Source organism: Vibrio sp. RM-41-2B (assembly GCF_024744415.1).
GTDB classification, from domain to species: Bacteria; Pseudomonadota; Gammaproteobacteria; order Enterobacterales; family Vibrionaceae; genus Vibrio; species Vibrio diabolicus.
Map to the genome: position 1 here is coordinate 287,032 of NZ_JAMQWD010000004.1, position 115,343 is coordinate 402,374.

Genomic DNA, 115,343 nt, shown 5'->3' on the forward strand with positions numbered 1-115,343 from the left:
GCTTACGACTTCACTAAGTACGGCGGCTTAGAGGGTGAATTGGAGCACATCAGCGCAGATACAACCCAAGATGAAGAAGGAAATAGCTTTTACATCGTTCGTGTCCGCACCGATAAAACGAATTTTGGTCAAGATGCAGATTTACCAATCATTCCAGGAATGACGGCATCGGTCGATATCATCACAGGGAAGCGAACCGTTTTGGAATATCTACTTAAACCGATTTTAAGTGCCAAAACGAACGCCTTGAAGGAGTAAATCACACCAAGGTACTCACAACGGCGAGTATTGAGCGATAAGTGATTAAATAAAAAGCACTTGTTTCTCACTGACGAACCCTTTAGAAGAGTATACTTGTGATATGAGTCGAATATGCGATCCAATTTGAAGCGTAAAGTTACATTATTAATCAGTTTAAGTTGTTTTTCGTTCCAAATTGGTGCGTTAAGCAGTAAAGAACAACAATGGGTCAATACGGTCACAGCGGTGTACGGCGAACGTGCGGGATTGCGCGTAAATACATGGCGAAAAAACCTCGACTTATTTAAACAATTAGAGACACATGAACAGCTCGCTGGCGTCAACGACTTTTTTAACCAGCTGTATTTTGTTGACGACATAAAACTGTGGGGAAAGACAGATTATTGGGCTACGCCACTCGAATTTTTAGGGAGTAATGCAGGGGATTGTGAGGATTTCACCATCGCCAAGTACTTCTCGTTACTCGAGCTAGGAATACCAGATTCTAAGATGCGTTTGATCTACGTAAAAGCCATCGAACTGAATCAGTTTCACATGGTATTAGCTTACTACCCAACCCCAAGCTCTGAGCCGCTCATTCTCGACAATATCAACCCTGATATTGTCCGAGCCTCTAAACGTAGCGACTTGCTACCGATATACAGTTTTAATGGTACAAACCTGTGGTTGATGAAGTCTTCTGCTAGCACTGGAGAGCTGGCAGGGAAAGCATCACGGTTGAGCCTTTGGAATGACTTACGCTCGCGCGAACGTAAGTTGCAGTTAAATAAACCTAAAATTAACTATGACGAGTGAGAAACATGACCCTATATAAGAAGCTTGTAGTGGGAATGGTTACGGTCTTTATACTCTTGTTGGCATCAGTATTCGTAATCCAATTCAACACGACTCGAGACAGCTTGGAACAACAGCAACGTTCAGAGGTCAACAACACCATTAACACCGTAGGTTTGGCATTGGCTCCTTACCTTAAAGACAAAGATAAAGTCGCGGTAGAATCCGTGATTAATGCTCTGTTTGACGGCAGCACCTACTCGGTTGTTCGCCTTACCGCTTTAGATTCTGACTACCAAATCGTGCGCACTTACCCGGTTAAACCAAGTACGGTGCCACAATGGTTTATCGACATGAATCTATTCAAAGCCATTCACGATAAGCGCGTAGTGACCAGTGGTTGGATGCAACTTGCTGAAGTGGAAATCATTAGCCACCCAGGAGCAGCTTACGAGCAGCTCTGGCAAGGCTTTATTGGTTTGTTATCTGCATTCAGCGTCATTTTCCTGGCTGGTTTAATTGCGATTTCGTACATCCTCCGTCGCTCACTAAAACCATTAGCGGCCATCGTGAAAAAAATGCATGAAATCGCTAATAACCAATTTGGTGAACCACTTGCTCGTCCAAGAACTAAAGATCTGATCGCGGTGGTAGATGGCATTAACATGATGTCTGCTCAAATTGAGCTGTCATTCAAAGAACAAGCGAAAGAGGCACAACGACTGCGTGCTCAAGCTTACCTCGACCCTATCTCCAAACTGGGTAATCGCTCGTTCTACATCAACCAAATAGACCAATGGTTGGCAGAGCAAACGCAAGGGGGTATCGCGCTACTCCATGCAGAATACATTGGTGACATTTACGAGACAAAAGACTACCAACGCGCCGATGCCCACGTAAAAGAGCTGTCTCAACGTCTGAAAAACACCATTGATGTGCCGGGAGCTACCATTGCACGCCTATCTAGTGATGAGTTTGGCCTGCTTTTCCCACACATGGATGAAAGCGAACTACGCATTTTGGCGGACAGCATCGTGAACTGCGTTAACGGGTTGAACACTGATCCAACAGGTCTAGCCAAACCAAAAGCAGCCTTAGGTGTTGCGCATAGTAAAGACCAAAAAACGCGCTCTGAAATCTTATCTATGGTGGATAATGCGCTCTCGAAAGCCAAAGCTCAACCAGACAAAGCTTACGGCTTTATCGGCAGTGACACACCTTCTAACTTAATGGGTAAACAGCAGTGGAAAGCGCTGGTTGAAGAAGCGATTCATAGCGATTGGGTTAAATTCCGCTTCCAAGCAGCGAAGAACACTTGGGGTAAAGTGTTCCATAACGAAGTGTTCTCAAGCATCGAAAAAGAGGGCGAAACGTTCCGTGCCAACCAATATTTATTCGCACTAGAGCAGTTAGACGCCACCAATATTTTCGACCAATACGTTATTGAGTCGATGATTAAGATGCTGGAAAGTGGCGAGCTAACCGATCCTGTCGCGATCAATATTGCACAAAGCAGCTTGTCTCAGCCATCGTTCATTCGCTGGACCACCAGCATGCTGGAAAAACACGCAAAAGTGGCCTCTAAGCTACACTTTGAAATTCCAGAGGAGTGTTTTATTGATCAGCCTCACCACACGGCGCTGTTATGTAATGCCATTCGCCAATCTGGGGCTGAGTTTGGCGTAGATAACTATGGACGTAACTTCCAGTCATTGGAGTACATCCAAGAGTTCCGCCCTAACTATGTGAAGCTCGATTACCTATTCACACACAACTTACACGACGAAAAACAGAAATTCACGCTAACGTCGATTTCTCGTACTGCCCATAACCTAGGCATTACGACTATCGCGTCGCGTATTGAAACTCAAATCCAGTTGGACTTCCTCACCGAGCATTTTGTTGAGGTATTCCAAGGATTCATCGTCGATAAGGAATAAAAAGGTTTACCACAGATGAAAGACCCTTTACTGAATTCGCTCATCTACGTTAGCCGTTACTATGGGTTAGCTAACTCGCCAGAAGCGCTGGTCAATGGCCTTCCGCTTTCAGACGGCAAGCTAACTCCATTTTTGCTACCAAGAGCAGCGGAAAGGGCCGGATTGGTTGCCAAGGAAAACCGCGCAGAGCTGGAGAACATCTCCAGCCTGATTCTGCCGGCAATCTTAGTTCTTAAAGGCGGTGACTCATGCGTTCTCAACAGCATTAACGCGGAGACACGCGAAGCCGAAGTCACCACCTTAGAAAGTGGAATGGTGCCAATCTCCATTCCATTGGAAGACCTACTTGAGCAGTACACTGGTCGCTACTTTTTAGTTAAAAAACAATTCCGTTTCGATGAGCGCTCTCCCGAGGTGCTCAAAACCAACGAAGGTCACTGGTTTTGGTCAACCTTGTGGCAGTCAAAACGTATCTACCGCGACGTTTTGATCGCCTCACTTCTCATCAACCTCTTTGCCGTTGCCGCCCCACTGTTCACTCGTTTGGTGTACGACAAAGTGGTACCGAATCTCGCGTTTGAAACCTTATGGGTATTGGCAAGCGGCATCTTTGTTGTCTTTCTATTCGATTTCATACTCAAATCGTTGAGAAACTACTTTATTGATGTCGCAGGAAAGAAGTCTGACATTCTAATTTCCTCCAAGCTGTTCAGCAAAGTGATGGGCATCCGAATGGAGTCCAAGCCGCCTTCGGTCGGCGCATTCGCTCGCCATCTTCAAGAATTTGAATCTATTCGAGAATTCTTCACGTCTGCAACCGTCAGTGCCCTAATTGACCTGCCTTTTGCCATTCTGTTCTTGGTGATTATATGGCTAATGGCTGGCGATCTTGTATATGTTCCAATGGTCGGAGTGGTCATTTTGATTGTCCATTCGCTACTGATACAAGGACCGCTGCGTCGCTCTATAGAGGAAGGGTCACGCTTAGCATCGCAAAAATACGCCAACTTAATTGAGAGTCTAGCGGGGCTAGAAACCGTAAAAATGCTCAGCGCGCAAAGCCAATTCCAATACCGTTGGGAAGAAGCGGTGGCGCACATGGCGAACTGGAATATCAAAAGCCGCCGCATTACCGACAGCATCCAGAATGCGGCTGGCTTCGTACAGCAAAGTAGTAACGTTGGGATGATCATTCTCGGTGTTTATCTGATTGCAGAAGGCGAACTCACCATGGGTGGCTTAATTGCCGCAACCATGTTGAGTGGTCGCGCCATAGGGCCTTTGGTTCAGTTGTCTTTGCTCTCAACGCGCTACAACCAGGCGAAGTCTTCTATGACGATTATCAATCAAGTCATGGAAATGCCAGACGAGCAAGAAGAAGGGAAACGCTACATCCATCGCCCAATCATCCAAGGTAAGATTGAAATTGATCGCGTAACGTTTCATTACCCAGACTCGCCAGTCGCGTCTATACGTAACATTTCTCTCACGATAAATCCTGGAGAAAAAGTCGCGATAATCGGTCGGATTGGTTCGGGTAAGACAACGTTAGAGCGCTTGATTATGGGCTTGTATAAGCCAACAGAGGGACACGTACGTATCGATGATACTGATATCGCACAGCTTCACCACGTTGATGTTCGACGTAACATCGGCTGTGTGCCTCAAGATTCGAATCTATTCTTCGGTTCGATTCGCGACAATATTACCTTGGGTCGTCCACTAACCGATGACCGAGACGTGCTTGATGCAGCAAACCGTGCAGGCGTGACCGCATTTACACAATCGGATCCAGCTGGTTTAGAACGTCAAGTAGGTGAAGGTGGTGCGATGCTTTCTGGTGGTCAACGTCAATCAGTCACGATCGCTCGTGCATTTTTGGGCCGTCCTCCCGTCCTACTCATGGATGAACCGACCAGCGCGATGGATAACCGCTCTGAAATGCATATTAAGCACCAGCTATCTCAGCTCAAACCGAGCGAAACATTGATACTGATTACGCATAAAACGTCGATGCTCGACATCGTTGATCGAGTAATTGTGATGGAGAAAGGCAGCATCATTGCTGATGGTCCTAAAGCGCAAGTGCTGAATGACCTGAAGCAAGGCAAAGTACGTGCGGTTAGCTAACCGAAATTAGCATTTACAAAAGAGAAAGGCCCCGTTTGACTCATGTTTAACGGGGCTTATTTTATTGAGAATCCAAGATAGTTAAGCTCTTCAAGCGCTATCCAAACGAACACTAGCCCCACAATCACGACCAACATCATAATCGCCTTTTCATCTTCTTCCATTTGATAGATATCCTAGCAAGCCATTTCACTCAACACGTCTTAGGTTATCAGGACAAAAATCATATTCAGCACGTTTATACGCTCCTAGCCTCATACAATACCGGATATGAGATACAGCTCAAACATTAAACACTTTAAAACCGCATCAACTTTGGTTGAATATATGCGGTGAGCGCAAACAGAAGCAAAGCTCTGCACACTATTGATAAAACTCTACAACTCTCCGTAGGCTCTAGGGCGAAGTTCCTAGGTAGAGAGACGAAAAATGGAGAGAGAAAATTTGTGATTACTTACATCAGAAAATCAGCTATAACAGCGGTTTTCTTAATATCGTCGAGTTGAAGAAATGAATGATTGGATCCATCTAGATCAAGTGAGCCAGTATTTCACCGCAGGCTCTCTCGGGTACAAAGTCTTAATGGGCATTATTGTCCTGATTGCTTATCGCATTCTGAAGAGAATCGTCAATCGAGCCATTTTAAACTTAGCGACCTCAAAAGGTGTAAAAAAGGCCCGCCTGAGTTTTATTCAGCGTTGTTTTAACGTCGTGCTTTTATTTTTAACCGCGTCTGTTTTTGCCATTATCACCGGGATTGGCTATGGCGATGTGTCATTGTTCCTATCGTCCATTTTTGCCGTATTGGGTGTGGCGTTTATTGCACAGTGGTCAATTCTGAGCAACATCACTGCCAGCTTTTTGATCTTTTTTGTCTTCCCATACCGAGTGGGCGATCGCATTAAAGTCGTAGACAAAGACGAAGACATCAGCGGCGAGATTCAAGAAATCAGTATGTTTCACGTGTTAATTAAGCACGATAACGGTAACTTGATCACTTACCCAAACAACCAGATTTTGCAAAAAGCGGTACTAAAGCTGGCGAAAAACAAGCCAGAGCCAAGTAAAGCAAAATCTCGGATTTATACTCGCAGAAAGAAATAACCCACTAAAAAGCCGATGTATCTACATCGGCTTTTTTAATGCACTTCTTTTTAAGTTTTAGTGTTGACCTCAACCAAGCTTGAGGTTTTAGCATGCTCAACATTGCACATAAAACAGAAAAAGAAGGGATCTTTCATGTCCAAAATTGCGATTATTTATTTCTCTAAAACCGACGTTACTGGTCAGCTTGCTCAAGCGATTGCCGCAGGCGTTGAGCAACAAGGCATTAAACCACAAGGCGAATGTGAAATCCTCTCTCACCGAATTGAAGGCAGTGAGATTATTGAGGGACGTTTTGTGAACCCTCACTTAATGGATGAGCTTGCTGAGTGTGATGCGATTATCTTTGGCTCACCGACCTATATGGGCGGTGTAGCAGCGCAGTTTAAAGCATTTGCAGATGCAAGCAGTGAATCTTGGTATTACCAAAAATGGGCGAGCAAAATCGCGGCTGGCTTTACCAGTGGTGGGGCAATGAATGGCGACCAATCTTGCTCACTGCAATACCTTCAAACCTTCGCTTACCAGCACGGTATGATGTGGGTCGGATTGGATAAGATCAGCAATTCTGGCGAGCAAAACCTGAATCGCTACGGTGTTCAAGGTGGTATTGTTGCACAAGGTGGTGAAGGTGGTCAGTTGCATGCTTCTGATGTTGCAACGGCGGAGTATCTTGGCAAACGAGTCGCAATGCTAGTGGACAAGCTCTCCGCTCGCTAACAATAAAAAGAGGCCCCGTAAGACACATCTTCGGGGCTTCGTATTTATCGCTTGTTTTGAGCGCTACTTCTTGATGTAGAGATCTTTCGAGTAGATGCGCCCTTCTACGTTGTTTTTGGCAAAACCGCCAACCGTAGGGCGAACCAAACGTGCTTGCATGTAGTAATAGATTGGCGCGATGGGCATATCTGTCGCCAGCAAATGTTCAGCTTGGTCGTAAGATCCTTGGCGCGCTTTCTCATCGGTTGCAGCCAATGCACTGTTCATCGCGTTGTCGTACGCTGCATTGCTGTAACGTGCAAAGTTACCCGAAGAACCTGAGCGAAGTAAGCTCAGGAAAGTAGACGCTTCATTGTAATCACCGCACCAGGAAGCACGCATCACATCGAAATTGCCTTGTTTACGCGCCACTAAGTATGACTTCCACTCTTGGTTTTCTAACTCCACGTTTGCACCGAGATTTTTTTGTAGCATCGACGCTATCGCAACGGCGATCGATTTATTTGCCTCACTGGTATTGTACAGCAATTTGAAATCCAAAGATTTGCCATCACCGTATCCCGCTTCTTTCAGCAGTTCACGCGCTTTCTCATCACGTTGTTGTTGACTCCAGTTACTGTATTCTGGCGGCGTTGCATCAAACCCTGCGGTGTACTGATGCGCAAAAGTATAAGCAGGAAGGTTGCCCACTTGCGTGACACCATTCGTAATCACATCACGCATGATGGAGTACGACACCGCTTGACGCACTCGCGCATCATCAAATGGCGGACGAGTGGTATTGAACGCGTAGTAATACGTGCACAGTAATGGCACCACCGTGTAAGCCTGCTTGTAATCTTGTTGAAGCTTCTGTGCCATATGAGTCGGCACATCTGACGTAATATCCAGCTCTCCTGCCGCATAGCGATTGATCGAAGCGTTTTGGTTTTCAAACGGAATGTAAGTCACTCTGTTTAGATACGTATCTGCGCTGTCCCAGTAACTTGGACTCTTAACCAGTTCAATGCGCTCATTCACGACCCACTTATCCAATGTGAATGCACCGTTGCTAACAAATTGGTCTGGATCGCTCCACGGCTTGTCGCGGTTTTCCACTGTCGCTTGATGCACTGGCATCATGGACGTGTGCCCAGTCATGGCAACAAAGTACGGAACTTGACTGTCCAACTCAAAACGTAGGGTGTATTTATCCACCGCCTTGATACCGAGCTCGTCCAAAGGCTTTTTGCCCTCTGCCACATCGGCGATGTTTTTGATCTTGGTGAGTTTGAGATACCAAACATTTGGAGAAGCGGTTTTCGGGTCCACCGCTCGGCGCAGTGAATAGACAAAATCATCCGCCGTCACAGGCTCGCCATTCGACCATTTTGCGTCTTTGCTTAAGTGAAAAACAAAGGTTAGGTTGTCCTTGGTTTCCCACGATTCCGCCACACCGGGAATGATGTTTCCGTCACGATCTTGAATCACAAGCCCTTCAAATAAGTCACGAATCACATGCATTTCTGGCAGACCTTCGGCTTTCGCAGGGTCAAGCGTCGCCGCCTCTGCGTCATTCGCACGTACTAAATGCTGTTCTGCGGCAAGTTGAATGCCTTTAGGTAAGGTCTCCGCAGCAACTGATGTAGCAAGAAAAGGGGTGAATAAAGAGGAAATCAGCAACGCCGTTGAATGTTTTTTAAAATCCATATCGTTTTTCGTTCTCCTAACGCGTCTTGTGAAGCAAGTGCCACAATTAACATTTCAACCGTTGACGAGTTTAAACGGTTCAGTTTAGCTAGGTGTAATTAGCTTAGATATTGATACTACTTCATCAATCAGGAGATTACGGTGAGTCTAATTCCAAGAACGGAAAGAGCGGCATTTTTAATTCGACCAACATCATACGGTCAATCCGTGCTTGGTGCGCCATTACTGTATTTTCCGGCTCAAGTCGAAAGTGCTTCACGAGGTTTGATTTTGGCAGGCACTCACGGGGATGAGACAGCCTCGATTGCAGGTTTGTCCTGCGCGCTAAGAAGCTTGCCTGCTGAAAACTTACGACATGATGTGATTCTGTCACTGAATCCGGACGGCAACCAACTAGGCACACGCGCAAATGCAAACCAAGTGGATCTTAATCGCGCGTTTCCAACCCAAAATTGGACTGAGCATGGCACAGTGTATCGATGGAGCTCTCACACACCCGTTCGAGACGTAAAGGTGAAAACAGGCTCTAAAAACCAGCTAGAGCCTGAAGTTAGCGCATTAATTAACTTGATTGAACTGCGCAAGCCAAAGTTTGTGGTGTCGTTTCATGAACCGCTTGCGTTTGTGGATGATCCCAAACATTCCGACCTTGCCAAATGGCTCGGCGAGCAGTTCCAACTGCCAATCGTAGACGATGTCGACTACGAAACGCCCGGCTCATTCGGCACTTGGTGTAGTGAACGTGATTTACCTTGCATCACGTTGGAATTGCCCGCGATTTCTGCCGATCTCACCATTGAAAAACATCTCTCTGCTTTTATTGCTTTGCTGAAGCACGATCCGGATCTCTAGTCCGCTGTTAAACAAGCGATCATGTGAGGATCTGCTTGATGTCAGTACTGATATCGCTGATCAACTGACGGGCACTGTCGTCTCTTTGCTGAACCAAGATGATAAACAGCAAATCGGTGATCACGTTTTGCGCGGTGCGCGAAGCAATGGATGAGCTGCGATGTTCCGTTTCATTGGCAATCGTATCAAACGTAATATCGGCAATACCGCGCAAGCGACTTCTCCCAGGCGCAGATAACGCAATCACCTTCGCGCCCTGCTCTTTTGCCGCTTCTGCCGCGACGAGAATTTCTTTGCGCTCACCCGAAAACGAAATTGCGATCTGAACATCTTCTGGAGAGAGCGTGCGGGCAACAGCAATCTGTACGTGGCTGTCTTGTTCAGAAAGCGCCGTAATACCAAGTTTAAGCAGTTTAAAGCTTAAATCCTTCGCAGTCAGTGCAGAGCCCCCAATCCCGACCACTTGCACTCGACGCGCTTCACTCAACCATTTCACCGCTTGGTGACACGCTTCATAAGACAGCGCATTGGTGGTTTGAAACATAGCATCTGTTTTTGCTTTCACCAGCTTTTGTGAAATAACCGCGATGGGGTCGTCAGCCAAAATATCACTGTGCAGCGGTGTCGACTGCATCGCATGCTTACGGCCAATCTCTTCATTCAGAGCTAACTTAAACTCGCTGTAGCCTTTAAAGCCGATACGCTGAGTAAATTTCACAATGCTCGATTGACTCACTTTTACTTGCGCCGCAAGTTCTTGGCTAGTGAGCAGCGCGGCCTTTTCTGCGTTTTCAACAATCCAATCGCCGACCAAACGACCACTTTGCGAAAGCTGAGTACGCCTCGCGACTATCCTATTGATAACTGACACAACAAAAACCTCAAAAAAATTTAAATAAATTATTCCAAAACAAAAATAATTGGAGTTTGATTTAACTCCATGATTATTCTAACCAAGCCAGTTTATTCCGGATGTAATGGACGTATATTTTCTCTCATTATTCCAAATTTCTCCTGCATAAAGAATAACCTCAAGTGTGATTTTTATCACCAAACCTGAATATTTTATTCCATAAAATCGCCCTCAGATTGAACATTACGAAGAGTGCAAAACATGAAAATTGATTTAAGCAGATTGGTGACAGAAAGCCGTAACCCAGCCAGTGCCGAGATCGATACGCTTTCGACCATCGAGATGCTGCAAGTCATTAATGAAGAGGATCAAAAAGTCCCGCTCGCGGTAAAAGCGGTGCTACCACAAATTGCAGAGACAGTTGACGCAATTACCCAAGCTTTTGCAAATGGTGGCCGTTTAATTTACATGGGAGCTGGTACGTCAGGTCGCTTAGGCATTCTTGATGCAAGCGAGTGTCCTCCTACCTACGGCACGCATCCAGATATGGTGATTGGCTTAATTGCTGGTGGACATCAAGCGATTTTAAAAGCGGTAGAAAACGCAGAAGACAACGCGAAAATGGGTCAAGACGACTTAAAAGCACTTCACCTCACCAAGCATGACGTGGTTGTAGGCATTGCAGCGAGTGGCCGTACACCTTATGTACTAGGTGGTTTGGACTACGCTAAATCCATCGGAGCCACGACCGTATCTATCGCCTGTAATCCAGAATGTGCCATGGCAGAAGCGGCCGACATCGCGATTCTGCCGATAGTTGGCGCAGAGGTTGTCACTGGATCTTCTCGCATGAAAGCCGGCACCGCACAAAAACTGGTGCTAAACATGCTCACGACAGGCGCAATGATTCGTAGCGGTAAGGTATTTGGCAACTTAATGGTGGATGTAGAAGCCACTAACGCCAAGCTCATACAACGCCAAACCAACATTGTTGTGGAAGCAACCGACGCATCAAAAGAAGAAGCAGAGCGAGCATTAAATGCCTGCGGTCGCCACTGCAAAACCGCCATCTTAATGATTTTGGCCGATTTGGATGCCGAACAAGCCAAATCACGCCTCGCCGCGCACAACGGCTTTATTCGCGCAGCACTAAATAATAACTAAATAATCCGAGTTCTGAAGGATAGACCCTATGGCAAAAATAACTTCAAACACAGTATCGCAGTTGCTGTCCGCAGTGGGTGGCAGTAGCAACGTAAGCAAATGTGGTAACTGTATGACGCGTTTGCGTTTATCGCTCGCCAACAATGGCTTGGCTGATCAATCAGTTATCAAGCAAATTCCCGGCGTAATGGGTGTGGTGGAAAGCGATGAGCAGTTTCAGATCATTCTCGGTCCCGGAAAAGCTCAACAAGCGGCTGAGATGATGAATCAATTGATCGACAGCTTAACCTCTGGTGACAGTGAAGAAGCAGATATGCCGCAACAAGATCTTTCTGCCGTCGCAGCCGAGCAGAAAAAACAGATGAAGAGTAAGCAAACCAGTGCGGTTCAGCGTTTTTTAAGCAAGTTTGCCACTATCTTTACGCCGTTGATCCCAGGCTTTATTGCCGCTGGTTTGTTGCTAGGTTTTGCGACGTTATTGGAACAGATGTTTGTTCTCGACCAGACACCAAGCCAGTTTATGTTGGATTTGATCGCCTACATGAAAGTCTTTGGTAAGGGTCTGTTTGCTTTCCTAAGTATTCTGATTGGTTACAACGCGCAGCAAGCATTTGGCGGCTCTGGTGTTAATGGTGCCATTCTCGCCTCTTTGTTTGTGCTGGGTTACAACCCAGAGGCGACATCCGGCATTTACTCTGGCATGAACGAGTTTTTCGGCTTTGCGATTGATCCGCGCGGCAACATTATCGGCGTACTTTTAGCAGCGATCATCGGTGCACAAGTCGAGCGTAAGGTTCGTCAATACATGCCAGATGATCTGGACATGATCTTAACGTCCGTTATCACTCTATTGATCATGGGTGCGGTAACCTTCTTGATCATCATGCCAATCGGCGGCGAGCTGTTTAAAGGGATGTCTTGGTTGTTCCTCAACTTGAACGATAACCCATTAGGCGCTGCAATCTTGGCAGGTTTGTTCTTAATTTCTGTGGTATTTGGCATCCACCAGGGTTTTGTTCCAGTGTACTTCGCATTGATGGAAGCACAGGGTTTTAACTCGCTATTCCCTATCCTGGCGATGGCTGGTGGCGGTCAGGTTGGCGCGTCAATGGCGCTGTATTTCAAAGCCAAAAAAGACGCTCTACTACGCACTCAAGTTAAAGGCGCTATTATTCCGGGTCTTCTAGGCATTGGCGAACCATTGATTTACGGCGTGACATTACCACGCGTAAAACCATTCGTTACCGCTTGTATTGGTGGCGCTGCGGGCGGCTTCTTTATCGGTTTAGTTTCTTACCTTGGCTTACCAGTTGGTCTTAATACGGTGTTTGGCCCGTCCGGTATCGTGGCGATACCTCTCATGACATCAGAAAATGGCATCTTCCCGGGCATGATGGTGTTTGTTGCTGGCCTGCTTATCTCTTACATCGTCGGCTTCCTCGCGACTTACTTCTTTGGCTGCAAAGACGTCGATTTAAGCTAAATCATTCTTCCCCTATAGGAATGGACTAGCTCGCGCCCTTGGCAAACAAGGGCGCACCCTCTCTCTACTTCACGACAATTTTTCTTATTCCGTTACTCGGAAGAGGCTTTGTCGTACCTAAAACAATAGAAATGAAAGGTCGTTAATCATGAAAAAGCACATTTTGACTCTACTTCTCCCTGCATTGATGGCATCAAACGCAATGGCAGCGCAGCTGTATCAAGCGGAAGACGGGTCAGTTTTAAATATTTACTCTCGTCTTGGTTTCAATGTCACCAATAAAAATGATGAGCACGGCGATGCAAATGGCGAGTTTGATGGCCGTATTGGTTTAAACGGTTCACAAACCATCAACGAGTACGCGTCGATCATCAGCCAAGCGCAATACCAAGTGGGTGCCGCTGAATACGCAAACCAAGTAAACGACAAACCGTCTCTGACCGCACGTTATGTATGGGCGGGTATTGATGCGAAAGATTATGGTCGCATTACTGGTGGTCGCGTGGCATCTGGATTGATTATGTTTACCGACATTGGTGATGTGTTCGCCTCTTCCGATGTTTCTATGGCGCGCCAAGCGAATAAAGTCGACAAAACCGCGACGCAAGTTTTCCGTCAAGATGGCACGCTGCAATACCAAAACAGCCTAGGTAATTTCGACTTTTCTGTCGCGTACATTTTAGGAAACAACACTTCTGAGCTCGACTACGGTTACAACGCTGCACTGCGTTATACGCTAGACATGGGGAACTTAGGTACCTTGGCACCAGTGGTGGCGATGCAGAAAAATAAAGGTGATGCACGTGAAAGCAACGACACCGATTATACATTCTGGGGCGCAGGTACGCGTTACTACCTAGGTGATTTGATGTTGGGTGCGTTGTACTCGGAAGATGAACTAGAGGGCTATTACTCACAAACCAGTACCGACAAAGTGATGGAACTAACGGCGGTTTACAGTGTAAATGACAAATGGGCACTGCGTGCTGGTTATCGTTCTTTAGAAAACAGTGATGGTGACGAGCTAGAGCTGAAAGATACAACGCTAGAAGTGCAATACAAACTGACGCCTCGTTCTTCTATCTACACAAACTACGTTGATCGTAACGGCTCGCGTGGCTACAGCAATGGACAAGAAGTCTCGTTTGGCGGTGCGCACGCAGACGAAAGCTACTACCACTTAGGTCTGCGTTACGAGCTGTAAGCACGATACTTAATGTAAGTTAGCTGAATCCATGAGCTTCTTCTATGTCCGGTCAGTAGTTATTGCCTTTAATGCTGATTTGAAGAAGCTCACCCTCGTAATATGTTTTCTCCGTTACCTGTTTTGACCAACACGCCTGCATCAGGAAAACTGGTCGCAGTAGCTAACAATTTTCCATCAACAAAGTGCAATGCCGCATAATCTTGAATGCCATAACAAGTGATGCTCGGTTGAGAACGAGCAAAGGCTTGGAAAACCTCGAACTTCTCACCAACATGGGAAAAATGCGCCGCAGCCAAACCGTCAATTAATCCAAGACAACGCATAACTTGGTATGCTTCGGGATCACTGTCTGTCACCGCAAACTCAAACCAACAAATTGCACCAGCGCTCATGCCACAAATGATGATGCCTTGTTCATAGCACTGCTTGAGTATTCTATCGATTCCCCATTCGCGCCAAATGGCCAACATCGAACGCGTATTACCGCCACCGACGTAAATGATGTCTTGTTCAAATAGCGTTTCTTTCCAACCAGCATCAAACTTAAACAACGGAAAATGGGTTACGTTTTCACTAAGCTTCGCATTGTAAAAACGTTCAATAACTTCATCAGCGTCTCCCGTGGCTGTCGGTAGAAAACAAATGTTTGGATTCTCCTTACCAGACAAAGACAAAATGTATTGATCGAGCGGACTCGGATTCTCTCCCATCATCCAGCCACCACCAATCGCAATACAGTGTTTTCGCATTCCTTTGCTTCCTCAATTGTTGCTAAGTTTGTTGTCGCTATTCGCCGACAGAATATATGTTCCTAAAGTGATCAATGAACGCTCGCGTTCTTCTTGGTAAGTGCTCACGTTTTGGGTAAAGCAGATAAAGCGGCAAAATCGCATCCGTTTGCCATTCTGGCAGCAAACTCACGAGTTGTTCTTTTTGTGCAGGTTCGAGTTTAGCCAGTGCAAATTCATCTAACATGGCTACACCACAGCCAGCCAAAGTAGCATCCAACATGGACTGGACAAGATTAAAACTCAGCGTACTTTCTAACTCAATGCTGCACTGCTGTTGAGTTTGCTTATGCGTAAACGTCCACTTATCTAACACCAAGTCGCGACTTTTATAAAGGATGTGCTCTAAGTCACCAAGATCCTCTGGCGTACTTACATTTGGTTTATCCGCTAAATACGAGCGATGAGCGATCGGTTTACAGTGTAAAGTGCGTAGCTGATGGCCGACGTATCCCTCTGGGGGAGTATCGGTAAAGTAGAATGCGATATCAAACCCAGCCTCAATCAAGTCGAGAGGTGTCTCTGTGAAGATCACTTCGACGCTCACTTGTGGATGTTGCAATCGAAACTCGATCAATGTTTGGCTGAGTAACGCAGCTCCGAAAGAAGCGGACGCCGCTATTCTCAATTTTCCCGATACGATCTCGTTTGCCATGACTTGCTCATTGATCTGCTCAGCGCCTTCGAGCAGTTGCTTTACCTGCTGATAAAACCGCAAACCATCGTAGGTCAAATTAAACTGGCGCGTAGTTCGCTGAATAAGCTGCACCGACAATATGTCTTCAAGCTGTTTAAGTTGCCGACTTACATGCGCATTCGAACAATTCAGGCGCTTTGCTGCGCCAGCAATACTTCGCTCCTCGCACAAAGCGACGTAAAGTGGTACGTAGCTGAGCCATTTTATTTCCATACAGTAATTCTGAATCTCTAAAATCAAACTACTGGAAATAATAGAAAGCCTCTAAACTCTGTACAACCTAAATTTGAAAGGATGAGTTATGAGTGTTTTCGACACGTGGTTAAAAGGTCAAGTCATTAAAGATCACATCACTAATCCCAATATCATCGTTGGCGATTACAGCTATTACTCGGGCTTCTATCATCAAAAAAGCTTCGAAGAGCAAGCGGTACGCTACTTGTTGGGTGACCCCGTCACACTTCAAGAATGGCAAAGTAGAGAACCCGATAGCATCGACAAATTAATCATTGGCAAGTTTTGTTCCATCGCTTCTGGAGCCACCTTCATGATGGCAGGAAACCAAGGTCATCACATTGACTGGATTTCGACCTTCCCCTTCTCTCCTGAAGAATTTGGAGAAGGCGTACAAGACGGTTTCGAGCGTGCCCGAGACACGGTGGTGGGGAACGATGTTTGGATTGGCAGCGAGGCGATGATCATGCCCGGAGTAAGCATCGGCGATGGAGCCGTCATCGGAGCACGCACCGTAGTGACGAAAGACGTGCAACCTTATTCGGTGGTGGTTGGAAACAACCAAGTCATACGTCAACGATTCAGCGATAAAGAGATTGAAACTCTACTCAATATCCAATGGTGGAACTGGCCAATAGAACACATTAAACAAGCAATGAAAGTAATGTGTAGCAGCCAAGTCGGTGCGCTTGCGGACTACTATCAAGAGCACATTGTCGATTTGTAGATAAACAAAAGCCCACACATCTTGTTGCGACGTGTGGGCTCAGTGAGTAAGAAAGCTTAAACCGCAGCGACGTCCTCTTCTTCCAAGTTCACCGAGACTTTAATTTCGTATTGATTGAAACGGAACGAACAACCGCCATGAGTACGCTTTGTCGTTACTTGCTCGTCGCCAAACTGCACCGTCACGCGAGTGAAGACACGCTCTTTGGCTTCGACAATATTTTCTTCTAACGCGACTTCAAAGTCATGTTCCGTTTGTTCTAGCTTTTGCTTTATCGCTTCAAGCTGCTCGTTGTTTTGTGTTTTCATCACATCAATCTGAGCTTGTTCTTCGTCGGTACGTTCGGCTTTAGGACGTTTCTTAAATTCGAGCTCTTTGCGAATCACATCCATCGTGCCTTCTTGAGCGCGTTTGTATTGATCTTTTAGCTCTGCTAATCGCTCCTTAAATGCAGAATAGCGCGCGAACGCTTCTACCTTAGTGGCGGTGTCGCCTTCTACGCCCAATTGCAAGCACACCACTTTGTCACCGACTTTTGCATCTCCGCCGCTGAGCGTGCCGTTCCTACCGTTCGCATCCAGCACCGTCAGATTGCGCCCACAAACAATATCGTTATTCATGCTGTGCACCGCCAATTCAATATCTTCTCCGGCTTGCAAATCACAATATTGGGCGTAGCTGGCACGAATCGAACCTTTGGCTTTGACGTGACAACTCTTTGGCTGGCCATCACTCACGGTGTGGCCAATGATCCCTTTACCAACTTGAATGTCGTCTTGCGCTTGTACGTCAGCCGATTCAATGAAGCCGCCTACAGTAATAGAGCCCGTCGCTTTAACAATCATTCCGGATTCAATGTTGCCACCGATAATCACATTCCCTTTAAATTTCACGTGACCTGTATTCACGCCAACGCTATTGAGGCAAAGTGCGTTATCAACTTCGATGGTTTTGTCTTTAATCAGAGGCGTACCGGATACCGATGCGATCAATAGGTTTGGGTCGTGCTTGCATATCTCGGTGCCCTTGCCTGGCTTCATTGGGCTGTCTTTTCCAGCTTGTGGAGGAATCACTCGCCCTTGAACAGTAAAACCTGGCGTACCTTTGGTCGCAGGCGTGCGGCGCATCACCTCATCGCCTACGTCAACCGCGATAGTTTCACCGAGGTTACGTAAATCAATTTTGTCGCTAGCAGATTGGCCGTCTTTGGGTTTGAGGATGCGTTTGGTGATGTCTTTAACGAGAGGAGTAAAAAGAGCGTCTTTGCCTTTGATAGGTTGCTTACCAACCGCTACAGGTTGAGAAAAAGTTTCGCCGGGTTTGAGCTGAGTGCTGACAACCAACACTTTCTTCAAAGCCAGTTTGTTGATGCCTTTCGAAACTCGCGCTTGAGCAAGGGCTTGAACAATCTCGGGGCCACGTAAACCTCGGCCTCCGTACGCGCCGACAACGTTCATACTGGCGAGCATGTCATTATTCGATAATTCGACCTCAACTTGCGCGTTGCGTTTTTCCGCAATGACGATGCCTTCGTAAGCTTCGGCTTTACGTTCTTTGGCGCAGTTAATGAATCTCACGACTTCCCCCTCAACAACAAACATCCTTTCAGCGTTCATTGCGACGAGCTGCTCGTTTAATTCATTTTGATTTAGCTCACCACCGAGGTCCACTTCTCCCGGAAGACGGGCTATCACCTTGGTCTTATCTTCAGATAACTCAAGACACAGCTTCCACATACCCTTACCACTTTGCTTCCCATCAACACTTTCAGTCTACCCAAATCCGTTTTCTGAACAAACCTCGCATTTCTTATTATAGGGCTCACGTCACTAAAGAAAGTAATCCATCAATAACGGTTAAACAGATATTAAGAGAGCATTTCGATTTAACCTAAAGCTCAATCAAAATACACACTGAAATAAAAAGGAGCTGGATTTACAGTGTAAAATCAGCTCCTAATAATTTCATTTACAGTGTAAATCTCACCTTATTGTTTACAGTGTAAATCGTTCCAAATGTGCTTTACTTCGTCCCTTAGCTGCTGCTCAACTTGCTTTCTTCCAGGTAGCCCAAATTGCTGAGCACATTCAGTCCAACTACGGTTAAGAAAAAGCTTACTGATCATCAAGTCGGAAGCGGAGTTCAAACCTAAGTTAAGTAACCACTGCTGAAGCCAAGCAGACACGGACTCATAACTGTTACCACCATCAGCATAGCATTCAATTAGTAATAACTTAGCGGGATGAAGTGGACTCATTCCCAAAGGTTGCGGTAATAGAGCTCGAAAAATTGAGGCTTCTAATTTTGGATAGACGTCAGCCACATTGTTAGACAACATTTCTTCAAATAGCGCCTGAGATTCATCGACCCAAGCCGTCTGTTTGGAATCACGAGCTTTGACCATCAAGACTGAATAACAACCGCTAGCAGCATCGCGCATTGATCCTAAGCGAATTGTACGGAAGTTCGATTGTCGCCAAAAATGGACCAATTCTTCAGTCGCACCGAAACTCGTGGATAAGTAAGCAATGTGTTTAGCAGCCATTTGCTCAAGTTTCTGCAGCATTTTTTGACCAATGCCTTTTCCTTGCAATGCTGGATGAACAGCAATTCTCATGACTCGCAGCGTCGATAGATTCGCGACATTCGGAAATCCTAGTTGGTTTGCAATCGTAACTGGGGCTAAGTGTCCTTTAGGACGACGCTTACCAAGCTGAATTTCTTCAACCAATTCAGCGTCAAGCCCCCCCTCTTCGACCGCTAATATTACCCCCACAACCGCATTATCTTGCTTAGCAAAATAGAGCTGACTGTTGTCGTCTTGCAAAAGGTGAATCAAATCATTCGGCGAGGTCTGATAATGAGCATTCACCAAAAGAGCAAAGCACTCGCGCAGCAAACTAGGCTGCGATATCAAATCGTCCTTATCGGCTTTAGAAAGGGAAATTGAGTCGACCTGGTTAAGTTGATGGTGCGTTAACTCCGCATCCAACAAAAACGCGTCATAGAGCCATGATTCGAGCGCATCATTCATGCTCCAGCGGATGGGCTGTGTCATGTGCCATGTTTTCATTCCCGAACGCTGTTTCTGAAGCCAATCAACAAATTTAATCGTAAAGCCCCGGCCACAACCTTCATAACCGTGAATAGTCGTAGAAAAAACGAGTCGATGATAATGTTCGGTAATGCTTTTGAGCATAGGAACTGGAATTGCAGCCGCTTCATCGACAAGTAACAAATCACATTCAGGTCGGCTCGATAGAAGTTCGTCAGGAGCAATAAATTGAATGGCTCCCTGCCCTAATTCTAATCTGTCCTTCTTAATACGCTGTGCGTTAGGGAGTAAACGTAAAGCATGTTGGTAAACAGGCTCAACAGCTTTTATAGATGGTGCCGTAATTAAGATTCTAAGTGGCTTCTGCTGTAATAAGTTCGCACACGCAATGCCGAGGGCACTTGTTTTTCCGCGCCCACGATCAGCGGTCAAAACTAACGGTCGCTTTCGATGTCCAGTTACCACCTTTTCAATTAGAGAAATGGCATGTTCTTGTTCCGTGTAGTGGCTTTCTTTTTCTGCTTGCTTGATGTCTGGAGCCGTTGGCAATGCTTTGTCTTGCTCAATAACAACGAGCTTCTCCCATTGTTTGTGCATCCATTGCTGAGCAAAATTCGTAGGTTGTCGCGACTCAGTAATGACAATAAGAAGACCACCGCCAACCAATGAGCCAAGCGCGGCGGTAAAGCTATTTGCGTCAAAACCATTTCGAGCATCAAACAATAGAACGTCACACTCTCTGCCTAACAACATGTGCCCTTGTTTAGGCGAAACACTGTATGCGTTTTCCAAACCAAAATCGCCGACACAAAACCAACGTTGATACATCTGTGTTTTATGGAACTCTGACACCAATGCATCTTGCCAAGAAGACTCGCCTTGAATGACGATGCCGAATCTTTGGAAAGATTGGTGAGCTTGTTGTTGAAGTGATGAAAGGAAATCAGATTGTGTCTGCATTTTGTCTATCCAACGTTGAACTGACGCAATGGTATCACATCTTTAATTTGACGCTTCGCAGATATAAAAAAACCGCCCGGAGGCGGTTGATTCAATCATCTTTTGTTATTGCAGCTTGTTTTGCACAAAGGCAAGAATCTCTTCCATCAAGCTGTCGTCAACTTTCTTCAAGTTCAACGCCAGACTGCTACCTTTTCGGCTGTAGCTTGCTCGACCTTTTACTAAGTCGACTTTTTCGGTCTTCTTGCCAGGTTTTGCTGGTGCAAGCTCAGCAATCCAGTTTTCGATGCTTTCCGTGACTTCTTTTGTCAGACGAGCAACGCCTTGAGCTGTGCTTCGCTGCCATAAAAAGCCTTCGCTAGAGCGACACTTATCTAACAGCTCTTGCTGCTGCTCTGGCGTCAACGTTGAAAACTGTTTGTGTAGTTTCACGATAGTTGGACGACCAAGATCGCCGACATTGGGATACGCTTGAAGCAGTTCTAACGGTAATGCCGCCGCTTTTAAAGCGCCACTTACTAACGCTTCACTGCACTGGAACATTTTCGCCAATGCTTTCTGATCTTCAGCTTCACCACTATCTAGTTTAGCCTGCATCTCTTTACCTTTTTCGTACAAAGAGAGCGGCTTGTGAGCATTTGCCACATCAGACAAAAACTTTGCATGGTCAGTATTGATGTTGTCAGCAACATAAACCAAAAAATCTTGCTCCGCGAGGATACAAGACATGCGACGACGGCTACCATCTAAAACTTCAATCTTGCCATCTTTAGTTCTACGACCCACCGCTGGATATTGTTGGCCGCGCTCTTTGAGTGTGACTAAAACATCAGATAAAGCATGTTCGTTTAAGAACGATTGCTCACGAGCGTTATCAACAAACACCGTTGTTTCTGTCGCGACTTTCTCTGCAGGAATACGAACAAGTTCAAACTGAACAATGTTTTCACCTGCGACAGCTAGCTCAATCGTTTGAGCTTTTTCTTTTGCCGCGGTTTGCGCCTCTTGTGGAGTCACAACACGACGTTTATTCGTTTTGCCAAATAATTTCGCGTTTAATTCAGACGTTTTCAAAGCCATTTACTTATTACCCCTGATTCAATGACGGCCAATTAGAATGCAGCACACGCTCTAATTCCAGTGCGCTTTTATGAACAGCGTCTTGTGCGGTGGCTAGCGTCTTCTTACCGCCTTCAAAATCGCTTACTGTCAGATCAAATACTGTGCTGTAGGTATCGGCACAGGTTTCAAACGCACGGCTACGCGGGATAGTAGCCATCATAACTTGGTCACCTAGAAGATAGTTCATTTCAGTTAAAACAGAAACTTGCTTCTTATTGTCGTCCTCAAACATGGTTGGCATCAAGCGAACAAACTCAAGACCATTCCAGTCTTCCGGAAACATTTCATATACCGTAGGCAAATGCTGGAAGAAGTTTACTGTTGAAGCCCAGTCCAGACGCTTAGCCGCACAAGGGATTAACAACGCATTTGATGCATACATCGCATTCCATACTAGTGGGTCAACGTGTGGGCCGGTATCAATCATGATGATATCGAAGTCATCAGCAATTTTATCAATCAGTTGCTCTTTTAGCAGACGGACGATATCGAGTGATGGGTCTTCAGATAGCGTTTGCCATGCTTCAGCATTAAACATTGCGTCTTCTGGAAACGCTGAAATCGACTTTAAGTTCGGGTATTGCGTTGGCAGCAATACGTTTTTACGCAAAAATTCACTGTCAATTTCTACACCATCAGGCACGTTACCCAACATAATGTCTACAGCAGAATAGATATTGTCATGCTCTGCCATGCTGATTTGTGGGTTGAGGAATAAACGTAGCGAGCCTTGTGGGTCTAAGTCGATTAAACAAATACGGTAGCGTTTATCCAAATTTAGCGCTAAACATGCCGCTAAATGGACCGCTGTCATTGATTTACCTGTACCACCCTTCTGGTTCTGCACGTTAATAATCCAAGGTTTGTTACCTGAATTCTTCTTACGCTCATGAAATTTAGGCACTTCAGCCGCATCCATAAGCATATGTGCTTCTTCTAACGTAATTGAATAATGATTCGCGTTATTTTTAGTAAATTGATGGCCAGCCGCTTCCATCTTACCAATCGCGTCATCGAGCTTACGACGAGTTAAACCTGAACGGGTTTCCATCATCGCCTTAGACATTGGTGGGAAATAGTTATCGCTTCGCTCTTCTAAAACAATTTCAATACGGTCAGCTTGAACCTGCTGAGTCAGCTCCGCCAACTCAAGAAGGTTTTCAATCGTTTTTTCTCTTTTCATGCCAAATTCCGTTGGAAGGATTTATGCTTGCAATTGTACAGCAGTAAAGACCAAAAACAACAAAAAGGTGCACGAACATTTTGAATAACCATCACATAAAAAAACACTCAAATCGACGCTTTTATGATTTATGGTAAAAAACATAACTATTTTTAATTAAATAATCTTCGAATAAATGGACACCTTAAACTTAAAAATAAAAGTGTTACAGCGTCACTCATTTACAATGTAAATCAATTTTCTACCGGAACGATTATATTCTTAAGCTAAATTACGGATTATGTTAGGCCAACCTAATTTAAACAAAAAATAGAAAGCAATCTTTCAACATGAACGCTAATAACAACCTTGATCATGTATCCGAGCCAAAAAGGGCTGTTCAAGTGATGTTCCTATGGAAGTATGATCAAGGTATGCTTATGATCATGCTTCCATGATAAAACACAAATACGAAAGCATGATCATGGAAAAATAGAGTAGACGAGGGTGTAAACACGCGGATTAAATAAGATCCATCAATCGGAAATATGATCAAGCTATAGAATCTCTCGGAAGCATGAGTTTTTGTCTCTAATTTACGGTTGAATGCAGTCAGAATGGGGGATGGAGAAGAAATTAGTGGATAGAGAAGCCGGAACAATGAAATTGTTCAAGTTACTATGATAAATCTTACTCTCATGATCATGCTTCCTAAGAATAGCCCGAAACTAGGTTTTATTGCGGAATAAGAGCTACTTGGATGCATTTTCATCACATGAGTAATTTATCATCAATATTGTCTCCAGAACGATAGCTATCTCAGCTCTTGATCATCGATCCGAGTATCAATAACATCGACAATGCTCAATAAAATCCTCATTAAGATCATTATTAAACACAGCATCTGTGGATAACCTGTAAAAACATCATGATCATCGTTTCAAGACTCTTTTGATCATCTTTTCATAAACTTAATGATCATGCTTACGAGTAAATATGATCATGCTTTCAGGCTATTGTTGATCATAGTTTCAGAATTAACATGATCATAGTTCCGATATACATAAAAATAATCACTTTATAGAACATGCACTTAGCGGCAAAACGATAACCAGATCATTAGATCATATAATCAATTAAGATCAGATTAATCAAAAAGATCAGTTATTTAAAAAACAATCTTTTTTCTTTATTTATGATCTGTTTTTCTTTATTCTTCGGAACCATAGCACAACTACGGCTAGTGTGATCTGGATCTAAAATGACGGCTGATGAAAAAATTCTGATTAAAGCACCTAGAAGCCATAAGGATGGCCATCTTTTTGAGGTACATGAATCCTCTGCAGATTGGGTAGAGCAGTACCAACATTTCAAAGGGGTGACCAAAAGCATCTTAGAGTTGCTTAATCTGATCTCATTGCGAGGTTTCAGCAGCAAAGATGGATTGGTTTCCACCACAGAGATTGTGGAAGCAACGGACGGACAACTCACTCGTGCAGCTTTGCAACAACGCTTACGTGCAGCAGTAAACATTGGTTTGTTTACTCAAACTCCAGTGCGGTTTGAAGAAGGACTTGCTGGTAAGACGATGTTACATAAGTTTGTTAATCCGAATCAGCTTATTTCAGTGTTGGGGGCAACAAGTCTTGTTACAGACAAAGTACGCCAAAACGAAAAGCAAAAACGTTCAAAAGCATTGGCTCAAACCCAAGTGAACAAGCGTTTGTTGAATGAACATGGGTTGAATACCCCTCCAACGATGAAAGATGAAGCCGATCAATTTGTCGTGTCTCCAACGAATTGGGCTGGGATCATTGACCAAGCACTTGCACCACCAAGAACTCGAAAAAGTTATCAGAAATCCATGGTGTCGATCTCTGGTACCAAAGCGGTTATTGAAACGCGATCATCCAAAAATATCATGACTGTGGATGATCTGATGACCTTGTTTGCTCTGTTCACGTTGACCGTGCAATACCATGATCATCACAAAGATCAGTATCAACTCGACGCAGCACACGTGCCAAACAAGACGCCGTTATACATTACTGATATTTTGTCGCTTCGAGGCAAAAAAGACAGTGGTCCAGCACGTGATTCTATTCGCGACAGCATTGATCGTATTGAGTTTACCGATTTCCAGCTGCATGAACTTACTGGTCGTTGGCTAAGTGAAAACATGCCAGAAGGATTCAAAAGTGATCGTTTTCGTTTTCTTGCTCGAACCATCACTGCGTCTGAAGAAGCGCCTGTAGAGGGAAGCGATGGTGAAATTCGTATCAAGCCAAACTTGTACATTTTGGTTTGGGAGCCTTCGTTTTATGAAGAACTATTAACACGTGATTATTTCTTCTTGTTCCCACCAGAGATCTTGAAGCAACATACTTTGGTATTCCAACTGTATTCTTTCTTCCGTAGCCGCATGGTGCGTCGTCATACTGACTGCATGCTGCTGAGTGAATTAAACCAGAAGCTGGCACGTAACATTGAATGGCGACGATTCTCGATGGATTTGATCCGAGAGCTGAAGCGTTTATCGGATGGTAAGGGAACGGATGAGCTGTTTGTCGTGAATTTGTGGGGTTATCACCTGACGATCGAAACTATGATCGAGAATGACAAAGTGATGGACTACCAGATCGATATAAAATGCGATGTGGAAGAAGTCTTACGTTATTCACGTGCGCGAACAACCAACGCAGGAAAGCGTAACATGGCGCCTACGCTGCCAAACCCACTTCGTAATGAGATGGTTACCCGACAACAGCTTGAAGAGCTCTCAGGCATCATAGACGGCGAATTTGAGCCTATCCAACGCAAAGCGCCATCTCCAAGAGGGAATTTAGGCCGCCGCGTGAAGCAAAGAAAACACTTGGTAGAGATCAATGCAGACGAGATCACCATTACTTTATCTAAATATACCTCACCAGAGGCTCTAGAACGCAGTATAACGGCTTTATCTGCGATGACAGGGCACTCGTATGCCTCAATCAAAGAAGAGTGTTCTGATTACATAGAGAAGCTTGATTGGCTAAGGGTAGGGGATGAGCCAATTCCTTATGAGACATTAAGCAAAACCGTCGAGCTGTTTAACACTCAAAATGATATTAAGCATCTTACCATTGAGCGCTTGATTGCTGGATTAGCGGTACGTAGGAAGGTGTGCCGTCAAATCTTCGATGGCCATATGGATGAAATGGTATTCCGCGCTCTGGATGAAATGGCGATTTAAAAGCGTTGCTTGATGTGTATCAAGCAATAGGCGTGGCGTATTGATTTGAAATGTAACAATGTCTTTCGATGATAAAAAACAGACTTAACTCTAACAAATCACTGACATTAGGAGCCAAGCCTGAGACTACTATTTATCACGAATAGACAACCTTTTGTCCTTTCTGATGATTAATAGATTGGCTCATATTGTTACATTCATTCTGAATAGACTTCGCGAGTTTCTCCTCAGGAAACTCGCTTTTTTTTTACCTCAAATTCCTCAAAGTAAGCCTTGATCATTTTTCCAGATTAATGAGATAAACCTTGATCATGCTTCTTGGCTTCATTCCAGTGTAAAGAACGCATCAAAGCAACATGCGACTCGATCAAGTTATATGCTTGTTGTTGCCACTCATTTTGATCACATTGCTGATTACAAAACTCTAAAGCTAAAACGGTAAGGTGCTGAAGTCGCTTTAAACACCAATCTTTGATCAGAATATCGGTCGATACCTGACATGCCGCTTTCTCAAGCTTTGCGCTCGTGTAAAGCAAGGTTTGATACGCTTTTTGAGGATCTTGGTACCTAGCATGTTGAAACACACGTAAACAACCGTCTAGCCAGCAAGCAATCGCTTTGCTTTGAACTTCGTTTAGTTCTGGGCCAAACACGCCGTCGGGCGCTTGATATAAGATCGTTTCCAGTTTTTCAACTTGATCATGCTTCCGATGTTCATACCACATGGCGATCTGATCTTGCCAAGTCCTCAATTCCATTACGCAGCCTCAGTCCATTGTTTTACATAGTGATTGGGTCCTATTTGATCAAATTCGTCGACAATGATGCTGCTACGACTACGAATTTCATCGGCATCTATCGAATAGTTTGGCTCACTTTTCACTAAGTTACCAAAAGGAAGATCTGGATCGGGAACGGCTGAAATCAATAGTTTGGTGTACGGGTGCTGCGGATTCTTTAGTATTGAGTGTGTATCACCCCATTCAACGATTTGCCCTTTGTACATCACAGCTGTTTCTTCCGCGATATAGTGTGCGGTCGCCAAATCATGAGTAATGTACAAAAAGCCGATTCCTAGCTCTTGCTTCATGCGCTGCATTAGATTCAGTACCCCGAGGCGAATGGAGACATCCAGCATCGATGTTGGCTCATCCGCAAGAATGATTTGCGAACCGACGGCGAGAGCACGTGCTAAGTTTACTCGCTGACGTTGTCCACCACTAAGCTCGTGAGGAAACTTATTTAATGTCTCTTCAGGTAGTTCCACCAGCTTTAAAAGCGCTTCCAAGCGGGCAGGAATGTCACGTTCACTTTTGATTTGCTTATGAATCTTTAAAGGGCGTGTGAGATGATGGCGAATGGTATGAGTTGGATTGAGTGAGCCAAACGGATCTTGAAACACCATTTGTACTTTACTGCGATACTCTTGGAGCGCTGAGCGTGACGTAATCTCATTGATATTAGTGCCATTGAAAAGGATCTCGCCTTCTGTTGCCGGATAGACTTTAGTGATCAAGCGAGCACACGTACTTTTACCGCAGCCTGATTCTCCAACCAAAGCCAGCGTTTTTCCTGCATACAGATCAAAGCTCACGCCTTGGAGCGCACGGAAGGTTTCCTCTTTCGCTAAACCACCGCCTACTCTGAACTCTTTAATCACGTTTTTCATTTGGATGATAGGTTGATTCATGATTACGCTCCTGGTTGCTCTGGTTGTTTGTGGACATCGTGGATGTTTGGGAAAGAAGCCCATAGCTTTTGTGTGTAGGGATGTTGAGGATTATTGCGAATTTCGTATGCCTGATTGACTTCGACGATTTCTCCATGCCGCATGATGGCAATGCGATCACACAATTGGCTCATCAGCGCCAAGTCGTGCGTAATAAAGAGTACTGAGAAGCCAAATTCATCTCTAAGCTGGTAGATTTGTTGTAAAATCTCCCTTTGTACCACCACATCTAAAGCGGTTGTGGGCTCATCCATAATGATCAGCTTAGGGTTCAAAGACAAAGCAATAGCAATCACCAAGCGCTGACGCATTCCACCTGAAAATTGGTGAGGGTATTCCGTTAACCGTTCTCGTGGAATATTGACCAAGTCCAATAGTTTTTCTGCTCGATCTTTCGCTTGAGCGTTGGTGAGTCCTTGGTGATGACGCAATACATCTGCGAATTGCTCTTGGATCGTTAAGACAGGGTTGAGTGAGTTCATCGCGCTTTGAAACACCATGGCGATTTCACTCCACCTCAGAGCGGTTAGCTCAGAATCTGAGAGGCTAAGAATGTCTTTGCCATCAAACAATATTTTACCGCCAGAAATGAACGCTGGTGGCTTATGGAGACGGTTGATCGAGAATGCGATCGTGCTTTTACCACATCCCGATTCACCAGCAAGCCCAAATACTTCCCCTTTGCCGATATCGAAGCTGACGGATTTTACCGCATTGAAATCACCATTATCGGTGATGTAATCGACGCATAAATCTCGGATCTGGATGACCGGATTATTGTGGTATGCATGATTTAAGTTAATACCATCCATATAAACACCTTACCAATGTAAAAGATAATTATTATCATTATCAGGTGTGATGGTTTTTAGAAAGTGGCAAGCGGCGAATCAGTGAAGTGACTCGAAAGTTAGGCGAAATAAAAAGTGGTATCCGGCGTTGTTAATGAGGCTAAGGAAGACGAGAATTGAGAGCTGGATCAGCACACTTTTCTTAGGGGTAATTATTCAAATCTAATCGTAAATTTGCCCCTTGGCAAAACTTAAATGATGGATCTATTAAGGAGTTAACGAAAGGGCGGGAGGGGTCACATTTCCCTACAGTTTTTCTTACCACCTCGTTCCTGTTTTGCTATAGATTACGCATCGAAAACATGGTGTGTTCGGAGGAAATATGTCCATTAATTCTATCGACCATGACGAGATGACCAACATCGCTCACAAATGGGAATTACCTGATGAAGAAGCCGTTGTGAAGCCTGAGAAAACAGTGAAATCAGCAGAAGCCAGAAGACGCATTGAAGCGCTACGTGAAATCCGTGAAAGTGGATTGACCATTGAAGAAGCAAGGGAGCTTGGCTTGATACACTGATTGCTCTAGTTTGGTACAGCAATCCATAGGGTAGTCGTCGGACTGCCCTTTTTATTTTTCCTTCCATTTTAGTCATAGCGTCTCACCACAACATCTCACATCTCTTTATTTTTCTTATCCAAACGTTCTAATTCACCTCTCTTTCACCTAAAAAGTTCTAGATCCAAACTCATTTTCATCTGTGTAGAAGTTTGACAATCTTACCTAGCGTTACTAAAAGATATATCAATAGCGATATGCTTTTTGTTGATTATCGCGACCACAAAGCAAGGAGCGCGAGTATGGTTGACCAAATCCTTTTTTATGAGCCCGATGAGCCCAACGGTTTTCTTTCCAATTTTTGCCATGCCCCAGTCAATATATCCTCCCAAACTTGGCCCACCAGCGAACATTATTATCAAGCCCAAAAGTTCCTCGATGCGCAGTTACAAAGCAAAATTCAACACGCGAGCACTCCCGATGAAGCATTCGCCTTAAGCCGAAAATACGAACATTTCGTCAGAAGTGACTGGGAGGATATGAAGTTGGCCGTTATGGCTTTCATCGTTAGAGAAAAGTTTCTGCAAAATCCACCTTTAGCGCAGCAGTTAATGAGAACGGGTAACGCTTGTCTCACAGAGCATTCTCACAAAGATGCCTTTTGGGGTGATGGGGGAGACGGTAAAGGAGAAAATCATTTAGGAGAAATTCTGATGAACGTTCGGGCTGAGCTGAGACATGTCGAGCCCTACAATCTCGTGAAGTTCATCGATAAAGCCAAATTGCCGACCCAATGGGGCACATTTATGATGTATGGCTTCGTTGAAACTGCCACGAACAAAGAGCATCTTGCCCTCGTGTATGGAGAGCCTGCAAACAGCGCTGCACCGCTTATTCGGTTGCATTCGGAGTGCCTTACTGGCGATGCCTTGTTTAGTACGCGTTGCGACTGTGGTTTTCAGCTCAATAGGGCGCTACAAAATATTGTCGAAGAGGGATGTGGTGTACTGCTTTATTTGCGTCAAGAAGGACGTGGTATTGGCTTGATTAATAAAATTCGAGCTTATCACCTCCAGGACGATGGCGCTGATACTGTAGAAGCCAATGAACGTTTGGGCTTTGCTGCCGATATGCGTGATTACGCATTCTGTAAAGGGATGTTAGAGCATTTGGGCATTGATGCGGTGCGACTAATGACGAACAACCCACGTAAGCTGGCTGCGTTAAAAGCGGTTGATATCAACGTCATTGAGCGTGTGCCCTTGCAAGAAGGTAATAATCCGAGCAATCAACACTACTTGCAAACTAAGGCGAGTAAATTAGGGCACATGTTTGATCCTAAGTTTGTCAATCACACCAAGTAAAGCATCATCTATGTCTCAATAGATGAAAACGCCAACGATACTATCGTTGGCGTTTTCATTCGTTAGGTCATTTATTGATACCTTTGAATGATCTCATCAATTTCGCCCGATGTTTTTAACTCAGCCAAACGTGTATTGATGTAGTCCTGAGTTTCTGGCTGCATTTGGGGTGAAAAGGCCAAATAGATCGAGTAGTCGGGGATAACAGAGTCGAAAGATTGGATCTGAAAATCTTCTAGCGACAAATTGAGGCGTTTTAAGTTGTATATAACGCGTGATTCCATTTCGACGAAGGCTGTATCTCCTGGTGTTCGGGTTATCACTCGATATGCGGCATCATAATCTTTAACGCGTATTTCATTCACACTACCATCCTCAAAGAATGGGATTAAATTCGGATAATCAAAACCGAGTAGTAATACGATAGATCGGCCATGCATGGTGTCCATATTCTTGAACTCTAACGGTTTCTCACTACTCGATACCAATACATGTTTTACAGTGTAAATGGGCTCTTCAGACAAGTTTTCTGATTGCACCTTGCCCCAGTTTGGGCTGCCGTAAGTTAGCCAGTTTGGTTCGCCACCTTCTTCTAATATGGAAATCATTCGTTTAAACGGATAAGTGTGATAATTCACCTGATAATCCGATTCAGCGAAAATGGCACTGACGATGTCAGTCACAATCCCGGAATGCATTTGCCCCTGTTGTTCTATTTGAAATGGCCTTGCTTGGTCGGCGATAACGTAATAGTTCACTTCAGCGGCAGTAGCATAAGTTCCTATCGCAATAAAACTAAAAGCCAATCTAAGTAGAAGTCTTTTCATCGTATCCTCGATTATTATTTGCGCGTGGCTATATTTAGAGTAGCGCAAGTTTATCGGAGCGATTTCATATGGATGAAAAAGAGCGATCTCAACGTCGATTTAGTATCGGAAACCAACTTATGTTGGCGGTGTTAACGTTGAGTTTAATCTTTACTGTCATCATTTCCGCTGTGAGTTTATATCGAGTTTTTAACGAAGATTTAGCCCATTTGCACGTCGAGCTAAAGCAGGTCGAATCCAGTTACTTATCGAGCTTTTCTGCCAGCTTATGGGTGGAGGATAGGGAGCTGTTACTCACTCAAGCAGAGGGCGCAATGCGCATGCCCTCTGTGGATTATTTACGTATCGCTAATGAAGATGAAGTTATCGTCGAACTGGGCACCGCTCTTTCTGAGGATGTCGTAGAAAGAAGTTGGCCGATGCAATATCGTGTTGGTGATAAAACCTATGATCTGGCGACATTGACTGTTCAGGCGGATCTGAGCTCGATTTATGAAGATCTTTGGCAACAATTTTTTTTCTTGCTCACGACAGAAGCGATCAAGATCCTATTGCTCATAATTGGCGTGCTTTGGGTCGCCTTCCGCCTCTTGGTCAATCCTCTCCAACTGCTTTCTGGCGCCGTGAGCGATTTTAGTGGCGGGAAGGTCCCAAGCAAAGTTACGCTCCCAAAGCGTTGGTGTTTTGATGAAGTGAGCGTGTTGGCGGAGAAATACAACCGAAGCGTTGAGAAAGTCCGTGAGCATCAGACTGAGCTTGAAGAAGAAAGAGATAGAGCGGAAGTCGCCAACCGCAAAAAAAGTGAATTTCTTGCCACCATGAGCCATGAAATTCGAACACCGATGAATGGCATTATTGGTGTCGCTTCATTACTGGGTGACACCAAACTCGATCCTCAGCAAAAAGAGTTTGTAGAGATCATCGATAGTTCTTCTCACTCTTTAATGACGATCATCGACGATATTCTCGACTTTTCTAAAGTCGAAGCAGGTAAAGTCGAATTAGAAAATGCGAGTTATGATCTGCACCGTATTTTGGATGATGTGATCAGCTTACATACCGTCAAAGCCAAGCAGAAGAATCTGCAATTGCTTAGCGATATTGATCCTCACTTACCAGCGGAAGTGCAAGGTGATGCTGCACGCTTAAAACAGGTATTGAACAATTTGTTGAGCAACGCGATCAAATTTACTGATCGTGGTCATGTGAAGCTTCTTGTTGAGTTAACACGTCAAGAGCATGATATCGCCATGATTCGATTTCGCGTCGTTGATTCTGGCATTGGTATTGCGAAAGAGAACCAACAAGCGATCTTCGAACGTTTCCAACAAGCCGATGGCAGTACAACCAGAAAGTACGGTGGTACCGGCCTTGGTTTGGCGATTGGTGCTCAGTTGGTGAACTTAATGGGAGGAGAAATCCAGCTGACAAGTGAGTTGGGGCTAGGTAGTTGTTTTGAGTTTTCGATTCCAGTTGTAGTAAAAGCACGGTCTACCTACACGGAACGACCTAATGTTTTGACGTTTCCAAAAGTTGAAGATAATGAAACCAGCCTCCAGCATGACAATCAACCTTGGGTATTGATTGTTGAAGATACCATCGTAAACCAGAAAGTCGTGCGTATTATGTTGGAAAAGCTCGGCGTTCGAGTGAGCGTCGCAAATCATGGTGAAGAAGCGCTTCTGCTATGTGAGAAGCAAGCTTTTGACTTGGTATTTATGGATTGCCAAATGCCAGTGATGGATGGCTTCATTACTACTGAGCGTATTCGACAAATGGGAGAGTGGGGGAAACACGTTCCTATTATTGCGTTGAGTGCCAATGTTATTAAAGAAGATCAACAACATTGCTTTGACGTCGGTATGAATGAGTTTGTCGCCAAACCTGTGACCAAAGATCGGTTGCATCAAATATTCGAGCAGTTTTTACCAAAAGCGCTGAAAATCAGTGCGGGTCCCAAATAGTTAACTTGAAATTGATCAAGTTAAGTGCGTTTCTATTCTGCAATTGTAACTCTGTATGCTATAGTGCGCGGCTAGTATTTAAAGTACCTTGAGGCTGTAAATGTCGTTCAATCTATCCCTATTGCCGCCTGATGAAAAAAACAAAATCGAACTGGATAAACAAGCGTCGTTTTTGGTTTGGAAGCTCAGAGAGGCCAAATCTGGTCCTGAAGCAATAGAAGAACAGTTGTCCAAGATTAACGATGCTGATGAAAAAGCGTTTTTTCAGCAATCGGTCGAAAAGTACAAACGAGTAATGGGTGTCGCTTAACGCGAATCGTGACAACGGTATAAAACGATGTGGCGAATGAGGTAACCTCCCCATTCCTTTGCTAAGCGAAATTGAAAAGGTTTCGCTTTTTGCTAAAATCCTTCGCATTAAATTTGAATTTAGAGAGACATCCCGATGGGAAGAAGTTTTGAAGTGCGCAAAGCCTCTATGGCGAAAACTGCAGGCGCGAAAATTAAAGTTTATTCCAAATACGGTAAAGAAATTTACATGTGCGCGAAAAACGGCGGTAGTGACCCAGACATGAACTTGTCTCTTCGCCACCTGATCGCGAAAGCGAAAAAAGATCAGGTACCAGCGCACGTTATCGACAAAGCACTAGACAAAGCGAGTGGCGGCGGTGGTGAAGATTACCAACCAGCGCGCTACGAAGGCTTCGGCCCTGGTGGTACTAGTGTTATCGTTGACTGTCTGACCGATAACGGCAACCGTACTTTCCAAGATGTACGCCAATGCTTTGTTAAAGTGGGTGCGAAAATTGGTGTTGAGGGCTCAGTTTCTCACATGTTCGATCACCAAGCGGTATTCCAGTTCAAAGGCGACGATGATGAAATCATCCTAGAAACGCTAATGATGGAAGATGTGGACGTAACTGACGTTGAGCTAGAAGACGGTGTGATCACTGTATTCGCTCCTCACACAGAGTTCTTCAAGACGAAAACAGCGCTAAATGGTGCGTTCCCAGATCTAACGATCGATGTGGAAGAAATCACTTTCGTTCCTCAAACTCACACTCCAGTAGCGGGTGAAGATGCTGAGAAGTTCCAGAAATTCCTAGATCTTCTAGATGACTGTGACGACGTTCAGCAGGTTTACCACAACGCAGAGCTATAATTTCTTAGCTTCCACCGTTGTAAAAAGGCTTCCCGAGGGAAGCCTTTTTTGATCACTCTCTTTGCTAGCAGCATTATGCGTTGCGATATTTGGAATAACACAGTGACATGATTACACCAAAACAGATGCCTTGCGTCAGCATGGCCGTGCCGCCGTAACTAAAGAACGGCAGAGGGCTTCCCATTACTGGCAACAAGCCGCTCACCATACCTGTATTGATAAAAGCATACAGGAAAAAGCTCATCGCTAATGCGCCACTCACAAGCCTACTAAAAAAGTGATCAGACTGACATGCAAGCAACATGACGCGCGCGGTAATAAACAAGTACAGTGCGAGCAAGACTAAACTACCAACAAAACCCCACTCCTCGGCATAAGTCGAAAAAATAAAGTCCGTATGACTTTCTGGAATAAAGCCAAGTGTTCCTTGCGTAGCATTCATCCAACCTTTGCCTTTCATTCCGCCGGAGCCTATCGCAATCAAAGATTGGATGATTTGGTAGCCAGAACCTAACGGATCCGACTCTGGGTGCAAGAACTGAGTAACGCGGCTTTTTTGATACGTTTCCATGACGAAGAACCACAAAATTGGCGCCAACGTTAATATACTCGCGACAAAGCCACCGATTATTTTCCAGCTCATGCCAGCTAAAAATAAAACGAATAAGGCGTAAATGACGGTAAAAACTGCACCGTCTAAATCCGGTTGTAGCGCGATTAACCCTGCAGGAATCATTGTGATGAGTAAGCAGAATGCGATTTTCCTACTATCTGGTCTGCCACCTTCAATATGTAGCATCCACGCGATCATGATTGGAATCGAGAGTTTGATTAGCTCCGAGGGTTGAAAGCGAAAAAAGCCAATATCGAGCCAACGTTGAGAGCCATTAGTGCTATCGCCAAACAAAGCGACAGCAAGTAGCAGCGCAACCGCAATAATGTAGAGATATGGAGCTGAGCGTTGATAGCTAGCGGCGGGAATCGATGACATGACCAATATACAAACCAAGGTCAGTCCGCAGCGTGCTAAATGCTTGAAGAGCATGGCCTCATTAAAGCCACTGGCACTCCAAAGTGTTAGTGTACTCAATAGCATGATCGGAATGATCGCCATCAGCAGTGGCAAATCGACCCTGGGGAAAAAACGCTTATTCATTTTCTACGACCTAATAACGCACCCAGTTCGAGCGCGAAAACAACCAGAACTCGAGAGTTCGAACTATTCCGATGCTAAGAATCCTATTTGGAAATAACAGACACCATGCAAAGGTGTGTATGAGAGGAGCGTCGATGTCATCTGTTATGGGTAAGCTGCTTGGAAAGCTGTGGAATGGATAAATACACTAGAAGCAGGTTTTAAGCCAGTATTTTTATTCCTATTGTGGTGAAAGACAGACGCTTACAAACAAGCTGGGATAAATGTTCTCTTTAAGGATGGAATGTCATTCATCGCAGCAAACAACCGTTCACTCCGTATAAATGCCATTGGTCGCATGCAAAAGCAGCGTGCGATCTTCTCCCTTAATCTGAAACCATCAAATCACGTTCAACTAAGGACAGTACATGATGGTTTCTCAATCTCGCTCAATCAAAGCTCTTAAACTGGCAAGTACATTTATCGCCGCATTTGCACTCAGCAGCAATTTGGCTCTGGCTAACCCAAGCGAGCGCACACTCAGTCAGTTCAACCAAGCAGCGCAGGGTGATTCTGGTTTGGTTGATACCGTTTACGGCGAACTATCCAAACAACTCGAAGAGCAGGGCGCAACGCCGGTGACCTTGGTGTATTTAGGCAGTGCTGAGACGTTGCAAGGTCGTGAGGCGTTTATGCCTTGGAACAAGATGAAGTTCACCGAGCGCGGTCTTGCCACAATCCAAAAGGGTTTGGATTTAATGGCGAATCAGCCAGTACCACTTCAAGAGCAACAACGTTTACAAGGCTTGCCGGAATACCAACTAGCCACCGCCATGGCAGCCACCACCTTTACTTCTCTACCTGACATGTTCAATCACTTTGAGCGTGGCTACGAGCTGTACCTTTCTCTGCTCGATGAACCGAGTTTTAGTCAGCAACCTTTTGCGGCAACGTCTTGGATTTATCGCTACGCCATTGAAGCGGCACTGCGCGCTGAAGACGTTCAACAAGCCAAAACATGGTTAGCGCAAATGGAGCAGTTGGGCGACAGCAATCTAGAAACGCAAACCGCGAAAGCGCTGCTAGCGAAGTATTAGGGAGGCGTCATGATCGTTTTTAATCAACTTAGTCGCGATTACGCCCTTGGCAGCCAAACGGTGCGTGCATTGCGAGATGTGTCTGGTGAAGTATTTACCGGCGAAATGGTGGCATTGTGTGGACCGTCTGGCTCAGGCAAAAGCACCTTACTTAACGTGCTTGGCATGCTGGATACTCAATACCAAGGTCAGGTGACATTTGCAGGCAGCCCATACCCAATCGGACAAATGCAGGCGGCTAAAATGCGTCGTGAAAAGCTTGGTTTTGTGTTCCAAAAATTCAATCTTGTGCCTGTGATGACGGCGTTGGAGAACGTGGCGTATCCGTTACACCTCAACGGCTTTTCAAAAGCAGAACAAACCGAGCTCGCTACACAAATGTTAGAACACGTTGGCTTGGGCGAGTTTATTCATCACATGCCAGATAACCTATCAGGCGGTCAGCAACAACGCGTGGCAATTGCGCGCGCCTTAGTGCACAAACCGGCGTTGGTGATTGCTGATGAGCCAACCGCAAGTCTTGATAGCCAAACTGCCAACAAGGTCATCGACATTATGAAAGGGCTCGGACACGAGCTTGGTACCACTTTTATCGTCGCCACTCACGACCCTCGTATGGCATCTCGCTGCGATCGAACCATTGAATTGGTGGATGGCAAAACCACCCAAACGCACGCAAGTGTGGAGGAGGTTTCATGGGCAAGCTAATTCCTGTTTCGGTTCGCCTTGCTTGGTTGAACCTGCAGCGCAATCGCCGCCGTAGTTTGTTGTCGATGCTGATCGTTGCCATTGCCGTGTTTGCATTAACCAGTGCGGGTGGTTTTGGTCTGTATACCTACGACAGTTTGAAAGAGTCGACAGCGCGCGACACGGGGCATCTGACGTTAACCACGCCGGGTTACTTTGCCAAAGAAGAAGAGATGCCACTGAGTAACGGTTTAACTCATGCGGACGACATCACCAAGCAATTGATTGGCTTGAATGAAGTGCGAGGCGTGCAGCCACGAGTTGAGTTCAGCGGTTTGATTTCCAACGGCAACAAGTCCTCGATCTTTATCGGCATTGGCGTGAACGAACGCGAATTCGATATGAAAGGACCGTTTTTGGACGTGCGCGACGGGCAAATACTTTCCAACATTCATGCATCGCGTTATGACCCAGCAGAGCCAGAAGTGATGCTTGGCGTTGATTTGGCGAACAACTTAAGCGTGCACGTTGGCGATTGGATTACCTTGCTGGCGACCACTACCGACGGCGCATTGAACGCGTATGACTTCAAAGTTCGTGGCATCTATTCAACAGGCGTACCTGAGCTTGATAAACGCCAGCTGTACGTGCACATCAACAGCGCGCAATCGCTGCTCGGTTCAGACAAAGTCAGTGCGTTATCAGTCTTCCTGTTCGATACCAGTTTAACTAACCAAGTCGAGCAACAAGTGGCTTCGGTCCTGAGCAAGCAAAAGCAGAACTTTGGCGACCAAGATATTGAGATTACGCCTTGGCAAGAGCGCGCGTTCTTCTATCTCAAAGTGAAAGATTTGTACGACCGTATCTTCGGCATCATGGGTGCAGTAATGGCGTTGGTGGTCTTTGTCGCGCTGTTCAACACCATGACCATGTCGGTCACCGAGCGCACACGTGAAATCGGCACCTTGTCAGCTCTTGGTAGCTACCCTCGCGAAATCATTGCTGGGTTCTTGCGCGAAGCAGGGTTACTTGCGGTGATTGGCAGCTTAATCGGCGCTTTGTTTACTGCGTTAGTCACCGTCTTACTGATGGTCGTGGATGTGCAAATGCCGCCACCGCCAGGACGCACCGAAGGTTACCCATTGACGATTTACTTCTCTTGGGAGTTGGTGGCGGTCGCAGGATTCGCAGTATTGATGATTTGTTTGGTTGCGGCGTTTTTCTCGGCACGCAAAGGGGTGAACAAGCCAATTACGGAGGCACTGATTTATGTTTAATTTCAAATCACTATTACCAATTTCACTGTTGATGGTAAGCGGCATTGCAAGCATGAATGCCAGTGCGAATGAAACAGCGCTAGATGCACAACAAGTCGCGCAATTGATTGAAAAAGCGGACAGCTACCGCTTACAAGATGATTCCTCCAAAGTGGTGTCACTGGTGCGCTTATATCAAGACCAAGAGTTAGATAAAACCCGCCTTTACCACGTGTACACGCGTCCAAATCGTGAATCGCTGGTGGTGTTCAAATCAGCAGTCGAAGCTGGGCAAAAGATGCTGATGATGGGAGACAACTACTGGCTGCAAATGCCAAAAAGCCGCCGTCCGATTCGCATTACGCCAATGCAAAAGCTGCTTGGGGAAGCGTCTATCGGCGACATCTCAACCCTGACGTGGAGCCAAGATTATCAAGGTGAATGGAAAGCGACAGAAACCGTTTCGGTGAACGGAGAAAGTGTCGCGGCTTATCACCTTGCTTTAACCGCGAAAACCAAAGGGGCGAGCTATCAGAAGATCGACTTGTGGTTGTCTGAGCAAGATGCGTTTCCAATCAAAGCCGATCTTTACTTGCGCTCTGGCAAACTCGCCAAGCAAGCGCAATACGGACGTGCAAGCGACAACGGTGAAGACTACGTCAGTGAGATGACCTTGCTTGATAGCATTCAGCCGAGCAAAAAGACCGTTATCGAGTATCAAGAAATCGTACCTTGGCAGCTGGACAACAAGTTCTACAACCCAAGTTATTTGCCAAAAGCCAACACGACTCAGCTTTAGTCTGAGCTTCGTAAATAGAACCATAAAAACGAGCAAGGAAGTCACATGAAACCGCACCAGCCTAACCTTAACAAAAGCACCAGTTTGTTGATTGCTGCGTCGTTGTGTGTGGGCACAGCAGCCCCAGTTTTTGCCAATGATGAGCTGAGTTTTGAATGGGATTGGGCTGTCAGTTACGAAACTACCAAGCAGCGTGACAGCGCATTTATGCAGGCGCAGGGCAGTTCTCGTGATTCACTTAATGCACTGTTGGATGTGCAGGTGAATTATCAGAACTTCAGTGGTTTGTTCGCTCTGTATAGCCAAGGTTTGTACCTCAATCAACAAGGAAAGAGTGACTGGTGGAGTGAAGCTGATAACCAACTGCTGATTAGAGAGCTGGCTTGGCAAGGGGAGTGGCAAGTCGGTGATACCACTCTTGATGTGAGTTTGGGTAAGTTGCGCGTGGATTGGGGCGTGGGTTATGGCTACCGACCTTTGGATCTGTTTAAGCCTTATCGACAAAACCCGGTTGGCTTAGTCGCAGAAGAAGGTGCGGGTGTGTTTTCACTTTCACACTACGATATGGCCGGCGAGTGGACCGTCATTGCGACGGATTCAAGCTGGGGACAACAAGACCAAAGTGCACTTGATCAAGCCGCAGAGCAACAAGGTATTGGTATTCGTCGTTATGCGCTGGTGGGTGACACCGAGTATCAACTTATTGGTTATTACGATGATGTGCGCCTAGGTTTGCTTGGCGCCAGTGCCATTGCGGTGTGGGATGAATCCATTGCCATGCACGGTTCCATTCTGTGGCAAAAGCAAAGTGTCGGCTATCAGTTTCAGCAAGACGATCTTTACCAACCCGTTTCAGTTGAGGAGCATGGCAGCGCATTCCAAGCCTTAGTTGGTGTGAATTGGGCAAACCAAGCCGGACACAACGTGATTGCGGAATATTGGTACGACAGCCGAGCATGGTCGAAAAGCGAATGGCAACAAGCAATAGAACGGGGTGAATTTCTCTCTCAACCCCTTAATCCCCAAACGTCTCTACTTGCAACAAGTTACGCTCAAGGGTTTCAGCATGCCAATATCGTTCAGCATAACGTAATGCTGCACTGGAGTTGGGATGTGGAAGCATGGGCTGCATGGAATGGCAAAGCGGATATGGGCTGGCTAAGTGATGTAACCCCTACGTTGGATGTGATGCTGTCGCCGCAAGATGGCGGTGTGATTGTCACGCAGTGGCTTAACTACCAATGGATTGATACTGGCGATCAAAGTGTAGAAGTGGAAGTTGCCGCACGCTTTTTAACCGGAGACGACCAATCTGCTTACGCACAAATCAATGATAAGCATATGATTGTATTTAACATCAAAGGGAAATTCTAAATGTATTCAGCTAAGTTAATGGTAGAAAGTGGATGGCTACGCAGTGTGGTTGTCACGACTTTATTCTGTTTGTTTATCTCGGTAATGACATTGTCTGTTTGGGGTGGTCCTTACTATGTGCATGTATTGGTGAGCTTTGGTTTTGGTTACTCCGCCTTGTTCTTCTCTTGGTTAGTCGACAAGTTGTTTCCTAGCATCCCTCGTAGACTAGAAATTGCTTTGTCATTGACCGCCTGTTTGTTGTTTGGCGTCATTAATGCGCAGTTTTGGCTCGGTGAATACTTCGGCATTTCGGGCATGCTGCCAGTGTTGCTGATGGGCTTGTTATTCAGCGGCATGTGTTACTTTTATTTCCACGCACGAGAGAAAGAAGCGATTGCTCAGCGTGAATTAGAGAGTATCAAGTGTGAAAAGGCAGAGCAGGAACGTGCACTGTTGCTAAGTCAGCTTAAGCAGATGCAAAGCCAGATTGAACCACATTTCCTATTTAATACCTTGGCAAATATCAGCGCGTTGATGTCCCAGGACGTTGATAAGGCCAAGCAGATGTTGGATCAACTTACCGCACTATTACGTGCGACGCTAAAAATCTCACGTGAAGAGCACACCACGATTGAGAATGAAATTACCTTAATTGAAGCCTACTTGAGTATTCAGAAGATACGTCTGGATGGACGTCTAAGCTACAAAATTGAAGTAGAAGACGGTTTAGGAACAACAGAACTGCCACCGATGATGTTGCAACCTTTGGTGGAGAATGCCATTGTTCACGGTATTGAGCCAAAGCGAGAAGGCGGCGAACTCAGTTTACTCATCAAGCGCGAACAACAGAACTTGCAGATTGAAGTCAGAGACAATGGTGTTGGCTTAAATCATGTTAGTGGGCACATGGGCTCCGGCGTGGGTTTGAGTAATCTCAAGCAGCGAGTTGAAGCTTTGTTCGCAGGGCAAGGAGAGATTTCTATCAGTGAGTCTGCTCAGGGTGGCGTTTGTGTTCGCTTGACCTGGCCAATGGAATCGTAAGCAAGGAAGAAAGGAATGAATACAGGGTTTACTGCCATTATTGCCGATGATGAACCGCTATTGAGGCGTCATCTTGATAAAAGCCTAGCTGAAGTGTGGCCAGAGCTAGAGGTGATAGCCAAAGTCGCAGATGGTGAACAAGCGTTGCAAGCCATTGAGAAAAACCAACCTGACATTGCGTTTCTTGATATTCGTATGCCAGTTCTGGATGGCATGACACTAGCGCAAAAACTCAATCAACTCGCCAATCCACCTTTGATTGTGTTTGTTACCGCGTACGATGATTACGCCATCAAAGCCTTTGAACAAAATGCCGCCGATTATTTGCTCAAGCCTATCTCGGATGAGCGCCTCCTGACGACGTGTGAAAGAGTGAAAGCACGCCTTGCTAAGCGAGAGCAAGAAAGCAGCAATGTGCAGATGAACAGCCTGTTAGAACAGTTACAACAATTATCCGCGCCACAAACGCCGCAATATCTTCAGTGGATCAAAGCAACGCAAGGGGAAGATATTCATCTGATCGCCACGTCTGATGTGCTGTATTTCAAAGCGGAAGAAAAATACGTTTCTGTGTATGCCCAACAAGGACAAGGTAAAGTGCAGGAGTATTTGATTCGCACATCGTTGAAAGAGTTGATAGGGCAGCTTAACCCAGAACAGTTCTGGCAAGTGCACCGTTCAAGCGTGGTGCAAGTGTGCAAAATTAGCAAGGTAAACAAAGACTTTGCAGGCAGAATGTTTGTTCACGTTGGAGAAAACAAGCTCCCCGTGAGCCGTGCATCTCAAAGTTTGTTTAAAGGGATGTAATCGCTAGAACTGTTCACTCTTTACACTGTAAACTCGCTGCTCTTAACCCACATTATCAAGGAAGATAAATGAGTTATCGCGTCACTCTCTTAAATGCAACGGGAGAGTTGTCTCCACTCGCTGAGTATTTACATCAGAAACTTAATGATCTGAGCTCACAGCTTTCTAGTTACTTTGATTTAAGTAACCTCGATTTAAGTAACCTCGATTTACGTAACGTTGACCTGACCGTTAGCCCGTTTGATCGCAATGACGTACCGCAGACGGGGATTGGTGGCTATTGCTTAAGCGCCTATCGTGTAGAGATTCTGCTTGATACGCAACGTGCTGATATTAAAAATGTTATTGAGAGAGAACTGGCTGCGGTGTTAGCGCATGAGTTGCATCACCTGTTCCGTATGCGAGCGGGAGAGAATGGCGCTGCGCTTGGTGATGTACTGATTATGGAAGGGTTAGCTTGTCATTTCGAACGTAAGGTGAATGGCGGCATCACACCGAGCTTGTTTGAGCAAATCAAAGATCAAGATTGGCGCCCTTTCTATGCTGAGATGAAAGACAAGTTGACCAGCTTAGATTACAACTTCGACGCTTACTTTCTTGGCAGTGATGAAAGTCGCTGGCCGAAATACATGGGGTATTGGGTTGGGTACAACCTTGTCGCTGAATATCTGGTGGACTTTCAAGGCTCTGAGCTTGATTTAGTCGGAGCAAAAGCCGAGCTTTTCTATCAATAACTCCGGCACAAGCCAAACTCATAGGCTGAGTCATAAAAACAAAAAGCGCCTAAGTCATCAGACATTAGGCGCATTCTTCGTTTTATAGCGACGATTTCTCCGAAGAGGCGAATGTGCTTATTCGCTGATTGTCACTTTCTCAATAATGATTGGATCGCATGGTACATCATCGTGACCAAGCTTAGAGGTCGTTTTCACTTTCGCGATGCGATTTACGACATCCATACCCGCAGTCACTTTGCCAAACACCGCGTAGCCCCAGCCCAAGTTGGTGGTTGCGGTGTGGTCTAGGAAATCGTTGTCTTCCAAGTTAATGAAGAACTGTGCCGTTGCAGAGTGCGGTGCATCGGTACGCGCCATTGCGATAGTGCCAACAAGGTTCTTTAGACCTCGGTTTGCTTCGTTCGCGATCGGGGCACGCGTTGGCTTTTCTGCCATGTCTTCGGTGTGACCGCCACCTTGGATCATAAAGCCGTCGATAACGCGGTGGAAAATGGTGCCGTTGTAGAAGCCATCTTCACAGTATTTTTTAAAGTTCTTTGAGCTAACTGGCGCTCGTTCTAGGTTCAGTTCAATCTCGATATCACCGAAATTGGTGGTCATAATAATCATCTTGTTTGCCCCTGTGGGTGCTATTTTGGCGGCATTATAGCTAAGTCGCTTGAGGATAGTAGAAATAAAAACAGCGACGTTTTGGCATCGCTGTTTCTACTATTAAGTATGGTTAAGGAAGTTAAACCGTGAAGCGTCCCACCAAGTCGTACAGCTCGTTGGCTTTGTGATTGAGGTTTTGGCTGCCCGAGCGATTTTGATTGGCAAGGTGCGCCGATTGACTACTTTGCTGAGAAATGACTTCGATGCGTTGTGAAATCTCTTGTCCAACTTGGCTTTGCTCTTCGGTCGCGGTAGCGATCAGCGTGTTCATGTCCATGATATTCGCAATCGCTGCTTGAATATCTTGCAGCGCAATCGATGCAGCACGTGCTTCTTCTACTGTCGCTTCGCCACGTGCTTGGCTAGATTCCATCGCTTTTACTGCGGCATCCGATCCTGCTTTAAGTTGATCGATCATCTTGTGAATGTCACCTGTGCTGTCCTGAGTGCGGCTTGCAAGCTTACGCACTTCATCCGCGACAACTGCGAATCCGCGTCCTTGGTCGCCCGCTCGTGCCGCTTCAATGGCGGCATTTAGCGCAAGCAAGTTGGTTTGTTCAGCAATATCTTGGATGACTTCAAGTGAGGATGAAATGTTCTGCACGTCACTCTCTAGACGTGAAATTACAGTGCTTGCTTCAGAGACCTCATTCGCTAGCGCTTCAACGGAGTTAGCGGCGGAGTCCACGATATGCTTCGCTTGTTGTGCGTTGTCATCGGCGTTTTTAGCGGAATCGGCGGCTTGGTTTGCGTTGCCAGAGATCTCGTGAGCGGTGGCCGTCATTTCTGTCATTGCGGTCGCGACTTGTTCCGTTTCCTCACGTTGACCAGAAGCCAACTCATCCACTTGTGAGGCGCGTTGAGACATGTTGTTAGTTTCTGATACTACCTCTTGTCCGACATGGCTGACGCTCTTAATAATTCCTTGCAAGCTTTCAACGAAGATATTGAAGTTATGCGCGAGCTGCTTAAATTCTGGCACGCTAGATTCTTCCATACGCGCGGTTAAGTCGGCGTCACCTTGCGCGAAAGATTGGATTGAGCTGTCAAACTGTTCGATAGGGCGCATAATGCTACGGTTGACGAGTACGGCAAAAATGGCCACGACAACGGCAATAGAGACACAAAACATAGCAATAGCGGCTAAGGTATTGTTTAGCTCATCGTTTGCTGTGTTTTCCATCTCTGTAATGATCGCATCGATATCATCAGTATAAAAACCTGTGCCAATCATAATATCCCACTTGGGAATGAACATGGAGTAGCTGAGTTTAGGTAATGCTTCGGTTTGCCCTAACTTAGGGAAGTAGTAGGTTGTGAAGTCACCCGTTTTGGCGTTTTTCAACAGGTCTTGGATCAGGTAGTTGCCTTTTTTGTCTTGCAGGTTATAGAAGTTTTCTCCAACCCCTTTATTGTTTTTTCCGACAACAACACGCACGCCTTTTGAGTCGTACGCAAAAATATAACCTGATTGGCCGAACTCTAGCTCTTTGAGCACTGGAATAGCTTCTTGCAATGAGGCATTACGATCCAATAACGGTTTGAGTGCGGAATGAGCCATCTGCACATAGTTTTTCAGTTCCGCTTTCTTCATCGCCATCATCGTCGTGTGCGTATGATTGATTTGTTGTTGGTTGTAGGTACTGGTTTGGAGGTAGGTAAACCACATCATACCCAAAGCAATCGTTAACACGGGAATGATGGAAAGAATATAAAGTCGCTTTCTTATCGTTAGATTCATAGGTACTTCCTTACGTCTCGGCGCAGCGTTACAAACTGGTAAACTTCAATAGCTTTACCAAATAAAAGTGTTAATAATTATTTTTGTACTGATTGCAGATTAACCGAGTTGGCGGGTGAGAAGTACAGGAAGTTGGTGATCGTGGACGAGAGAGACTCACATTTTTAAGCAGGATCACAATTAGCGAGAGCATTGGCCCGAGTTGCAGCGGGAGCTACCAGTAAGCCAGTATGAGACACGATACCTATTGTTGGCAAAGCGCAGGTAAACCCAGTCTGCAATTGGCTTGAGTAATGGCCAACGTAGTGGAGCATATAGCCAACCTCGTCCGACAAACTGCCATGCTCGGTGAGTCACATCAAGACCAAGTATCAGTTCATTGTTGTCATTCAGCGCATGCAAAATAGTATTGGCTTTTTGCGCGTCTATCTGTGGGTAATCAGAAAATTCATCGCTGTAGATATCGACAATTTTTATCGCTTGTTTTACATCTCGTCGCTTAAGTGCGTGCATTTCTTTGGCGCACAGTGGGCAAGTTCCGTCATAAAATATGGTGAGTTTTGTCATTGCGATCGTCTTACTTGATTTGTCTTACTGAATTCTACGTGGCGATTTTTCTTTTGGTTCATTATGTTGCAGGTAGTGGTTCCAATTCGCGCGTATGTTCTCGTAGTTGTATTGGCAAAAGTCTTTGCGATCACGTAGGTAGTCTTTTTCAACTTCATCGAGAAGCGACTTGTACTGTTCCGGATCACTGCCGTACACCAAACATAAGGTAGAGAAGTAGCGTTGCAAATCAAAACTGTGCTCATCAATGTACTCACCGAAGTCGTAGTAGTCCGGTCTGTCATCGGACTCAAATGCGAACATGTCGGCGGCGCTAATGGCCATCTCTGCGCCATCTTCTAGGAAGTCAATCATTAAGATCGTGGCAAAATTATCGACGGCATCTTCTTCTTTTCCGAGAACAGGGATGTTTTGATCTTCGATGTAAGCATGCCCGGCTTCATGCAGCAAGGTGTGTAATAACGTATCTAACGCCCCTGTTTTTGGGGATTTTCCAAGGCGTTCTTCATACTGGTTATTGGAGAAGTAATTGAGTGATTCCAAATAAAAAGTGTAAGGAATGTGTATCGTGTGCGTATCGGGATCGTACATTGGGCCATCTTCTCCGCCGTAAACCAGTGTGAGTGGTTTGCGAAAAGGAAAGTGGATCTGAGATAGCTCAAGAAAAATTGGGTTTACATCGCTGTTTTGGATAGATTGCAGGGCGATGTTTTCATGGGTTGTTTCCACGGGAGAATATTCAATACGGATATTTTCCGCTGCAGTGGCAGATGAGATGGCACAGAGTAATAGCACAGGGAAAAGCGAATGAATTTTCATGTAGGGCTCTTGTTATTTGAATAACTTACATAAAAATTATACATGTTTTTGTGTGATGCATAATTGGGATTGTTTTTATCACCCAGAATCGGGTAGTTAGCCTCGAAAGACTACCATGACAACACCGTACATTTTGGTTGCTGGGCCCTCCAGAAAGCCGATCAAAACACGTTTACTCAGGAGACGATAGATAAGTGATTGGCTTTTAAGGTTTATTTTTTGGTGAGGCCAAGTTGAATTGGCTTTGCTCTTTTGTCTGTAAAAATGCTATTCAGCAGTTAATCATTATGGAATGAAACCATGGGATTGGTGAATGTCACTGAATTGAAGAAAATTATCAGCAATATGTTATAATCCGGCTCCGTTGTGACGAAAACGTTTGTTGCAGCTTGAGAGTTTCCTTGGATTCGGCTCGTTTACACACCATGAGCCAGAGTTGAAAAACTACGACAGGAACAAGCAAACCCAATTGTTTTGAACGCGATCTCGGCGTTTAGAGGTTACAACGGGAAGGAACTTTGTTTGATAGTAATTGACACATTCTGTTTAAGTAAGGGAGCCCAACGTGGTTCAGAAAGTGTCACCCAGAATTTACTCACAACACTATACCCCAAGCAGTCACGCACAGGTATTGCGAGGGGGCATTTGAAGGAGCTATATCGGCTCCTTTCACATTTAAGGGCTTGCTAACAGCGGAAAACTGACACATCGCTAAAGGAGCGTCCCTTAAACTAGCCTAAGGCGCATCTACACCAACTTTTGAGTATTTTCGAAACAGTAAAGCGAGAACATTTGCTATTGAATGAAGGTTAAATTAACACTCGATCATTACGGAGGATGAAGAGAACAATAATAAGAGGCGATATGAATCATTTAATATCTGTAGGTGCACTGGAGTCCTTCTTGGTCGCAATCAGTGTGCTTTTCCTGGGGCATTTTATTAATGCTAAGCTACCGATTTTAAAGAAGTTCAACATACCTGAGCCGATTGTAGGTGGCCTTATTGTGGCCTGCATGATTACTGCTCTTCATTTCAACGGCATCGACTTGGAGTTCGATTTGCCGTTACAAAATACGTTTATGTTAATGTTTTTTGCGACGGTTGGTTTGGCCGCAAATTACACTCAGTTGATGAAAGGAGGTGCGAAGGTTTTTATCTTCTTAGCTGTCGCATCGTTTTACATCATCATACAAAACGGCGTTGGCGTTTCACTCGCGGCGGCGCTCGGTTTAGATCCTTTGATGGGGTTAATTGCTGGCTCGATTACTCTGTCTGGTGGCCATGGTACAGGTGCTGCGTGGTCACAAACCTTCCAAGACGTGTATGGATTGGATAACGTTTTGGAAATTGCGATGGCATCAGCCACTTTTGGTTTGATCATCGGCGGTATCATTGGTAGCCCAGTGGCACAGCGCCTCGTAGAAAAAAACAGCATTGAATCGGAGTATGGTCGTGGTGGTCGAGATGCCAAAACTCACGAAAAATTCCCTGAGTTGGTGACCTACAACGAATATGAAGAAGATAAAGTAACGGCGAAAAAAGTGGTGGAGAAACTCTTCTTCCTACTGATCTGTGTTACTGGGGCGAAGTATGTTGAGCAATGGGTTAGCACGTATGAAATCTCATGGTTGATGATTCCAGACTTTGTATATGCGCTGTTCATTGGTGTGATCATCACGAACTTCTTAGAGGTGACCAAGCTTCGTAAGTTAGACGCAGAAACCGTCGATATGCTCGGTACCGTTTCTTTGTCATTGTTCTTGGCGATGGCATTAATGAGCTTGAAGTTATGGAATATCTTTGACTTAGCGATTCCATTCTTGGTCATTTTGGCTGTGCAGTCTGTGGTCTTAGCTATCTTCACTTACTACGTGACGTTCAAAGTGATGGGACGCAATTACGACGCTGCGGTTATTGCGGGTGGTCACTGTGGTTTTGGCTTGGGGGCAACCCCAACAGCCGTGATGAACATGGGCTCTATCGTTAACCGATTTGGCCCGTCGCCGCAGGCATTTATGGTGGTGCCAATTGTGGGGGCTTTCTTTATCGACATCGTTAACTTAATCATTTTACAAGGTTACATTTCATTCCTTGGTTAAATTTAAGTTCATGATCTCCTGAGGTCGAAATAAAAACGGTCACAACACAGGTTGTGACCGTTTTTTTATGGCTCGATTTTGGCCGTTTATCGAACGACGGATTATTGAATGGTTCGGCTGAACTTGAGACTAGCTGTCCAACCAAGAACGCCGACGAAAGCGTAAATGCCAACGTTTAACCAACCCGCTTGAGGAATTGCATTAAATGGGCTTGGTGCAACAATGGCGTGCAGTGGAAGGTAAAGCACTTCGGAGAAGAACTGATCTAGGCCGTAATAGCCAAATAGTGCGATTGGCATCCAGCGCAGCGCATAAATGGCGATAAACAAAATGACCAGTGGTGAGTTCACTTTCTGAGAAATAGCCATTGCGGTTAATGCCAGCGGTAACAGTAGAATACCGGCGAACAACATTCTGATTAAAAACTCTCCCCAATGCAGCAGCACGTAACCTAACGAGGCTTGGCGGTACAATAAAGCCAATTGGTGATCGGTAGAGATGTTCAGCAACCACAACATCAAATCTGCTGCGAGCACAAGCGCCGAGCAAACAAGCGGAATCACCAATAAGCCAAACCCTAGCTTCACTAAGTGAGTTTTTATGTCGCTGACCGGCATACTGCGCCAAAACATAATACTGCCCTCTGCGCGCTCTTTGCGCAGTGTTCTCGGGAAGTATTGAATGACTAACAAGATAGACAGCAGTCCCGCCCCGCCGGTGATCAACATGTTTACATCGTCACCAAGCTCTTTATGAATGTCACTGACATCACCACCAAAGCTCATTTGAAAAAACATATTGTGTTGTAGAGTGTCGTTACTCATTAAACTGACAAAGAGGATAAGTCCACATGCCAACACAAACAGTGGAATACGTAAAACAAGAGGGTTTTCTAACCACTCTTTTTGCAACATCGCGACAACTGAACGCATTACGCTGCCTCCTTCTGCAATGCTAAAAATAGATCCGCTAACTTCACCCCATGGATGGCCCCCATTGTTTCTGCTTGTTGGGCATACTGGGCTTTGAGTAACCATTTCGTTGAACCGAGGCCTTTTTGTGACGACAGTGGGTTCATCGCTTCAATTTGTGTGCGGTGCTCGTCGTTGGCTTCAAGAATGAAATAGTCTTCACTGATACTGTCCATCGAGGTTTGCAGAACGGGGCGACCATGCTTAAGAATCAGCACATCTGTCAGCAAGTGCTCAATCTCTGATACTTCATGACTGGCGATGATCAACACGCGCTCGCCGTCGTGAAACCATTCCAATAAGTGACGATAAAACGTATCACGATACACGAGATCTAACCCGAGTGTCGGTTCATCCAATATGAGGATTTGGGTGTTAGTCGCGATTACAATCGCAAGGTGCAATTGCACCTTCATCCCTTTGGATAAAGATTTGATGCGCGCACGAGGTTTGATGTCCGTTTGACGAAGCAGCGTATCTGCTTGAGCGCGATTGAACCCTGGATGCACGCCTTCGGTATAGTTAAGCAGTTGAGCGACAGTCATCCAATCTGGCAGAACGTTCACATCCGAGATGTAGGACAAGCTCTGCATTATTTTGTCGCGTTGCATAATGGGTTCAAATCCGTTGATACGAACAGTGCCTTGATATTCATGTGCGCCGAGTAGGGCATTAATAAGCGTTGATTTACCTGCGCCATTATGGCCGAGTAAGCCAAGTACTTGTCCTGCATGTAGGTCGAAACTCACTTCATGCAGTGCTTCTCCTTGTTGCTGATATTGCTTGGAGACATTGTTTACACTGACTAATGCGCTCATTGGTCACCTTTCAAGTGTGGTTTTAGTTGTTGAATGAATTCGTCGAGTGACATATCCAGACGCTGTATTGTGCCGGCTATCTGCGGAATTTGTTGTTGAAGAAAACGTGCCTTCTCGTCTGCGAGCAATTTGAGCTTTGCCCCTGAAGCGACAAACATACCTTGACCGCGCTTTTTCTCCACTAACCCCTCATCAACAAGCAATTGATAGCCTTTCATGACGGTGAGGTGGTTAATTTTCATATCCGCAGAGATGCTACGAACGGAGGGCAGAGCATCGCCTTCTTGCCAGATACCTTGCAGTATTTGTTGAGTGATCTGGTCAGCCAACTGTCGAAAAATCGGTTGGCGATCATGCCAATTGGTCATGAGTGAATCTCTTGGCTGAAATGGTGTTATATATAGGTATAACACCTAGTGTGCCGGAGAGAAAGTAATAATTTAAAATTAAGCGTATGTTCCAGCCTTCGCTTTCCCTAAATATCTACCTATGTGATAGCTATTTTGAAGACTTTATTGTGAACATAAATTAGACACTTCTCATAAGTTGAGAAGTGTTATTTTTCTAATCCAATCAAGGTATTTACCACCAGATTGGTATTGGTATTCTCATATAATGATAATCAGTGGGATTTTGGGTGCATCCATTTCTTACTTGATGAGAATTTGTGGCAAATACACCCTAGAAAACAAAAGGTTCGAGAGGCAATCTGATTGACTTAGGCACCTATCTCACGTTGAGCGCTTGCTCAATGAATGAGAAAGAGGAGAGTAAAGAGGTCTCATGAATCAGGTAATATCTATCGGCCCACAAGAGTCGTTTCTCGTCGCAATTTGCGTGTTATTTTTAGGGCAGTTCATTAACACCAAATTACCAACCTTAAAGAAATTCAATATCCCAGAGCCAATTGTTGGTGGTCTAGTCGTGGCTTGCGTGATCACGACGATGCACTTAAATGGTGTGGATGTATCATTTGATTTGCCACTGCAAAACACCTTTATGCTGATGTTTTTTGCGACGGTTGGCTTAGCCGCGAATTACACCCAACTTATTAAAGGCGGTGCGAAGGTTTTCATCTTCCTTGTTGTGGCATCGGTCTACATTCTTATCCAAAATGCGGTCGGCGTATCCTTAGCAACCGCATTGGGGTTAGATCCACTCATGGGGTTGATCGCCGGCTCTATTACGCTTTCTGGCGGACATGGAACTGGTGCGGCGTGGTCGCAAACTTTTCAAGAAATGTATGGTTTGCACAATGTCCTAGAAGTGGCGATGGCTTCTGCTACGTTTGGCTTGGTCATGGGCGGGATTATTGGCAGCCCTGTCGCGCAAAAGTTACTCAACAAGCACAACTTAGAATCGGAATACGGACGCACCAACCAAAGCCATCAGAGTTTCCCTGAATTGGTGACCTATAACGAACATGAAGAAGATCGTGTCACGGCGAAAAGAGTTGTAGAAAGCTTATCCATTATTTTGCTTTGCGTGACAGGCGCGAGCTATCTGGAGAGTTGGGTGAGCAGTTTTGGCATCAAGTGGTTGATGATCCCAGATTTTGTTTATGCGCTGTTTATTGGTGTTGTCATCACCAACATCATGGAAGTGACCAAGGTGCGCAAGGTTGATTTAGAAACCGTTGATATTCTTGGTACGGTTTCGCTATCGCTGTTCCTTGCCATGGCTCTGATGAGCTTGAAATTGTGGAATATCTTTGATCTTGCGATCCCGTTCCTTATTATTCTTGCTATTCAGTCGGCCGTACTCGCGGTGTTCACTTATTACATAACATTCCGCATGATGGGCAGTAATTACGATGCCGCGGTGATCGCCAGTGGACACTGTGGTTTCGGTTTAGGTGCCACACCGACTGCGGTCATGAATATGGGCTCTATCGTGAGTCGTTATGGTCCATCACCACAAGCATTTATGGTAGTACCAATTGTCGGTGCATTCTTCATCGACATTGTGAACTTAGTGATTTTGCAAGGCTGTATTGCTTTTATTAAATAGCCCCCGCTTCTTTCAACTTAACATAACAAAGCCAGTCCCTTGAGATTGGCTTTGTTATTTGTAAAACGAAATCTTGTTTCTCTGACTTCAAGCCGTGAAATCAATACGTTACTATGATGACATAGTGTTCAGTTTTACAGCAGCATGAGGTACCCACATGTCTGAAAAAATATCGACGTCGGCATTAGCGAAAATGCGTAAGGTTGAAGCCAAGCTGTTGTTTGCCGATCTCAAACGTGCTGGCTACATTGTTCGCCAAGACGAAAAATGGATTCTGACGGAAGAAGGCGCCAAGTTTGGCGGCGAGTATGTGGATCACCCTAAATTTGGCCAGTTCATCGTCTGGCCGACCAATTTACATATTGAGCTGACTTCCAGCTCAGGGAAAACATTAAGCGCCACGCAGCTGGGTGAAAAGCTGAAACTGAATGCGAAGCGCATGAACCAACTGTTGAGTGAGTTGGGGTGGATCGCCAAATCTGAAGAAGGTTGGAGTGTCACTGAAGCCGGTATACGCGCTGGTGGCCAGCAAAGAACCGATAAAGAGACACAAAATACCTTTGTCGTATGGCACGATGTGGTGCTGCGTAATAAGCGTCTTAAGCAGTCTGTCATTGAATTTTTAGGGCAAGATGCGGAGTCACACTCCACGGATAAATCGTACTCAAGCTTTCGCCAAAAGTTTGAAGCCAAACACCGAACATTAGATGGGCATTACGTGCGCTCTAAGGGAGAGTTGCTCATCGACAACTGGCTGTACTTGGCTGGTGTGGTGCACGCTTATGAACGTCAGCTGCCGATTGACCAAGATGTCACCAGTGATTTTTATTTGCCAGGCGGTAAAGTCTATTTACAGTTTTGGGGAAGTGATACTGGGGAGATGGCTGAGGCTGACCGTGAGACCATTCGTACTGTTTATGAGCAGCATCATTTTAACCTTATCGAAGTCGAACCGAGTGAACTAGACAAGTTAGATGAAGTACTGCCTAAGCGTCTTCGTCAGTTTGGTATTAAAGCTTATTAACGACTTAAGCCCGCTGTTCAGATAAGAAAAAACCCGTGATTGATCACGGGTTTCGTATTTTAGTGTGCATCTAGGCTGTCATCCTATGGATTAAAAACCTTTGATGTTTTCCGCTTCTAGCTCCGAGAAGTACTTCACTGTCTTCACTTTCAGTTCTTGTTGAGCTGGCTCGTCACATACAATCACTGCTTTAGGGTGAAGTTGAAGTGCAGAAACCGTCCATAGGTGGTTTACACAACCTTCTACTGCTGCTTCAAGTGCTTGAGCTTTGTTATGACCTGTTACCAGAATCATCACTTCTTCTGCGTCTAGCAGTGTACCCACACCGATAGTCAGTGCGTATTTAGGCACTTGGTTGATATCGCCGTCAAAAAAGCGAGAGTTCGCAATGCGAGTGTCTTCAGTCAGTGTCTTGATACGAGTACGAGAAGACAGAGATGACGCTGGCTCGTTGAACGCGATGTGACCGTCGTTACCCACGCCGCCCATGAACAGGTTGATCTTGCCGTAAGACTTAATTTTGTCTTCGTAACGCTTACATTCTGCGTCGTGATCGTCAGTGTTACCGTTCAGTAGGTTGATGTTTTCTTCTTGGATATCAATGTGATTAAAGAAGTTGTTGTACATGAACGAGCGGTAAGACTCTGGGTGATCCGCTGGGATGCCAATGTACTCATCCATGTTGAAAGTCACGACGTTTTTGAAGCTCACTTCGCCGGCTTGGTAAAGCTCGATTAGGGCTTTGTAGGTTGCTAGAGGAGTGCCACCAGTTGGTAGACCCAGAACGAATGGACGCTCAGCAGTAGGTTTAAAGTCGTTGATACGCTTAGCGATATGCGCAGCTGCCCACTTACCTACTTGTGCTGCTCGAGTTAACGGGATAAGTCTCATTTTGTGCCCCTAGTTATTGGAATTTACGATGTACCGAAACATTAATTCGCATTATAAAATAAGTAATGGCGAACTGCTATTGTTTTAGGTCAAAATTTTGCTTTTTCTTTAACCAGTGTTGATTTTATCGACTGTTTTTATATCTAAATGCTTTTATAAGCCGATTTTTTACAAAGAAATTGCATTATGAAACTGACGAATTGATAGATAAAATTTATGATCTAAATTAAGTTCTGTCTTCGCACTTAACCTTGTTTTTTAACAACCTACAGAGTGTGAAATCGCACACGAACTTCAAATATTATGGGATGGACATGGCACGACGCTCATTCCTTAACCATAATTGAAATGTGTAAACCAGTGAGGAATTCGGTATGAAAAATGAGTTAGATCCGAGCAAAGTACTACAGGCTTACGAATGTGTGATGAACAACGGTACACCAACCGAATTTGGCAAAATGTATGAAGGTGTAGAAGCGTTTTCCGATTACGACGGGTACAACGTTTTCTTACGAGGGAATGGTGTTGAGCTAAAGGTTGGCTTCCACAATACCTATCAATTGGAGTACGACCAAGAGCACTTGAAAGAGAGCTTTTTGAAAAAGATCGCGATGCTTGCAAAGTAGGCTGGCAGCACTAAATACTAAAAAAGCCCTTGGGATAACGCGCCCTTGGGCTTTAGGAGAAGAAATGAGCTTGTTTTGCTCGCTCAGTCAAACCAAACGAGCTTTCGCCTATTACCTACTGCTAGAAAAAGGCGAGCATTAGTTTATTTGGTTATTAATCGTCTTCGACCAAACTCTCTTCAATGTAATCTTCTGTCGCGTCAGGCTTATTACGACCATTTAGCGTGTGGAAGCGCTTGCGACCACGAGCAAGTTGGGTGTACTTTAGCCACGTACGCTCAAGTTTTGTTTTTGCTTTGCCTGGGTTTTCTAGCACCTTGATGAAGTGTTTCTCTTCGCTATTTTCAGGTGTTAATTCGCCTGACTCTAAGCCAAGCATAGTATCCCCATAAATTGTTAGGATTTCCTCTTCCGAGAGAGTAAAATCGCCAGACTTTGCAAAGCCGCGTGGGAATTTTACGTTGTCGTAAAAACGTTTTTTGCCATGACGGAATTCAGTGTCAGACATGTCAACAGCCTCTGTAACCGTTATTGATGAATGTAGTGAACTACGGCGAAAATTAGGCGTAAAGCTAACAAAAGAAAAACAAAACTTTTTTGTCGTCATGATTTTAATTAGTTGTTAATCTGGTTTTATATTAACCAGGAGATGGTTTATGGATGTAAAAGTCTTTCGAACATTTTTAGAGCTGGCAAGGGTTCGTCACTTCGGACGCGCCGCTGAGAATCTTTATATTACCCAAGCTGCAGTGAGCGCACGTATCAAACAATTGGAAAGTTACTTCGATACGCAATTGTTTATTCGTGATCGAAATAACATAAAGTTGACCTCTGCAGGTGAGCGCTTAATCAGTTATGCAGAGGTGATGGTCACCACATTGCAACAAGCGAAGCTAGAGTTATCGCTTGAAGATGGCAAAGCGCTGCAATTGACGTTAGGTGGTACGCCAAATATTTGGGACGCCTACTTGCAGAACTGTTTAAGTGTCGTCACGGATTCATTTGGAGGCTATGGCTTTATGGCTGAAGTGATGGGGCGGGAAATGCTCAGTCGCAGCTTGCTAGAGCGCACGTTAGATATGGCATTTGCGTTCGACCAAATCAAAGCTGATGAGCTTAACTGCAAAAAAGTGGCCGATGTTGTTCTCGTTCTGGTATCGACTGAGAAAGACTCTTTAGACTCCGTTTTTGAAAACAAATACGTGTATGTGGATTGGGGAACGCGCTTCTCATCAGAACATTCTGAACGTCACCCTAAGATCCCGGCTCCGTATCTGCGCACGTCAACAGCGCGTATAGCATTGGACTTTATTTTAGAGAAGGGCGGTGCCGCTTACTTACCCATCTCTCTGGTAGAGCCATTTATCGCTAACGGGCAGCTTCACAAGGTGTCTGGCGTAGAAGATTGGTGTCGCCCTATCTATTTGAGCTATCGTAAAGCTAGCTCGTCGGTAGACGCGATTAAGCAAGTGGAAGAAATTGTCAAAGAGATCGATCCACTGACGGCTTACAGTTTTCAGCAAATTGGTTCCGGCACTTCCGACGAATAGCGTTGAGTGAAAAGTCAGAGAAATTAAAAAGCCGCCTTGGCAAATCCAGGCGGCTTTCTTTTTATCTCGATGAATCGATAGCTATGGCAAGTCAAATAGCAGGGCGGTTGTGCTCTCGTTCGATGTATTGCGTAAAACAACCTTACTTTGTTGTTCGATCTTCGCGCCGTCGCCCGCCGTCAAGGTGGTATTGTCTATGCTAAGGCTCCCCGTTACTTGGTGAACGAATAAGTTTCTACCCGATTCTATCTCAAAGTTAAGTTCGCTATTTGGTTCAAGAATTAACTGATGTAATGTGGCATCTTGCTTAATAAGTAGCGTACCGTTTTCTCCTGTTGGAGTCGCGATAGTTGTTAATCCAGGCGTGCGACCAAAGTCTTTTTGCTGATAACCTGGTTTGGTTCCAAATGTATTTGGCTGAATCCAAATTTGTAGAAAGCGCAGCGTGTCGCGGTTCGACGCATTGTACTCACTGTGGTAAATCCCTTTCCCTGCCGACATGAGTTGGAATTCCCCTGCGGGTAATGTTTTCACGTTACCTTCGCTGTCTTTGTGCGCGATAACACCTTCCAGCACATAGCTGATAATCTCCATATCACGATGGCCATGTGTATCAAAACCTGCGCCAGGTTGGACTACATCGTCATTGATGACTCTCAATTCAGAAAAGCCCATATGTTGTGGATCGTAATAGCTACCGAAAGAAAACGTATGTTTGCTATCAAGCCAGCCAAAGTTTGCTCGACCTCGGTCTGCTGCATGTCTTACCGTAATCATAGAGCCTCCTTAAGAGAGCTTTTTGTTTAAGAAGTTATCTAATGCTGCTTTACCTGCGCCAGAGAACGCCAGAGAAACGCTCGCTGCCAGTAATGCTAAGCCAAACTCGTAACCGTTGTTTGCCATGAACAAACCGTTTTCAAAGTGGACGGAGAATATCGCTACCACCATCGTGAACGCCAAAGCAACCGCTGCTGGTCGAGTTAGCAGACCAAGTAAAATGAACAAGCCGCCAAAGAACTCTGCGCTGCCCGCAAGTAACGCCATGAGCACGCCAGGACCTAAACCGATAGATGCCATCCACTGACCAGTGCCTTCTAGCCCGTAGCCACCAAACCAGCCAAACAGCTTTTGTGCGCCGTGCGCCATAAAGATAATGCCGATTGGAACGCGAAGTGATAGTGCGCTGTAACCTGCGTTTGATGTGGTAATTTTCTGTAATAGTGCTTTCATGATTCTGTCCTCTGACTCTTTTCAATGAGTGGGAAGCGTGTGCTCCCGTGCTGTTGAGAACAGTTTAGGTGGCGGTGAGAATAAAAATAACGGGAGTATTTTGATAAACTCGTTCTAAAAAATTGAATAATGGATTTTTGTTATTTTTAATCAGTTGCTTGAGTGTTTTTTATGAGTTTTTTTATGCCAGTTTTGTCGTGTTTTAAATCAGGTTCCATCATTATTTTCGATAAACATTTTTGCTGTTAAACAAAAAAAAGAGCACAGGTTGCTGTGCTCTATTGCTTTCGCTATTAACAAGGGAGAAAGGTGTGTTAAAGAAAACCGTCAGAGGTTCATTAAGCTCTCTAGTGACTCCTCTACATTGTTGTAGTGATAGGTTCGAATATTACGCCCATCCGTGGCATTAATTTGAATTTCTGAGATCTCGTTATCTGAGTCTCGTTCGATAATTCCAATTGAATGATCTACGGATTTACTGGTAATAACCTTTTGGTTTCTTAGTACAATTACGCAAGTGTGTAAGTCCATGCCAATTCCCTTTAGCCGACGTTGTTGTGATGTTCTGAATCTAACTTTAGTGTACAAAAGCGCTAATGCCAATAAATCTCAATATTGAGTTCCGAAAATGGCTAATGGTAGGCGCTTAAGCAAGCTACAATAACACTATATTGAACGATGCCTATGAACAATAAATGACAAAAGGCATGAGCAAGGAAAGCACTATGTTTATTCACCCCCATACCTCATTGACTTTCGAGCAGTGTCATAAGGCGCGAGTCGCGCGAGACAGCCGTTTTGATGGGCGATTTTATGTGGCAGTGAAAACAACGGGGATCTTTTGTCGCCCAATTTGTCCGGCTAATTTACCTAAAGAAGAAAATGTAGAGTACTTCACCGATAAAGCGCAAGCTCTCCAAGCGGGGTACCGTCCTTGTTTGCGCTGTCGACCTGATAGCGCGCCGGGTTCTTGGGCATGGAAAGGCGTAGAAACGACCTTTCAACGAGCGATTTCGTTAATTGATCGAGGGGAACTGCATCACCACTCGGTGTCTGAGCTAGCAGAGCGTGTTGGGATTTCGGATCGCTACTTACGTATGTTGTTTGAGCAGTATCTAGGCATGTCACCCAAGCAGTATGCGCAATATCAACAATTAATGTTCGCCAAACAGTTGCTTCATTCCAGTTCTATGTCGGTCACCGAAGTGGGGTTTTCGTCTGGTTTTAACAGTACACGCCGCTTTAACGATGCTTTCCAAAAGTTTCTCAAATTGACGCCTTCTCAAGTCCGTCGCAAAGAGTTTGACGGTATGGGTAGCAATCGAATTGCCTTGCCTTATCGAGGTGAATTGAATTGGCAGCACATGCTGAACTTCTACCGTTTACGAGCGATTGAGGGGGTTGAGCTGGTGAGTGATGAGAGTTATCAGCGCAATGTTTGTCTGGATACCAGTAAAGCATGGTTTAAAGCGACCAAAGGTGAAGGGTACCTAGAGCTAGCGTTTGAAATTGAAGATGTAACGAAGCTGCAAAACTTGGTGTCTGACATTCGTCGTATGTTCGATCTTGACGCCGATATTTGTACTGTTGAGCAGCATTTGGATTATGTTGCACCAGGGCTTGTGTCGAGTAAAGGTATTCGGATTCCTGGTGTATGGAATGCATGGGAGGCTGGAGTTCGAGCGATTTTAGGCCAACAAGTGTCGGTTAAAGCGGCGATTGGTCAACTTAACTTATTGGTGACCACACTTAGTGGAGAGTCAGAAAAACGCTTTTTCCCGACACCAGATGCGATAGCTAATACCGACGTGAGCTTTTTGCGCATGCCGCAAAGCCGTAAAGAGACGCTAGTGCGCTTCGCCCAGTTCATGCAGGACAACTCAGAAGCCGACCCCCAGAAGTGGCTAGCCTTGAAAGGCATTGGACCTTGGACAGTCAGTTATGCTCAACTGCGAGGGCAATCTCAACCCGATTGCTTTTTAGATAAAGACTTAGTAGTGAAAAAGGCGATGCAGCGTTACCCATCACTGAATACGCACACTGCGGCCCCTTGGGGAAGCTACGCGACGTTTCACTTATGGAATCAATCATGAAAACATTTTATACCGAAATGCCGAGCCCATTAGGAACGGTGACCATCCAATCTAACACTGAGGGCTTGCTTGGCATTTGGTTTGAAACATGCACCACTAAGCCGAGTGAACTGGGAGCGCGAGACGATCAACACCCGATTTTGCGCCAAGCTGTTACCCAGTTGAATGAATATTTTTCTGGCCTACGTAATGAATTTGAGCTGCCTTTGGCGGCTACAGGCACGGATTTTCAAAATCAAGTTTGGCAGGCACTAACGACCATTCCATACGGCGAAACGTGGAGCTATCAAGATCTCGCCAACGCGATTGGCAACCCTAAAGCTGTGCGCGCTGTTGGGTTGGCAAACGGAAAAAATCCTATTTCTATCGTGGTGCCTTGTCATCGCGTTATTGGCAAAAGCGGTAAATTGACAGGGTATGCTGGTGGAGTAGAGCGCAAGCAACGTTTACTTGCGTTGGAGCAAGGTACACCGCTTTAAGTGAGGCGATTCTCATATTGTGATTAAGCGTGCTGCACAGGGGAAATGATAGTGTAGAGTTTCATATTCGTTATACGAATAGAAAAAGGATAATAAGGACATGCCTTTCAAAACGGATTTTGATGCATTCATGAGTGAGTGTTGGCAGCATCACGAAGCACAGCCCGAACAAACTTATGCTCAATTGGAAACGGCTCTGAGTGAGGTTGAAAACGTTAACCACATCGAGCGAATATTTGCATTGATGCTGCATACCGCGATTGGGCACCTCCAGCGTCCAGAACCGTTTCTTGCTTGTTTAGAGCGCTTTGATGAACGCAAGGTTGCCGAGAGTTCGGCATTGCAACGCAATATTGCCGTTGCGCGCTACTTCGTAGATGGCACTGACAATATGGAATTATTGGAAGAGCAAGACCAACGACGAGTTTACGCTTTGATTTCGAATGAACTTTCTGCGCTTGCTCAGCTTGAACTGGCGAGCCAATGGCTGGCGAAAGCCGCGCTAGGTATGACACCACAAGATGCTGAAGGGTCGCTAGCGCGCTCTATCGCAATCACAGCAAATAACTTGGCGTGTCAGTATGAAGCGCTGGCTGAGCGCACGGATGTGGAAAAATCGAGGATGCTAGAAGCGGCCAAGCTCGCGTTGGATTACTGGAAAGTGGCGGGTGGTTGGATGCAAGAAGAACGTGCTGAGTATCGCTTAGCGATGAGTTTACTCAAAGCGGGTGAAGCCGGACAAGCCAAGCAGCATGCCGAGCGCTGCGAAGCCATTTGTCAGCAAAATGGTGGTGACGCGTTTGAGCTGTTCCATACGCATGATTTGCTGATGCAAGTGCACTTCCATCTTAGCCAGAAATATAAAGCTCAAGTGGATGTGGGGATGCAGCAATACTGCACAGCGAGTTCGTTGACATGATCTCAACGTTGAATAAAAAAGCCCCGAGCGAATGGCTCGGGGCTCATATTTTGTAAGTTCACTCATTACACGATGTTGATTATGCTATTTGCGCTTTTGCCTGATATCGTCCTGGTTTATGGTTCATCGCCAAAATCAAGTTTGTCGCCACGGCACCTAGGACGGATAGAGCGATAAGGTGCACATCCACAATAAACAGCGACATCACTACGATGGCACAATCGAGCGCCATCTGAACTTTACCAGCTCGAATCCCAAAACGTTCCTGAAGGTACAACGCTAGAATGTTAAAACCGCCTAAACTCATCTTGTGACGGAAAATCACCAACATACCTATTCCAATTAACCCACCACCTAGAAGTGCTGCATAGAAAGGTTCGATTCGCGAAATTTCAATCACATGATGCAGATGATCGACCGCAAAAGAAACAATTGAGACCGCAATGAAAGTATTAATGGTGAAGCGCCATCCCATGCGCATTACAGACAAAATATAAAAAGGGAGGTTGAGAGCGAAAAATATCTGACCAAAGCTGAAGTCACTCACTTTGGTAAGGAAGATCGCCAAACCAGCCGTACCGCCAGTGAGCAATCCTACTTTGCTGAAAAATATTACCCCAAGCGACACTAACGCACTGCCGAGCGTCAGAGCCAAGAGGTTCTCTCTTAGGCTATGATCTTTATCCATAAAATTTTTTCCTTGGTTTAAAAACCGCGCCGGAGACAACACGTCCATCCAACGCGATAAACAGTTGCCAAAATAGCAACTAACAAATCGGCCAATAAAATGTCGCGAAAAGTGATGAATGTCGAGTTTTTGGACAAGATTGTGCTGATGCTAGCCTGTTTAACATAATGTACACAGGTAGAAAAACAACAAGGAAAAGTTATGATTAAGACAGTCGGCACTACCCAAATCAACGCATTACATCGACTGAGTTGTCACTGCGGAAAAGTTGAGCTGGAACTTGCATTACCTAATGGTATTGAGAAGCCGAGACGATGTGATTGCTCCATGTGTCGACGTCGCGGCGCGATTGTGGCATCTGTGCCTCTGAATGGTATTCGTATCGTGCAAGGCGAAGACGTTTTGAAGCTGTATCAGTTTAACACTCGCACAGCGAAGCACTTTTTCTGTGGCGAATGTGGTATTTATACGCACCATCAGCGTCGCTCTGACCCGAGTGAGTACGGCTATAATGTCGGCTGTTTAGAGGGCGTCAACCCATATGAATTGGGAACTATCGAAGTGATGGATGGCGTTAACCATCCATCTGACCGTTAGGTTATATCGCAAGTTAAGCGCCTGACGCGCGGTGCTTTTAGGTAAATAAACCGCTATTCATCCACAAATGCACTGCAATACTGGCCGCATAACCCAAGGCGATGACGGGAGCCCATTTTAGGTGGCCAAAGAAGGTATATTGACCACGCGCGGCTCCCATTAATGCGACACCTGCCGCAGAGCCAATTGAAAGCAAGCTGCCCCCCACACCCGCAGTCAATGTGACAAGTAACCAGTTCCCCATCGACATGCTTGGTTCCATAGTCAGTACAGCAAACATAACCGGAATGTTATCGACGATGGCAGATAGAACACCAACCATCACGTTGGCCCAGACAGGGTTCCATTGGTTGTACATGACGTTTGAAACCAGTTCGAGATAGCCAAGTAAGCTCAAACCGCCGACACACATCACTACGCCGTAGAAGAACAGCAAGGTATCCCATTCTGCTCGAGATACACGGTGGAACACGTCAAACGGAACGACTGAACCTAAGCGTTTTAATGCGTGATCGTCGCCATTGGCAATTGCCATAGCCGCTTTTTTTGCCAAAGAATGTTTGAGTGTTTGGCGTAAGAAGTAGCCGAAAAATTGTAAGTAGGCCAAGCCCATCATCATGCCCATAACGGGTGGGAAGTGCAGCAAAGCGTGGAAAGAGACTGCGGTGGCAATCGTCAGAATGAATAGTGCGACAATACGTCTCGCGCCGCGTTTCAGTTCTACGTGTTGGTGAATCGTATTCGGTTTGGTGTTTGGAACAAAGAGTGACATCAAAAACGCAGGAACCAAATAGTTCACCAGTGACGGGACGAATAACGGGATGAATTCAGCAAAGCTGACATGCCCAGCTTGCCACACCATCAGGGTCGTAATGTCACCAAATGGGCTGAATGCACCGCCAGCGTTGGCAGCGATAACAATGTTGATACAGGCAAGATTCACGAATCTAGGATTATCACCGGAGACTTTCATCACCACAGCGCACATCAAGAGGGCTGTGGTTAAGTTATCGGCAATCGGTGAAATAATAAAGGCGAGAAACCCTGTCAGCCAAAACAGCTTTTTGAAGCCAAAGCCTTTGCCGACCATCCACGCCTGTAAGGCATCGAAGAGTTTGCGCTCTTCCATAGCATTGATGTAAGTCATCGCTACTAATAAAAACAGCAGCAGTTCCGCGTATTCCAACAAGTTGTGTTCTAGTGCGGATTTGGCGATTTCTGGCTGGTTGTGTTGAGCAAAGGTGTAGCCAATTAGAATCCAAATTAACCCTGCAGCGAGCAGCACAGGCTTGGACTTTCTCATTTTCAGATACTCTTCCAACATAACCAGTATGTAAGCAATCGAAAAGATAATGAGAGCCGCGTAACCGACACCAGAATTAACAAGGTTCAGTTCATTGGTGGGGGCAGCAAAGGTGGCGCTAGAGAACAACAAACAGCAGAAAGCCACAATTGGATAGATTGGCATAGACATTTCTCCTTTGTCTGGTTGGAGAAATATTAGCCACAAATTAATGAGTTAGTTGTGAGAGAGCTCGAATTAACAGTAGGAGTTAGGAAATGATAGTGTGCGCCACTATTTTCTGAGTGACGCAATGCTTGCTGCGCCAAATAAAACCACAGCGGCATACAAACCATAAGTTAACCAATGGCTAATCTCTAAAAAAGGAACGAGTCCTTGACCTGCCCACATACAGCCTCCGTTTAATGAGCAATGTTGTAATAGTCGAGCCAATTTAAAGGAAATGAACAATGTTTTTTGTGAGTGACGGCAAATTCTGAAGGATTAGAAAGTCAAAAATTGGTCAGTGAGAGAGAAATCTCATTTTTAACTGGCTAGCTCTAACCCTTTTGAGCTAGAGCTAGCTATATCGAGCGCTGAATGGATTTAGCGCAGCAGCCATTTTCTCAACGGCGAAGCCTCAATTGCTTTCACAAGTATTATGGTTGCGACAATCGTTGCAGGATAAATAAATGCGTCTTTCGCGAGGTGTTGCAACCCGATAAATCCAGCGACATTCATCATTATAATTATCACAAGCAGATGGCTAACATAAATGCCTAACACGCTAGGAGATAGTTTGAATACCCAAGGCATATCGCCAAAATGTGGGTGGACTAACAGCCACATGAAGACACCCAGGGCCCAGATAACAGTACCAAACAGGAAGTCGTGAGAATTAAAAGCGACCTCGTGTTGCATTAGCCAATAAGCCTCACCAAAATGCAGCGCCGTACCAAGAAGAATGCATCGAATCGTATTGTTTCGCGACCATCGCCACTGCTCTTCTCGTGCTAGATAACCCAGTGTTACCAGCAACGTACTGAAAAACGGCCCATTACGAGTAAAGAAAGGCGCTGGCAGATCGGTAATGGTCAAATAACTGCCAGCAAACACGCCGTATATGTATAGCAATACGGCGGTTGGCAGTACCAATTGAGCCATATTGATATGCACGAGGAAGGCAATTAAGGCAACGGCAATGACCAGAGCTGGAATAAACCACAGGTGAACGAGCCCGCCTTCGACGAGTGAATTGAACGGGGTCGACATTAAGTAGCCCCAGTAGCCCTGCCTTTCGGCGAGATACCCCGCCTCAGCGACAGTTTGCCACTGGAATGGCATCAATAAACTGATCACGCTCCAAATGAGCCAAACCTTCATCAGTGGTTTGGCGTAGTTTTTTAGTGTTTCGATAGGTGCGCGGCTTAACTTGGGCTGGATAAGATAACCAGAAATGAGAAAAAACAGTGGCACAGCAAAACGAGCCAATTGGTTGAGCATATAGCCAACCCACGGTATTCCATCCCATTGCCAGTATGTCAGGGCCATCTGGCAGTGCAATCCTATAATTGCAAACATCGCAATAATACGCGCAAACTCTAAGCTGGCTATTTTTTGTTTCTTTGCCATTACATTACTTACCTAAATAAAAAAACTTAGGTGAAAGTAGCAGGTTGTGGCTGAATTAATGCGTGAAAAAGTCAACAGACTCGCGCTTACACTGAAGCTGTGTTTAAATTTAAGACTTACTTCAAACTTCTTAATTATTAACCCATTAACCAACTCAATACGTGATTAGCGAGTCGAAAATGACACTAATGTATGGTTAGACCAGTTAACTCTAGATTGCAAAAAAGAACGATCGTGCTAAAAATAAGATTATGCAAAAAGGAAAAGTGACAAAAGAGTTTATTCTGCAACGGGCTTTTGAGATCGCCAGCGAAGACGGATTAGAAAGTCTTACGATTGGTGAGTTAGCCAAGCAATGCGGTATGTCGAAAAGTGGTCTGTTTGCTCACTTCAATTCGAAGTTGAATTTACAACTATCGGTATTGGAGCACGCCAATAAAGTGTTCGCTGCTCGGGTTATTGAGCCTGCTCGTGAAGCAGGGGATGGCAATATCGAACGTAAAATTCGAGGGTTGCTCGACTCTTGGATGACTTGGAACCACGCATTTCAAGGAAGTTGTATGTTTCTAGACGCTTGGAATGACACGGCAGATAAAGATTGCCCACTTCAGGCCGGACTGCGTAAATCCATAGACACTTGGCTGAGCTACTTGGAGATCCAAATAACGAAAGGCAAAGAGAAGCAAGAATTTGCAGCAGACTTAGATACACTCCAAGCAACGTTTGATTTATACGGTCTTTATTTGAGTGCGCATGTTTTTTACTCAATTAAAGGTGAGGAAGAAAGCTTGCGCCTGTTTTGGCAAGGGATCGACAACTTATTTTCTCGCTGGAAAGGCTGATACCAGTTATTCGCTTTCCAGATTTGTAGACATAAAATCATAAAGAGCGGCTGAGTTCGCTCTTTCTTATCAGCATAAAAAGCACGACCGTTCTATTTTTGTGCGTAGCTGATAGTTAAGGACATAATCATGAGTGAAAAAATTTACTTTAATACATCGCAACGTTTCAGTATTAAGCGCAGTTTGGTGAACATTAGTACTCGGTTACACCACACACTTGCCCCGTCACATGCAAAGAATACCGCGCGTAAGTTGCTCCTGACACCTGCTCGCACAGCACCTAAAAACACCGAACCTCAAGGACTTGCCAAGGGTGAAATTAAAGGGCATGCAGGCATTATCAAAACCTACACTTTGGGCTCTGGACCTATTTGGGTGCTAACTCATGGTTGGTCTGGCACCGCAAGTCAGTTTTATCCGTTGATGGAACATATTGCGTCGAAAGGGTTCACCGCTTTGGCATACGATCATCCAGCACATGGTGAGAGTGAAGGGCAGTATGGGCACATTCCGGGTTTTGTCAAAGGGTTAGAAGATGTGTTAGATACGGTAGACGATATTGTTGGTCTAGTTGGGCACAGCATGGGCACCGCTTCTGCTCTTGAGTGCAGACATAGCAAATTAGAAAACAAGCCTTTACTGCTTATTGCACCGGTATTGAATTACGTAGAGAACCTATTCGGTAGCATTGCGCGTTCAGGTTATTCGATGAAGCTTTTTAATGCTGTGGTTTCAGAAGTTGAAGATCAATTTGGTTACCCATTACAGTCAATTGATCCGCTAAAGCGTTTGGCTGAGCGCTCGTCTCCAGCCATCATTGTTCATGATGAGCAGGATAAGTTCACTAAGTACAGTATTTCTGCACAAGCCGCTGAAGAGATTGAAAATGTTGAGTTAGTGACAACGCAAGGTCAAGGCCATGGCCGAGTGATGAAGTGTGCACAAGTCTTCAGTAGTTTTGACCGTTTACTCGATCGTGCTTGGTAATCTTCATGCTTGCTAATTGGCTCGATCCGTTTTGGGCTAATTAGATTTGAAAGTAATACCTCGGATGGTTTTTCGTCTATGGTATCGCTTTTCTCGTTATGAGATAAAAACAAAAAAGGACAGCCGAAGCTGTCCTTTGATCGTTAACTTTACAGAAAGTCTGCAAGGTTGGGCTTAGTTACAGTTAGCTACGCCAACTTCTTTCCAAACGCCCCATTCGCCAGATTGGCTAGGATCGTCACCCTGAGTCCACCATTTCGCTTCCCAAGTTTTACCTGCATGAGTGACTTGGTTGCCGCCTGTGTACACTGCGCTTGCATCCCATGCGTTGTCACAGGTACCAGGGTTTGGATCGGTTGTATGCTGTGCAACAACAACAGTTGCGCTTGCCGTTGAAGACGCTTTGCCATCGCTCACACTTACGGTAAAGCTTAGGCTAGTGTCTTGCGGGTATTCAGCAGCAGTGAAAGTTACTTTAGAACCTTCAACCGTTGCGTTCAAACCTTGAGGCAGCGTCCAGTTGAAAGTAAGAGTATCGTTGTCTGCATCGCTAGAGGCTGACGCATCTACAACCACAACGTCACCAGCGTTTGCTGTTGCTGGAGCAACAACTTGCGCTACTGGCGCATTGTTCGCTGGGTCAACCACACCTGCTGGCTTCACCGTTACTACAACAAGGTCAGATGCCGTTGCACCTTCGTTGTCAGTCACTGTCAGCTTGAAAGTTAATTGCTCCTCAACAGTAACCTCTGCTGCATCAAAGCTTGCTTTCGCTGTGTCTGCGCCTGCTAGTACCACTGCTGTACCAGATACTTGTTCCCACGCGTAACTCGCGATAGTACCGTCAGAGTCTTTCGATAGGCTACCATCTAGAACCACACTTGCTGGGCCAGTTACAGATTGATCTGCGCCAGCAGCTGCGGTTGGTTTACGGTTTGGTTGAGGAACTACACCGCCAGCCATACCTTCGTGCATTGCGTTGAGAATGTCACCATTATCCGCGTCGATTTCCCAAGAGAATAGACCCGCAAGACCTAGAGACTTCGCGTAGTTACCTTTTGCTAGCACTGAGCGATGGTCATCAAATGTGATCAACTCACCCGTTGTGCGGTTCCACACCCATGGTGCTTCTGCTTGTGCATCATAGCCGTACTCGAAACCGTTAATGCCAGTGTTGTTGGCACCTAGCATAAATGACTTAATGCCTTTGTAGTCAATTACGCCATCTTCCCAAACACCTTGCGCTGTGCTGCCCTTCAGTTTACCTGTTGCAGTACCTGTCATTGGGTCATTTGGATCGGTTAGCGTATCTGGAGTTACGCCTTCCCAGCCACGACCGTACATTGCTGTACCAAGTACTAGCTTGTTCGCAGGAACGCCTTGAGCAAGAAGAAGCTGGATGCCGTTATCTGCTGTGTAAGCAGGACCTTTGTACGGTTCGCCGTTCTCATCAACGCCACTACCGTCACACTGACCAGGGCGCATGAATGAACCACAGTAAAGCGCAGTTTGGTGACCAGGAACGTTGTTCCAACCGCCATAGAAGTCGTAAGTCATCGCGAAGATGTAGTCCATGTATTGAACCGCATCTGCATAGTCTACGTCTTCAATCTTATCGTAACCGACACCGATAGCTGACGTTAGCTCGTAAGTACGGCCTGTCTCAGCTTCTAATTCATCAAGCATTACGCGCAATTCACGCATCAGTGCGATGTAAGCAGGGCCATCGTTTACAGGGTCGCCCTTATCCGCGGCTGCACCGCCGCCACCTGGGAATTCCCAGTCGATATCAACACCGTCGTAGAATTTCCAAGTTTTCAGGAACTTCTTAACCGATGCGACGAATGTGTCTCGGTTTTTCTTGTCTACGAAATCGAAGAATGGGTCAGACAGCGTCCAGCCACCGATAGATGGGATGATTTTTAGATCAGGGTTACGTTGTTTCAATGCCATTAGCATTGCGTAGTTACCCTTGATAGGTGTGCTGTATTCATGACCAGCTTGTGGGAAGCTCTTCTGATAAGCGGCCCAAGGGTCGTGGATCACGACTTCGTAGTCAGGCACGCCTGTACAAGCGGTTTGTAGTGCATTGAAGCTGTTGCCGCCAACAGACTTCACAGACTCATTTGGGCCACAAATTGGGATAAAACCGTAAAGGATGTGAGTCAAGTTGTCGACTGGCATGTTATCGACCGTGTAGTCACGACCATAGATGCCCCACTCAACAAAATACGTACCCATCACGACGCTTGGATCGGTATTGTACGTTTTGTTGTTTGGATCAACATTCATCGTCAGTGGCTTCAAGTGAGAACCATCGGTATCTGCAATCGTGATTTCAGCTGGTGCGCTTTTCGCACAACCTGTCGCATCACACGCCTCGATTTCCATTTGGTATAGGCCGCCCTGACCATATTCAAATGTCGCTGTTGTTTGGCTACCAGTGATTGGGCCGGTTGCTACTTTTGCACCATCAAAATAGACGTTGTAAGTATCACCTGGCGTGCCACTCCACTGGTTAAACTTAACAGTGATCTTCGCTTGCTCATGGTATTTCACCATGTCGTAGTAGCCTGACGTGGTTTCCATCGCGAGTTCAATTTTAGAAAACTGAAGGTTGTTGGAACCGTACATATCGATACTTGGTGCGGTTGGAGCCGCAACTGCAGCACCTGATAGTGCTAAAGCAACGCCAGCTGCACATAGGTTAAATCGAATCATAACTTCTCTCTCAATCCTTGGATTCATGTTCTACCTAGAACATAGGCTGCTCTTGCACCAGATAAGATGATTGGATTTACTCCATGTGCAAAAGCATCACACTCAGCATTTCAGAGAGTTTTTTTTCGTCAAAAAAAATTAAGACGGTTTTCGAGGCACTTGAGAGAACTTAACTAAAACTCGCACTCTGTTACACAGAAAGTGTCAGACTGAGTCAATAATTTATAAAATCTCAGCAGAAACTAAAATTATTGTTTACTCAGTATCGGGTGGGATAAATGCGATGAATACCTTATTTCATTGTTTATTAAGGTTTTGTTTCATTGAAGTAGAAAGAGAGTTGAAAGGAGAAATAGCCGTGAAGACGTGCTAGTCACGGCTGAAATGTTCACTTAATGCAGCGCGACGTTTTGAAGCCGCTCCGGTTTCTGAGCCTTGAACGGTATGCTCAAATCCCTTACGGATGAATCGTTGATCTGGAATAAGAGGCTCAATACGGCGAATCTGAGGTGAAAGGTGAGAGCCCGAGATCTGGTACGCGGTTTTTCCTAATCCAGTGTTCAACGTGATGACCTTTCCATCGAATTCAAATTCTGTCGTGATGAGTCGATGGTTTCGATATACCCCATCCTCTGTGAAAGTCAGACGTTCTGTTTGGTAGGGTGGCGCGCCGATCTCAATCCACTCGCCGTAGACTTTTTCCGGGTCAATATGGTCTTGATAGGATAGGTGGATTTGATAGCTGAAAAACGTCAAAAGACCCACCCCGAAAACGGCAAATGCGCTTTTGAGGACTTTGGATTGGTGGCGAGCCCAAAATGAAAGTTTTGGTTCCTGTCTTGTTTTCCGCCTTCGGCGAGCTGAGTCCGTCATTGGTCTACTTTTCTTCCCTTTTTTAATATGGTGGAAACCTTCCTTCTCAAAAACAAACAATCCCGCCATTAAGACTAAGAAATTATGATCTAATGTCCACTTTTACATTCGGATACACTCTTATTGATGGTTTTATTGTTTGCTAGCGTTAACTAATTCACCGACTTTATCTCACTAATTACGTCGTCTGGTTAAGCCTAGAAAAAGGTGGCCTCGCTCAGTAGCAAAGGATGTGCTTTATAACGTTGAACTTAATGGCTTTCAGAGCTTGAGTAACAGGAAGAAACAAGGTAAAAAAGAGCGGACTTTTGATAAGGAAACCAATAATGAGTATTAAGGAAAATAGCTATTTTGCAGGTAGTGTAAAATCACTAGGCTTTAACCAGAATGATCAGGACGTTAGCGTTGGTGTAATGCTTCCTGGTGAATACACGTTCGGCACTCAAGCGCCTGAGCGTATGACGGTTGTAAAAGGTGCGCTTGTGGTCAAGCGTGTCGGCGAAAGTGATTGGACGACTTACCAAAGTGGTGAGTTTTTTGAAGTGGAAGGGAACTCCTCATTTGAGCTTCAAGTGAAAGACGCGACCGCGTATTTATGTGAGTATTTCTAAAGCGCACTTTTTGCCTGTGATAAAGCCACCTTCGGGTGGTTTTTTCGTCTATGTGCTTCACTTATAACGCATCTTTTGGTTATTTGGGTATATACTTAATAAAAATGTACCCATCGACCAGGGAGGAAGTGATGGCAGTACAACGCAAGCATTCTGATCTCCCTCCTCGTTATGAGGACAAAGATCTCACCAATGAGCAAAGACATCGTTTTACCGAGGTCGCCAATGCAGCCCATAAGAGACGTGAATTCTATCGACGTGCTCTAGGAAAAGGCTTAATGGGCAAAGTGAAGGACCGTGCGTTTAAAGGCCAATTCGGTCGCCAGCAAGATAAGCCGAGCAGAGTGCTGCAAGCTGTGTGGCTAATCGTATTTCTGGTGCTGGGGCTATGGGTGATGCATGTATTCGCTTAACCGTTAGCAAGCTTCTGACACAGCCGGCGTTTCAGAGGCTGACTTCTCTTCGGTATTGCAGTGTTCGTAATACGCGTATTGGTTTTTCCCTGTGTGTTTAGCCGCATACATTGCTTTATCTGCGCACCGAGTCAATTCAGATAAATCCTTCGCATCTTGTTTGTAGATAGCAGCGCCCACACTCATTGTTAACTCGTTAATCATATCGTAGCTTCGGTAGCCTTTTGGGAATAGATTCACAATACGCTTCAAAATGCTGTCGAGGTCATCTTTACTGTTTATGTCGTACAGCATGAGCACAAACTCGTCGCCCGCAAATCGAGCGATGGAGTAGTCGTGTTTGTCGGTTTTTCTGTCTTTATGGCGAACATTGTTTTTTAATCGAGTTGCAAAGGCTTGAAGCACTTGGTCACCAATATCGTGTCCGTAGGTGTCGTTAATATGTTTGAAGTTATCAATATCTAGGAAGACCAGAGCAGTGATGCTGTCATCAGGTGAATGGTTGATCTCATCGAGCTTTGCTCGCGCCCAAGTTTCAAAGCTCCAGCGGTTGGCAAGCCCTGTGAGTTGGTCAAAATACGCCAACTCTTCAATCCCTTCACGATAAAGTGTCTGAATGTAGTTGAGGACTTTTGTGTAGTAGTACGAGAATGTGTGACACACAAATGCAGTTGCTATCAGGGTCAGCATAAATCGTCGTTCTATGATGTCACTGGCTGTTGGTAGCCGATCTAAAAAAACGACGCCAAAAAAGATCAGTAAGATATAGGTGCCACTAAACAGCAGACCGACTTTAAACTCATTGATCAGCACCAGAGTGGCGACAATGGGGTATAGCCATAGCAGTTTGCCTGAGGGGGCATCGTTATACAGAAGTAGCAATAACCCTTCGAACATCAAGACTGCACTCAGCCATAGGTCGGCATATTGATGATGTCGTTGGACCTTTATTACATAACTGATACCTAAACAGGCTAAGGCACACAGAGCATGGAAAAAGCTTAATCCCCAATTATCCTCAAACAATTGAGCAATGGAGCCATAAGTTAAACATGCCGCGGCGATACTGGAGCATAAAAAGACAATTTTCTTTTTTCTTGTTGAGCGGATATCCGCCATTTCCTCTAAGCGTGCTCCAGCCAATGTCGACATTACGTATCCTTGCTTAATTAACGTGTACGCTTATTCTAGGCGGTATTTTAGCGATAAATAGAACAACAAAGTTTCCAAATGTGATGTCAGTCATTTTTAGTATGGGCCTAGAAGTGTGGTTTGGTGAGAGTGCTCAAAGCACAACAAAGGCTTATAAAGTTTTCCATGGCGGATCTTTATGGTTTCAGATGGTTCGATTAATAATTCAAAGTAATGCATTTCCACCGCTGTATTTGCAGGATCTATCCTGACTCAACTCTGTTGGGACTAGCATGAACTGCGCCTTCTACCTATTGAGGTCATCGTTCGTCAATCGATGATCTCTAAATTCCGGCAATGAGTTTTTCGTTGTGAAAAAGCATTAGAAATATTTTTCCGAAACAGAGCGAAATATTGTTGTCGTTGTGACCAATATGCGACTAGAATCCGCGCTAAATCACGACCTCATCTCGAGCTTCGTTCTAGTTACTCTTTTTCCAAACTGCCTCACACATTTTGTGAGGCAGTTTTTAGTTGTAGGAAAGGTTACAAACATGCCTAAAAGCCAGAACATCAACCAGCGAATGTCCATTGTGGCGTTAGCTTGGCCGATTCTTGTCGAAATTTTGCTACGGACGGCTTTAGGAACCAGTGACGTGTTCATGCTGAGTGGCTACTCGGACAAAGCCGTATCCGCTGTTGGTGTGATCACGCAGATTACCTTTTTCTTAATCATCGTTTCGACGTTTGTCAGCAGCGGAACGGGGATTTTGGTTGCCCAATACAATGGCGCAGGGCGCGAGCAAGAGTCTGTGAACGTCGGCGTTGCAAGTATTGCGCTGTCTGTGATTGTCGGTGCGTTCTTGAGTGTGATTGCCGTGCTTGGCGCGATATTCCTGCTCCCGTATTACGGTTTGGAGGCGCAAGTCGAGCAATACGCACGTGAATATTTGCTGATCAGCGGAGCGATGACGTTCAACGTCACCATAGGCATAGTCTTTACGACCATTCTGCGTAGCCATGGCTATTCGCGCTCTCCAATGGTGGTGAACTTGATCTCGGGTGTGTTCAACATCATTGGTAACTACATTGCGCTTTACCAGCCATTTGGTTTGCCTGTGTATGGTGTGCAAGGTGTGGCGATTGCAACGGTTGTTAGCCAAGTCATTGGCACCTTGATGTTATGGTTTATTCTCGCTCGCAGCAGCATTGAACTACCAATGTCGACCATGAAACAAGTGCCCGCAGAGATTTACAAAAAGATCTTAAAAATTGGTGGCATGAACGCGGGTGAAGTGCTGTCTTATAACGTGGCGCAAATCTGCATTGTGTACTTTGTAGTGCAAATGGGGACGGCATCGTTGGCGGCTTTCACTTATGCACAAAACATTGCCCGTTTCTCGTTTGCTTTCGCGTTGGCAATTGGTCAGGCTGCGCAAATTCAGACTGGTTACTACATCGGTAAAGGTTGGGTGAGCAGCATTTTAAAACGCGTACAAATCTACTTCTTAGTGGGATTTGTGGCATCAACGGCGGCAACCACACTGATTTACCTGTTTAGAGAAGAGATTCTGCGCGTATTTACCGATCAACCGGAAATACTCACATTGGCAGGCTCGTTAGTCATGGGCTCAATTTTGCTCGAAGCCGGACGTGTGTTTAACCTGATTTTTATCGCGGGGCTCAAAGGCGCGGGTGACATCAAGTTTCCAGTGCAAATGGGGATTTTGAGTATGTGGGGACTAGGCGTGCTTTTCTCTTACATCTTTGGCATCCACTTGGGTTATGGCGTTTTAGGAGCTTGGATGGCAATCGCACTCGATGAATGGGTGCGTGGTATCATCATGGCAAGACGTTGGCGCTCTCAGGTGTGGAGCAAGTTTAAGGTGAGCTAACGGTTTGCTTTATCACGCATCACGCTTATTCTGTTGTTAGAAACCAAAAAAGGCACTGTTAGTCAGTGCCTTTTGTTATTTAAAATCTGGAAGACGTTAGAATTCGCACCCAGCTTTGAACACCATGCGCTCTTTACTGTATGGATGATCCAGCTCTAGCATCTCAGCATGCAGGTGTAAGCGATTCGCTTTTTCGCCGTATAAACCATCACCAACCATTGGCATGTTTAATCCCATGTGATGAGCACTGTGTACACGTAGTTGGTGAGTTCGCCCGGTTTTCGGATACATGTATACCTTGCTGCGTCCATCTTTGACTTCAATCAGCTGCCAGTAGGTTTCTGCATGTTTCCCGTGTTCAAAACACACCAGTTGACGTGGGCGGTCATCTGGGTCACCACGCATTGGCAGTGAAATTTCCCCTTCCGGCTCGTTCAATACGCCTTCGAGCAGTGCCATATAACGTTTTTGTACGCCGCGAGCCATAAACTGTTTTTGCAGACTTTTGTTCGCGCGTTTAGTTAAGGCAAACACCAAAATGCCAGAGGTCGCCATGTCGAGGCGATGAATCACAAACGGCCCTTCCACATCAGGGAACATCGCTTGTAGGCGCGTATAAGCAGAGTCTTTGATGGTTTTACCCGGCACTGAAAGTAAGCCTGAGGGCTTGTTGACGACGACCATAGCGTCGTCTTGGTAGATTATCTCTAGCTCTTTGTCTTCTGCCCAATTCTCCGCCAATGGGTTAGGTTCGATATCCAGCCCTTGCATCATATGGCCTAAAATCGGCTGACATTTGCTGTTGCACGATGGGTAGAATTTTTTGTGTTGGCGAACTTCAGACTTTGGCGAAACACCCCACCAAAACTCTGCCAGCGCCAGCGGTTTGAATCCGTATTTAAACGCGTATTGGAGCAGTTTGGGCGCAGCACATTCCCCTGCACCTGCTGGTGGTATTGGGTTTGTGGTGTCCGCAAAAATGTCCACCAAGTCGCGTGTTTCGCCATGGCTGTTTAGGAAGCGGTATTGTTTATGCAGTTTGTGCTGTAAAGCGTTGGAGAGCGTCTTGCGCTGCTCTTTCAGGTGAGCAAGTTGCTGCTCTAACTCGGCCAATCGTGCTTCTTTGATTGCAAGCTTTTCATCCCACGCTTGCTTTAAGTATTTGAGAACGTTTTTCTCGGCGACACTTTGTTTACCCAACTCATCCAACAAGATTTTGAGGTCATCGGCATTGAGCGTTTGCTCGCCCTGTTGGCGCTGTCGTTTGCGTGCTGCGCGGCCGTTAATCATCACTTGGCGCTGTGTTTGCTCTTCTTGCTGATAAGCGGCTCGGTCGGCTTGGATTTGCGCTTTAAGCTCCTCCAATTCCGGATTCGCGGCACAGGTTTTGTACTCCGCATTGGCGGCGTTGATGGCATCCGTTTCTGCGCGGAAGAAGCCTTCATCGGTCAGCATGTCGTACACGGGAGGGACAAATCCTGGAATCAAGTTTTGGTCAGCAATTTTGCCAGAAAACGCACTTAAAAAGCCGAGCTCGCCTTGAGGGCTTTCTACCAGTAATACGCCAAACATTTTGCCTCGCCCCGTTTCTTCATTAACCAAACCAAAATCGTGTTCGAAGTCGGTTTGCGCTAATAAGTGCTGTTGCAATTGCTTTGCGGCCAAAACGCAAAGAGGATGCGGCGTGTAGTAGAACGGAAACGTAAACTGCGTTGGTAATTCATAGCCAGAAATATCAGCAGTAAAACGAGTAAAACAATGTTCAGGCGAGTGCATGGTGGGTATCCGCGAGAGTAAAAAATCGATCGAGGATTGTACCTGTTTGAGTCAGGATTGCCATGTCGGTGTTGGCACTCGCTCTTGGATTAAGAACAAGAGCGAGTGGGGAAGAGCTTATTGCAGTTTTTGTAATGCAAGCTTCCACTGTGCCGGTTTGTCGTAGTAGGTCGAGTGCGGCAAGGTCAGGTACTCGCCATTTACTTCTGCAATCAGGGTTGGATAACCACCAACGTGTAACTGGCGCATCAACTGTCGGCTAGAGCGAATTCTCTCGTTTAGCTCGGCTTTGCTTAACGTCATGTTTTGCTCCCACGCATCGTTTGCTAAACCTAGCGATTCTGCAATGGCTTTGAGCGTCGATGCTTCATTCACTTTTAACCCGAGCTGATAATGCGCGGATTGGATGGCCTTTAGCATGTGCCATGGATTCAGCCCCATTTTCTCCGCACTCAAGATCGCTTGTGTTGGTAGATAAGAATCAAGAATAAACGCATCTTCGCTTTTCACGCGTTGCAGATATGCCTCACCAAACGTTGCTCCCGTTTCGGTTGCGATACGAGCGTCACTGTTGATGATGTGCTGACGAAATTCAGGCTCAATCGCGCGTTTCTCAATCATGCCGCCGGGATGAAGCTCGACCTTAAATTGAGAGGTGTCCATCAAGGCTTCGATGAGTGGTGATGCCCCGTAGCACCAACCACACATGGGATCGAAGAAGTAATGCACGGTTACCATGTCATTTCACCAGTATGCACTTTCGCACCAATTTCTAACGCGATTGGCAATTGAGCTTCTGGGTATTTCGCTGACATGGTGTCAATGAGTTGAGCACTGTTATTGCTGTGTTTTTTCGCTTGCTGAAAATCCTGCAAGTATTGTTGCGAGTAGCGAATGGTGTCTGCGTTCAGCTTTGTGCCTGCTTTCATGTGACCAGGAATGACCACTTGAGGTTTAAGCGCAAGCATCTCGCTAAGCTGCTGCTCCCAAGCATTGATAGCGGTTTGGTCAGCGGCATCTGCCATCCATAAATGCACGTTTGAGTACACGGCTACGTTACCCAGAATCGCTTTGTTATCTGGAATCCATAGGTAAGGGCGGTGTGCTGATGTGCCATGGTTACCACGGATTTCAATCTTATGACCTTCTAGCTCCAATGATGCTTTGTCGTACGCGACAGGGATCACTGGTTTTACCGGTGCGTTTACGCCAAGCTTTGGTCCCCAGTACGCCAGCTTTCCAGCCAACTTCTCTTTAATAATTTTTTGAACCGCTGGCGTTGTGATGATCTGCGCATCAGGGAACTGTTGGTGTAAGGCCTCTGCGCCAAAGTAGTAATCTGGGTCCGCTTGGCTGATGAAAATGGTTTTAAGCGTTTTGCCTGAGTCCAACACTTTGGCGGCAATGCGCATCGCGTCAGCTTTGGTGAAGCCAGTGTCGATGACCATGGCATCAGCCTCACCGTATACCAAGGTTGAGTTAACGTGGAAGCTGTTACCGTCGGCGTTGTAAACCTCAAGAGTAAGGGGAGAGTGGTTTGCCGCTAGGACAGGGCTTGCCATTAAAATGGATGTAGCAATCAAAGTGAATTTTTTCATAATAAGCTCCTAAAGAATTTGGGGCCAAGCGACGATGGCTTGGGAACGGGAGCTATATTAGGAAATTGATACGCTCGGAAAAATACACAATAATGTGCATCACTATTTCTTATTTCGAGCAAATATATGGACAGAGTAACGGCAGCAAAAGTATTTGTGGATGTGGTGTATTCTGGCAGTTTTACCGCGACCGCCGAGCGGTTAGACATGTCTCGGCCAATGGTCACTCGTTATGTAGAGGCGATGGAGAACTGGCTGCAAACTCGTTTGTTGCACCGCACCACGCGCAAGGTGTCCCTCACCACCGCAGGGGAACGCAGCTTGCCTCAGATTGAGCGCTGGTTAAAACAGGCCGATACGTTGACGTCGAACATTGCCGTTGATGGTGAGCTGTCCGGAAAAATCCGTCTCGCGTCTAGCACTTCATTTGGATTCTCACAGTTGATCCCAGCCGTAAACAGTTTTATGCAAAAGCACCCCAAAGTGCATATCGACATAGATCTGCAAGATTCAGTGAGTGATCTAACCGAGCAACGCATCGATCTGGCAATCCGAATTGCGTCAGATCCCGATCCTTCTTTGATTGGTAAGCCGATTGCGGTGTGTGAATCGGTGTTGGTGGCATCGCCGCAATACTTGCAAACTCACCACGCGATCGCGCATCCGCGAGATTTATCTTCACACGACTGCTTGGGTTACAAAAACTTTGAGCGTCACGTGTGGCATTTGTCTCAGGGCGAGCAGTTCGAATCGGTGGGAATTGAGTGTCGCCTAACCAGCAATGAGGCCACGGCGTTATTGCATGGCGCTTTGCAAGGCATGGGTATTTCAATGCTGCCAACCTATTTGAGCAATATCTATCTGCAATCGGGTCAGCTTGAGTCAGTGTTGCCGGATTGGAAGCCAAATGATCTCAACATTTACGCGCTTTATTCATCGCGTAAACACTTGTCTCCTGCGGTGAGAGCCTTCATCGATCACAGTGAAGATTACTTTAAACAGCATCCTTGGTAATCGCGAAAGGCGTCGTCATCCCGACTTGAGATTCATACAAGATCCTGTACCTTACATGGATTATATTTTCGCAGCGTCATTTAGAGTTTTAGTTAATGTCACAAGTTCGCATCAAATTTATTGCTTCCGATATGGATGGCACATTGCTTGACCAGTACGGTCGTTTGGATCCAGAGTTTTTCGATCTGTTTTTGCAACTGGAAGAGCAAGGCATTTTGTTCTCCGCTGCGTCTGGTCGTCAGTATTACAGTCTGCGAGACACGTTCGCGCCAATCAAAGATCGAGTGTTGTATGTGGCCGAAAATGGCACCTTGGTGATGTACCAAGACAAAGAGCTCTACAGTTGCACCATTCCTAAAGCGGAAGTGGCGGAGATTGTGAAAGCGGCTCGTGAAATTGACGGAGCGAACATCGTATTGTGTGGCAAGCGCTCGGCGTACATCGAAACGCATGATCAGCAATCGCTGGAAGAATTTCAAAAGTACTACCACCGCTGTGAATATGTGCCGGATTTGCTTGAGGTCGAAGACGAGTTTATTAAGGTAGCAATTTGTCACTTTGACGGTTCGGAAGAGCTCCTGTTCCCGACCATGAACGCGAAGTTTGGCGCAACGCATAAAGTCGTAGTGAGCGCAAAAATTTGGCTGGATGTGATGAATGCCGAGGCGTCTAAAGGCGCGGCCATTCAGCACCTTCAAGAGACGATGAATTTTACTCCGGCAGAAACCATGACGTTTGGTGATTACCTCAACGACCTCGAAATGCTGCAAGTCAGTGAGCATTCGTACGCGGTTGCCAATGCGCATGAAGAGATTAAGAAAATCGCTCGTTATTCTGCGCCAAGCAACCAAGAGGCTGGGGTACTCAAAGTGATTAAAGAGAAAGTGTTAGCGAAGTAACGCTCATCCTTTCGATGTTCTTTTCTTGTTAACGTAAAAAGCCCCGCAGTGCATGCGGGGCTTTGTTTTTTTGTGTGTGTGGTGGGAGGGGGTAGTAATGTTCCCGTTTTTTAGCGCACGTACTTAGCGGTTGCGCTGACTAAAAAATGCTGCAACTTTCCATTCGATTTTGGCACCCACAAGTCGTTGTGGTATTGGTAGATACGACCATTGACGGTCACAGACAAGGTGTTATCACCCGTTTGTTCCATGCGAATAAACTGATCCGAAGTGACCAAAAACGGCTCTTGCTCTTCAATGCTCTGGCCAGTTGCCAATACGAAGTAGCCGAATCGGTTGCCAGCATCCGGATCGGTTGAGTAGATTCGATGCCCAACGAGGCTGTAGTCATCGTTGAGTGCCTGCTCAAGCGTTTTTTGCCCGATGGTTTCGTGCGATGGGATAAATACCCAAGCCAACACACCTGCCGCAATGACTGCCAGTAGAAGCAGTACTTGCATGAACTTTCTCATCATAAATACCGTTTAACGTTGAAATTTCATTTTGTACATGCGCTTATCCGCTATGCTGATAAGAAAGTCAACATTGTTGCTGTCTTTTGGGTGTTGCGCTAAGCCCATGCTGGTTGATAGTGTTGCGACGTTGTCAGAGTTTAGTATTGGCGCATCAAATACCGCATTGATATGCTCACGAACGCTTTCTTCATCAATATGCTCCCCTTCGAGGATGACGGCGAACTCATCGCCTCCCATGCGATAGACGGTAAAATCATTCAACGCCATAGATTTAAGCCGTCTAGCAATTTCACGCAGTACGGTGTCTCCCACTTGGTGACCGTGTGTATCGTTGACACTTTTAAAACCATTTAAATCTAAAATCCACAGAGAAAAAGGCTTTTTCTCTTGAGTGAGCTCATTCAGCTTGATAAATAGTGCATTGCGATTTCCAAGATGAGTCAGTGGGTCGCTGAGCGCCAGTTTTCTATGGAAATGGGATTCACGATAAAAGAAATAAGTCAGAGACAGGATCGACAAAACGAACGTAGCAAACAGCATATACTGCGCTTGCATTAACCGTTGTGTTTCTCCTTTCTGCGCCTCATAGACTTTGCTGCTTAGGCGAAAGTTCTGATTAACGAAATCGACCAAGCTTAAGTACAGCGTTTGAGTGGATCGATAAAATTGAGCCGCAGCTTGGCTATCGCCAGTTCTTGCTTCAACTAATTGCGCTTCCAACCCCTGAAATTCCTCAAAAAGATCAATGAAATACTGATGCATATTATTTCGAGAGAAAAAAGTGTAGGCTTCATTACTACTAATTAATAAATCGAATCTACTCCAGGCCAGTTCATATTGCAGCTCTGCACCTTCGATATTTAATACATTTTCATCGACTCGTCTCGCTTCTCCGACAAGTTCCGAAAGCTCTTTAGAGAGTTGGAATAAAAACCAGGTTGCTTGTTTTTGCTCATTATTAAAGTTTTGTGACAGTGCGCGTGTCTGCTGCAGAAGCAATACATTTGCGAGAAGCAAAGAAGTGGCAAACACCACAAGCAACATTTTACTGGTTGTAGAGTATTGTAGTGCTCTCTGCTTCTGATAGGTGGGTTCTGATAACTTCATTCTTATTATTTTGCTTTCATCTCATTTACTTGCCAGACCATTTGCGCGTGATATTTATTGTAGTTGAGCTCAGGATAGAGACTAAGAGAGTATATTACCCAAAATGGCCCCTTATTCCTGACTTTTATATAGTGTTGATCTTGTTGGTAAGCCAGTATTGGTTGGTATCTAAGAATGTCTTGTCGAGATAGTGTCGAGTGATAGTCATTCAAGCTACTGACATCAACTTGTTCTGGCACTTTGCCATAGACGTGGGTGAGGAGCGTGCTAAGTTTGACCCCAAGAAATTCAGAAGAAGCAGGGATCCAAGGCAGCGTGGTTGTGTAGCTGGTGGTTGGTAAAGATTGAATCTCTTCCAGTTTTAATGTGACACTAGGTTGTTGGCTACTGCTAAATACGATCGTACTTGCAGATAAGAATGGCGCAACAAAAAACAGACCTAGCGCGACTATCTTTTTCATCATATGCCCTTTGAGTTTTATTCTTTTTGCTGAGCTAGGACAAAGGTGCTAGCGGTACTTTATTTGTAATTGTAATAATAGAGCCAACCGGATGAGATTTTATAATATGTTATGTTTGAAAAGTAACTGTCGGTTTACTGTACGTCAAGGTTATTAAGTGACTTCTTAATTAAAAGGTCAGAAATATGCGTTATTATTTCGCTCTATAACGAATTCGTGTCAGTTCGCAGATTTTTAATGGAAATTAATCCTATTTTCAACCGATGAATTGTATTGTGAATGAGAATTAGAAGGGGTAATGATTGAGGTATAAGCGAACCCGGTTTCATCCTTACATTGTTCTCTATCTATATTCCAATGTTATTTAAGATTAGTATGTTAATACGCACCAAAAATAAAGCCACCTAGGTAGGTGACTTTATTTTTTAATTCATCAAGTTACTTCTATGAATTAGGCAAACAAATACTTCGCATGGAAGTTGAGATGATCGTCAATAAAGCTTGAGATGAAATAATAGCTATGGTCGTAACCAGATTGCATTCTTAAGTTCAGGTTTGAATCATGCACTTTTGCTGCAGCAACCAGCGCTTCTGGCCTAAGTTGCTCGTTAAGGAAGCCATCAGCATCACCTTGATCAACCAAAATAGGAAGTGGTGATGGTTTTTGCTTGAGAAGCTCACTTGCATCGTATTGCTTCCAGCTCTCAATATCTTTGCCTAAGTAAGCAGTAAAGGCTTTTTGTCCCCAAGGGCATTGGACTGGGTTACAGATAGGGCTAAACGCCGATATTGAGCGATATTGTTCTGCGTTTTTCAGACCAATGGTTAATGCTCCGTGACCTCCCATGCTGTGCCCAGAAATCGATTTTACTTCTGAGACAGGGAAATTGCTTTCAATGATCTCTGGTAACTCTTTAGTCACGTAATCGTACATGAAGTAATGCAGTGACCAAGGTGCTTGAGTCGCATTAAGGTAAAAGCCAGCTCCTTTACCCAGGTCATAGTTTTCATCGTCAGCGATACCTTCGCCTCTTGGACTCGTGTCTGGTGCAATGATCGCAATGCCAAGCTCGGCCGCCATACGAAATGCGCCCGCTTTCTGCATAAAGTTTTCATCGGTGCAGGTTAAGCCCGACAACCAGTACAAAGCGGGTACGGGGTTCGATTTAGTGGCATTCGGTGGTAAGAAAATCGCAAAGCGCATCGTGCAGTTTAGGGCTTTGGATTCGTGTGTATATTGTTTGTGCCAACCGCCAAACACTTTGGCCTGGCTTACATTTTCAATGGTCATGAATAAACTCTCTAACAACAGAATGAATTCAGGCTCCCCAAAAGGAGAGCCTGAGGCAGCATTATTGATCCATATGAATAACAGTACGGATGCTCTTACCTTCGTGCATCAGATCAAACGCTTTGTTTACGTCAGCCAATCCCATTGTATGAGTAATGAACTCTTGCAAGCCAAACTCACCAGCCATGTAACGGTTTACGATTTCTGGAAGCTCAGAGCGGCCTTTAACACCACCGAAAGCCGAGCCACGCCATACACGACCAGTTACGAGCTGGAATGGACGAGTTGAGATCTCCTGACCAGCACCCGCAACACCGATGATCACCGACTCACCCCAACCTTTGTGACAACACTCAAGTGCCTGACGCATCACGTTTACGTTACCGATACATTCGAATGAGTAGTCAACACCACCGTCAGTCATTTCAACAATCACTTCTTGGATAGGCTTGTCGAATTTCTGTGGGTTAATCACATCGGTTGCGCCTAGCTGTTTTGCAAGATCGAATTTGCTTTCGTTGATATCGATACCGATGATGCGGCTTGCACCCACCATGCGTGCACCGATGATTGCTGAAAGACCGATACCACCCAGACCGAATATCGCAACCGTGTCGCCTTTTTCAACTTTTGCCGTATTCATAACTGCGCCCATACCGGTTGTTACGCCACAACCTAACAGACACACTTCTTCAAGTGGTGCATCTTTGTTTACTTTCGCTAGCGAGATTTCAGGGAGTACCGTGTACTCAGAGAAAGTAGAACAACCCATGTAGTGGAAGATGGTTTCACCGTTGATAGAAAAACGACTTGTACCATCGGGCATCAGACCTTTACCTTGTGTTTCACGCACGGCCTGACAAAGGTTGGTTTTACCCGATTTACAGAACTTACACTCGCCACATTCTGCGGTGTAAAGAGGAATCACGTGGTCGCCAACCTCAACGCTGGTAACGCCTTCGCCAACCATTTCAACAATACCGCCACCTTCGTGACCAAGAATAGAAGGGAAGATGCCTTCTGGATCGTCGCCTGACAGTGTGAATGCATCAGTATGACAAACACCTGTTGCGACGATGCGCACTAGCACTTCACCCGCTTTAGGAAGCTGTACATCCACTTCTTCCATTTTCAGTGGTTCGCCAGCGGCCCACGCAACCATTGCCTTGGATTTGATGTGAGTTTGACCAGGTTTGATTTCAACAGTCATTGGATTTTCCTTTATATTCTCAGTATATGGAGTGACGTAATAAGCGTAGTTAAGCTTTGCTTACTGCGCTGCGTCGTTTTGTTGATATCTATTCTAGGTGTTTCAATAAAAATGATAATCCGTCCATTTTGAAAATTATTTTTACATATACGTAATAATGTTAAGGTGAGTGGACAACAAGAGTGTGATGCCTCCTCAAAGCGGAAGGGAAAGCGGAAAAGGCAGTTGACCTGAAGTTAGGCAGAGGGGCTAGAGTAGAACGCAATCAACCCATCAGCGAAGTAAGAGTGATTATGAACAAGACGGATCTGAATGCCTATTTAACCAAGCTCGGTTTGCCAAGAGAGCTACCTGCCGATTTAGAAACATTACATAAAGTACACGTGGCGCAGCACCGCAGCCTGCCGTTTGAGAACTTTGATATTGCGTTGCAGCGCGGCATCTCTGTTGAGATTGAAGACATCATTCAAAAAACCGTGTATCACTCTCGCGGTGGTTACTGCTTTGAATTGAATGGCTTAATGCTTGAGGTACTCAATACTCTCGGATTTGAAGCACGCAGTTTACTAGGACGTGTGCATGTGTCGGGCACACCAACGGGCCGTAGTCATCAAATCACGTTGGTGACGCTGGATGAACAAGCATGGATTGTCGATGTGGGCTTTGGCTCCAATACGCCGCGCGCGCCATTGCCGTTTATCCTCAACCAAGTGATTCAGACGGATTTACAAACCTTCCGCTTTGTCGAAGATGCTCAGTTTGGTTACTTCCTTCAAGTGTTGTCAACGGATGGAACGGACACATGGAACAACCTTTATAGCTTCGATTTAGAGTTTGTGTTTGCGGGTGATATCGCGTGTGGCAACTTTTTTACTTCCACTTCTCCTCACTCGCGTTTTACCAGCGCAAGAGTCGCGGCGAAAGCAACAGAAAGTGGGTTGGTGACATTGCTTAACTACACACTCAAATACACCAGCCAAGGTGAGCAGACAGAATTGGAGTTAGAGCCAGGCCAAGCTTATCTGGATGCCTTGAAAGAACACTTCGGCATTGAACTTGATGCGCAGTACGGCGATCTTCGTCCGTTGCCTGACGCGTAAAGTTCTCCCGTTTTCAAAGCGTAGCGCGACGAGAATATTTTCATCACTATTTGTCTAAAAGAGGTCGACAGGAATACAGCATGGCGAATTGGGAAGGGGTCAGCGAATTTGTTGCTGTGGCGGAAACCAACAGTTTTACCGGAGCAGCAGCTAAGCTGAAAACATCGGTGGCACAAATCAGTCGTCGGGTATCAGCACTTGAAGAACGACTTGCGGTGAAATTGCTGCATCGCACGACGCGAAAAGTCTCCCTGTCTGAAGCCGGACAACTCTATTACCAGCAGTGTAAACATTTGGTGGAAGGGTTAGAACTGGCCGAGCTTGCCGTAACGCAAATGCAGACCGAACCGCGCGGTTTGCTGCGCGTGACGGCTCCTGTGACGTATGGGGAAATGAACCTCGCGCCGCTTTTGCATCAGTTTTTGGAAAAGTACCCGCGTGTGGATCTCGATTTAGTGCTGACCAACCAAAAGCTGGATTTGATTGAGCAAGGTGTGGACGTGGCGATTCGTCTTGGCCGCTTGCAAGATTCCAGCATGATCGCCAAGCGTCTTTCCTCACGTCAAACCTACGTGTGTGCCAGTCCGATGTACTTGGAGCGTTTTGGTGAGCCACATACGTTGTCGGAATTGGGACGGCATCAGTGCTTGGTTGGCTCTGTCGACTATTGGCACTTTAAGGAAAATAAACGCGATAAATCTTTGCGCGTGTCGGGACGGATTAAATGCAACAGCGGCTTTGCTTTGGTGGACGCAGCGAAACGCGGTCTGGGTTTAGTGCAGCTGCCGGATTACTACGTTCAAGAAGCGTTAGACAGTGGTGAGTTGGTCGAGGTGCTGACCGATTACCGAGATAATCGTGAAGGCATTTGGGCGTTGTATCCGCAAAGTCGCAATTTGTCGCCAAAAGTGCGGTTATTGATCGACTTTTTGGCGCAAGAGCTTGTTGATTAGCGGTTTAAAGTGCCTCATTACAAGGTATGTTGCTAAAACGCCCGGTGATGCTGGGCGTTTTTATTGGGATGAGAGCTGGAATCGAAAAGACATGAATCACTATTGATTGGATTCCGCGTCTTCACGTTTAATCACTTTGTGCCCGTCTTCCGACACGCCTTGCTTCCAATAGCTGCTGATGTAGATATTCTCGCGATCGACTTCTTTCTCGTTGCGGAAGTATTGGCGTAGCGCGCGCATTGAATCGAACTCACAGGCACACCATACTGCGGCGTCCCCATCTAGCCATTTTTGTTCGCGTACCGCTTCTGCTAGGGTTTGACCTTCTGTAAGCCAAATTAGCTCCATACCAGCTGGTGCGTGCAGAGGCTGGATGTCTGCCGCAGACATCACACTGATCACGGCGTAGCCTTTTGCCTCTTCTGGTAGCGTACGAATTTTCGCAGAAAGCGCTGGAAGTGCCGTCATATCGGCAGCCATAAAGAACCAGTCAGCCTCGGTATTCAAATTAGAGATACTGCCTGGACCTACGATATTAATCGTATCGCCTTTTTGTGCGGCCATCGCCCAACGCGCGGCAAAGCCACACTGTAAATCTTGTGTGGTGTGGCGGACAAAATCGACTTCGATGGTGTGTGTTTCCGGATGGAAACGACGAATAGTATAGGTTCGCATTAATGGTCGGTCATCGTCGCTTAGCGTGCTCAAATCGGTACTGCCCATCTCATTGAACAATAGCTTGATGTAGCTACCTTCGCAGTCGCGTGGAAACTGGCTTAGCGCTTCACCTTGCAAAGTAATACGCTGCATATTTGGGGTAATTGTCTCTGTATCTGTGACAAGAATCGTTTTAGGTTGAGGCTTCTTCTTCATCTTTGACTCTACTCGATAATTATTCTCTTTCTCATTTAAGGTTATCAAGATCTCTCATAAGAGGGTAGTGTCTTTATATAAATTTACACTGTGAATTGAGCTGGATTATTGGAGTATTGAAGTGGTACTGGGGACTGGGGCGAGCAAAATACGTAGAAAAAATAAGAAAGGGCACGCCAACATGCCCTTTCGAACTTAGCGATGTAAAGGCTTACTGAGTCTGCTCAAGTAAATGTGTTTTTAGGAATCTATCCATCGCTTGGTAACCATCAAGACGGTTCTCTAAAGAGCGGAATCCGTGCCCCTCATTTTCCTTCACGATGTATTCGACCTCGACGCCTCGTTCACGCAGTGCATTAACGATTTGGTCTGACTCGCTCTTCACCACGCGTGGATCTTGTGCTCCCTGTAGAACCAATAAGGGTGCCTTAATTTGGTCGACATGGAACACTGGTGAGTAGGCTTTCATCATTTTCGCGTCTTCAGGATCATTCGGATTGCCTACTTGCTCGTGTAACATTGCAAGGAATGGTGCCCAATAAGGTGGAATGGAGTCCATAAAGGTAAATAAGTTAGATACGCCAACGTAGTCGATTCCGCACTTATATAAATCCGGAGTGAATGTCACCCCCGCCAGAGTTGCGTAGCCGCCATAAGAGGCACCATAAATACATACGTTGCCATCTTGTGCGTAACCTTGTTCGGTAGCCCATTTGACACCGTCGGTAATGTCATCCTGCATGGATTGTCCCCATTGCTTGAACGACTTCTCCCAAAACTCGCGACCATAACCAGTTGAGCCCCTGAAGTTCATTTGCAGCACGGCGATACCACGGTTAGCGAATAATTGTACCTCAGGCTGAAATCCCCAGTGATCACGAGCCCATGGACCACCGTGCGGGAGCACAAGCAAAGGCAGATCTTTGGCTTCTCGACCCTTCGGCAGCGTTAGGTACCCATGAATGGTTTCTCCATCGCGAGCGGTGTATTGGATAGGCGTCATCTTCGCCATATGTTCTGGCTTATGCCATGGAGCGTTTTCTGCCAATTTCTCCAATTTGTCTGCTTTACGATCGTAGAAGTAGTAATTCGGTCGATCGACATCGCTGTAGGTGACGACAATCATTTTACTTTCATCTCGCGTCGCACTGGTTACAGAAATTTCTACATTTGGCAGTTTCTCTGAGAGGCGTTCGAAGGTTTGTTGGTAGGAATCATCTAAGAAGTGATAGTGGTTTTTATCTGTCACGTAAGAGACTGAAACCAGCTTATTAAGCGCTTCAGAGTAATGAGCGCTATTCACGTCAACTTCCGGGTGAGAGAAGATTTCTCGTATTTCTTTATTGGCTGTTACATCGTATTCAACGATGGCTGATTTATCACGCGTAATTCGTGATGCCACATATAAGTTTTTGTTGTCCGGCGTGAATGAAATGGGGCTAAAGCTCTCTTTGAAAGTGAGATTCTTTAGCGGCTTAAATTCATCTTCAACCGTATCGCGATATAAAACGGAGGTATTAACACCATCTGATGTGGTGATGACACGAATGTTGCCATCGTGATCGGTACCCCATGAGCGCACATTGCCCGGGTTTTGCGCGACGAGAGTATTTTCGCCTGTTTTTAGATTATGTCGATAGACATCAAAGACTTGCGGGTTACGCTCGTTACTCGAAATCAAAATGTCATCGGGTTGATTGTCTAGTGTGTCGATGACGTATGCCACAACACCGGATGTCGGTGTGATGGTTTTCTCTTCGCCTGTTTTGACATTAACCGTCACGAGATAAAAGTTTTCATCTCCTCCCGTATCACGAGAGTAAATTACGGTGTCTTCGCCAACCCAGTAGTAGTATGCGATGTCGCGCCCTGTTACGGATGTGACGCGTTTTATCTGATCGGGGTTATCTGTGGGATAAACAAAGACGTTCTTACGGTCTTGCCATGGCTTCATCATTGAGATGTAGTCACCAGCAGGAGAGATTTGATAGCTAGAAACTTCGCTGTTTTTAAAGAAATAATCCACTGGATACTCGGGTGGAATCATTTCAGCATTGGTTGTGGTGGATGTTTGACTGCAACCCGCCAATAATAATCCAAAAGTGGCAGCAAGAATAAGCTTGCGAGTGTGCATTGTGTAACGCTCCTTGTGTAAAGGGCCTTAAGCTCATGAGCTTTTGGCCAGGGTGATAGATTCATCGCAGTTACTGCGAGCAAGCAACGAACATTAAAAATAGCTGTGGTTTATGATTAGTGTGCTTTTAATAAATAGCGCATTGCTTTGCTACTATGACCCTGGCATTGTCCAAAAGTGGCGTTAGATTGTGATTATTGATTCAGTATCTACCTGAACTTTGTATTAGATCACGGTTTACGGCTATTTTGTCTTCTATATCATTGGGATAGTCGACAGCAGTAAAAGCGCTGCCATCCCATAGTTAAACCCTTTTACACGCCTAGATGTGGTCAACCAGCGTTGAAGTTGCATGCCTGCCGCAGTCCAAAATGTTACCGATGGCAAGTTAGCTAAGCAGAAGATACCCGCGATAAAAGTCAGCTCTAGCCATGCGCCACCGCTGCTGTACACGGTAATAGCCGTTAACGCCATCGACCAACCTTTTGGGTTCACCCATTGGAATGCCACAGCCCCTAAAAAAGACATTGGGCGAAAATCGTGTTTTGCTTCGGTTTTGCCGCTCGTGGCGATTTTGTACGTCAAGTACAGCAAATAACTCAAGCTCAATACTTTCAAAATGGAGTGAGTAATCGGGTAAGCGTTGAAGAGGCTCATCAAGCCAATGCCCACCAAAATTAGCATGGCACCAAAACCGAAGGTAATGCCCAACATGTGTGGAATGGTGCGTTTAAAGCCAACATTTGCCCCTGAGGTCATCAACATAATGTTATTGGGACCCGGCGTAAAAGTGGAGACAAAAGCGAACAACGCCAAAGCGCCCAGTTGATGATATTCCATAGATTGTTCCTTGAATCTGTTCTCGATAAGTTGAGAACAACTATAAGTAGAACTGAGGTCAATATTGTGCTTTTATTTGATGATTAGAAACTAAATAAGCAATGAAACATCATCATGGATAGATTTGACGAAAGAATATTGCAAGTGCTCAAGCGAGACGGAAGAATTTCCAATGTGGAGCTGTCGGAACGCGTTGGTTTATCTCCGTCTGCAACCTTACGTCGAGTGCAAGATTTAGAGCGTAAAGGCGTGATCAAAGGCTACCGAGCGGTGCTGGATAATCAGCAACTTGGTGTGGGTTTTGTCGCTTACGTGTCGATTGGTTTGGCCTCGCACTCTAAGCAAGCACAGCTTGGTTTTGAAGAACACGTGCGCTTTGTAGATGAAGTGGTGGAATGTCACAATATTACGGGAGCCAATGAATATTTAATACGCGTAGAAACGCAAAGTTTAGCCGCATATAAAGCGTTCCATGCCGATGTACTGGGTGAGTGTGAGCACGTCAAGTCGATCACAACCATGGTGGTAATGGACACACCGAAAGACGAACGTTAGTCGGTCAAGCGTGGCATGGTTTTGTGGCACATGAATTTGAAGTGACTCGAAAGAGTCAGTTGAGTATGAGATAAGTACACAACAAATGCTGGAAAGCAGATGGCACTCTTACAATTTCCACCTTTATTCTAACCTTCGAAATAATCTCATCCTGCTAGTTTTGCTTAAACCGCTTGTGTTCATGAGCGGCGAGTCAGCAAATTTAAGGATGAACGATGAAATCACATGTAACACTTCCTCTTTTGAGCTTAAGCGCTGTTGCCGCATTGAGCTCATTTAACGTCAACGCCCACGGCTGGGTAGAATTTCCAAGTGCTCGTCAGAATACGTGTTATTTAGACGGTGGTTTTTGGACCAATGAGATCCCCAACCAAGCGTGTAAAGCGGCTTTTGAAGAATCTGGTGCTTACCCGTTTGTGCAACGCAGTGAAATTGCAGCAAACGTACCAAATTACCGAGATATGGAGCATGTTAAAGCCGTAGTCCGTGACGGCGAACTGTGTTCTGCTGGAGATGCGGCTAAGAAAGGCTTGAACATTCCTTCTCCAAACTGGCAGCGCACCAATGTTACGCCAGATGCAAATAACCAGATTGAATTGGTGTTTTACGGCAAGGCGCCGCACAACCCATCATACTGGGAATTCTATCTCACCAAGCCGACCTATGATGATTCAAAACCGCTTACTTGGAGTGATTTAGAGCTGATCGACACCGCAGGTGACGTGTATGTTGATGCGGAAAAACGCTACCGTATTCAGGTGACTTTCCCAGCTGAGCGTTCGGGCGATGCGGTGCTTTATACTCGTTGGCAGCGCATTGATGTCGCTGGTGAAGGTTTCTACAACTGTAGTGACATTACGTTAAACGGAACGGGCACGACGCCACCGACTGACCCTGTTGATCCAACCGAACCGGGCAACAATCTGACATCTCTGGGCTACTTTGTTCAGCAAGGTTTTGGACCAGTAGAAGCGGGTGACACCATCCGTTTCCGTACTTTTAATGCGACAGGCAATGAAATTGTTGATATTTCACTACCAATCAGCGCAAACAATACGACGACTTGGGCGGCAGAAATTGCGGATCAATTTAACGCGCAGCAAACGGGCGATTGGTATGTGGGCATTTGGCATCAAGAGATGAACCACTATATGTTCGATAGTAAGAACGTGAATGCGAACCAAGTATTAGCGCCAAGCGCAGACTTCAGTTATGCGTTGTCACTGATCAAAGCGGATGTACCGCCACCAGTTGAGCCAACCAACTTGTGGGACAAGACGGCCGTTTACAACCAAGGTGATGTGGTGACGCACAACGGTAAAGAATGGACCGCTCAGTGGTGGACGTCTGGTGAGGAACCAGGCACAACGGGTCAATGGGGGGTATGGCGTTAAGCCAGTTATTCGGGCCCTGATCAATAAAACCCTTCTCATGTGAGAAGGGTTTGTTTTTTCAGTCTAAAACGACCACTTTGGCGGAGTGGTTGTCTTGAAAATCAGAGCACATATCGTTATTCGCTTGCTCTCCACTCGATCCAGTTGAGCATCGCGTAGTCTGCCAGTTTGAGCATCGGAATGTCTTCGTGTGTATCACCGTAGGCATAAATAGACTCAAACTCGTCGAGCGAAAACGCCGCCTTAACGCGCGAGACTTTTCTTTCTAAACTGCAATCACCTTGCTGGTAAAAGCCACTCAGTTTTGGCTGCTCTGAGATCAGTTCACTGCACAGCAAGTGGTAACCGTTCGCTTCGCACCAAGGCTTGAGATACGCATTGAGTGATGCCGACACCACCACAATGGTATCGCCTCTGTGTTGATGCCACGCCAACCTTTCCATCGCTTCTGGCCGTAAGTACAGCGGGATCACTTCATGGGCAAACTGAGCGCCAATCGCTTCAATTTGCTGCGTTTCTTTCCCTGAAAATGCAATAAAACTGCTGAGCGGACGCATAAAACGAGCGGGTAACACTCCGAGTTTGTACAGCGCATAAAACGGCATGATGGCGACCTTTCCTACTCGCTTGCGCAGGCCATAAGCAGAATAGTGTAAGAAAAGGCTAAACATATCCTCTCGGGTAATGGTGCCATCAAAATCAAACAGTGCCAGTGACGGCTTGGTAGTATCGAGCAAATTCAGCGCCTATCTTTCGATTTAAGATCGTTTTGTGTTTATTGATAAAATACTGCCAACCAGATGGTTTCTTGCGTTGGGTTAGTCCAGCTCACTTTGTGTTTGGTATGAGCCGGAATTGTCACGTGATCGCCTGCCTCAAGTCGTTGCACTACACCTGATTCAAAAGTCAGCTCTCCAGCTCCTTTAAGAACCAATACCCATTCATGTTCTTCTTGATCGTACCAGCCACTTTTGGGCGAGGTTTGCCCTGTTGAGACAATGCGTTCTATACGCAGGTTTTTGTGGGTCAGCAGGTCTTCGAACACTTCCTCGTCGAGGTTATTCGGTAAGTCTTTAAACAGGTTCATGGCCTTTCCTTAGATAATGATCAGTCCAAAAGGCGCAAGCAATTGCTCTTGTTGCCAATCACAAATTTTAACACCAAACAGAGAAACGCGGCGAACATCTAGCCCGTCTAGTTCGACATGAGTCAGATCACACTGCTCAACGTTAAAGGTTCCCCATTGTTCTGGCGAGAATTCGCAACGAGATAAATCCGAGCCTTTGAGGCTTGCCCCTGCGAGGTTTGCACCGTTCCAACGGTTTTCAAAGAGGTCACATTTTTCTAGTAACGCTCGCTCGAAGTTACAGTAGGTAAGGTTGCAGCCAGTAATAAAAGCAGAACAGAAAAACATGGTGTTACTGACGCGATTAGCAAAGTTCGCACCTTGGAAGTTTGCCCCTTTGAGATCGCACTTACGCAGTTCTAAGCCCATACAATTTGCGCCGTTAAACAGGCTCATCGCCAACATACAGTTCGTGAAGCTGGCATCTTTTAAGTTCGCGAAGCGAAAACTACACCCTTCTAGCGCTTTGGATTCGATAAAGCGACAGTCGATGAACTTAGCATCGCGCAGATCGGCATGGTCGAAACTGCACATATAAAAGTGGCAGTTTTTAAAGGTGGCATTCTGAAAATCGTGGTGAGAAAAGTTTTCTCGTTCAAAAATGAGATCGGTTTTTAACATGTCTTCTCCTTAGCTGCGAGCAGACTAGCACTCCAAGTGACTGATTTTCCAGAAAAATAACTTCTTGTATTTCAGTGTTTTACAAACCCCTCAAATCGCAATTTTAAGGGGTCAAACGAGCGTTTTAAGTGGGTTGTTTTTTGAAAATAGAAGACGTAGAGGAAGAAAAAAGTTTTTGCTGGCTACGAGCCCTAGCGAGAGGATTCGTGTTTTTGAGTAGGCATGGCTTCTCACACGCACAGTTTGCATTACAGAATTGTATCCGATTTGCATAATTTGTTGATCGGTATGGCGTTTCTCTATACAAAAAACCTATATTTTTCACAAATTGATTTCCATCAAAATAGTAGGGTTTCTATGTGCTAGATTGCGCGCAGCTCAAAAAAATATAGATGCCCGTGTGCTTCAAGGCGCTGAGTTTACTTGAAATCTAAGGCCAGTCAGCAGGCACACCTTTGGGTACGACATAACGAAGCCCTATAAAAGGAAATAAAAAATGAAAAAAACAATCTGCAGTCTAGCAGTGGTTGCTGCACTCGTGTCACCAAGTGTTTTCGCTCATAAACAAGGTGACTTCGTTCTTCGTGTTGGTGCGGCGTCTGTCGTTCCAAATGACAGCAGCGATAAGATTCTTGGTTCTCAAGAAGAATTGAAAGTGGATTCAAATACGCAGCTTGGTTTGACGTTTGGCTACATGTTCACAGATAACATCAGCCTAGAGCTTCTAGCATCAACACCATTCAGCCACGATATCTCAACAGATTTGTTAGGTCTTGGTGATATCGCGGACACCAAACATCTTCCACCAACGCTTATGGTTCAGTACTACTTTGGCGAGCCACAAAGTAAATTCCGTCCATATGTTGGTGCAGGTCTCAACTACACCATGTTCTTTGATGAGGGTTTCAATAGCACGGGTAAAGGCGCTGGTCTTTCAGATCTTAAGTTGGATGACTCATTCGGTCTAGCAGCGAATATTGGTGTGGACTACATGATCAACGATCAATGGTTCCTCAACGCTGCTGCGTGGTACGCAAACATTGAAACAGAAGCAACTTACAAAGCAGGTGGAGCGAAGCAAAAAACCGACGTCAAAATTAACCCTTGGGTATTTATGATCAGCGGCGGTTACAAGTTCTAAGAAAAACCAGTAGTTACACGCACATTACTATTATTGGCATGACTTTGGGGGCGGTTACGGGGACTGCCCCTCTTTTTTATCCTCGTTTTGATTGCACATCATTTACTCCACTTAGCAACACGCAAAATTGGATCTTTACCTTGCAGATCATTTTATTGTCCGAAGATCGAAAAGTCCTACACTGATCACATAATTGAACAAGTGGACAATATAAATGAGCGGCGACATCGCGAAGCATTCTTCCTCCAGATCTAAGCTGGTAAAAACTCTTTTCTTTACTCTCTGTGTTATCGCATTTGGTGCGATGTATTGGTCTTGGCAGTATTCTGACAGTCATCCAAGCACGGAAGATGCCTACGTTAGGGCAAAAATTTTGTCGGTAGCGCCTCAGGTAAAAGGCCAAGTGGTTTCTGTGGATGTCAAAGACTTCCAATCTGTTAATAAAGGTGACCTACTGCTGAAGATAGATTCACGCCCATATTTGTTGGCAGTGAAGCAAGCAAAAGCGGCATACCAATTGGCGGTCCAGCAACATGACGTTGCCGATAAGCAGGTAACTGAAGCTGTGGCGGGCTTAGATGCGGCGCGCTCTAACCTGACAGAAGCGCAAGTAGAGTACAAACGTACAGACTCACTGGTGAAACGCAAACTGGCCTCGGACCAAGATTTAGATACGGCGAAAAACAAACTAGCCAATGCCCAAGCGAGCCTAGAGCAAGCGCGTGCGACGGTAGAAAAAGCCATTGCGAACCGTGGTGAAGAAGGCGCAGAGGCTGCGGTCGTTCAACAAGCTGCAGCACAGTTAGCGCAAGCGGAGCTGAACTTGAGCTACACCGACATTACGTCACCAGTGGATGGCATTGCCGGAGAAATCAATACGCACGTAGGCTCGGTCGTTAGCGTGGGTCAAACGCTGTTCCCTGTGATTTTAAAAGACAGCTATTGGGTACGCGCGAACTTTAAAGAAACCGATCTTACTCATATTAAACCTGGCATGCATGCGGATGTGGTGATTGATATGTACCCAGACGTGGTGTGGAAAGCAACGGTAGAACAACTGTCGCCTGCGAGTGGTACATCGTTCTCCTTGATGCCACCAGAAAACGCAACGGGTAACTGGGTTAAAATCAAACAGCGTTTCCCTGTACGTTTGGCATTAGAAGTACCGGCCGATGCGCCGCAACTTCGCGTGGGTGCGAGCTCAGAAGTCACCATTGATTTGCAAAGTAGCGTGCAATGAGTCATCAAATGACGGCAGACAAACGGGGGATTGCCACCGTCGCCGTGATGCTTTCTGCCATCATGGTGTTAATCGATATGACCGTTGCGAACGTGTCGCTATCGCACATGATGGGCGCGTTGGGCGCAACAGCAGACCAAATTACTTGGGTGCTGACGGGTTACAGCATGGCGGAAGCGATCTTCATTCCGATGACCAGTTTCTGGGTGTCGCGCTTTGGTGAACGCAAAGTCATGCTGGTTGCTGTGATCGGTTTTGTGATTGCCAGTGCGCTTTGTGGGCAAGCACAGTCGCTTGAAGAGATGGTGCTATTTCGCATTATCCAAGGCGCTTTCGGCGCGTCGGTGATTCCATTGGCGCAGTCGACGTTAGTACAGATTTATCCGTATGAGCAAAAAGGCAAAGCGATGGCGATTTTCTCCATCGGCATTTTGCTTGGTCCTATTTTGGGCCCAGTCGTGGGTGGCGTGATCACCGACAACATCAACTGGCGCTGGATTTTTTACATCAACTTGCCATTCGGTTTGATCTGTACCTCTTTGATTTATCGCTATATCCACATCGACAACAAATCCAAACCTAACTTTGACTGGTGGATCATCGGTTACATGGCATTAGGTGTGGGCGCGTTGCAGTTTGTGTTGGATAAAGGTAACGAAGAAGACTGGCTCAACTCACGCATGATTCAGACGGCGATATTGCTCGCTGTCATGGGGTCGGTGATGTGGATCTATCGCAGCTGGAAAACCAAAAGCCCAATAGCGCCATTATGGCTGCTTAAAGACCGAAACCTTATGGTCTCGTCGTTGATGATTGCCGTGGTGTCGATGGCTATGTTTGGCCTGACGACTCAACAACCGATGTTGTTGGAAAGCTTGCTGGATTATCCGGTCTCAACCACTGGCTTATTAATGGCACCGCGTGGATTGGCGTCAGCGGCGATGTTAATTTTGGTGATTAAACTCAATCCGCAATTCGATCCCAGAATCAAAATAGTCTTTGGCTTAAGCTGCATCGGGATTGGTAGTTATTTGATGACGCAATACTCACTGCAGATCGATACATTTTGGATTGTGATGCCGAGTATGATTCAGGGCATGGGGCTTGGTTTAACCTTCTCGACGCTATCCACCTTGGCGTATTTAACGATTCCGAAAGAGCAATCTGTCGCGGCGGCAAGTATTTACAATCTGTTCCGTACGATTGGTAGTTCGTTTGGTATCTCTATCGCCACCACGTTCCAATATCGTGATAGTCAGCAGCAATGGCATGCGCTGGGAGAGGGTATAAATCCTTATAATCCTAACTTGCATGACTGGGCGGCCAATCAGGGGCTTTCCATTACCGACCCGGTTGCGTTAGACCAATACCAACAGATGTTGCAGCAGCAATCGCAAATGGTCGCGTTTGTGCACACCTTCCAGCTTGTGGGAGTGATGTTCGTGATCATGATGCCGATGCTGGTTTTCATCCGGTCGCGTGAATAACAACAAGTTCAGGTGAACCGTGTAAGAGAACGCCTCTCAAGTTGTGACAGCTTGAGAGGCGTTTTTTATTGGACGGCGTCAGTGAAAGAAGGACGTTTACTCAAACGTCACTTCGTCAAAATGCGGATTGGCTTTGAGCGCGCGCATTGCGACTAATTGTTCAGTCGGGAAGGCGGTGTGCTCACCATCCATATCTAAAAACAAGCACTCTTGTCGCTGCATGTCGTAGCCTGTGTCGAACGCGTTGCCCTGATGAGTTTCACCATTTTTTAGTGTGATCTCGATCGGGAGCTTAAGCATACAGGCGATTTCAATAAAATCGTATTGGCTGCAAGTCACCATAGTTTTCTCCTTTCAAACCGACGCAGTATTCAGAAGGTTTGAGAACCGTATCCTTAAATAGAAGACGTTTGATTGAAACTGAATCTTCATCTTACACCTCATTTTGGTCACGAAATAGACATACACGCACGTTTTAATAAACCTACTGTTGAGCGTTCGCAAGCGAGACAAAACTACGATATGTCTGAAACGATACTTAAGCGCACATACCTAACGAGTGAACAAAAGACACAAAAGCCAAGTTCACTGATTCTGCCTCAAACCTACCATGCGCAGTTGGCGCACCGTGTTCACCACTCGCCTCAATTTGAAAACGGCCGCGTTAAAAACGAGATGCCAAATGTGCCTAGTCCGCAATCATTCTGGCAGGTGTGTTGGAGTTATCTTGGTGGTAGAACGCCGTTGAGTCCTAACGAACATCTGCCACATTCCCCAATTCAACCTACGCAGTTTGCGCAGCGAAGTGAATCGATGCGCCTTACTTGGCTGGGCCATTCCACTATGCTGGTGGAGGTCGATGGCATTCGAATTCTGACCGACCCGGTATTTGATTACGCTTCTCCGTTCATCGCAAAAGGGTGGTTTGAACGCAATATTCCCAATACCCATGCCAGAGATTGTTTGCCGATTCCTGAAATTATCGTGATTTCGCACGATCATTACGACCATTTAGAAGCATCGACCATACGTTTCTACGCCGATAAACCCGTGACGTTTTATGTGCCCTTAGGGGTTGGCAAGCATCTGATAAAGTGGGGTGTTTGCGCAGACAACATCGTGGAATTCGATTGGTGGGACAGCGTGCACTATGCCGGAATCGAACTGATTTGTACGCCTGCTAACCATAATTCGGGTCGTACTTATTTCGATAAAAACTCGACCTTGTGGGCTTCTTGGGTCATCAAAGGCAAAGAAGAGACGCTCTATTTTAGTGGCGATTCAGCTTACGACTCGCACTTTTCCGAGATCGCACAGCGATGTGGACCAATCGACATTGCTTGTTTGGAAGTGGCTGCTGATGTGAAAGGCCAAGGTTATCCGGTCGAAAACTGGGGGCACATGCAGGCTCATCATACCGTGCAAGCGTTTCGCGATTTAAATGCGAAAAAACTGTTGCCAGTACATTGGGCTACATACGAACTGTTTACTCACCGCTGGGACGAACCGATTTTAGATTTGCTTACCCATTGTCAAAAAGAACATATAACGCTGCTGACGCCAATGCCAGGGGAGAGTTTTTACGTTCATCAAGAACATATAAATAAACAATGGTGGCGAGAAAAAGAAATATGTGAGCCAGATATAATTTTGACTTAATAACATGATCTTACTTCAATAATTATTTTATAAATTAACCTTGTTATTTTCAGAATATAACAAGGTTTTTACTGGTCATTGAAATTCAAAATTTCCATAGGTTCACTTTCCAATTGTGATCTCACGCTTTTATAAATCGATTGGTGTCATTTTTTGATACTTTTCATCTGAAAATTTGCGCTCTTATCAGAAAAGTTTTAGTAAAAATCTTTGCCATCTTAATTTTACTCTTCAAAACAATTATACTGACTATTATCTTGATAAGCCCATAGGGCAATGGCCATAACTTGTTCAGGGTGGGTAAAATGCGTCCAGTTAAAGAAAAGTAAAAAATTTTAATGGATAAGATATGTTTTACGCCAACAAGATAGAATATTGAGACCAAAATCACAAGAGTAGGACTCTCTTGAATTTATCATCATGGATGCTGAATAAATAAAATACAGGCATTGTTAGATGAATAATTCTGCAACGTATTTACTTGCTGCTTTACGAGAAAAAATAAAAGAAAAAGGCATTGGATATTCCGAGCTTTCTATTGGACTTGGAATCCCGCTTTCTACTATAAAAAGGCAGCTTCACAATACGTCTCTTGGTTTAGATAAAATCTTGTTGTACGCCACGCACCTTGATACGGATTTGGTTGAGTTATCCATGCGAGGTAAGCAGCTGCAGCAAGAGAGTGAACAGTTTATCACCGACACCAACAGTGAGATTTTTCATCAATATCCTCACTTATTTGATTTTCTTTATCTTTTGCGTCGACCTGAGTGGTCTTTAGAAGAGATCGCTCGGAGATACCAGCTGAGTGATACTTCCGTTGCGCTCTATTTACGTGCACTAGAAATGATGGATTACATTGAACTGAAAGGGGATAAAAACTATCAATTTAAAGATACAGGCCGCTTTATTTTTGAAGAAGGTTCAAATTTAGACACGCTATTTGCACAGCGCTTTCGTGAAGAAGTGTTTAGCCACGATATTCGACCTCCAATTTGTGTTGGACGCATTGCGATTACCGAAGAACAAGAAGAAAAACTGGCAAATGAAGTGTACAACAAATTAATTGAGTTTGATGTTCAAAATAAAACCAGTGAAAACAGTCAACGCCTAAAAAACGTTTTACTCACTTTTACACCTGGTAATCAGATATTTTTGGCTGACACAATTCCGAATATTAATGGCGATTTATTAAAAGCCATCACTATCGCTAAAGAAAAATAAAAGAATAATTATCGGAAGCTTGTGCTTATTTAGTGCGAGCCGGGCTTCTGCACACTAAAAACACTCATTTATATAAATGAGAATATAAAAATAACGTAAATAATAGGGAAAAAGTATGTTTAAAAAGAGCACACTTGCCGTTCTGATCGGGGCTACTATTTCGCTTGTTGGATGTGGTTCCAATGATAAAACTGAAATCCGTTTACCACAGGCGCCAACTTCGGAATTTACTAACGTGATTGATCGTACTGGTAATCCAACTTACCTGCGTGATTACGACAGTTATTCGAACCTGAAGTACAACGCGTTGACGGATAACGGCGCGTGGCATGGCCATTTGCTACCTGAAGATGCGGCGGGTTATGGCGCTTTCGGCGGTATTATGCAAGTAACGCAAGAGTACGCGCATTTTATGTCTGGCCAAACGTTCGACAAGCTCACGTTGACCGACAAAGTGAGTGGCCAAACTTACGATTTATCGAACGCAGAAGCGAAAGTCTATTCCATTCCAGGTGCATTAGTGCAGGTGTTGGACTTGGACGATATTCACGTGCAAATGGTGCTGCGCTTCGTGACTGACCGCTCTTCGCTGGTGGAAACGCTCATCACTAACAAAACTGATCGTGATATGAACTTGGCGTTGGAGTGGGACGGCGAGTTGGTGAAATACGCGCTGTCGACGCGAAAAGACCAAACCGTGGCGCAGTACTACCCAGATTACAAGCGCCAGATTTCGACCATCGAGAACGGCATTAAAATTAACTTTAGCGAGATGAAAGACAACTGGGCGATCCGTAATGACCGCGATGCCGAGTTCCGCATTACTCGTTCTCTACCGACGAAGACGTTCACCAACGAAACCTCATTCAGTTCTACCGCGGAGATGAGCCTACCAGCTGAGCAAACATCGGCGGTTTATACGGCCTATTCTAACCTGCACAATGCGAAAGAAGTGCAGTCAGAATCGTTGAGATTGCAAGACGTATTGGCGAATCCAACTCAATACATGGAAGCGTCGAAAGCGCGTTGGGACGGCTATTTAGCGAATGGTCTTATCAACAAAGAAGCGACAGCAGACCAAGCTCGTGTGGCCGTAAAAGCGATGGAGACCCTAAACGGTAACTGGCGCTCTGCGGCGGGCGATATTGAACAAGCGACAGTCACGCCATCGGTCACTGCGCGTTGGTTCTCTGGTAACTTAACGTGGCCGTGGGATTCGTGGAAACAAGCGTACGCGATGGCGCATTTCAACCCAGATGTTGCGATGGACAACATTCGCACGGTATTCCAAGAGCAAGTTCAAGCTGATGACAAGATTCGTCCACAAGACAAAGGCTACTTGCTGGATGTGTTGACGTACACCAAACCTGTTAGTCGTGGTGGTGCTGGCTCTGAAAACTGGAACGAACGCAATACGAAACCTTCGTTGGCGGCATGGTCTGTGATGGAGGTGTATCACGCTCTCGTGAACCAGTTTGATCGCCCAGAAGACGCGCAAAAATTCATTGATGAAATGTATCCGAAGTTGGTGGCATACCACGATTGGTGGCTATCCAACCGCGACCACAACCAAAATGGTGTGCCTGAATACGGCGCGGCAGTAGACCCAGCACACAACACGGAAGAAGGCGTGATGTACGTTTGGGTAGAAACGCGCGATCCTAACTTCACGACCATTATTCCTGCAGAAGACATCATCGAGCAAAACGGCAATTCTTATAAAGTAAAAGGCATGGCGTCTTACAATAAGATTCTCGATGAAGTGGATTACATGACGATTCACGTCGGCGCACAAGAAGCGGCTGGCTGGGAATCGGGCATGGATAACGCGGCTCGTTTTGGCTTTATCTACAACATCCACAACATGAATTCGCAAGCTGAAGACATCAGCAATCCAGACAAAAATGTGGATCAACTTGGTCGCTACGCGGCAAGTGCGTACGGCTTTGATAACAGCATCAAGCTGGAAGGCGAAGAGTGGGTGTACAGCAATACGTCAGCGGAAAACTTAGCGAAACTCGATCAAGCGAAGAAAGATTGGGAAGTTCGTTTTGCAGAAAATCGCACCAACAATAATGCTGCGGACGGCGAGCTGCTTGGCTTCTCTATGCTGCAAGAATCGGTGGATCAAGCCTCTTACATGTACTCAGACAACAAATACTTAGCGGAAATGGCGAAGTTGGTGTCCGATGGCGTAGAAGGTAAAGATCGAGCGCAAGAATTCCTAAATGGCGCGGAAAAAATCAAGACTTACATTAACCAATGTATGTTTGATGAAAGCACAGGATTTTTCTACGACATTCACTTAAATGTGGCTGAAGATGGCACTACTCCTGCGCCTCTTGCAAATGGCTGTGCGGGTTTGCCGATTGTAGAGCGTGGACGCGGCCCTGAAGGTTGGTCGCCGCTGTTTAATGGTGCAGCAACGCAAGAGCATGCCGATAAAGTGATCGCGGTGATGCGTGATCAAGACGAGTTCAACACGCCAGATAAATTCCAAGGAACGGGAGTGCCTTTGCCGACCGCATCGCAAACCAACCCTGCTTACGGTAAAGATGTGTACTGGCGTGGTCGCGTGTGGCTAGACCAAGTGTACTTTGGCTTCCGTGCGATGGAAAACTACGGCTACAAAGAAGAAGCGATTGCAATGGCGAATGAGTTGTTTAACAACGCAGAAGGTATGACGGGTGACATGCCAATCCGTGAAAACTACAACCCAGAGACGGGCGCGGTACAAGGTGCGTCGAACTTCTCTTGGTCTGCGGCGCATTTGTACATGATGTACAACGGATTCTTCAAAAACTAGATCGCACACATTAGGCGCTTTGGATGACCCCCTAGCATTCGTAGCGCTTAACGAACGATAATTCAGTGATAAATAAGACAAACCGGACTGTGTTGGCAGTCCGGTTTTTTTATGTCTCTTGTCACAAAGATTTTAGTGCTGGGTCAGGGCGTGTTGCCATATCGAAAGCATCTCTTCACTAAACAAGTAAAAGCGCATGTCGAGTACCGCGTATTCCGGTCTTTGACAAACGGCCATCGCGACTTCTGCTGCTTCTTGAGGTGGGTAACCATACACTCCGCAAGAAATCGCAGGCAGCGCCACACTTTGGCAGTGGTTGGTGAGCGCGAGATCCAGCGAGCGTTGATATGCAGATTCCAACACCGCTTTTGGATCGGCGAATTTATCGTAAATCGGGCCAACGGCATGAATGACGTAACGCGCGTTTAAATTGCCAGCCTCAGTAATGCGTGCGTCACCAAACGGGCATCGAATACCGTCGACATCATCAACGGCATAACACTCATTGATAAGCGCAGGCCCTGCTGCGCGATGAATGGCACCATCGACGCCACCTCCGCCGAGCATTCTCGGATTTGCTGCATTCACGATGGCATCGACATGTGCGGTGGTGATGTCGCCTTGGACTAACGAGATCGCGTTCATTTTTTTGAGCCTTCTACAATGATGAGAAACAAATGGTCAGTAACACAGTTAAGTGTAGCTTACTCATCAATGACTTGAGGTTTTAACTCGACGACATTTCCTTCCGGATCATGTATATAGAGTGATCTACCGAACCCTTGTGCGCCATACCGCTTCGCAAACTCTTCGGTTTCAATGCCGCGTGAACGCAGATATTCCAGCATTTCATTTTCTGAAAAAGGCGCTAGTTGCAGGCAAAAATGGTCAATATTACGACCATTTTGGACTGGTGGCTTTCCGCCAAGTTGTCCTAACTCGCTGTCTACCGTCACCACATCAATCAATGCGTTACCAGCCCTAAGCTGGGTTAAACCAAGCTCCATTACTTCGCGCTCGACAGGGCAGCCCAAAATATCTCGATAGAAATGCAACATGGCGTCGAGGTTGCACGTTCTTAACACGACATGATCAAGGGCTTGGATTGCGATTGGGTTGTTGGTGGGCATGCTTCACTCCTTTTGTGCGGTTATGGAAAAGTATACGACCTGAACGTCCATATTGATCGTTAAGCCATTTTTAACATATGCACTTTTGGTCATAAAGAATGCATTTAAGAATAGAGAAAGAGTTTTTGGCGAAACGCCTTGATGTGCGACCGCGTCAGGCGTTTAGGCCTGTAGCAAATTGGTCACGCGCCCAAGCTCGCAAACATTGATGGGAAGTGCTGGATTCATCTCGTTTATGGAAAATCAGCTTATAGCTGACTGGCTCGGAAAACATTGGAGTTTGAATGACTTGCAGATTCAAAGCCGATTGCCATTTCTGCGCCAAAGACAGGGGAAGCACGCCTAAGCAATCGTGTTTCGCCACATAAAGCATCATGCCAGAGAGCGATGTTGTCATCATCTCCACATCACGCTCTTGCAGCCCTGGCTGGTGAATTTCGGTGTTGCTAACTGGGAAGTCTTCGTCTCCGACAAACCGACAGTGCTTTTCAGAATAAAACTGTTCTTGTTCGATTTTTCCTGCGATACGTGGGTGATCTTGACGACAAATCACCACCATTGGCTCTTCAAAAATTGACTCACTGATAAATGATGGGTCATGAATGGTCGTTGGGCTAATAATCAAATCGATCTGTTTAAGTCGTAGATCGTTCAATAACGAAGGTAAATCCGTATCGGCGCAAATGCTGATCGTGTTGGTTGGTGTGATGCGGTGGAGCAGCGCTTCGTTACAGCTCAGGCGGAAAGTGCTTTGATCGGAAATGGCATCATTGATCATCGCAAACGCCTGATGAAATTTAGGTAGCAACTGATGCGCTACAGAAGTGAGTTTGATTTGTCGCCCATCCTTCACAAATAACGATTTGTTGGTTTCTTTTTCCAAACGCTTCATGGATGCGCTAATCGCTGGCTGAGTTAGCCCTAGGTGCTCTGCGGCGCGAGAGTAAGATTGATATTCAGCAACAATTAAAAAGGTTTGGATTAGATTAAAATCCATACGATACCTAAATAAAAATAATCACTAGATTCAGTGGGCGTCTCTTTGATTTTTGGGCTAGATGTTCGCCCTAGTAACCCACCTTGAAATAAGCCTCCTTAACGCACTTACGAGCTAAGGAGGCGACAGAGTAGTGGTTCGTTAAAACGAATTATTTAACTACTTTGATTTCAGGCATTTGATACTCACCACTTTGGATTGCATCGTCTGCGCCGTAAAAACGCATGATGGCGTAGAACGGTTTTTCAGGTACTGGCAAGAAGTTTGGATCGTCTGCTCGGCCTTTCTCGTTCGCACTCATGTAAATGGTGTAGTAACCGTCTTTGTCCGCTTTCATGGTTCGGTCGCCACGGCTGTGACGGTTTAGGTCGTTTTTCGCCATCAAACGGTTGTCGTTGCCGTAAATAGTAACAGACCAGAATTCGCTGACGTTCGGCGCTTTAAAGCGCATCACGTAATCATGCTTCGAACCATCCAGTTTTTGACCAGTGCTGTCGAAATCTGATTTACGGTAAGACGCTTCGATAGGTGGTAAGCCCCACTGACCAAGGTAAGTACCTTCTGCAAAAATATCGCGTGGCGCATCACCCAAGGTATCGCGTGTACCAAGCAACGTACGAGCATCTGTCATTTTAGGTGCAAGTTCGACGAGGTGTTCCATACCTTTCTTCTCACCAACTTTTGCCAGTTTTAGCTGCTCAGGTGTGAAGTCAGTTTTGCATGGTTCAACGCCGATAGATTGGTATTTGTCCAACCACTGTTTGTCTGCATTGCCCATCGAGCCATCACATAGCACGAAGTTCACGCGTTCAAGCCATGTTGAATTTTTTGGATCTGGATACGTTCTTTGTACTGGTTTTGGCCCGTTCTTACCTAAATATTCCGATAGGGTACGAATGTTCCATTGGTCCATGTAGTTAAGCGCGACTTTTGCGTCTTCGTCATTCACTGCCATGATGCGACCCATCAGCTTCACAAGATTGCTGTCTACGCGAACCACTTCGTCGACAGACGCTGGCACTTCACCTTGCCAATCTTGTGCTGCAAACATGAACTGGCCGCCTTTTGTGCCGCGAGTACGAGAACTGAACGCTGCGTTGGTGTAGTGGCCCATGTCCATTGTGTGCAAGATCCAGTAACGGCCTTCATCCATATCAGGCACGCTCACAATGACAGGTTCTGCAGCAACATCTAACCAGCCCATAAGGTGAAGCGTATCGTTATTAATGGTTGGGTGAGCGGTGTAAGAGTCATCAGCTAGAGCACGAATATTCTGAAAGCGGTTCAGTGGATAGTTGTTTTCTACCGCCGTGTGATAGAAAAACTTGTACGCTTCATCGATAGAGTAGCCGTAGATATAAGCATCTTCTGCAAGATCAACATTGGTGTTAGCCGCAAATACAGAGCTGGCTCCTAGCGCTGATAATCCCAATAGAGTAACGAGTAATTTTTGTTTCATGGCTGGTTTCATCCATTTGTTTGTGAGGATATGTTTCCAGCTAAGCTTAGTCGTTCACCCGTTTATTACAGAAATGAATTGTGAGTATTTAGTCTATATCAAAAGTGATATGCTTTGAGAAAAGCTAAAGAGATAACGTTGATGAACTTTGATTACAATTTGCTCAAGGTGCTGGCAGTGATTCTTGAAACATGCAACACCACAACGGCTGCGGAGCGTTTGTGCACCAGCCAGCCTGCTGTGAGTCGAAGCTTGCGTAAAATTCGGGATTTGTTTAACGACGACATTTTAGTGCGTAAGGGCACCAATATGGAGCTCACGCCGAAAGCCGAAGAGATCAAAGCGCAGCTGTCTGGGATCATCAACGACATCGACAAGCTAGTGAATGTTTCTCATAGTTTTGATCCCGCGACCGAAAGCAGTGTTCTGCGTGTTGCAATCAACTCGTCCATTGCGCAATGGTTTTCTGCCGCGTTTACTCAGCTGCTAGCCAAAGAAGCGCCGTTTATGAACTTGGTGATCGAAGACTGGACGGAAACCACGCCAGACAAAATCGATGCGGGTGAAATCGCTTTTGGCATCAACTATTTCCCTATGGAATTGCCGAAGCATCTGGTTCAGAAAAAAGGCGGGCGGGACGACTTTGCTCTGGCCTGTCGCGCGACGCATCCGCATGGTGGCAAACGCATGTATTTGGATGACATTTCAGAGTACGCGTACGCGGTTCACATCATCCAACATTGGAATGAAAAAGAAGATCACATCTCGCGCTTATTACAGCCTTTTTCAGTTGTCCCAAGAATTCAACTGCGTACCACGCACATCAACACCATTTTGAATTTGGTTGCGGATAGCGATGTGCTGTTTCCTTGTTCGCGTCACTTGATCAATCAGTTAGATAAGCGTTTTTCTTTTATCGAATTTGATGACGCGCTGCCGAAATTAGAGGGTAACTTCGGTTACGTTTACAGCGTAAAGCGCCGTAATGATCCGTTGATATTGTGGGTTAACAATACCGTTGAATCGTTGATGAAGTCGTTAGGCATTGAGTCGTAACAATGGTTGGTGAAACGGTTTGAACAACCGGGTTCAGTAACGCACTGATCCCGGTTGTGTTGCATGATGTAATTACTCGTATTCAGAAGCGTAAGTTTCTTCATAAGTGTGCGAGTAAAGCTCGAACAGGTTGCCGAATGGGTCTTCTAGATAAACCATTTTCGCAGGCTTGTTATCGTCTTCTGGGTGGTAACGCATGATGTCCATACGAACTTTGCCACCAAACGCTTCAGTGCGCTTGATTGCACCTTCAAAGTCGTCCGTCTGCAAACAGAAATGGAAGATACCGATGCGAGAAAAATCCACTTCATGGCGCGCTTGACGCTCTTTCATTTCAAATAACTCAAGTCCGATGCCATCGCTTGTCACTAGATGCGCAATGTTGAAGCCTTTAAAGCCCTCACCAAAGACCGCAATACACATTCTGCCAATTGCGGTTTCGCGTTCTTCAATCACTTTCGTGTTACCCATAACGACTTTTAGACCAAGCGCTTGTGTGTAAAACTCAACCGCTTTATCCATATCTCCGACCATAATACCGACATGATTCATTTTCATTTGTTTGCTCCCAACATGTGTACTTAAACGTTGTCTTGTTTCGATGTGGGAGAGTATATGGTGCGGTGTTAATTACATTAAATTATCATAAATTATAAAAATAATAATTTTATGTAATCATTATGGGCACAGTTCGAGTTAATTGGCTAATGCCTCAACAGCTTGCTGTACCGAGGTGAAGTGAATTTTGATGATGCACCTTTGTGCGAGACTAAACTCATGCGACTGGATGAGTGACGTAACTTCCTCGACGGACAGAGTGCGTTCTTCCGGTTGTAAAACGGTGGTGTTCGAATCGTTGTATTGCAACCCGAACGTGTTGCCATTTGAGTCAATTACGTAATCATCTGGCCCCAAAATGAGCGCTTCGCATTCGGAATCAAGATCGGCATGAGAACGCAAATAGATAAGTTCATCGTCGCCATCGAGTTTCAATAAACATGGCCATGTAACCATGGGGCCTCCGGTGTAGTGGCTAAAATTGTTTCAATGTCTGAAAGGGCAAAGTGAGTGCTGGCAGCATTCAAGGTGTTGGCCTTAAACCGCAGTCAAAAATTACGTGTGTTGAGCAATAATCGAAAACAGCTCGTCAACCGTTCTTGCCACGTAATCTGGTTGCACGCTCCAATGCTCTGGCATCGCGCCACTGTACGCTGCTGCAACGGCAATCACCTTACTTTGGCCACCCAACTGCTGTTCGATGTTGCGTGCGAATTGCGTGTCGGCTTCATGGTCACCGATGTACATCAGCTGTCGATTTTCTGCGTGACCAAAAATCGACTCAACGCATTTGATGCCACTGTACGCATCGGGCTTTTGGTGCCCATTCGAGACGTCATCATACCCGACGATGGATTTAAACTGCGCGCTGATGCCGTTGTCGGACAGCACTCGACGAATATTGCTTTGTGAGTTTTGAGAACAAATGCCGTGAGGCAGCTGCACAAACTCTTTAATGACGCCATCAATGCCTTCAAACAGGGTTACTGGTGTTTGGTTTTTCTCTTGATGCTCTGCCCATAAACCGCCAGCTTGCAGCATTTCATCATGGGACATGCCGTAGTAATCCACGTAGAGCTCTTGCCAGTTTTTCGCCGCGTGGTTTGCGTAGTGATAGTTGGCTTCTGAATGGAGATATTTCGGTAAATTATCGCCAGTTAAATGCGGGGCAACGATGGATAAGATCGCTTTGGTGATGTCGATGTTTTTCGGTACAGAGTTTACGAGTGTCCCATCGTAATCCCACAATATGGCGTCTAATTTCATTCAACGTTCTCGTTGTTATTGATGGTTAAAAACTGGAACCGGGTTGCTGCAAAAATGCCAACTCTTCAGGTGTGCTTTCTCTACCCAAGATGGCGTTGCGATGTGGGTAACGTCCAAATAGGTCGATGATGGCTTTGTGTTTTAGCTCAAAATCGTAGTTATTTTCAAGCCCAGATGCTCGAAACAATTTCTCAGCTTCGACATGAATGAGGCGCGATTCGCTGTGCATAAACGGCATGTACAAAAAGCTTAGCTGCTCAGGCACTAATTCTTGATCGTGTCCTAACCGAATTGCTTCTTGAGCCAATGCTAATGCGAGCGGGTCTTGCGCAAACGCTTTTGGGGTGTTGCGATACACATTACGTGAAAACTGGTCGAGGACGATGATTTCGGCCAATCGTCCTTGTGCACTGTCACGCCAATTAAACAGTTCACAACGAGCGGCTTGTTCTAGTACCGAGGCAAATCGTGACGCAATATGTTTGTCCAGTTCTGGGTTGTTTTCAAACCAGTTTTGAGGCGTTAGCTCCTCGAACCAGAACTTGATGATTTGTTGATGCATGGCGCTTCCTTTTGTTGTGCCTTAATAGCAAAAAGCCAGAAGCGTGGCTTCTGGCTCTTGGCGTGTTATCGACCGTAAGTCTCTACGATGTAACGTTCAAAATCGTCACACATTTGTTCGTCAGAGATGGCGTTGCTTGCCAGTTCTTTACTGCCGTCGACGACTTTAATCATCGCGTTCAGTGAAGCGACTGGTGCTCGTTCTCGCGTTGCAAGTGAGTCGATTTTCTTCTGCTGCACTTCCCACGCCTGTTCTGGGGATAGGTTACACACGTCTGCAAGGTACTTGGCGTTAAAGCCTTCACCAGTTAGGCTGACAATCGTTTCGTTGTGCGACAAGTGATTGCCTGCGTGCCAGTAGTGTTTTGCCAGCAGTGGGCCAATTTCTGGGTTATCGGTCAGATAGCCAAACTTCTCAAGGAAGTATGCGCGGGTCTGATACACCGCCATGTGCGCGAGTAGATAACCTTGATACGCACAAGCTGCTTCATCGGATAGCAAATGTGGAATCGCCATCAGTGGGCGAGGGCTGCATTCCAAACCAAGGATCTGTTTTTCACAATCGCGAGCCAGCTTAGTGATGCGCTCTGGCGTTAACTCGTCATCGCTAAGTTGATATAACGCGCGTTCAAAGTACGGCACAACCAAGATGCTACGTTCTTCATAAGCTTTGAATGGCTGACGACTGTTGATCATCGCTTGAATGATCTCATCAGGAACCGGATTCCCTTCATCATCCAGTGCGTATTGTTTTAGCCAATCGGCATCGGTTAACAGGCTGTCACAGAACATCGACTGAGTTTCTGCATAAGCCATTGAAGTCGGCGCAAACTCCTGCGAGAAACAAGGTGCGTTCATTTTTACGTTCGCAAAGTGTGCTGCGTGGCCACCTTCGTGGAACAGCGTGTTAATGCCATCGTAGCCGCTGCCCACTTGGTCTGGTTTGGCATTGCTGGTGAAGTTCACCTGTGCTGCGACCCATTCGCCTTGATTGTAGAAAGAAGGGATCGGGCCGTGGCAGAACCCGTTCGGGTACTTACCTTTGCGGTCTAACAAATCCAGCGTTAGCGTCGCGCCAGAGTAATCAATATTCAGACGACCAAACGATTCTACCCAGCGTCTCAGAGATTTTGAGAACGGCACGTATGGGTCAAGGTCACGCATGACGTCCCCCGCGAACGAGTAAACAAAGTTGAAGCCTGTTAGCGCGCTTGCGCCTTTCTCTTTCGCCAAGTTTTCTAAGCTGTTTAGGTGTGCATCTCGCGTGTGTTGTTCGAAATCTTCCAAAATCTCGAATAGCTGCTCAGAGCTCATCTTTTCCGTTTTTTGCACGGAGTAATCAAAGAAGGTCGCATAACCCAGTGAGCGAGCGAACTGGTTGCGCAGTTTGATCAGTTCTATAAAGCCGTTTTGCAGTAGCCATTGTTCAAGGTTCAGCAACGCTTGGTGAGCCGATTGGCGAACTTCTTCATGATTGCTGGTGCGAATGGTTGAGCTCAATACTGGCAGTGAACCTTCCACTTGCTCGCCGTTTTCATCGGTAAACGTTTGTACGTGGTTCTGTTTTTTCTCGAAGAGCTCAGCTTCAAAGGCAATGAGCTGATTTTTCAACGCTTGTGCCTTTTCGCCCTCGATTGCGTGAGATTCAAACATCGCCAGCCAACCAGAAAGACCCGTAATGGTTTGCTGTTTCTCTTGTGGGTCGGTAATTGAGTCCGCGGCTTCAAGCTGTTGTTTGATGGCAGTAATTTGCTCGGCGTTGCTCAAAAAGCTTGTCCATGCGGTTTGTGCTTGCGTCGAGCCATCATGGTCATCGCTGATCCCCATGTAAGTTTCCCAAAAGAAATCTTCTTTGGTGCGGTGAATCGTGAGGTAACGTTGATTGAGGTCGTTGAGATAATCCGTTGCGGTCATTTTGATCCTTCAAATGGTTGGGAGTAGACCCCTAATTATTGCACGCTTGTTGATAATAAAGGAGGGACAAATTAATTTGCTGGTAGTGTACTGCGTAAACGTGATTTTACTATTTGTTTACATTTTAATGAGTTAGCAAGAGTTGTTACGAGTTTGGAGTGCGCAGTGTTAAGACTGGCACGGGTTTTACAGTTCATCAGTTAATTAATCTGCTAGGCGCTCTCGATGATCTTTGTCATGTGTAATAGTATTTCTATATCGCGGCAGTACATATGGAAACGATATGATAAATAAGACAAAAGTTACTCTATTGGCGCTAGGTACGATTTTGGTTGGATGCTCTTCTGTCACGCCGCCAAGAAATGATGCGGTTGAGAACATTCAACAAAAGTGCTCTGTAATTTTAAGCAGTGATGTTTCAGGTGAACAGCGCTGGCAGACATACAACGGCTTGCTTGTAGAATATGCTGTGCATGGCATTAAAACTCAGGCGCAGTTCGAACGCTTTGAAGCGTTTGTGCAGCGAGTACAAAATGATGAATCTGGACAGTTAGTTACCGAGCTGATTGAAGTCACCGATTGGGGATGCTCAAACGGCAATTATCTTGAAGAGATGGGCTTGTTTATTCAAGAAGTTCAAAAGTAAAAAACCGAGCGTTAAGTCGCTCGGTTTTTCTGTTTATGGAGCGCTTTGTGCGCTGGCCTGTCAGGACGTTTACTCCTCTGGGTACTCGCCCATACCTTGCGTTTTACCTTCCGCTTTCCAATGCTCACCGGGGTCAAATGCTTCATCGCATAAATCTACGGTGTAGCCCATTTCTGTGATTTCCTTTAATGTGAGATTATCTGCAATTTTTGCGACTTCACCCGATTTATTACGTAATTCCATGTTGTTTCCTCCTCTGTAGGTAGACGAGCGGTATCGATGCACAGTGACGAATGCATCGGTGACCTTTGTTCTAAGTATATAACTCTCAGCTCAAAATGAGGGTTTAATCCATTCTTATCGTGTGGTTAATTGAGTAATGCTTTGAGCTGCTTCAGTTATTTTTAACTGCATCATCGCGACAGTTGGCTATTTGTGATTTATTGAACGATTAAATTGTCAATCTGGAAAATCGAAATGGTGATTCTCGACCACTCCTTAGCACAGCAAATTGTCGATCGAACCATGTCCATCATTGGTCACAACGTAAATGTGATGAACTCAGCGGGCATCATCATTGGCAGTGGCGATCCAAAACGCGTTGGGCAAGTGCATGATGGCGCGGTATTGGCGTTGAATCACGGCGATTCGCTAGAGCTGAATGAGCAGCAATGTTTGACGTTGCAGGGTGTCAAACCCGGAATCAATATGCTGTTGAAATTGCATGGAGACGTGGTCGGTATTGTTGGTGTGACAGGCGAGCCCGAGAAAATTCGAGATTTCGCCAAACTGGTTAAAATGACCGCTGAACTAACAATCGAGCAAGCTGCGCTGGTGGAAAAATTTCAGTGGGACAGACGTCATCGTGAAGAGTTTATTCTGGCTTGGATCAATGGCAAATTGACCGATGAAGAGCTGAAAGATTGGGCGATGCGTCTTTCTATCGATGTTACTCAACCACGGGTGGCAACGGTGATTGAAGTCTCGACGCCGTCCGCCTCTAAAAGCATGAAGAGTGTGCGCAATATTGTTGAGTTGCTTGAATACCCAGAGCGTAACAACCTAGTTGCGATTGTCTCAGTGAATGAAATTGTGGTGCTGAAACC

At 45.6% G+C, this 115,343-nt stretch carries 110 protein-coding genes (2 of these 110 only partly in view); 54 read left to right on the top strand and 56 right to left on the bottom strand.

Going from position 1 to position 115,343, the window contains the following annotated elements; genetic code table 11:
- From NB463_RS02730 to NB463_RS02755, 6 genes are all read left to right on the top strand, one after another.
- Window positions 1-258 carry the end of an HlyD family type I secretion periplasmic adaptor subunit gene (locus NB463_RS02730; protein WP_258430933.1) on the top strand. Its footprint begins 1,134 nt before the window's first position, so the window shows 258 of its 1,392 coding nt (coding positions 1,135-1,392); its start codon lies off the left edge, out of view; the stop codon is at window positions 256-258.
- A gap of 114 nt (window positions 259-372) precedes the next feature.
- Window positions 373-1,056 (top strand): transglutaminase-like cysteine peptidase, encoded by a 684-nt coding sequence (locus tag NB463_RS02735; RefSeq protein ID WP_005392134.1) that lies wholly within the window; start codon window positions 373-375, stop codon window positions 1,054-1,056.
- Between the two features lie 5 nt (window positions 1,057-1,061).
- A complete protein-coding gene (locus NB463_RS02740; protein WP_031780239.1) occupies window positions 1,062-2,975 on the top strand; it encodes a bifunctional diguanylate cyclase/phosphodiesterase in 1,914 nt (637 codons plus the stop codon).
- A 15-nt stretch (window positions 2,976-2,990) separates the two neighbouring features.
- A complete protein-coding gene (locus NB463_RS02745) occupies window positions 2,991-5,105 on the top strand; it encodes a type I secretion system permease/ATPase (RefSeq protein ID WP_182033889.1) in 2,115 nt (704 codons plus the stop codon).
- Between the two features lie 510 nt (window positions 5,106-5,615).
- A complete protein-coding gene (locus tag NB463_RS02750) occupies window positions 5,616-6,209 on the top strand; it encodes a mechanosensitive ion channel family protein (RefSeq protein ID WP_012842403.1) in 594 nt (197 codons plus the stop codon).
- Window positions 6,210-6,344: 135 nt separating this feature from the next.
- A complete protein-coding gene (locus NB463_RS02755) occupies window positions 6,345-6,929 on the top strand; it encodes a flavodoxin family protein (RefSeq protein WP_258430932.1) in 585 nt (194 codons plus the stop codon).
- 63 nt (window positions 6,930-6,992) lie between these two features.
- Here the strand turns inward: NB463_RS02755 and NB463_RS02760 are convergent, their stop codons facing one another.
- Entirely contained in the window at window positions 6,993-8,618 is a 1,626-nt protein-coding gene (locus NB463_RS02760) for a peptide ABC transporter substrate-binding protein (protein ID WP_258430931.1), read from the bottom strand.
- A 141-nt stretch (window positions 8,619-8,759) separates the two neighbouring features.
- Here NB463_RS02760 and mpaA point away from each other — a divergent pair, with 141 nt between their 5' ends.
- Entirely contained in the window at window positions 8,760-9,470 is a 711-nt protein-coding gene (gene mpaA / locus NB463_RS02765; RefSeq protein WP_258430930.1) for a murein tripeptide amidase MpaA, read from the top strand.
- A 19-nt stretch (window positions 9,471-9,489) separates the two neighbouring features.
- Here mpaA and NB463_RS02770 read toward each other — a convergent pair whose 3' ends face one another.
- Complete coding sequence (locus NB463_RS02770; protein ID WP_139059698.1) at window positions 9,490-10,341, bottom strand: SIS domain-containing protein; 852 nt, start codon at window positions 10,339-10,341, stop codon at window positions 9,490-9,492.
- A gap of 243 nt (window positions 10,342-10,584) precedes the next feature.
- Between NB463_RS02770 and murQ the strand changes: the two genes are divergently transcribed.
- The 3 genes from murQ to NB463_RS02785 all read left to right on the top strand — a co-directional run bounded on the left by murQ (window position 10,585) and on the right by NB463_RS02785 (window position 14,174).
- Window positions 10,585-11,487, top strand: a complete 903-nt coding sequence (murQ, locus tag NB463_RS02775) for an N-acetylmuramic acid 6-phosphate etherase (protein ID WP_139059700.1) — start codon at window positions 10,585-10,587, stop codon at window positions 11,485-11,487.
- A 28-nt stretch (window positions 11,488-11,515) separates the two neighbouring features.
- Window positions 11,516-12,970: a PTS N-acetylmuramic acid transporter subunit IIBC gene (gene murP, locus NB463_RS02780; protein WP_025500819.1), complete on the top strand. Its 1,455-nt coding sequence runs from the start codon at window positions 11,516-11,518 to the stop codon at window positions 12,968-12,970.
- Between the two features lie 148 nt (window positions 12,971-13,118).
- The gene (locus NB463_RS02785) at window positions 13,119-14,174 is read left to right on the top strand and encodes a porin (protein ID WP_258430929.1); all 1,056 of its coding nucleotides are present in this window, start codon (window positions 13,119-13,121) and stop codon (window positions 14,172-14,174) included.
- 89 nt (window positions 14,175-14,263) lie between these two features.
- Here NB463_RS02785 and NB463_RS02790 read toward each other — a convergent pair whose 3' ends face one another.
- Both NB463_RS02790 and NB463_RS02795 read right to left on the bottom strand, forming a co-directional pair.
- Window positions 14,264-14,926, bottom strand: a complete 663-nt coding sequence (locus NB463_RS02790; protein ID WP_258430928.1) for a peptidase E — start codon at window positions 14,924-14,926, stop codon at window positions 14,264-14,266.
- A gap of 37 nt (window positions 14,927-14,963) precedes the next feature.
- Window positions 14,964-15,875: a LysR family transcriptional regulator gene (locus tag NB463_RS02795; RefSeq protein WP_053301022.1), complete on the bottom strand. Its 912-nt coding sequence runs from the start codon at window positions 15,873-15,875 to the stop codon at window positions 14,964-14,966.
- 88 nt (window positions 15,876-15,963) lie between these two features.
- Here NB463_RS02795 and catC point away from each other — a divergent pair, with 88 nt between their 5' ends.
- Window positions 15,964-16,623 (top strand): type C chloramphenicol O-acetyltransferase, encoded by a 660-nt coding sequence (gene catC, locus NB463_RS02800; RefSeq protein WP_258430927.1) that lies wholly within the window; start codon window positions 15,964-15,966, stop codon window positions 16,621-16,623.
- A gap of 56 nt (window positions 16,624-16,679) precedes the next feature.
- On the opposite strand, the gene NB463_RS02805 is transcribed toward catC, so the two are convergent.
- The 4 genes from NB463_RS02805 to NB463_RS02820 all read right to left on the bottom strand — a co-directional run bounded on the left by NB463_RS02805 (window position 16,680) and on the right by NB463_RS02820 (window position 22,943).
- Complete coding sequence (locus NB463_RS02805; protein ID WP_258430926.1) at window positions 16,680-18,359, bottom strand: DUF342 domain-containing protein; 1,680 nt, start codon at window positions 18,357-18,359, stop codon at window positions 16,680-16,682.
- A gap of 251 nt (window positions 18,360-18,610) precedes the next feature.
- Window positions 18,611-20,638, bottom strand: coding sequence for a tRNA(Met) cytidine acetyltransferase TmcA (locus NB463_RS02810; RefSeq protein WP_237311474.1), 2,028 nt, complete (start codon window positions 20,636-20,638; stop codon window positions 18,611-18,613).
- Between the two features lie 105 nt (window positions 20,639-20,743).
- Window positions 20,744-21,718 carry a ParB/RepB/Spo0J family partition protein gene (locus NB463_RS02815; RefSeq protein ID WP_006740903.1) on the bottom strand — a complete coding sequence of 325 codons (975 nt, stop codon included), beginning with the start codon at window positions 21,716-21,718 and terminating at the stop codon, window positions 20,744-20,746.
- Window positions 21,719-21,725: 7 nt separating this feature from the next.
- Window positions 21,726-22,943: an AAA family ATPase gene (locus NB463_RS02820; protein WP_005374503.1), complete on the bottom strand. Its 1,218-nt coding sequence runs from the start codon at window positions 22,941-22,943 to the stop codon at window positions 21,726-21,728.
- A 1,240-nt stretch (window positions 22,944-24,183) separates the two neighbouring features.
- Here NB463_RS02820 and NB463_RS02825 point away from each other — a divergent pair.
- Window positions 24,184-26,154 carry a replication initiator protein RctB domain-containing protein gene (locus NB463_RS02825; RefSeq protein WP_005392102.1) on the top strand — a complete coding sequence of 657 codons (1,971 nt, stop codon included), beginning with the start codon at window positions 24,184-24,186 and terminating at the stop codon, window positions 26,152-26,154.
- Window positions 26,155-26,444: 290 nt separating this feature from the next.
- Here NB463_RS02825 and NB463_RS02830 read toward each other — a convergent pair whose 3' ends face one another.
- From NB463_RS02830 to NB463_RS02840, 3 genes are read right to left on the bottom strand one after another with little or no spacing between them, the layout of a single operon-like run.
- Window positions 26,445-26,912 (bottom strand): transcriptional regulator, encoded by a 468-nt coding sequence (locus NB463_RS02830; RefSeq protein WP_258430925.1) that lies wholly within the window; start codon window positions 26,910-26,912, stop codon window positions 26,445-26,447.
- Window positions 26,912-27,844 carry an ATP-binding cassette domain-containing protein gene (locus NB463_RS02835; RefSeq protein WP_065645233.1) on the bottom strand — a complete coding sequence of 311 codons (933 nt, stop codon included), beginning with the start codon at window positions 27,842-27,844 and terminating at the stop codon, window positions 26,912-26,914. Before NB463_RS02835 ends, NB463_RS02830 begins: the two co-directional genes overlap by 1 nt.
- A 2-nt stretch (window positions 27,845-27,846) precedes the next feature.
- Window positions 27,847-28,695 (bottom strand): ABC transporter ATP-binding protein, encoded by an 849-nt coding sequence (locus NB463_RS02840; protein ID WP_104970357.1) that lies wholly within the window; start codon window positions 28,693-28,695, stop codon window positions 27,847-27,849.
- Window positions 28,696-29,056: 361 nt separating this feature from the next.
- Here NB463_RS02840 and NB463_RS02845 point away from each other — a divergent pair, with 361 nt between their 5' ends.
- Window positions 29,057-29,254, top strand: a complete 198-nt coding sequence (locus NB463_RS02845; protein WP_005392088.1) for a PA3496 family putative envelope integrity protein — start codon at window positions 29,057-29,059, stop codon at window positions 29,252-29,254.
- 281 nt (window positions 29,255-29,535) lie between these two features.
- Window positions 29,536-30,597: a GTP cyclohydrolase II gene (ribA, locus tag NB463_RS02850; protein ID WP_258430924.1), complete on the top strand. Its 1,062-nt coding sequence runs from the start codon at window positions 29,536-29,538 to the stop codon at window positions 30,595-30,597.
- A gap of 71 nt (window positions 30,598-30,668) precedes the next feature.
- On the opposite strand, the gene NB463_RS02855 is transcribed toward ribA, so the two are convergent.
- Complete coding sequence (locus NB463_RS02855) at window positions 30,669-31,424, bottom strand: substrate-binding periplasmic protein (RefSeq protein WP_258430923.1); 756 nt, start codon at window positions 31,422-31,424, stop codon at window positions 30,669-30,671.
- 68 nt (window positions 31,425-31,492) lie between these two features.
- Here NB463_RS02855 and NB463_RS02860 point away from each other — a divergent pair, with 68 nt between their 5' ends.
- From NB463_RS02860 to NB463_RS02870, 3 genes are all read left to right on the top strand, one after another.
- Entirely contained in the window at window positions 31,493-33,388 is a 1,896-nt protein-coding gene (locus NB463_RS02860; RefSeq protein ID WP_258430922.1) for an ATP-binding protein, read from the top strand.
- A 100-nt stretch (window positions 33,389-33,488) separates the two neighbouring features.
- Window positions 33,489-33,698: a DUF3283 family protein gene (locus NB463_RS02865; protein ID WP_005374484.1), complete on the top strand. Its 210-nt coding sequence runs from the start codon at window positions 33,489-33,491 to the stop codon at window positions 33,696-33,698.
- A 135-nt stretch (window positions 33,699-33,833) separates the two neighbouring features.
- Window positions 33,834-34,550, top strand: coding sequence for a YebC/PmpR family DNA-binding transcriptional regulator (locus NB463_RS02870; RefSeq protein ID WP_005392082.1), 717 nt, complete (start codon window positions 33,834-33,836; stop codon window positions 34,548-34,550).
- Between the two features lie 73 nt (window positions 34,551-34,623).
- Here NB463_RS02870 and rodA read toward each other — a convergent pair whose 3' ends face one another.
- Entirely contained in the window at window positions 34,624-35,706 is a 1,083-nt protein-coding gene (gene rodA / locus NB463_RS02875) for a rod shape-determining protein RodA (RefSeq protein WP_046875633.1), read from the bottom strand.
- A 407-nt stretch (window positions 35,707-36,113) separates the two neighbouring features.
- Here rodA and NB463_RS02880 point away from each other — a divergent pair, with 407 nt between their 5' ends.
- From NB463_RS02880 to NB463_RS02915, 8 genes are all read left to right on the top strand, one after another.
- Complete coding sequence (locus tag NB463_RS02880) at window positions 36,114-36,782, top strand: hypothetical protein (protein ID WP_017189795.1); 669 nt, start codon at window positions 36,114-36,116, stop codon at window positions 36,780-36,782.
- Between the two features lie 9 nt (window positions 36,783-36,791).
- Window positions 36,792-37,490: an ABC transporter ATP-binding protein gene (locus NB463_RS02885; RefSeq protein ID WP_258430921.1), complete on the top strand. Its 699-nt coding sequence runs from the start codon at window positions 36,792-36,794 to the stop codon at window positions 37,488-37,490.
- Entirely contained in the window at window positions 37,478-38,746 is a 1,269-nt protein-coding gene (locus NB463_RS02890) for an ABC transporter permease (RefSeq protein ID WP_258430920.1), read from the top strand. Before NB463_RS02885 ends, NB463_RS02890 begins: the two co-directional genes overlap by 13 nt.
- A complete protein-coding gene (locus tag NB463_RS02895; RefSeq protein ID WP_258430919.1) occupies window positions 38,739-39,524 on the top strand; it encodes an outer membrane lipoprotein-sorting protein in 786 nt (261 codons plus the stop codon). Before NB463_RS02890 ends, NB463_RS02895 begins: the two co-directional genes overlap by 8 nt.
- Window positions 39,525-39,569: 45 nt before the next feature.
- Window positions 39,570-40,898, top strand: a complete 1,329-nt coding sequence (locus tag NB463_RS02900) for a hypothetical protein (RefSeq protein ID WP_258430918.1) — start codon at window positions 39,570-39,572, stop codon at window positions 40,896-40,898.
- Complete coding sequence (locus tag NB463_RS02905; protein ID WP_258430917.1) at window positions 40,899-41,921, top strand: sensor histidine kinase; 1,023 nt, start codon at window positions 40,899-40,901, stop codon at window positions 41,919-41,921.
- Window positions 41,922-41,936: 15 nt separating this feature from the next.
- The gene (locus NB463_RS02910; protein ID WP_053809536.1) at window positions 41,937-42,728 is read left to right on the top strand and encodes a LytR/AlgR family response regulator transcription factor; all 792 of its coding nucleotides are present in this window, start codon (window positions 41,937-41,939) and stop codon (window positions 42,726-42,728) included.
- A 68-nt stretch (window positions 42,729-42,796) separates the two neighbouring features.
- Window positions 42,797-43,462 (top strand): DUF2268 domain-containing protein, encoded by a 666-nt coding sequence (locus NB463_RS02915; RefSeq protein ID WP_258430916.1) that lies wholly within the window; start codon window positions 42,797-42,799, stop codon window positions 43,460-43,462.
- 117 nt (window positions 43,463-43,579) lie between these two features.
- Here the strand turns inward: NB463_RS02915 and NB463_RS02920 are convergent, their stop codons facing one another.
- From NB463_RS02920 to NB463_RS02935, 4 genes are all read right to left on the bottom strand, one after another.
- Window positions 43,580-44,074 (bottom strand): peptidylprolyl isomerase, encoded by a 495-nt coding sequence (locus NB463_RS02920; RefSeq protein ID WP_020195057.1) that lies wholly within the window; start codon window positions 44,072-44,074, stop codon window positions 43,580-43,582.
- 121 nt (window positions 44,075-44,195) lie between these two features.
- Complete coding sequence (locus tag NB463_RS02925) at window positions 44,196-45,857, bottom strand: methyl-accepting chemotaxis protein (RefSeq protein ID WP_258430915.1); 1,662 nt, start codon at window positions 45,855-45,857, stop codon at window positions 44,196-44,198.
- A gap of 180 nt (window positions 45,858-46,037) precedes the next feature.
- Window positions 46,038-46,424 carry a thiol-disulfide oxidoreductase DCC family protein gene (locus tag NB463_RS02930; RefSeq protein WP_258430914.1) on the bottom strand — a complete coding sequence of 129 codons (387 nt, stop codon included), beginning with the start codon at window positions 46,422-46,424 and terminating at the stop codon, window positions 46,038-46,040.
- 24 nt (window positions 46,425-46,448) lie between these two features.
- Complete coding sequence (locus NB463_RS02935; RefSeq protein ID WP_248380460.1) at window positions 46,449-47,243, bottom strand: DUF4344 domain-containing metallopeptidase; 795 nt, start codon at window positions 47,241-47,243, stop codon at window positions 46,449-46,451.
- Between the two features lie 864 nt (window positions 47,244-48,107).
- Here NB463_RS02935 and gltS (NB463_RS02940) point away from each other — a divergent pair.
- Window positions 48,108-49,343 carry a sodium/glutamate symporter gene (gene gltS, locus NB463_RS02940; RefSeq protein WP_006740921.1) on the top strand — a complete coding sequence of 412 codons (1,236 nt, stop codon included), beginning with the start codon at window positions 48,108-48,110 and terminating at the stop codon, window positions 49,341-49,343.
- Window positions 49,344-49,444: 101 nt separating this feature from the next.
- Here the strand turns inward: gltS (NB463_RS02940) and NB463_RS02945 are convergent, their stop codons facing one another.
- The 3 genes from NB463_RS02945 to NB463_RS02955 are packed head-to-tail and all read right to left on the bottom strand — an operon-like array spanning window position 49,445 to window position 51,500.
- Window positions 49,445-50,275 carry a hypothetical protein gene (locus NB463_RS02945; protein WP_258430913.1) on the bottom strand — a complete coding sequence of 277 codons (831 nt, stop codon included), beginning with the start codon at window positions 50,273-50,275 and terminating at the stop codon, window positions 49,445-49,447.
- Window positions 50,275-51,132: an ABC transporter ATP-binding protein gene (locus NB463_RS02950; RefSeq protein ID WP_053809324.1), complete on the bottom strand. Its 858-nt coding sequence runs from the start codon at window positions 51,130-51,132 to the stop codon at window positions 50,275-50,277. Before NB463_RS02950 ends, NB463_RS02945 begins: the two co-directional genes overlap by 1 nt.
- Entirely contained in the window at window positions 51,129-51,500 is a 372-nt protein-coding gene (locus tag NB463_RS02955; protein ID WP_085344466.1) for a GntR family transcriptional regulator, read from the bottom strand. Before NB463_RS02955 ends, NB463_RS02950 begins: the two co-directional genes overlap by 4 nt.
- A gap of 415 nt (window positions 51,501-51,915) precedes the next feature.
- Here NB463_RS02955 and gltS (NB463_RS02960) point away from each other — a divergent pair, with 415 nt between their 5' ends.
- Window positions 51,916-53,142 (top strand): sodium/glutamate symporter, encoded by a 1,227-nt coding sequence (gene gltS / locus NB463_RS02960; RefSeq protein ID WP_046875620.1) that lies wholly within the window; start codon window positions 51,916-51,918, stop codon window positions 53,140-53,142.
- 157 nt (window positions 53,143-53,299) lie between these two features.
- On the top strand, window positions 53,300-54,166 hold the full coding sequence (locus tag NB463_RS02965; RefSeq protein ID WP_139059720.1) for a glycerol kinase: 867 nt from the start codon (window positions 53,300-53,302) through the stop codon (window positions 54,164-54,166).
- 90 nt (window positions 54,167-54,256) lie between these two features.
- Here the strand turns inward: NB463_RS02965 and nagB are convergent, their stop codons facing one another.
- Window positions 54,257-55,057: a glucosamine-6-phosphate deaminase gene (gene nagB / locus NB463_RS02970; RefSeq protein WP_006740926.1), complete on the bottom strand. Its 801-nt coding sequence runs from the start codon at window positions 55,055-55,057 to the stop codon at window positions 54,257-54,259.
- A 374-nt stretch (window positions 55,058-55,431) separates the two neighbouring features.
- Here nagB and NB463_RS02975 point away from each other — a divergent pair, with 374 nt between their 5' ends.
- On the top strand, window positions 55,432-55,683 hold the full coding sequence (locus NB463_RS02975; protein ID WP_005392042.1) for a DUF3081 domain-containing protein: 252 nt from the start codon (window positions 55,432-55,434) through the stop codon (window positions 55,681-55,683).
- A 154-nt stretch (window positions 55,684-55,837) separates the two neighbouring features.
- Here the strand turns inward: NB463_RS02975 and NB463_RS02980 are convergent, their stop codons facing one another.
- Window positions 55,838-56,191, bottom strand: coding sequence for a DUF413 domain-containing protein (locus tag NB463_RS02980; protein WP_005392041.1), 354 nt, complete (start codon window positions 56,189-56,191; stop codon window positions 55,838-55,840).
- 148 nt (window positions 56,192-56,339) lie between these two features.
- On the opposite strand from NB463_RS02980, the gene NB463_RS02985 reads away from it, so the two are divergent.
- Entirely contained in the window at window positions 56,340-57,233 is an 894-nt protein-coding gene (locus NB463_RS02985) for a LysR family transcriptional regulator (RefSeq protein ID WP_258430912.1), read from the top strand.
- 81 nt (window positions 57,234-57,314) lie between these two features.
- Here the strand turns inward: NB463_RS02985 and NB463_RS02990 are convergent, their stop codons facing one another.
- The 3 genes from NB463_RS02990 to NB463_RS03000 all read right to left on the bottom strand — a co-directional run bounded on the left by NB463_RS02990 (window position 57,315) and on the right by NB463_RS03000 (window position 58,994).
- Window positions 57,315-58,010, bottom strand: coding sequence for a pirin family protein (locus NB463_RS02990; protein ID WP_005392038.1), 696 nt, complete (start codon window positions 58,008-58,010; stop codon window positions 57,315-57,317).
- Between the two features lie 9 nt (window positions 58,011-58,019).
- Window positions 58,020-58,463, bottom strand: coding sequence for a DoxX family protein (locus NB463_RS02995; RefSeq protein ID WP_005374434.1), 444 nt, complete (start codon window positions 58,461-58,463; stop codon window positions 58,020-58,022).
- A 327-nt stretch (window positions 58,464-58,790) separates the two neighbouring features.
- Window positions 58,791-58,994: a hypothetical protein gene (locus tag NB463_RS03000; protein ID WP_017633816.1), complete on the bottom strand. Its 204-nt coding sequence runs from the start codon at window positions 58,992-58,994 to the stop codon at window positions 58,791-58,793.
- 194 nt (window positions 58,995-59,188) lie between these two features.
- Between NB463_RS03000 and NB463_RS03005 the strand changes: the two genes are divergently transcribed.
- The 3 genes from NB463_RS03005 to NB463_RS03015 all read left to right on the top strand — a co-directional run bounded on the left by NB463_RS03005 (window position 59,189) and on the right by NB463_RS03015 (window position 61,954).
- On the top strand, window positions 59,189-60,556 hold the full coding sequence (locus tag NB463_RS03005) for an AlkA N-terminal domain-containing protein (RefSeq protein ID WP_258430911.1): 1,368 nt from the start codon (window positions 59,189-59,191) through the stop codon (window positions 60,554-60,556).
- Complete coding sequence (locus NB463_RS03010) at window positions 60,553-61,035, top strand: methylated-DNA--[protein]-cysteine S-methyltransferase (protein ID WP_005392035.1); 483 nt, start codon at window positions 60,553-60,555, stop codon at window positions 61,033-61,035. The genes NB463_RS03005 and NB463_RS03010 overlap by 4 nt, the downstream gene beginning before the upstream one ends.
- A 100-nt stretch (window positions 61,036-61,135) precedes the next feature.
- Window positions 61,136-61,954 carry a hypothetical protein gene (locus NB463_RS03015; protein WP_258430910.1) on the top strand — a complete coding sequence of 273 codons (819 nt, stop codon included), beginning with the start codon at window positions 61,136-61,138 and terminating at the stop codon, window positions 61,952-61,954.
- Between the two features lie 79 nt (window positions 61,955-62,033).
- Here NB463_RS03015 and NB463_RS03020 read toward each other — a convergent pair whose 3' ends face one another.
- Window positions 62,034-62,642 (bottom strand): YitT family protein, encoded by a 609-nt coding sequence (locus NB463_RS03020; RefSeq protein ID WP_006740933.1) that lies wholly within the window; start codon window positions 62,640-62,642, stop codon window positions 62,034-62,036.
- A gap of 201 nt (window positions 62,643-62,843) precedes the next feature.
- Here NB463_RS03020 and NB463_RS03025 point away from each other — a divergent pair, with 201 nt between their 5' ends.
- A complete protein-coding gene (locus NB463_RS03025) occupies window positions 62,844-63,239 on the top strand; it encodes a GFA family protein (protein WP_124008207.1) in 396 nt (131 codons plus the stop codon).
- A gap of 37 nt (window positions 63,240-63,276) precedes the next feature.
- Here NB463_RS03025 and nhaD read toward each other — a convergent pair whose 3' ends face one another.
- Together nhaD and NB463_RS03035 are read right to left on the bottom strand one after the other, a co-directional pair.
- On the bottom strand, window positions 63,277-64,707 hold the full coding sequence (gene nhaD, locus NB463_RS03030; RefSeq protein ID WP_005392020.1) for a sodium:proton antiporter NhaD: 1,431 nt from the start codon (window positions 64,705-64,707) through the stop codon (window positions 63,277-63,279).
- Window positions 64,708-65,127: 420 nt separating this feature from the next.
- Entirely contained in the window at window positions 65,128-66,153 is a 1,026-nt protein-coding gene (locus NB463_RS03035) for an acyltransferase (RefSeq protein WP_258430909.1), read from the bottom strand.
- Between the two features lie 251 nt (window positions 66,154-66,404).
- Here NB463_RS03035 and NB463_RS03040 point away from each other — a divergent pair, with 251 nt between their 5' ends.
- Both NB463_RS03040 and NB463_RS03045 read left to right on the top strand, forming a co-directional pair.
- Window positions 66,405-66,995, top strand: a complete 591-nt coding sequence (locus tag NB463_RS03040) for a TetR/AcrR family transcriptional regulator (protein WP_258515963.1) — start codon at window positions 66,405-66,407, stop codon at window positions 66,993-66,995.
- A gap of 129 nt (window positions 66,996-67,124) precedes the next feature.
- Window positions 67,125-67,982 (top strand): alpha/beta fold hydrolase, encoded by an 858-nt coding sequence (locus NB463_RS03045; protein ID WP_074190254.1) that lies wholly within the window; start codon window positions 67,125-67,127, stop codon window positions 67,980-67,982.
- 174 nt (window positions 67,983-68,156) lie between these two features.
- On the opposite strand, the gene NB463_RS03050 is transcribed toward NB463_RS03045, so the two are convergent.
- Both NB463_RS03050 and NB463_RS03055 read right to left on the bottom strand, forming a co-directional pair.
- On the bottom strand, window positions 68,157-70,703 hold the full coding sequence (locus NB463_RS03050) for a glycosyl hydrolase family 18 protein (RefSeq protein ID WP_134646329.1): 2,547 nt from the start codon (window positions 70,701-70,703) through the stop codon (window positions 68,157-68,159).
- 369 nt (window positions 70,704-71,072) lie between these two features.
- Complete coding sequence (locus tag NB463_RS03055) at window positions 71,073-71,576, bottom strand: DUF2850 domain-containing protein (RefSeq protein ID WP_054866862.1); 504 nt, start codon at window positions 71,574-71,576, stop codon at window positions 71,073-71,075.
- Between the two features lie 326 nt (window positions 71,577-71,902).
- On the opposite strand from NB463_RS03055, the gene ppnP reads away from it, so the two are divergent.
- The gene (gene ppnP, locus NB463_RS03060; protein WP_005392006.1) at window positions 71,903-72,187 is read left to right on the top strand and encodes a pyrimidine/purine nucleoside phosphorylase; all 285 of its coding nucleotides are present in this window, start codon (window positions 71,903-71,905) and stop codon (window positions 72,185-72,187) included.
- 131 nt (window positions 72,188-72,318) lie between these two features.
- Complete coding sequence (locus NB463_RS03065; protein ID WP_041853103.1) at window positions 72,319-72,600, top strand: hypothetical protein; 282 nt, start codon at window positions 72,319-72,321, stop codon at window positions 72,598-72,600.
- Window positions 72,601-72,603: 3 nt separating this feature from the next.
- Here NB463_RS03065 and NB463_RS03070 read toward each other — a convergent pair whose 3' ends face one another.
- On the bottom strand, window positions 72,604-73,752 hold the full coding sequence (locus tag NB463_RS03070) for a GGDEF domain-containing protein (RefSeq protein ID WP_256955679.1): 1,149 nt from the start codon (window positions 73,750-73,752) through the stop codon (window positions 72,604-72,606).
- Window positions 73,753-74,285: 533 nt separating this feature from the next.
- On the opposite strand from NB463_RS03070, the gene NB463_RS03075 reads away from it, so the two are divergent.
- On the top strand, window positions 74,286-75,626 hold the full coding sequence (locus NB463_RS03075; RefSeq protein ID WP_258430907.1) for an MATE family efflux transporter: 1,341 nt from the start codon (window positions 74,286-74,288) through the stop codon (window positions 75,624-75,626).
- 96 nt (window positions 75,627-75,722) lie between these two features.
- Here the strand turns inward: NB463_RS03075 and NB463_RS03080 are convergent, their stop codons facing one another.
- From NB463_RS03080 to NB463_RS03090, 3 genes are all read right to left on the bottom strand, one after another.
- Window positions 75,723-77,402, bottom strand: coding sequence for an RluA family pseudouridine synthase (locus NB463_RS03080; protein WP_258430906.1), 1,680 nt, complete (start codon window positions 77,400-77,402; stop codon window positions 75,723-75,725).
- A 117-nt stretch (window positions 77,403-77,519) separates the two neighbouring features.
- Window positions 77,520-78,140: a DsbA family protein gene (locus tag NB463_RS03085; RefSeq protein WP_145534092.1), complete on the bottom strand. Its 621-nt coding sequence runs from the start codon at window positions 78,138-78,140 to the stop codon at window positions 77,520-77,522.
- Window positions 78,134-79,000: an MBL fold metallo-hydrolase gene (locus NB463_RS03090; RefSeq protein ID WP_258430905.1), complete on the bottom strand. Its 867-nt coding sequence runs from the start codon at window positions 78,998-79,000 to the stop codon at window positions 78,134-78,136. The genes NB463_RS03085 and NB463_RS03090 overlap by 7 nt, the downstream gene beginning before the upstream one ends.
- Window positions 79,001-79,126: 126 nt before the next feature.
- Here NB463_RS03090 and NB463_RS03095 point away from each other — a divergent pair, with 126 nt between their 5' ends.
- Entirely contained in the window at window positions 79,127-80,014 is an 888-nt protein-coding gene (locus NB463_RS03095; protein WP_256964740.1) for a LysR family transcriptional regulator, read from the top strand.
- A gap of 95 nt (window positions 80,015-80,109) precedes the next feature.
- Window positions 80,110-80,913, top strand: coding sequence for a Cof-type HAD-IIB family hydrolase (locus NB463_RS03100; RefSeq protein WP_046875603.1), 804 nt, complete (start codon window positions 80,110-80,112; stop codon window positions 80,911-80,913).
- A 110-nt stretch (window positions 80,914-81,023) separates the two neighbouring features.
- Here the strand turns inward: NB463_RS03100 and NB463_RS03105 are convergent, their stop codons facing one another.
- The 5 genes from NB463_RS03105 to NB463_RS03125 form a co-directional block, all read right to left on the bottom strand.
- Window positions 81,024-81,413, bottom strand: a complete 390-nt coding sequence (locus tag NB463_RS03105) for a hypothetical protein (RefSeq protein ID WP_240493139.1) — start codon at window positions 81,411-81,413, stop codon at window positions 81,024-81,026.
- A 24-nt stretch (window positions 81,414-81,437) separates the two neighbouring features.
- Window positions 81,438-82,535, bottom strand: a complete 1,098-nt coding sequence (locus tag NB463_RS03110; RefSeq protein ID WP_258430904.1) for a GGDEF domain-containing protein — start codon at window positions 82,533-82,535, stop codon at window positions 81,438-81,440.
- A gap of 5 nt (window positions 82,536-82,540) precedes the next feature.
- Window positions 82,541-82,996 carry a hypothetical protein gene (locus NB463_RS03115; protein ID WP_005391987.1) on the bottom strand — a complete coding sequence of 152 codons (456 nt, stop codon included), beginning with the start codon at window positions 82,994-82,996 and terminating at the stop codon, window positions 82,541-82,543.
- A gap of 451 nt (window positions 82,997-83,447) precedes the next feature.
- Complete coding sequence (gene fghA / locus NB463_RS03120; RefSeq protein WP_047009747.1) at window positions 83,448-84,287, bottom strand: S-formylglutathione hydrolase; 840 nt, start codon at window positions 84,285-84,287, stop codon at window positions 83,448-83,450.
- 61 nt (window positions 84,288-84,348) lie between these two features.
- On the bottom strand, window positions 84,349-85,497 hold the full coding sequence (locus NB463_RS03125) for an S-(hydroxymethyl)glutathione dehydrogenase/class III alcohol dehydrogenase (RefSeq protein WP_005391984.1): 1,149 nt from the start codon (window positions 85,495-85,497) through the stop codon (window positions 84,349-84,351).
- A 293-nt stretch (window positions 85,498-85,790) separates the two neighbouring features.
- Here NB463_RS03125 and NB463_RS03130 point away from each other — a divergent pair, with 293 nt between their 5' ends.
- Together NB463_RS03130 and NB463_RS03135 are read left to right on the top strand one after the other, a co-directional pair.
- On the top strand, window positions 85,791-86,597 hold the full coding sequence (locus tag NB463_RS03130; protein WP_258430903.1) for an arylamine N-acetyltransferase family protein: 807 nt from the start codon (window positions 85,791-85,793) through the stop codon (window positions 86,595-86,597).
- 80 nt (window positions 86,598-86,677) lie between these two features.
- Complete coding sequence (locus NB463_RS03135; protein ID WP_170902840.1) at window positions 86,678-87,550, top strand: LysR family transcriptional regulator; 873 nt, start codon at window positions 86,678-86,680, stop codon at window positions 87,548-87,550.
- A gap of 99 nt (window positions 87,551-87,649) precedes the next feature.
- Here NB463_RS03135 and NB463_RS03140 read toward each other — a convergent pair whose 3' ends face one another.
- From NB463_RS03140 to NB463_RS03150, 3 genes are all read right to left on the bottom strand, one after another.
- Window positions 87,650-88,423 carry a siderophore-interacting protein gene (locus tag NB463_RS03140; RefSeq protein WP_258430902.1) on the bottom strand — a complete coding sequence of 258 codons (774 nt, stop codon included), beginning with the start codon at window positions 88,421-88,423 and terminating at the stop codon, window positions 87,650-87,652.
- Between the two features lie 211 nt (window positions 88,424-88,634).
- A complete protein-coding gene (locus tag NB463_RS03145) occupies window positions 88,635-90,557 on the bottom strand; it encodes a S9 family peptidase (protein ID WP_258430901.1) in 1,923 nt (640 codons plus the stop codon).
- Between the two features lie 255 nt (window positions 90,558-90,812).
- Window positions 90,813-91,397: a LysE family translocator gene (locus NB463_RS03150; protein ID WP_048625534.1), complete on the bottom strand. Its 585-nt coding sequence runs from the start codon at window positions 91,395-91,397 to the stop codon at window positions 90,813-90,815.
- 114 nt (window positions 91,398-91,511) lie between these two features.
- Here NB463_RS03150 and NB463_RS03155 point away from each other — a divergent pair, with 114 nt between their 5' ends.
- Window positions 91,512-91,952, top strand: a complete 441-nt coding sequence (locus NB463_RS03155; RefSeq protein ID WP_029862756.1) for an Lrp/AsnC family transcriptional regulator — start codon at window positions 91,512-91,514, stop codon at window positions 91,950-91,952.
- A gap of 215 nt (window positions 91,953-92,167) precedes the next feature.
- Window positions 92,168-93,346 carry a lytic polysaccharide monooxygenase gene (locus NB463_RS03160; protein WP_053809679.1) on the top strand — a complete coding sequence of 393 codons (1,179 nt, stop codon included), beginning with the start codon at window positions 92,168-92,170 and terminating at the stop codon, window positions 93,344-93,346.
- A 116-nt stretch (window positions 93,347-93,462) separates the two neighbouring features.
- Here NB463_RS03160 and NB463_RS03165 read toward each other — a convergent pair whose 3' ends face one another.
- From NB463_RS03165 to NB463_RS03175, 3 genes are read right to left on the bottom strand one after another with little or no spacing between them, the layout of a single operon-like run.
- Window positions 93,463-94,083 carry an HAD-IB family hydrolase gene (locus NB463_RS03165; RefSeq protein WP_006740967.1) on the bottom strand — a complete coding sequence of 207 codons (621 nt, stop codon included), beginning with the start codon at window positions 94,081-94,083 and terminating at the stop codon, window positions 93,463-93,465.
- Between the two features lie 38 nt (window positions 94,084-94,121).
- Window positions 94,122-94,433: a cupin domain-containing protein gene (locus tag NB463_RS03170; RefSeq protein WP_124008219.1), complete on the bottom strand. Its 312-nt coding sequence runs from the start codon at window positions 94,431-94,433 to the stop codon at window positions 94,122-94,124.
- 9 nt (window positions 94,434-94,442) lie between these two features.
- Window positions 94,443-95,093 (bottom strand): Qnr family pentapeptide repeat protein, encoded by a 651-nt coding sequence (locus tag NB463_RS03175; RefSeq protein WP_047009754.1) that lies wholly within the window; start codon window positions 95,091-95,093, stop codon window positions 94,443-94,445.
- A 496-nt stretch (window positions 95,094-95,589) separates the two neighbouring features.
- Here NB463_RS03175 and ompW point away from each other — a divergent pair, with 496 nt between their 5' ends.
- From ompW to NB463_RS03190, 3 genes are all read left to right on the top strand, one after another.
- Window positions 95,590-96,234, top strand: a complete 645-nt coding sequence (gene ompW / locus NB463_RS03180) for an outer membrane protein OmpW (protein WP_258430900.1) — start codon at window positions 95,590-95,592, stop codon at window positions 96,232-96,234.
- 214 nt (window positions 96,235-96,448) lie between these two features.
- A complete protein-coding gene (locus NB463_RS03185) occupies window positions 96,449-97,474 on the top strand; it encodes an HlyD family secretion protein (protein WP_005482880.1) in 1,026 nt (341 codons plus the stop codon).
- Window positions 97,471-98,961: an MDR family MFS transporter gene (locus tag NB463_RS03190; RefSeq protein ID WP_258430899.1), complete on the top strand. Its 1,491-nt coding sequence runs from the start codon at window positions 97,471-97,473 to the stop codon at window positions 98,959-98,961. Before NB463_RS03185 ends, NB463_RS03190 begins: the two co-directional genes overlap by 4 nt.
- A 96-nt stretch (window positions 98,962-99,057) precedes the next feature.
- On the opposite strand, the gene NB463_RS03195 is transcribed toward NB463_RS03190, so the two are convergent.
- Window positions 99,058-99,303: a Rho-binding antiterminator gene (locus NB463_RS03195; RefSeq protein WP_258430898.1), complete on the bottom strand. Its 246-nt coding sequence runs from the start codon at window positions 99,301-99,303 to the stop codon at window positions 99,058-99,060.
- A gap of 180 nt (window positions 99,304-99,483) precedes the next feature.
- Here NB463_RS03195 and NB463_RS03200 point away from each other — a divergent pair, with 180 nt between their 5' ends.
- The 3 genes from NB463_RS03200 (at window position 99,484) to ygjK (ending at window position 104,650) form a co-directional block, all read left to right on the top strand.
- On the top strand, window positions 99,484-100,620 hold the full coding sequence (locus NB463_RS03200) for an MBL fold metallo-hydrolase (RefSeq protein WP_258515964.1): 1,137 nt from the start codon (window positions 99,484-99,486) through the stop codon (window positions 100,618-100,620).
- Window positions 100,621-101,076: 456 nt separating this feature from the next.
- Window positions 101,077-101,844, top strand: a complete 768-nt coding sequence (locus tag NB463_RS03205; protein WP_065769489.1) for a transcriptional regulator — start codon at window positions 101,077-101,079, stop codon at window positions 101,842-101,844.
- A gap of 115 nt (window positions 101,845-101,959) precedes the next feature.
- Window positions 101,960-104,650: an alpha-glucosidase gene (gene ygjK / locus NB463_RS03210; protein WP_258430970.1), complete on the top strand. Its 2,691-nt coding sequence runs from the start codon at window positions 101,960-101,962 to the stop codon at window positions 104,648-104,650.
- A 132-nt stretch (window positions 104,651-104,782) separates the two neighbouring features.
- Here the strand turns inward: ygjK and NB463_RS03215 are convergent, their stop codons facing one another.
- The 4 genes from NB463_RS03215 to NB463_RS03230 form a co-directional block, all read right to left on the bottom strand.
- The gene (locus tag NB463_RS03215; protein WP_256936795.1) at window positions 104,783-105,295 is read right to left on the bottom strand and encodes an O-acetyl-ADP-ribose deacetylase; all 513 of its coding nucleotides are present in this window, start codon (window positions 105,293-105,295) and stop codon (window positions 104,783-104,785) included.
- A 59-nt stretch (window positions 105,296-105,354) separates the two neighbouring features.
- Window positions 105,355-105,780: a VOC family protein gene (locus NB463_RS03220; RefSeq protein ID WP_006740975.1), complete on the bottom strand. Its 426-nt coding sequence runs from the start codon at window positions 105,778-105,780 to the stop codon at window positions 105,355-105,357.
- A 154-nt stretch (window positions 105,781-105,934) separates the two neighbouring features.
- Window positions 105,935-106,777 (bottom strand): LysR family transcriptional regulator, encoded by an 843-nt coding sequence (locus NB463_RS03225; RefSeq protein ID WP_139060498.1) that lies wholly within the window; start codon window positions 106,775-106,777, stop codon window positions 105,935-105,937.
- A 151-nt stretch (window positions 106,778-106,928) separates the two neighbouring features.
- A complete protein-coding gene (locus NB463_RS03230) occupies window positions 106,929-108,236 on the bottom strand; it encodes a DUF1254 domain-containing protein (protein WP_053313895.1) in 1,308 nt (435 codons plus the stop codon).
- A 141-nt stretch (window positions 108,237-108,377) separates the two neighbouring features.
- On the opposite strand from NB463_RS03230, the gene NB463_RS03235 reads away from it, so the two are divergent.
- Complete coding sequence (locus tag NB463_RS03235; protein ID WP_258430969.1) at window positions 108,378-109,292, top strand: LysR family transcriptional regulator; 915 nt, start codon at window positions 108,378-108,380, stop codon at window positions 109,290-109,292.
- Between the two features lie 72 nt (window positions 109,293-109,364).
- Here the strand turns inward: NB463_RS03235 and NB463_RS03240 are convergent, their stop codons facing one another.
- The 5 genes from NB463_RS03240 to NB463_RS03260 all read right to left on the bottom strand — a co-directional run bounded on the left by NB463_RS03240 (window position 109,365) and on the right by NB463_RS03260 (window position 113,591).
- Window positions 109,365-109,850, bottom strand: coding sequence for a VOC family protein (locus NB463_RS03240; RefSeq protein WP_025522697.1), 486 nt, complete (start codon window positions 109,848-109,850; stop codon window positions 109,365-109,367).
- 138 nt (window positions 109,851-109,988) lie between these two features.
- On the bottom strand, window positions 109,989-110,306 hold the full coding sequence (locus NB463_RS03245; RefSeq protein ID WP_025506254.1) for a DUF4144 domain-containing protein: 318 nt from the start codon (window positions 110,304-110,306) through the stop codon (window positions 109,989-109,991).
- 99 nt (window positions 110,307-110,405) lie between these two features.
- The gene (locus tag NB463_RS03250; protein ID WP_258431556.1) at window positions 110,406-111,116 is read right to left on the bottom strand and encodes an HAD family hydrolase; all 711 of its coding nucleotides are present in this window, start codon (window positions 111,114-111,116) and stop codon (window positions 110,406-110,408) included.
- A 25-nt stretch (window positions 111,117-111,141) separates the two neighbouring features.
- Entirely contained in the window at window positions 111,142-111,678 is a 537-nt protein-coding gene (locus tag NB463_RS03255; RefSeq protein ID WP_029857511.1) for a DUF924 family protein, read from the bottom strand.
- Between the two features lie 65 nt (window positions 111,679-111,743).
- Entirely contained in the window at window positions 111,744-113,591 is a 1,848-nt protein-coding gene (locus NB463_RS03260) for a M3 family metallopeptidase (RefSeq protein ID WP_258431555.1), read from the bottom strand.
- A 283-nt stretch (window positions 113,592-113,874) separates the two neighbouring features.
- Here NB463_RS03260 and NB463_RS03265 point away from each other — a divergent pair, with 283 nt between their 5' ends.
- Window positions 113,875-114,237 carry a hypothetical protein gene (locus NB463_RS03265; protein WP_006740983.1) on the top strand — a complete coding sequence of 121 codons (363 nt, stop codon included), beginning with the start codon at window positions 113,875-113,877 and terminating at the stop codon, window positions 114,235-114,237.
- A 69-nt stretch (window positions 114,238-114,306) separates the two neighbouring features.
- Here the strand turns inward: NB463_RS03265 and NB463_RS03270 are convergent, their stop codons facing one another.
- Window positions 114,307-114,480: a hypothetical protein gene (locus tag NB463_RS03270; protein ID WP_005391896.1), complete on the bottom strand. Its 174-nt coding sequence runs from the start codon at window positions 114,478-114,480 to the stop codon at window positions 114,307-114,309.
- A 234-nt stretch (window positions 114,481-114,714) separates the two neighbouring features.
- Between NB463_RS03270 and NB463_RS03275 the strand changes: the two genes are divergently transcribed.
- Window positions 114,715-115,343, top strand: partial view of a sugar diacid recognition domain-containing protein gene (locus tag NB463_RS03275; protein WP_005460816.1) — the 5' portion only. It continues 514 nt past the right edge of the window; the window shows 629 of its 1,143 coding nt (coding positions 1-629); it begins with the start codon at window positions 114,715-114,717; its stop codon lies beyond the right edge, outside the window.

Bases quoted from the DNA above. Each gene is read 5' to 3' on its own strand.
- NB463_RS02735 (WP_005392134.1), top strand. From the start codon at position 373: ATGCGATCCAATTTGAAGCGTAAAGTTACATTATTAATCAGTTTAAGT.
- NB463_RS02740 (WP_031780239.1), top strand. From the start codon at position 1,062: ATGACCCTATATAAGAAGCTTGTAGTGGGAATGGTTACGGTCTTTATA.
- NB463_RS02745 (WP_182033889.1), top strand. From the start codon at position 2,991: ATGAAAGACCCTTTACTGAATTCGCTCATCTACGTTAGCCGTTACTAT.
- NB463_RS02750 (WP_012842403.1), top strand. From the start codon at position 5,616: ATGAATGATTGGATCCATCTAGATCAAGTGAGCCAGTATTTCACCGCA.
- NB463_RS02755 (WP_258430932.1), top strand. From the start codon at position 6,345: ATGTCCAAAATTGCGATTATTTATTTCTCTAAAACCGACGTTACTGGT.
- NB463_RS02760 (WP_258430931.1), bottom strand. From the start codon at position 8,618: ATGGATTTTAAAAAACATTCAACGGCGTTGCTGATTTCCTCTTTATTC.
- murQ (WP_139059700.1), top strand. From the start codon at position 10,585: ATGAAAATTGATTTAAGCAGATTGGTGACAGAAAGCCGTAACCCAGCC.
- murP (WP_025500819.1), top strand. From the start codon at position 11,516: ATGGCAAAAATAACTTCAAACACAGTATCGCAGTTGCTGTCCGCAGTG.
- NB463_RS02785 (WP_258430929.1), top strand. From the start codon at position 13,119: ATGAAAAAGCACATTTTGACTCTACTTCTCCCTGCATTGATGGCATCA.
- NB463_RS02790 (WP_258430928.1), bottom strand. From the start codon at position 14,926: ATGCGAAAACACTGTATTGCGATTGGTGGTGGCTGGATGATGGGAGAG.
- NB463_RS02795 (WP_053301022.1), bottom strand. From the start codon at position 15,875: ATGGAAATAAAATGGCTCAGCTACGTACCACTTTACGTCGCTTTGTGC.
- catC (WP_258430927.1), top strand. From the start codon at position 15,964: ATGAGTGTTTTCGACACGTGGTTAAAAGGTCAAGTCATTAAAGATCAC.
- NB463_RS02805 (WP_258430926.1), bottom strand. From the start codon at position 18,359: ATGTGGAAGCTGTGTCTTGAGTTATCTGAAGATAAGACCAAGGTGATA.
- NB463_RS02810 (WP_237311474.1), bottom strand. From the start codon at position 20,638: ATGCAGACACAATCTGATTTCCTTTCATCACTTCAACAACAAGCTCAC.
- NB463_RS02815 (WP_006740903.1), bottom strand. From the start codon at position 21,718: ATGGCTTTGAAAACGTCTGAATTAAACGCGAAATTATTTGGCAAAACG.
- NB463_RS02820 (WP_005374503.1), bottom strand. From the start codon at position 22,943: ATGAAAAGAGAAAAAACGATTGAAAACCTTCTTGAGTTGGCGGAGCTG.
- NB463_RS02825 (WP_005392102.1), top strand. From the start codon at position 24,184: ATGACGGCTGATGAAAAAATTCTGATTAAAGCACCTAGAAGCCATAAG.
- NB463_RS02830 (WP_258430925.1), bottom strand. From the start codon at position 26,912: ATGGAATTGAGGACTTGGCAAGATCAGATCGCCATGTGGTATGAACAT.
- NB463_RS02835 (WP_065645233.1), bottom strand. From the start codon at position 27,844: ATGAATCAACCTATCATCCAAATGAAAAACGTGATTAAAGAGTTCAGA.
- NB463_RS02840 (WP_104970357.1), bottom strand. From the start codon at position 28,695: ATGGATGGTATTAACTTAAATCATGCATACCACAATAATCCGGTCATC.
- NB463_RS02845 (WP_005392088.1), top strand. From the start codon at position 29,057: ATGTCCATTAATTCTATCGACCATGACGAGATGACCAACATCGCTCAC.
- ribA (WP_258430924.1), top strand. From the start codon at position 29,536: ATGGTTGACCAAATCCTTTTTTATGAGCCCGATGAGCCCAACGGTTTT.
- NB463_RS02855 (WP_258430923.1), bottom strand. From the start codon at position 31,424: ATGAAAAGACTTCTACTTAGATTGGCTTTTAGTTTTATTGCGATAGGA.
- NB463_RS02860 (WP_258430922.1), top strand. From the start codon at position 31,493: ATGGATGAAAAAGAGCGATCTCAACGTCGATTTAGTATCGGAAACCAA.
- NB463_RS02865 (WP_005374484.1), top strand. From the start codon at position 33,489: ATGTCGTTCAATCTATCCCTATTGCCGCCTGATGAAAAAAACAAAATC.
- NB463_RS02870 (WP_005392082.1), top strand. From the start codon at position 33,834: ATGGGAAGAAGTTTTGAAGTGCGCAAAGCCTCTATGGCGAAAACTGCA.
- rodA (WP_046875633.1), bottom strand. From the start codon at position 35,706: ATGAATAAGCGTTTTTTCCCCAGGGTCGATTTGCCACTGCTGATGGCG.
- NB463_RS02880 (WP_017189795.1), top strand. From the start codon at position 36,114: ATGATGGTTTCTCAATCTCGCTCAATCAAAGCTCTTAAACTGGCAAGT.
- NB463_RS02885 (WP_258430921.1), top strand. From the start codon at position 36,792: ATGATCGTTTTTAATCAACTTAGTCGCGATTACGCCCTTGGCAGCCAA.
- NB463_RS02890 (WP_258430920.1), top strand. From the start codon at position 37,478: ATGGGCAAGCTAATTCCTGTTTCGGTTCGCCTTGCTTGGTTGAACCTG.
- NB463_RS02895 (WP_258430919.1), top strand. From the start codon at position 38,739: ATGTTTAATTTCAAATCACTATTACCAATTTCACTGTTGATGGTAAGC.
- NB463_RS02900 (WP_258430918.1), top strand. From the start codon at position 39,570: ATGAAACCGCACCAGCCTAACCTTAACAAAAGCACCAGTTTGTTGATT.
- NB463_RS02905 (WP_258430917.1), top strand. From the start codon at position 40,899: ATGTATTCAGCTAAGTTAATGGTAGAAAGTGGATGGCTACGCAGTGTG.
- NB463_RS02910 (WP_053809536.1), top strand. From the start codon at position 41,937: ATGAATACAGGGTTTACTGCCATTATTGCCGATGATGAACCGCTATTG.
- NB463_RS02915 (WP_258430916.1), top strand. From the start codon at position 42,797: ATGAGTTATCGCGTCACTCTCTTAAATGCAACGGGAGAGTTGTCTCCA.
- NB463_RS02920 (WP_020195057.1), bottom strand. From the start codon at position 44,074: ATGATTATTATGACCACCAATTTCGGTGATATCGAGATTGAACTGAAC.
- NB463_RS02925 (WP_258430915.1), bottom strand. From the start codon at position 45,857: ATGAATCTAACGATAAGAAAGCGACTTTATATTCTTTCCATCATTCCC.
- NB463_RS02930 (WP_258430914.1), bottom strand. From the start codon at position 46,424: ATGACAAAACTCACCATATTTTATGACGGAACTTGCCCACTGTGCGCC.
- NB463_RS02935 (WP_248380460.1), bottom strand. From the start codon at position 47,243: ATGAAAATTCATTCGCTTTTCCCTGTGCTATTACTCTGTGCCATCTCA.
- gltS (WP_006740921.1), top strand. From the start codon at position 48,108: ATGAATCATTTAATATCTGTAGGTGCACTGGAGTCCTTCTTGGTCGCA.
- NB463_RS02945 (WP_258430913.1), bottom strand. From the start codon at position 50,275: ATGCGTTCAGTTGTCGCGATGTTGCAAAAAGAGTGGTTAGAAAACCCT.
- NB463_RS02950 (WP_053809324.1), bottom strand. From the start codon at position 51,132: ATGAGCGCATTAGTCAGTGTAAACAATGTCTCCAAGCAATATCAGCAA.
- NB463_RS02955 (WP_085344466.1), bottom strand. From the start codon at position 51,500: ATGACCAATTGGCATGATCGCCAACCGATTTTTCGACAGTTGGCTGAC.
- gltS (WP_046875620.1), top strand. From the start codon at position 51,916: ATGAATCAGGTAATATCTATCGGCCCACAAGAGTCGTTTCTCGTCGCA.
- NB463_RS02965 (WP_139059720.1), top strand. From the start codon at position 53,300: ATGTCTGAAAAAATATCGACGTCGGCATTAGCGAAAATGCGTAAGGTT.
- nagB (WP_006740926.1), bottom strand. From the start codon at position 55,057: ATGAGACTTATCCCGTTAACTCGAGCAGCACAAGTAGGTAAGTGGGCA.
- NB463_RS02975 (WP_005392042.1), top strand. From the start codon at position 55,432: ATGAAAAATGAGTTAGATCCGAGCAAAGTACTACAGGCTTACGAATGT.
- NB463_RS02980 (WP_005392041.1), bottom strand. From the start codon at position 56,191: ATGTCTGACACTGAATTCCGTCATGGCAAAAAACGTTTTTACGACAAC.
- NB463_RS02985 (WP_258430912.1), top strand. From the start codon at position 56,340: ATGGATGTAAAAGTCTTTCGAACATTTTTAGAGCTGGCAAGGGTTCGT.
- NB463_RS02990 (WP_005392038.1), bottom strand. From the start codon at position 58,010: ATGATTACGGTAAGACATGCAGCAGACCGAGGTCGAGCAAACTTTGGC.
- NB463_RS02995 (WP_005374434.1), bottom strand. From the start codon at position 58,463: ATGAAAGCACTATTACAGAAAATTACCACATCAAACGCAGGTTACAGC.
- NB463_RS03000 (WP_017633816.1), bottom strand. From the start codon at position 58,994: ATGGACTTACACACTTGCGTAATTGTACTAAGAAACCAAAAGGTTATT.
- NB463_RS03005 (WP_258430911.1), top strand. From the start codon at position 59,189: ATGTTTATTCACCCCCATACCTCATTGACTTTCGAGCAGTGTCATAAG.
- NB463_RS03010 (WP_005392035.1), top strand. From the start codon at position 60,553: ATGAAAACATTTTATACCGAAATGCCGAGCCCATTAGGAACGGTGACC.
- NB463_RS03015 (WP_258430910.1), top strand. From the start codon at position 61,136: ATGCCTTTCAAAACGGATTTTGATGCATTCATGAGTGAGTGTTGGCAG.
- NB463_RS03020 (WP_006740933.1), bottom strand. From the start codon at position 62,642: ATGGATAAAGATCATAGCCTAAGAGAGAACCTCTTGGCTCTGACGCTC.
- NB463_RS03025 (WP_124008207.1), top strand. From the start codon at position 62,844: ATGATTAAGACAGTCGGCACTACCCAAATCAACGCATTACATCGACTG.
- nhaD (WP_005392020.1), bottom strand. From the start codon at position 64,707: ATGCCAATCTATCCAATTGTGGCTTTCTGCTGTTTGTTGTTCTCTAGC.
- NB463_RS03035 (WP_258430909.1), bottom strand. From the start codon at position 66,153: ATGGCAAAGAAACAAAAAATAGCCAGCTTAGAGTTTGCGCGTATTATT.
- NB463_RS03040 (WP_258515963.1), top strand. From the start codon at position 66,405: ATGCAAAAAGGAAAAGTGACAAAAGAGTTTATTCTGCAACGGGCTTTT.
- NB463_RS03045 (WP_074190254.1), top strand. From the start codon at position 67,125: ATGAGTGAAAAAATTTACTTTAATACATCGCAACGTTTCAGTATTAAG.
- NB463_RS03050 (WP_134646329.1), bottom strand. From the start codon at position 70,703: ATGATTCGATTTAACCTATGTGCAGCTGGCGTTGCTTTAGCACTATCA.
- NB463_RS03055 (WP_054866862.1), bottom strand. From the start codon at position 71,576: ATGACGGACTCAGCTCGCCGAAGGCGGAAAACAAGACAGGAACCAAAA.
- ppnP (WP_005392006.1), top strand. From the start codon at position 71,903: ATGAGTATTAAGGAAAATAGCTATTTTGCAGGTAGTGTAAAATCACTA.
- NB463_RS03065 (WP_041853103.1), top strand. From the start codon at position 72,319: ATGGCAGTACAACGCAAGCATTCTGATCTCCCTCCTCGTTATGAGGAC.
- NB463_RS03070 (WP_256955679.1), bottom strand. From the start codon at position 73,752: ATGTCGACATTGGCTGGAGCACGCTTAGAGGAAATGGCGGATATCCGC.
- NB463_RS03075 (WP_258430907.1), top strand. From the start codon at position 74,286: ATGCCTAAAAGCCAGAACATCAACCAGCGAATGTCCATTGTGGCGTTA.
- NB463_RS03080 (WP_258430906.1), bottom strand. From the start codon at position 77,402: ATGCACTCGCCTGAACATTGTTTTACTCGTTTTACTGCTGATATTTCT.
- NB463_RS03085 (WP_145534092.1), bottom strand. From the start codon at position 78,140: ATGGTAACCGTGCATTACTTCTTCGATCCCATGTGTGGTTGGTGCTAC.
- NB463_RS03090 (WP_258430905.1), bottom strand. From the start codon at position 79,000: ATGAAAAAATTCACTTTGATTGCTACATCCATTTTAATGGCAAGCCCT.
- NB463_RS03095 (WP_256964740.1), top strand. From the start codon at position 79,127: ATGGACAGAGTAACGGCAGCAAAAGTATTTGTGGATGTGGTGTATTCT.
- NB463_RS03100 (WP_046875603.1), top strand. From the start codon at position 80,110: ATGTCACAAGTTCGCATCAAATTTATTGCTTCCGATATGGATGGCACA.
- NB463_RS03105 (WP_240493139.1), bottom strand. From the start codon at position 81,413: ATGCAAGTACTGCTTCTACTGGCAGTCATTGCGGCAGGTGTGTTGGCT.
- NB463_RS03110 (WP_258430904.1), bottom strand. From the start codon at position 82,535: ATGAAGTTATCAGAACCCACCTATCAGAAGCAGAGAGCACTACAATAC.
- NB463_RS03115 (WP_005391987.1), bottom strand. From the start codon at position 82,996: ATGAAAAAGATAGTCGCGCTAGGTCTGTTTTTTGTTGCGCCATTCTTA.
- fghA (WP_047009747.1), bottom strand. From the start codon at position 84,287: ATGACCATTGAAAATGTAAGCCAGGCCAAAGTGTTTGGCGGTTGGCAC.
- NB463_RS03125 (WP_005391984.1), bottom strand. From the start codon at position 85,497: ATGACTGTTGAAATCAAACCTGGTCAAACTCACATCAAATCCAAGGCA.
- NB463_RS03130 (WP_258430903.1), top strand. From the start codon at position 85,791: ATGAACAAGACGGATCTGAATGCCTATTTAACCAAGCTCGGTTTGCCA.
- NB463_RS03135 (WP_170902840.1), top strand. From the start codon at position 86,678: ATGGCGAATTGGGAAGGGGTCAGCGAATTTGTTGCTGTGGCGGAAACC.
- NB463_RS03140 (WP_258430902.1), bottom strand. From the start codon at position 88,423: ATGAAGAAGAAGCCTCAACCTAAAACGATTCTTGTCACAGATACAGAG.
- NB463_RS03145 (WP_258430901.1), bottom strand. From the start codon at position 90,557: ATGCACACTCGCAAGCTTATTCTTGCTGCCACTTTTGGATTATTATTG.
- NB463_RS03150 (WP_048625534.1), bottom strand. From the start codon at position 91,397: ATGGAATATCATCAACTGGGCGCTTTGGCGTTGTTCGCTTTTGTCTCC.
- NB463_RS03155 (WP_029862756.1), top strand. From the start codon at position 91,512: ATGGATAGATTTGACGAAAGAATATTGCAAGTGCTCAAGCGAGACGGA.
- NB463_RS03160 (WP_053809679.1), top strand. From the start codon at position 92,168: ATGAAATCACATGTAACACTTCCTCTTTTGAGCTTAAGCGCTGTTGCC.
- NB463_RS03170 (WP_124008219.1), bottom strand. From the start codon at position 94,433: ATGAACCTGTTTAAAGACTTACCGAATAACCTCGACGAGGAAGTGTTC.
- NB463_RS03175 (WP_047009754.1), bottom strand. From the start codon at position 95,093: ATGTTAAAAACCGATCTCATTTTTGAACGAGAAAACTTTTCTCACCAC.
- ompW (WP_258430900.1), top strand. From the start codon at position 95,590: ATGAAAAAAACAATCTGCAGTCTAGCAGTGGTTGCTGCACTCGTGTCA.
- NB463_RS03185 (WP_005482880.1), top strand. From the start codon at position 96,449: ATGAGCGGCGACATCGCGAAGCATTCTTCCTCCAGATCTAAGCTGGTA.
- NB463_RS03190 (WP_258430899.1), top strand. From the start codon at position 97,471: ATGAGTCATCAAATGACGGCAGACAAACGGGGGATTGCCACCGTCGCC.
- NB463_RS03195 (WP_258430898.1), bottom strand. From the start codon at position 99,303: ATGGTGACTTGCAGCCAATACGATTTTATTGAAATCGCCTGTATGCTT.
- NB463_RS03200 (WP_258515964.1), top strand. From the start codon at position 99,484: ATGTCTGAAACGATACTTAAGCGCACATACCTAACGAGTGAACAAAAG.
- NB463_RS03205 (WP_065769489.1), top strand. From the start codon at position 101,077: ATGAATAATTCTGCAACGTATTTACTTGCTGCTTTACGAGAAAAAATA.
- ygjK (WP_258430970.1), top strand. From the start codon at position 101,960: ATGTTTAAAAAGAGCACACTTGCCGTTCTGATCGGGGCTACTATTTCG.
- NB463_RS03215 (WP_256936795.1), bottom strand. From the start codon at position 105,295: ATGAACGCGATCTCGTTAGTCCAAGGCGACATCACCACCGCACATGTC.
- NB463_RS03220 (WP_006740975.1), bottom strand. From the start codon at position 105,780: ATGCCCACCAACAACCCAATCGCAATCCAAGCCCTTGATCATGTCGTG.
- NB463_RS03225 (WP_139060498.1), bottom strand. From the start codon at position 106,777: ATGGATTTTAATCTAATCCAAACCTTTTTAATTGTTGCTGAATATCAA.
- NB463_RS03230 (WP_053313895.1), bottom strand. From the start codon at position 108,236: ATGAAACAAAAATTACTCGTTACTCTATTGGGATTATCAGCGCTAGGA.
- NB463_RS03235 (WP_258430969.1), top strand. From the start codon at position 108,378: ATGAACTTTGATTACAATTTGCTCAAGGTGCTGGCAGTGATTCTTGAA.
- NB463_RS03240 (WP_025522697.1), bottom strand. From the start codon at position 109,850: ATGAAAATGAATCATGTCGGTATTATGGTCGGAGATATGGATAAAGCG.
- NB463_RS03245 (WP_025506254.1), bottom strand. From the start codon at position 110,306: ATGGTTACATGGCCATGTTTATTGAAACTCGATGGCGACGATGAACTT.
- NB463_RS03250 (WP_258431556.1), bottom strand. From the start codon at position 111,116: ATGAAATTAGACGCCATATTGTGGGATTACGATGGGACACTCGTAAAC.
- NB463_RS03255 (WP_029857511.1), bottom strand. From the start codon at position 111,678: ATGCATCAACAAATCATCAAGTTCTGGTTCGAGGAGCTAACGCCTCAA.
- NB463_RS03260 (WP_258431555.1), bottom strand. From the start codon at position 113,591: ATGACCGCAACGGATTATCTCAACGACCTCAATCAACGTTACCTCACG.
- NB463_RS03265 (WP_006740983.1), top strand. From the start codon at position 113,875: ATGATAAATAAGACAAAAGTTACTCTATTGGCGCTAGGTACGATTTTG.
- NB463_RS03270 (WP_005391896.1), bottom strand. From the start codon at position 114,480: ATGGAATTACGTAATAAATCGGGTGAAGTCGCAAAAATTGCAGATAAT.